General features: G+C 74.5%; 102 protein-coding genes (1 of these 102 running past the window's edge). 47 read left to right on the top strand and 55 right to left on the bottom strand.

All coding sequences use genetic code 11. From position 1 onward, the window contains the following. A protein-coding gene (locus ACIGHB_RS11625) for an FAD-dependent oxidoreductase (protein ID WP_399911838.1) crosses the window boundary here: on the bottom strand, window positions 1–1,200 show its 5' portion. Its footprint begins 174 nt before the window's first position; only the first 1,200 of its 1,374 coding nucleotides appear in the window; the start codon lies at window positions 1,198–1,200; its stop codon lies off the left edge, out of view. A 9-nt stretch (window positions 1,201–1,209) separates the two neighbouring features. Then, window positions 1,210–2,286 carry a DUF4349 domain-containing protein gene (locus tag ACIGHB_RS11620; protein ID WP_399911834.1) on the bottom strand — a complete coding sequence of 359 codons (1,077 nt, stop codon included), beginning with the start codon at window positions 2,284–2,286 and terminating at the stop codon, window positions 1,210–1,212. Between the two features lie 141 nt (window positions 2,287–2,427). Here ACIGHB_RS11620 and hemG point away from each other — a divergent pair, with 141 nt between their 5' ends. Together hemG and hemQ are read left to right on the top strand one after the other, a co-directional pair. Further along, a complete protein-coding gene (hemG, locus tag ACIGHB_RS11615) occupies window positions 2,428–3,900 on the top strand; it encodes a protoporphyrinogen oxidase (RefSeq protein ID WP_399911831.1) in 1,473 nt (490 codons plus the stop codon). Window positions 3,901–3,917: 17 nt separating this feature from the next. Next, a complete protein-coding gene (gene hemQ / locus ACIGHB_RS11610; RefSeq protein WP_399911828.1) occupies window positions 3,918–4,631 on the top strand; it encodes a hydrogen peroxide-dependent heme synthase in 714 nt (237 codons plus the stop codon). 192 nt (window positions 4,632–4,823) lie between these two features. Here hemQ and ACIGHB_RS11605 read toward each other — a convergent pair whose 3' ends face one another. The 4 genes from ACIGHB_RS11605 to ACIGHB_RS11590 form a co-directional block, all read right to left on the bottom strand. Beyond that, on the bottom strand, window positions 4,824–5,543 hold the full coding sequence (locus tag ACIGHB_RS11605; RefSeq protein WP_360309324.1) for a TIGR04222 domain-containing membrane protein: 720 nt from the start codon (window positions 5,541–5,543) through the stop codon (window positions 4,824–4,826). A 45-nt stretch (window positions 5,544–5,588) separates the two neighbouring features. Continuing rightward, on the bottom strand, window positions 5,589–6,596 hold the full coding sequence (locus tag ACIGHB_RS11600; protein WP_399911825.1) for a TIGR04222 domain-containing membrane protein: 1,008 nt from the start codon (window positions 6,594–6,596) through the stop codon (window positions 5,589–5,591). A 5-nt stretch (window positions 6,597–6,601) separates the two neighbouring features. After that, window positions 6,602–8,215 carry a DUF692 domain-containing protein gene (locus ACIGHB_RS11595; protein WP_399911822.1) on the bottom strand — a complete coding sequence of 538 codons (1,614 nt, stop codon included), beginning with the start codon at window positions 8,213–8,215 and terminating at the stop codon, window positions 6,602–6,604. Between the two features lie 82 nt (window positions 8,216–8,297). Beyond that, entirely contained in the window at window positions 8,298–9,017 is a 720-nt protein-coding gene (locus ACIGHB_RS11590; RefSeq protein WP_360309318.1) for a peptidyl-tRNA hydrolase, read from the bottom strand. A gap of 73 nt (window positions 9,018–9,090) precedes the next feature. On the opposite strand from ACIGHB_RS11590, the gene ACIGHB_RS11585 reads away from it, so the two are divergent. The 4 genes from ACIGHB_RS11585 to ACIGHB_RS11570 all read left to right on the top strand — a co-directional run bounded on the left by ACIGHB_RS11585 (window position 9,091) and on the right by ACIGHB_RS11570 (window position 11,742). Next, window positions 9,091–10,089 (top strand): ATP-binding cassette domain-containing protein, encoded by a 999-nt coding sequence (locus tag ACIGHB_RS11585; protein ID WP_399911819.1) that lies wholly within the window; start codon window positions 9,091–9,093, stop codon window positions 10,087–10,089. Continuing rightward, complete coding sequence (locus tag ACIGHB_RS11580; RefSeq protein WP_399911817.1) at window positions 10,086–10,730, top strand: ABC transporter; 645 nt, start codon at window positions 10,086–10,088, stop codon at window positions 10,728–10,730. Before ACIGHB_RS11585 ends, ACIGHB_RS11580 begins: the two co-directional genes overlap by 4 nt. Window positions 10,731–10,769: 39 nt before the next feature. Further along, window positions 10,770–10,958 carry a hypothetical protein gene (locus tag ACIGHB_RS11575; RefSeq protein WP_360309312.1) on the top strand — a complete coding sequence of 63 codons (189 nt, stop codon included), beginning with the start codon at window positions 10,770–10,772 and terminating at the stop codon, window positions 10,956–10,958. 82 nt (window positions 10,959–11,040) lie between these two features. Beyond that, the gene (locus tag ACIGHB_RS11570; RefSeq protein WP_399911813.1) at window positions 11,041–11,742 is read left to right on the top strand and encodes a bleomycin resistance protein; all 702 of its coding nucleotides are present in this window, start codon (window positions 11,041–11,043) and stop codon (window positions 11,740–11,742) included. A 6-nt stretch (window positions 11,743–11,748) separates the two neighbouring features. Here the strand turns inward: ACIGHB_RS11570 and ACIGHB_RS11565 are convergent, their stop codons facing one another. The 5 genes from ACIGHB_RS11565 to zapE all read right to left on the bottom strand — a co-directional run bounded on the left by ACIGHB_RS11565 (window position 11,749) and on the right by zapE (window position 16,813). Further along, window positions 11,749–12,630, bottom strand: coding sequence for a polysaccharide deacetylase family protein (locus ACIGHB_RS11565; RefSeq protein WP_360309308.1), 882 nt, complete (start codon window positions 12,628–12,630; stop codon window positions 11,749–11,751). A 96-nt stretch (window positions 12,631–12,726) separates the two neighbouring features. Further along, window positions 12,727–13,641: a PPK2 family polyphosphate kinase gene (locus ACIGHB_RS11560; RefSeq protein WP_399911810.1), complete on the bottom strand. Its 915-nt coding sequence runs from the start codon at window positions 13,639–13,641 to the stop codon at window positions 12,727–12,729. A gap of 120 nt (window positions 13,642–13,761) precedes the next feature. Then, window positions 13,762–15,135 carry an alkaline phosphatase PhoX gene (locus ACIGHB_RS11555; RefSeq protein WP_399911807.1) on the bottom strand — a complete coding sequence of 458 codons (1,374 nt, stop codon included), beginning with the start codon at window positions 15,133–15,135 and terminating at the stop codon, window positions 13,762–13,764. A gap of 132 nt (window positions 15,136–15,267) precedes the next feature. Continuing rightward, window positions 15,268–15,693, bottom strand: a complete 426-nt coding sequence (locus tag ACIGHB_RS11550) for an OsmC family protein (RefSeq protein ID WP_376600629.1) — start codon at window positions 15,691–15,693, stop codon at window positions 15,268–15,270. 34 nt (window positions 15,694–15,727) lie between these two features. After that, window positions 15,728–16,813 carry a cell division protein ZapE gene (gene zapE, locus ACIGHB_RS11545; RefSeq protein ID WP_360309302.1) on the bottom strand — a complete coding sequence of 362 codons (1,086 nt, stop codon included), beginning with the start codon at window positions 16,811–16,813 and terminating at the stop codon, window positions 15,728–15,730. A 36-nt stretch (window positions 16,814–16,849) separates the two neighbouring features. Here zapE and ACIGHB_RS11540 point away from each other — a divergent pair, with 36 nt between their 5' ends. The 4 genes from ACIGHB_RS11540 to msrB all read left to right on the top strand — a co-directional run bounded on the left by ACIGHB_RS11540 (window position 16,850) and on the right by msrB (window position 20,405). After that, a complete protein-coding gene (locus tag ACIGHB_RS11540; RefSeq protein WP_360309300.1) occupies window positions 16,850–17,629 on the top strand; it encodes a pyrimidine reductase family protein in 780 nt (259 codons plus the stop codon). A 106-nt stretch (window positions 17,630–17,735) separates the two neighbouring features. After that, window positions 17,736–18,206, top strand: a complete 471-nt coding sequence (locus ACIGHB_RS11535; protein ID WP_360309298.1) for an indole-3-glycerol phosphate synthase — start codon at window positions 17,736–17,738, stop codon at window positions 18,204–18,206. Between the two features lie 378 nt (window positions 18,207–18,584). Beyond that, complete coding sequence (gene murC / locus ACIGHB_RS11530) at window positions 18,585–19,982, top strand: UDP-N-acetylmuramate--L-alanine ligase (RefSeq protein ID WP_360309296.1); 1,398 nt, start codon at window positions 18,585–18,587, stop codon at window positions 19,980–19,982. Window positions 19,983–19,997: 15 nt separating this feature from the next. After that, window positions 19,998–20,405: a peptide-methionine (R)-S-oxide reductase MsrB gene (msrB, locus tag ACIGHB_RS11525; protein WP_360309294.1), complete on the top strand. Its 408-nt coding sequence runs from the start codon at window positions 19,998–20,000 to the stop codon at window positions 20,403–20,405. A gap of 76 nt (window positions 20,406–20,481) precedes the next feature. On the opposite strand, the gene ACIGHB_RS11520 is transcribed toward msrB, so the two are convergent. Beyond that, window positions 20,482–21,609 carry a hypothetical protein gene (locus ACIGHB_RS11520; protein ID WP_399911800.1) on the bottom strand — a complete coding sequence of 376 codons (1,128 nt, stop codon included), beginning with the start codon at window positions 21,607–21,609 and terminating at the stop codon, window positions 20,482–20,484. Between the two features lie 159 nt (window positions 21,610–21,768). On the opposite strand from ACIGHB_RS11520, the gene ACIGHB_RS11515 reads away from it, so the two are divergent. Next, window positions 21,769–22,242, top strand: a complete 474-nt coding sequence (locus ACIGHB_RS11515) for a hypothetical protein (RefSeq protein ID WP_360309290.1) — start codon at window positions 21,769–21,771, stop codon at window positions 22,240–22,242. Here the strand turns inward: ACIGHB_RS11515 and ACIGHB_RS11510 are convergent. From ACIGHB_RS11510 to ACIGHB_RS11500, 3 genes are all read right to left on the bottom strand, one after another. Continuing rightward, window positions 22,239–23,024 (bottom strand): SDR family NAD(P)-dependent oxidoreductase, encoded by a 786-nt coding sequence (locus ACIGHB_RS11510; RefSeq protein ID WP_399911796.1) that lies wholly within the window; start codon window positions 23,022–23,024, stop codon window positions 22,239–22,241. The two genes, ACIGHB_RS11515 and ACIGHB_RS11510, sit on opposite strands and share 4 nt — an antisense overlap. 68 nt (window positions 23,025–23,092) lie before the next feature. Next, window positions 23,093–23,332, bottom strand: a complete 240-nt coding sequence (locus tag ACIGHB_RS11505; RefSeq protein ID WP_399911794.1) for a DUF397 domain-containing protein — start codon at window positions 23,330–23,332, stop codon at window positions 23,093–23,095. Beyond that, window positions 23,329–24,162 (bottom strand): Scr1 family TA system antitoxin-like transcriptional regulator, encoded by an 834-nt coding sequence (locus ACIGHB_RS11500; RefSeq protein WP_399911791.1) that lies wholly within the window; start codon window positions 24,160–24,162, stop codon window positions 23,329–23,331. Before ACIGHB_RS11500 ends, ACIGHB_RS11505 begins: the two co-directional genes overlap by 4 nt. Window positions 24,163–24,310: 148 nt before the next feature. Between ACIGHB_RS11500 and ACIGHB_RS11495 the strand changes: the two genes are divergently transcribed. Further along, a complete protein-coding gene (locus ACIGHB_RS11495) occupies window positions 24,311–24,748 on the top strand; it encodes an ATP-binding protein (RefSeq protein WP_399911788.1) in 438 nt (145 codons plus the stop codon). A 25-nt stretch (window positions 24,749–24,773) separates the two neighbouring features. Here ACIGHB_RS11495 and fusA read toward each other — a convergent pair whose 3' ends face one another. Together fusA and ACIGHB_RS11485 are read right to left on the bottom strand one after the other, a co-directional pair. Continuing rightward, complete coding sequence (fusA, locus tag ACIGHB_RS11490) at window positions 24,774–26,807, bottom strand: elongation factor G (protein ID WP_399911785.1); 2,034 nt, start codon at window positions 26,805–26,807, stop codon at window positions 24,774–24,776. Between the two features lie 441 nt (window positions 26,808–27,248). Beyond that, window positions 27,249–27,671, bottom strand: coding sequence for a VOC family protein (locus ACIGHB_RS11485; protein WP_360309278.1), 423 nt, complete (start codon window positions 27,669–27,671; stop codon window positions 27,249–27,251). Window positions 27,672–27,825: 154 nt separating this feature from the next. On the opposite strand from ACIGHB_RS11485, the gene ACIGHB_RS11480 reads away from it, so the two are divergent. The 5 genes from ACIGHB_RS11480 to ACIGHB_RS11460 all read left to right on the top strand — a co-directional run bounded on the left by ACIGHB_RS11480 (window position 27,826) and on the right by ACIGHB_RS11460 (window position 32,560). Further along, window positions 27,826–28,470 carry a nucleoside/nucleotide kinase family protein gene (locus ACIGHB_RS11480; protein ID WP_399911782.1) on the top strand — a complete coding sequence of 215 codons (645 nt, stop codon included), beginning with the start codon at window positions 27,826–27,828 and terminating at the stop codon, window positions 28,468–28,470. A 78-nt stretch (window positions 28,471–28,548) separates the two neighbouring features. Continuing rightward, the gene (locus ACIGHB_RS11475) at window positions 28,549–29,619 is read left to right on the top strand and encodes a hypothetical protein (RefSeq protein ID WP_399911779.1); all 1,071 of its coding nucleotides are present in this window, start codon (window positions 28,549–28,551) and stop codon (window positions 29,617–29,619) included. A 99-nt stretch (window positions 29,620–29,718) separates the two neighbouring features. Then, window positions 29,719–30,255 (top strand): tetratricopeptide repeat protein, encoded by a 537-nt coding sequence (locus ACIGHB_RS11470; RefSeq protein ID WP_360309273.1) that lies wholly within the window; start codon window positions 29,719–29,721, stop codon window positions 30,253–30,255. A gap of 91 nt (window positions 30,256–30,346) precedes the next feature. After that, the gene (locus ACIGHB_RS11465) at window positions 30,347–31,306 is read left to right on the top strand and encodes a hypothetical protein (RefSeq protein ID WP_399911776.1); all 960 of its coding nucleotides are present in this window, start codon (window positions 30,347–30,349) and stop codon (window positions 31,304–31,306) included. Between the two features lie 96 nt (window positions 31,307–31,402). Beyond that, the gene (locus ACIGHB_RS11460) at window positions 31,403–32,560 is read left to right on the top strand and encodes an aminopeptidase P family protein (RefSeq protein ID WP_360309269.1); all 1,158 of its coding nucleotides are present in this window, start codon (window positions 31,403–31,405) and stop codon (window positions 32,558–32,560) included. Window positions 32,561–32,581: 21 nt separating this feature from the next. Here ACIGHB_RS11460 and ACIGHB_RS11455 read toward each other — a convergent pair whose 3' ends face one another. From ACIGHB_RS11455 to ACIGHB_RS11445, 3 genes are all read right to left on the bottom strand, one after another. Next, window positions 32,582–33,817 carry a serine hydrolase domain-containing protein gene (locus tag ACIGHB_RS11455; protein ID WP_360309267.1) on the bottom strand — a complete coding sequence of 412 codons (1,236 nt, stop codon included), beginning with the start codon at window positions 33,815–33,817 and terminating at the stop codon, window positions 32,582–32,584. 99 nt (window positions 33,818–33,916) lie between these two features. Continuing rightward, window positions 33,917–35,668 (bottom strand): malto-oligosyltrehalose trehalohydrolase, encoded by a 1,752-nt coding sequence (gene treZ, locus ACIGHB_RS11450; RefSeq protein ID WP_399911771.1) that lies wholly within the window; start codon window positions 35,666–35,668, stop codon window positions 33,917–33,919. A gap of 69 nt (window positions 35,669–35,737) precedes the next feature. Beyond that, window positions 35,738–36,706: a GNAT family N-acetyltransferase gene (locus ACIGHB_RS11445; protein ID WP_399911767.1), complete on the bottom strand. Its 969-nt coding sequence runs from the start codon at window positions 36,704–36,706 to the stop codon at window positions 35,738–35,740. 256 nt (window positions 36,707–36,962) lie between these two features. Here ACIGHB_RS11445 and ACIGHB_RS11440 point away from each other — a divergent pair, with 256 nt between their 5' ends. From ACIGHB_RS11440 to ACIGHB_RS11430, 3 genes are all read left to right on the top strand, one after another. Next, a complete protein-coding gene (locus ACIGHB_RS11440) occupies window positions 36,963–37,511 on the top strand; it encodes a DUF1707 and FHA domain-containing protein (RefSeq protein ID WP_360309261.1) in 549 nt (182 codons plus the stop codon). Between the two features lie 240 nt (window positions 37,512–37,751). After that, window positions 37,752–38,831 carry a cytochrome P450 gene (locus ACIGHB_RS11435; RefSeq protein ID WP_399911763.1) on the top strand — a complete coding sequence of 360 codons (1,080 nt, stop codon included), beginning with the start codon at window positions 37,752–37,754 and terminating at the stop codon, window positions 38,829–38,831. A gap of 90 nt (window positions 38,832–38,921) precedes the next feature. Next, window positions 38,922–39,422, top strand: coding sequence for a hypothetical protein (locus ACIGHB_RS11430; protein WP_399911760.1), 501 nt, complete (start codon window positions 38,922–38,924; stop codon window positions 39,420–39,422). Window positions 39,423–39,480: 58 nt separating this feature from the next. On the opposite strand, the gene ACIGHB_RS11425 is transcribed toward ACIGHB_RS11430, so the two are convergent. Both ACIGHB_RS11425 and treY read right to left on the bottom strand, forming a co-directional pair. After that, window positions 39,481–39,699, bottom strand: a complete 219-nt coding sequence (locus ACIGHB_RS11425) for a hypothetical protein (protein WP_399911757.1) — start codon at window positions 39,697–39,699, stop codon at window positions 39,481–39,483. Window positions 39,700–39,742: 43 nt separating this feature from the next. Next, a complete protein-coding gene (gene treY / locus ACIGHB_RS11420) occupies window positions 39,743–42,094 on the bottom strand; it encodes a malto-oligosyltrehalose synthase (RefSeq protein ID WP_399911754.1) in 2,352 nt (783 codons plus the stop codon). 81 nt (window positions 42,095–42,175) lie between these two features. Here treY and ACIGHB_RS11415 point away from each other — a divergent pair, with 81 nt between their 5' ends. Then, window positions 42,176–43,429: an MFS transporter gene (locus tag ACIGHB_RS11415; protein ID WP_399911752.1), complete on the top strand. Its 1,254-nt coding sequence runs from the start codon at window positions 42,176–42,178 to the stop codon at window positions 43,427–43,429. On the opposite strand, the gene glgX is transcribed toward ACIGHB_RS11415, so the two are convergent. After that, window positions 43,383–45,503, bottom strand: a complete 2,121-nt coding sequence (glgX, locus tag ACIGHB_RS11410) for a glycogen debranching protein GlgX (RefSeq protein WP_360309249.1) — start codon at window positions 45,501–45,503, stop codon at window positions 43,383–43,385. The genes ACIGHB_RS11415 and glgX overlap by 47 nt on opposite strands. Before the next feature lie 188 nt (window positions 45,504–45,691). Between glgX and ACIGHB_RS11405 the strand changes: the two genes are divergently transcribed. The 4 genes from ACIGHB_RS11405 to ACIGHB_RS11390 all read left to right on the top strand — a co-directional run bounded on the left by ACIGHB_RS11405 (window position 45,692) and on the right by ACIGHB_RS11390 (window position 50,165). Then, window positions 45,692–46,549 (top strand): Tat pathway signal sequence domain protein, encoded by an 858-nt coding sequence (locus ACIGHB_RS11405; RefSeq protein WP_399911748.1) that lies wholly within the window; start codon window positions 45,692–45,694, stop codon window positions 46,547–46,549. A 70-nt stretch (window positions 46,550–46,619) separates the two neighbouring features. Beyond that, window positions 46,620–47,957 (top strand): copper amine oxidase, encoded by a 1,338-nt coding sequence (locus ACIGHB_RS11400; protein WP_399911745.1) that lies wholly within the window; start codon window positions 46,620–46,622, stop codon window positions 47,955–47,957. A 108-nt stretch (window positions 47,958–48,065) separates the two neighbouring features. Continuing rightward, on the top strand, window positions 48,066–49,352 hold the full coding sequence (locus tag ACIGHB_RS11395; RefSeq protein ID WP_399911742.1) for an SAV2148 family HEPN domain-containing protein: 1,287 nt from the start codon (window positions 48,066–48,068) through the stop codon (window positions 49,350–49,352). Between the two features lie 87 nt (window positions 49,353–49,439). Continuing rightward, window positions 49,440–50,165: a 3'-5' exonuclease gene (locus ACIGHB_RS11390; RefSeq protein ID WP_360309241.1), complete on the top strand. Its 726-nt coding sequence runs from the start codon at window positions 49,440–49,442 to the stop codon at window positions 50,163–50,165. Between the two features lie 12 nt (window positions 50,166–50,177). On the opposite strand, the gene ACIGHB_RS11385 is transcribed toward ACIGHB_RS11390, so the two are convergent. Together ACIGHB_RS11385 and ACIGHB_RS11380 are read right to left on the bottom strand one after the other, a co-directional pair. Then, window positions 50,178–51,008, bottom strand: coding sequence for an alpha/beta fold hydrolase (locus ACIGHB_RS11385; protein WP_360309239.1), 831 nt, complete (start codon window positions 51,006–51,008; stop codon window positions 50,178–50,180). Between the two features lie 53 nt (window positions 51,009–51,061). Beyond that, the gene (locus tag ACIGHB_RS11380; RefSeq protein WP_399911737.1) at window positions 51,062–51,919 is read right to left on the bottom strand and encodes a phosphotransferase enzyme family protein; all 858 of its coding nucleotides are present in this window, start codon (window positions 51,917–51,919) and stop codon (window positions 51,062–51,064) included. A gap of 197 nt (window positions 51,920–52,116) precedes the next feature. Between ACIGHB_RS11380 and ACIGHB_RS11375 the strand changes: the two genes are divergently transcribed. Further along, window positions 52,117–52,671: a DUF1697 domain-containing protein gene (locus ACIGHB_RS11375; RefSeq protein ID WP_360309235.1), complete on the top strand. Its 555-nt coding sequence runs from the start codon at window positions 52,117–52,119 to the stop codon at window positions 52,669–52,671. Here the strand turns inward: ACIGHB_RS11375 and ACIGHB_RS11370 are convergent. From ACIGHB_RS11370 to ACIGHB_RS11305, 14 genes are all read right to left on the bottom strand, one after another. Then, window positions 52,668–53,414: a sirohydrochlorin chelatase gene (locus ACIGHB_RS11370; protein WP_399911734.1), complete on the bottom strand. Its 747-nt coding sequence runs from the start codon at window positions 53,412–53,414 to the stop codon at window positions 52,668–52,670. The two genes, ACIGHB_RS11375 and ACIGHB_RS11370, sit on opposite strands and share 4 nt — an antisense overlap. A 7-nt stretch (window positions 53,415–53,421) precedes the next feature. After that, window positions 53,422–54,309 carry an ABC transporter permease gene (locus ACIGHB_RS11365; protein ID WP_360309231.1) on the bottom strand — a complete coding sequence of 296 codons (888 nt, stop codon included), beginning with the start codon at window positions 54,307–54,309 and terminating at the stop codon, window positions 53,422–53,424. Further along, on the bottom strand, window positions 54,296–55,090 hold the full coding sequence (locus ACIGHB_RS11360) for an ABC transporter ATP-binding protein (protein ID WP_360309229.1): 795 nt from the start codon (window positions 55,088–55,090) through the stop codon (window positions 54,296–54,298). Before ACIGHB_RS11360 ends, ACIGHB_RS11365 begins: the two co-directional genes overlap by 14 nt. A gap of 34 nt (window positions 55,091–55,124) precedes the next feature. Next, complete coding sequence (locus tag ACIGHB_RS11355; protein WP_360309227.1) at window positions 55,125–56,243, bottom strand: ABC transporter substrate-binding protein; 1,119 nt, start codon at window positions 56,241–56,243, stop codon at window positions 55,125–55,127. 209 nt (window positions 56,244–56,452) lie between these two features. Beyond that, on the bottom strand, window positions 56,453–57,796 hold the full coding sequence (locus ACIGHB_RS11350) for a sulfate adenylyltransferase subunit 1 (protein WP_399911730.1): 1,344 nt from the start codon (window positions 57,794–57,796) through the stop codon (window positions 56,453–56,455). 2 nt (window positions 57,797–57,798) lie between these two features. Continuing rightward, window positions 57,799–58,734, bottom strand: a complete 936-nt coding sequence (cysD, locus tag ACIGHB_RS11345; protein WP_360309223.1) for a sulfate adenylyltransferase subunit CysD — start codon at window positions 58,732–58,734, stop codon at window positions 57,799–57,801. Next, window positions 58,731–59,297, bottom strand: coding sequence for an adenylyl-sulfate kinase (cysC, locus tag ACIGHB_RS11340; RefSeq protein WP_360309221.1), 567 nt, complete (start codon window positions 59,295–59,297; stop codon window positions 58,731–58,733). The genes cysD and cysC overlap by 4 nt, the downstream gene beginning before the upstream one ends. After that, the gene (locus ACIGHB_RS11335) at window positions 59,297–60,031 is read right to left on the bottom strand and encodes a phosphoadenylyl-sulfate reductase (protein WP_399911727.1); all 735 of its coding nucleotides are present in this window, start codon (window positions 60,029–60,031) and stop codon (window positions 59,297–59,299) included. Before ACIGHB_RS11335 ends, cysC begins: the two co-directional genes overlap by 1 nt. Next, window positions 60,028–60,207 (bottom strand): hypothetical protein, encoded by a 180-nt coding sequence (locus ACIGHB_RS11330; protein WP_362112419.1) that lies wholly within the window; start codon window positions 60,205–60,207, stop codon window positions 60,028–60,030. Before ACIGHB_RS11330 ends, ACIGHB_RS11335 begins: the two co-directional genes overlap by 4 nt. Window positions 60,208–60,235: 28 nt before the next feature. After that, on the bottom strand, window positions 60,236–61,933 hold the full coding sequence (locus tag ACIGHB_RS11325; RefSeq protein ID WP_360309215.1) for a nitrite/sulfite reductase: 1,698 nt from the start codon (window positions 61,931–61,933) through the stop codon (window positions 60,236–60,238). 126 nt (window positions 61,934–62,059) lie between these two features. Further along, window positions 62,060–62,143: a putative leader peptide gene (locus ACIGHB_RS11320; protein ID WP_311136957.1), complete on the bottom strand. Its 84-nt coding sequence runs from the start codon at window positions 62,141–62,143 to the stop codon at window positions 62,060–62,062. Between the two features lie 145 nt (window positions 62,144–62,288). Continuing rightward, entirely contained in the window at window positions 62,289–62,858 is a 570-nt protein-coding gene (locus ACIGHB_RS11315) for a GNAT family N-acetyltransferase (protein WP_360309213.1), read from the bottom strand. 420 nt (window positions 62,859–63,278) lie between these two features. Beyond that, complete coding sequence (locus ACIGHB_RS11310; protein ID WP_399911722.1) at window positions 63,279–64,571, bottom strand: GAF domain-containing protein; 1,293 nt, start codon at window positions 64,569–64,571, stop codon at window positions 63,279–63,281. 457 nt (window positions 64,572–65,028) lie between these two features. Beyond that, window positions 65,029–66,666, bottom strand: a complete 1,638-nt coding sequence (locus ACIGHB_RS11305) for an acyl-CoA dehydrogenase family protein (protein ID WP_399911720.1) — start codon at window positions 66,664–66,666, stop codon at window positions 65,029–65,031. 17 nt (window positions 66,667–66,683) lie between these two features. On the opposite strand from ACIGHB_RS11305, the gene ACIGHB_RS11300 reads away from it, so the two are divergent. Continuing rightward, entirely contained in the window at window positions 66,684–67,808 is a 1,125-nt protein-coding gene (locus tag ACIGHB_RS11300; protein WP_360309207.1) for a YihY/virulence factor BrkB family protein, read from the top strand. Window positions 67,809–67,870: 62 nt separating this feature from the next. Continuing rightward, complete coding sequence (locus ACIGHB_RS11295) at window positions 67,871–68,626, top strand: helix-turn-helix domain-containing protein (RefSeq protein ID WP_399911716.1); 756 nt, start codon at window positions 67,871–67,873, stop codon at window positions 68,624–68,626. On the opposite strand, the gene ACIGHB_RS11290 is transcribed toward ACIGHB_RS11295, so the two are convergent. Then, the gene (locus tag ACIGHB_RS11290) at window positions 68,566–68,985 is read right to left on the bottom strand and encodes a VOC family protein (protein WP_399911712.1); all 420 of its coding nucleotides are present in this window, start codon (window positions 68,983–68,985) and stop codon (window positions 68,566–68,568) included. The genes ACIGHB_RS11295 and ACIGHB_RS11290 overlap by 61 nt on opposite strands. A gap of 18 nt (window positions 68,986–69,003) precedes the next feature. Further along, a complete protein-coding gene (locus tag ACIGHB_RS11285) occupies window positions 69,004–71,070 on the bottom strand; it encodes a BTAD domain-containing putative transcriptional regulator (RefSeq protein ID WP_399911710.1) in 2,067 nt (688 codons plus the stop codon). A 359-nt stretch (window positions 71,071–71,429) separates the two neighbouring features. Between ACIGHB_RS11285 and ACIGHB_RS11280 the strand changes: the two genes are divergently transcribed. The 3 genes from ACIGHB_RS11280 to ACIGHB_RS11270 all read left to right on the top strand — a co-directional run bounded on the left by ACIGHB_RS11280 (window position 71,430) and on the right by ACIGHB_RS11270 (window position 74,679). Beyond that, window positions 71,430–71,891 carry a phospholipase gene (locus ACIGHB_RS11280; protein WP_360309199.1) on the top strand — a complete coding sequence of 154 codons (462 nt, stop codon included), beginning with the start codon at window positions 71,430–71,432 and terminating at the stop codon, window positions 71,889–71,891. A gap of 238 nt (window positions 71,892–72,129) precedes the next feature. After that, on the top strand, window positions 72,130–73,260 hold the full coding sequence (rsgA, locus tag ACIGHB_RS11275; protein ID WP_360309197.1) for a ribosome small subunit-dependent GTPase A: 1,131 nt from the start codon (window positions 72,130–72,132) through the stop codon (window positions 73,258–73,260). A gap of 66 nt (window positions 73,261–73,326) precedes the next feature. Further along, the gene (locus ACIGHB_RS11270; RefSeq protein WP_399911708.1) at window positions 73,327–74,679 is read left to right on the top strand and encodes a bifunctional transcriptional activator/DNA repair enzyme AdaA; all 1,353 of its coding nucleotides are present in this window, start codon (window positions 73,327–73,329) and stop codon (window positions 74,677–74,679) included. Here the strand turns inward: ACIGHB_RS11270 and ACIGHB_RS11265 are convergent. Both ACIGHB_RS11265 and ACIGHB_RS11260 read right to left on the bottom strand, forming a co-directional pair. After that, the gene (locus ACIGHB_RS11265; RefSeq protein ID WP_360309193.1) at window positions 74,666–75,148 is read right to left on the bottom strand and encodes a DUF456 domain-containing protein; all 483 of its coding nucleotides are present in this window, start codon (window positions 75,146–75,148) and stop codon (window positions 74,666–74,668) included. The two genes, ACIGHB_RS11270 and ACIGHB_RS11265, sit on opposite strands and share 14 nt — an antisense overlap. Before the next feature lie 126 nt (window positions 75,149–75,274). Further along, window positions 75,275–76,255 (bottom strand): helix-turn-helix domain-containing protein, encoded by a 981-nt coding sequence (locus tag ACIGHB_RS11260; RefSeq protein WP_360309191.1) that lies wholly within the window; start codon window positions 76,253–76,255, stop codon window positions 75,275–75,277. Window positions 76,256–76,487: 232 nt separating this feature from the next. Between ACIGHB_RS11260 and ACIGHB_RS11255 the strand changes: the two genes are divergently transcribed. From ACIGHB_RS11255 to ACIGHB_RS11240, 4 genes are all read left to right on the top strand, one after another. Further along, window positions 76,488–80,264, top strand: a complete 3,777-nt coding sequence (locus ACIGHB_RS11255) for a S8 family peptidase (RefSeq protein WP_399911704.1) — start codon at window positions 76,488–76,490, stop codon at window positions 80,262–80,264. Between the two features lie 123 nt (window positions 80,265–80,387). Further along, complete coding sequence (locus tag ACIGHB_RS11250; RefSeq protein WP_399911701.1) at window positions 80,388–81,851, top strand: protein phosphatase 2C domain-containing protein; 1,464 nt, start codon at window positions 80,388–80,390, stop codon at window positions 81,849–81,851. Between the two features lie 27 nt (window positions 81,852–81,878). Next, window positions 81,879–83,621, top strand: a complete 1,743-nt coding sequence (locus ACIGHB_RS11245; protein ID WP_360309185.1) for a pyruvate dehydrogenase — start codon at window positions 81,879–81,881, stop codon at window positions 83,619–83,621. Between the two features lie 85 nt (window positions 83,622–83,706). After that, the gene (locus ACIGHB_RS11240) at window positions 83,707–84,111 is read left to right on the top strand and encodes an ATP-binding protein (RefSeq protein WP_360309183.1); all 405 of its coding nucleotides are present in this window, start codon (window positions 83,707–83,709) and stop codon (window positions 84,109–84,111) included. A 34-nt stretch (window positions 84,112–84,145) separates the two neighbouring features. On the opposite strand, the gene ACIGHB_RS11235 is transcribed toward ACIGHB_RS11240, so the two are convergent. Next, complete coding sequence (locus tag ACIGHB_RS11235; protein ID WP_360309181.1) at window positions 84,146–85,258, bottom strand: DUF2637 domain-containing protein; 1,113 nt, start codon at window positions 85,256–85,258, stop codon at window positions 84,146–84,148. A 212-nt stretch (window positions 85,259–85,470) separates the two neighbouring features. Then, window positions 85,471–86,340 (bottom strand): (2Fe-2S)-binding protein, encoded by an 870-nt coding sequence (locus ACIGHB_RS11230; protein ID WP_360309179.1) that lies wholly within the window; start codon window positions 86,338–86,340, stop codon window positions 85,471–85,473. 504 nt (window positions 86,341–86,844) lie between these two features. Here ACIGHB_RS11230 and ACIGHB_RS11225 point away from each other — a divergent pair. From ACIGHB_RS11225 to ACIGHB_RS11215, 3 genes are all read left to right on the top strand, one after another. Next, the gene (locus ACIGHB_RS11225) at window positions 86,845–87,546 is read left to right on the top strand and encodes a GntR family transcriptional regulator (protein ID WP_399912728.1); all 702 of its coding nucleotides are present in this window, start codon (window positions 86,845–86,847) and stop codon (window positions 87,544–87,546) included. 56 nt (window positions 87,547–87,602) lie between these two features. Next, complete coding sequence (locus ACIGHB_RS11220) at window positions 87,603–88,235, top strand: hypothetical protein (RefSeq protein ID WP_360309175.1); 633 nt, start codon at window positions 87,603–87,605, stop codon at window positions 88,233–88,235. Window positions 88,236–88,346: 111 nt separating this feature from the next. Further along, complete coding sequence (locus ACIGHB_RS11215; RefSeq protein ID WP_360309173.1) at window positions 88,347–89,936, top strand: hypothetical protein; 1,590 nt, start codon at window positions 88,347–88,349, stop codon at window positions 89,934–89,936. 28 nt (window positions 89,937–89,964) lie between these two features. On the opposite strand, the gene ACIGHB_RS11210 is transcribed toward ACIGHB_RS11215, so the two are convergent. Together ACIGHB_RS11210 and ACIGHB_RS11205 are read right to left on the bottom strand one after the other, a co-directional pair. Continuing rightward, window positions 89,965–90,768 (bottom strand): hypothetical protein, encoded by an 804-nt coding sequence (locus ACIGHB_RS11210; RefSeq protein WP_399911694.1) that lies wholly within the window; start codon window positions 90,766–90,768, stop codon window positions 89,965–89,967. Window positions 90,769–91,064: 296 nt separating this feature from the next. Then, window positions 91,065–92,759, bottom strand: coding sequence for a PucR family transcriptional regulator (locus ACIGHB_RS11205; RefSeq protein WP_399911692.1), 1,695 nt, complete (start codon window positions 92,757–92,759; stop codon window positions 91,065–91,067). Window positions 92,760–93,075: 316 nt separating this feature from the next. Here ACIGHB_RS11205 and ACIGHB_RS11200 point away from each other — a divergent pair, with 316 nt between their 5' ends. From ACIGHB_RS11200 to ACIGHB_RS11180, 5 genes are all read left to right on the top strand, one after another. Beyond that, on the top strand, window positions 93,076–93,966 hold the full coding sequence (locus ACIGHB_RS11200; RefSeq protein ID WP_360309167.1) for a xanthine dehydrogenase family protein subunit M: 891 nt from the start codon (window positions 93,076–93,078) through the stop codon (window positions 93,964–93,966). A 2-nt stretch (window positions 93,967–93,968) separates the two neighbouring features. Further along, window positions 93,969–94,565 (top strand): (2Fe-2S)-binding protein, encoded by a 597-nt coding sequence (locus tag ACIGHB_RS11195; RefSeq protein ID WP_360309165.1) that lies wholly within the window; start codon window positions 93,969–93,971, stop codon window positions 94,563–94,565. A 2-nt stretch (window positions 94,566–94,567) separates the two neighbouring features. Next, complete coding sequence (locus ACIGHB_RS11190; protein ID WP_360309163.1) at window positions 94,568–96,967, top strand: molybdopterin cofactor-binding domain-containing protein; 2,400 nt, start codon at window positions 94,568–94,570, stop codon at window positions 96,965–96,967. 267 nt (window positions 96,968–97,234) lie between these two features. Continuing rightward, window positions 97,235–98,707, top strand: a complete 1,473-nt coding sequence (locus tag ACIGHB_RS11185) for an NCS2 family permease (RefSeq protein ID WP_360309161.1) — start codon at window positions 97,235–97,237, stop codon at window positions 98,705–98,707. A 40-nt stretch (window positions 98,708–98,747) separates the two neighbouring features. Beyond that, window positions 98,748–99,887, top strand: coding sequence for an XdhC/CoxI family protein (locus tag ACIGHB_RS11180; RefSeq protein ID WP_360309159.1), 1,140 nt, complete (start codon window positions 98,748–98,750; stop codon window positions 99,885–99,887). Window positions 99,888–99,890: 3 nt separating this feature from the next. Here the strand turns inward: ACIGHB_RS11180 and ACIGHB_RS11175 are convergent, their stop codons facing one another. The 3 genes from ACIGHB_RS11175 to ACIGHB_RS11165 form a co-directional block, all read right to left on the bottom strand. Further along, the gene (locus tag ACIGHB_RS11175; protein WP_399911688.1) at window positions 99,891–100,958 is read right to left on the bottom strand and encodes an SCO7460 family lipoprotein; all 1,068 of its coding nucleotides are present in this window, start codon (window positions 100,956–100,958) and stop codon (window positions 99,891–99,893) included. 100 nt (window positions 100,959–101,058) lie between these two features. Next, window positions 101,059–102,366 carry an ROK family transcriptional regulator gene (locus tag ACIGHB_RS11170; protein ID WP_360309155.1) on the bottom strand — a complete coding sequence of 436 codons (1,308 nt, stop codon included), beginning with the start codon at window positions 102,364–102,366 and terminating at the stop codon, window positions 101,059–101,061. A 57-nt stretch (window positions 102,367–102,423) separates the two neighbouring features. Next, window positions 102,424–103,029, bottom strand: coding sequence for a TetR/AcrR family transcriptional regulator (locus tag ACIGHB_RS11165; RefSeq protein WP_360309153.1), 606 nt, complete (start codon window positions 103,027–103,029; stop codon window positions 102,424–102,426). Between the two features lie 116 nt (window positions 103,030–103,145). Here ACIGHB_RS11165 and ACIGHB_RS11160 point away from each other — a divergent pair, with 116 nt between their 5' ends. After that, on the top strand, window positions 103,146–104,300 hold the full coding sequence (locus tag ACIGHB_RS11160) for an acyl-CoA dehydrogenase family protein (RefSeq protein WP_399911683.1): 1,155 nt from the start codon (window positions 103,146–103,148) through the stop codon (window positions 104,298–104,300). Here the strand turns inward: ACIGHB_RS11160 and ACIGHB_RS11155 are convergent. Together ACIGHB_RS11155 and ACIGHB_RS11150 are read right to left on the bottom strand one after the other, a co-directional pair. Beyond that, window positions 104,269–105,780, bottom strand: coding sequence for a serine/threonine-protein kinase (locus ACIGHB_RS11155; RefSeq protein WP_399911681.1), 1,512 nt, complete (start codon window positions 105,778–105,780; stop codon window positions 104,269–104,271). The genes ACIGHB_RS11160 and ACIGHB_RS11155 overlap by 32 nt on opposite strands. Before the next feature lie 268 nt (window positions 105,781–106,048). After that, window positions 106,049–106,606 (bottom strand): heme-binding protein, encoded by a 558-nt coding sequence (locus ACIGHB_RS11150; RefSeq protein ID WP_399911678.1) that lies wholly within the window; start codon window positions 106,604–106,606, stop codon window positions 106,049–106,051. A 283-nt stretch (window positions 106,607–106,889) separates the two neighbouring features. On the opposite strand from ACIGHB_RS11150, the gene ACIGHB_RS11145 reads away from it, so the two are divergent. From ACIGHB_RS11145 to ACIGHB_RS11135, 3 genes are all read left to right on the top strand, one after another. Continuing rightward, window positions 106,890–107,651, top strand: a complete 762-nt coding sequence (locus tag ACIGHB_RS11145) for an SDR family NAD(P)-dependent oxidoreductase (protein ID WP_399911675.1) — start codon at window positions 106,890–106,892, stop codon at window positions 107,649–107,651. Window positions 107,652–107,760: 109 nt separating this feature from the next. Further along, window positions 107,761–108,489 (top strand): TetR family transcriptional regulator, encoded by a 729-nt coding sequence (locus ACIGHB_RS11140; protein ID WP_360309143.1) that lies wholly within the window; start codon window positions 107,761–107,763, stop codon window positions 108,487–108,489. Between the two features lie 111 nt (window positions 108,490–108,600). Beyond that, entirely contained in the window at window positions 108,601–108,984 is a 384-nt protein-coding gene (locus ACIGHB_RS11135) for a hypothetical protein (protein ID WP_360309141.1), read from the top strand. Between the two features lie 73 nt (window positions 108,985–109,057). On the opposite strand, the gene ACIGHB_RS11130 is transcribed toward ACIGHB_RS11135, so the two are convergent. The 3 genes from ACIGHB_RS11130 to ACIGHB_RS11120 form a co-directional block, all read right to left on the bottom strand. Next, a complete protein-coding gene (locus ACIGHB_RS11130; protein WP_399911671.1) occupies window positions 109,058–110,014 on the bottom strand; it encodes an electron transfer flavoprotein subunit alpha/FixB family protein in 957 nt (318 codons plus the stop codon). A gap of 33 nt (window positions 110,015–110,047) precedes the next feature. Continuing rightward, window positions 110,048–110,836 carry an electron transfer flavoprotein subunit beta/FixA family protein gene (locus ACIGHB_RS11125; protein WP_399911669.1) on the bottom strand — a complete coding sequence of 263 codons (789 nt, stop codon included), beginning with the start codon at window positions 110,834–110,836 and terminating at the stop codon, window positions 110,048–110,050. 28 nt (window positions 110,837–110,864) lie between these two features. Beyond that, on the bottom strand, window positions 110,865–111,620 hold a 756-nt coding region (locus ACIGHB_RS11120), incomplete at its 5' end, for an acyl-CoA dehydrogenase family protein (RefSeq protein ID WP_399911667.1).

The raw sequence follows: 111,620 nt of genomic DNA, 5'->3' as shown, positions 1-111,620 counted from the left end.
GCCCACGATCTGCACCCCCAGCAGCCGCCCGGTCCGCTTCTCCGCGAGCATCTTCACCGTCATCGGCGCCGCCCCCGGGTAGTAGCCCGCCCGGCTCGTCGACTCCACCGTCACCGCCACGAACCGCAGCCCGACCGCCCGCGCGTCCTTCTCCCGGAGCCCGGTCCTGGCGATCTCCAGGTCGCAGACCTTCGACACCGCCGTCCCCACCACCCCGGGGAAGGTCGCGTAACCGCCGCCCACGTTCGAGCCGATCACCTGCCCCTGCTTGTTGGCGTGGGTGCCCAGCGGCACGTGCCGCTCCCGGCCCGACACCAGGTCCAGGACCTCCACGCAGTCCCCGCCCGCCCACACGTTCTCCTGCCCCCGCACCCGCATCGACAGGTCCGTGAGCAGTCCGCCGTGCGTCCCGAGCGGCAGCCCCGCCGCCTCCGCCAGCGAGGTCTCCGGCACCACACCCGTCCCGAGCACCACCACGTCCGCCGGGTACTCGCCGTCGTCCGTCGCCACCGCCCGGACCCCGCCGTCGTCGCCCGTGAGGATCTCCCGCACCTCCGCCGACCCGACGGTACGGACCCCCAGCCCGTCCATCGCCGCGTGCACCAGCCGCCCCATGTCCGGGTCGAGCGTCGACATCGGCTGCTCGCCCCGGTTGAGCACCGTCACCTCGTACCCGCGGTTCAGCAGCGCCTCGGCCATCTCCACACCGATGTACCCCGCGCCGACGACCACCGCCCGCCGCCCCGCCGTCCCGGCCAGCGAGTCGAGCAGCGCCTGCCCGTCCTCCAGGGTCTGCACCCCGTGCACGCCCGCCGCGTCGATCCCCGGCACCGGCGGCCGGGCCGGGCGCGCCCCGGTCGCGATCACCAGCTTGTCGAAGCCCGTCCACCCCTCCGTACCGGCCGCCAGGTCCCTGGCCAGAACCCTCTGCCCGGCGAGGTCGATCTCCGTCACCTCGGTCCTGGTCCGCAGCCCGATCCCGCGCGCCCGGTGCTCCTCGGGGGAGCGGGCGATCAGCTCCTCCCGCCCGCCCACGTCCCCGCCCACCCAGTACGGGATGCCGCACGCCGAGTACGAGGAGAACCGGCCCCGCTCGAAGGCCGTGATCTCCAGCTCCCCCGTCCCCTTGAGCCTGCGCGCCTGCGACGCGGCGGACATGCCCGCCGCGTCGCCGCCGATGACCACCAGTCGTTCGCTCATGCGCCCACGCTACGGCGCCGGGGCCTCCTCGTCCGGCTCCGCGTCGGGCACCGGAAGCCCCGCCGCGTTCGTCCGCCCCGGCTGCGCCGGCACCACGGCCGGTTCCGCGTCGGGCCGGGGCCCCGCGACGGCCGCGCGGGCGCGGAGCCGCGGCCGCACGACCCACCGCCACACCGCGTACGCGCCCAGGGCCACCGCCAGCCACGGGGCGAGCGCCGCGAGGACCACCAGGACCCAGGCGACCACGGCGGTCAGCGCGCCCCAGCCGCCGGACAGCGACTCCCCGAGGCCCGGGCGGCTGTCGTCCGTCCGCTCGTCCTCGACGACCGGCCGCTCCTTCTCCGTGAGGCTCAGCGTGATCGTCGCCAGCGAGGTCCGGTCCTTCAGCGACGCCTGCTGGGCGAGCAGCGCCTCCAGGTCCGCCTGCCGCCGGCTCAGCTCCCCCTCCAGGGTCACCACGTCGGCCAGCCGCTCCGCCCGGTCCATCAGCGCCCGCACCCGCGCCACACTGGCCCGCTGCGTGGCGATCCGGCTCTCCACGTCCACCACCTGGTCGGTGACGTCCTGCGCCTCCGCCTTGCGCGCCAGGAGGGTGCCGGTGCCGGCCAGCTCGGAGAGGACGTGGTCGTACCGCTCCTGCGGCACCCGCAGCACCATCGTCGAGTGGTCGTACCGGTCCTCGACGCGCTCGGTCGTCTCCGACTCGACCCGCCCGCCCGCGGACGCCGCCACCGCCCGCACCCGGTCGGCGGTCTCCGCCACCTTCTCGACCTCCACCGACAGCGAGGCCGTACGGATCACGTGCTGCGCGGCCGGCGCCTTCGCCGCCTCCCCCTTCGCGTCCCCCTTCGCACCGGCGGAGCCGCCCGATCCGCCCGAGCCCCCCGTCGTCCCGTCCTGCCGCGCCGCCCCGTCGGCGGCCTCGCCCGCCGCCGGGGCGGCGGCCTTGGCCCCCGTCGCGTCGGAGGCGCCGCCCGCGCACCCCGCCGTCAGCGCCAGCGAGGCGGCGAGCAGCAGCGCCGCCCCCGCCCTCCGCCCGCCGGCGGTCCTGCCCGCCCCAGCCGTTCCGACCGTTCCGCTCGACACACGCACCGAACCCCCCAGGTTCACCGGAAGCAATGCCTCTAGGACGTACGGGACCCGCCCCGGGTTCGCGCCCCCGGTAGCGATGCGGTCACGTTCCGGCCTCGGAACGGGAGCCCGGGGGCGATTTGAGAGAGTGGTCCCATGAACGCGGACACCACGGGACCCCACGCCGGACCTCACGCCGTCGTCGTCGGCGGCGGCATCACCGGCCTCGCCGCCGCCCACCGGCTGCTCGCCGCCGGAGCGCGCGTCACCCTCCTGGAGGCCGGCGGCCGGCTCGGCGGCAAGCTGCTCGCCGGGGAGATCGCCGGCGCCCCCGTGGACCTCGGCGCCGAGTCCCTGCTGGCCCGCCGCCCCGAGGCCGTCGCGCTCGCCGAGGCCGTCGGCCTCGGCGACCGGCTCCAGGCCCCGGGCACCACCACCGCCTCCGTCTGGTCCCGGGGCCGGCTCGTCCCGATGCCCAAGGGCCACGTCATGGGCGTCCCCGGCGACCCCGGAGCCGTCGCCGGCCTCCTCTCCGAGGAAGGACTGCGCCGGATCGGCCGCGACACCGAGCTGCCGCCCACCGAGGCCGGCGACGACACCGCCATCGGCGCGTACGTCGCCGAGCGCATGGGCCACGAGGTCGTCGACCGGCTCGTCGAACCCCTCCTCGGCGGCGTCTACGCCGGCGACGCCTACCGCATCTCGATGAAGGCCGCCGTCCCCGCCCTCTTCGAGGCCGCCCGCCGCCACCCCACCCTCACCGCGGCGGTCCGCGCCGTCCAGGCCGCCGGCGCCGCCGTCCCCGACGACGTGGCGGGCGCCGCCACCGGCCTCGGCGGAGCCGCCTTCGCCGGCCTCTCCGGCGGCATCGGCACCCTCCCCGGCGCCGTCGCCGACGCCGTCCGCGCCGCCGGCGGCACGATCCTCACCGACGCCCCCGTGACCGCGCTGCTCCGGGACGGCACCGGCTGGCGGGTCGTCACCCCGGAGCGGACCCTCGACGCGGACGCCGTCGTCCTTGCCGCCCCCGCCCCCGTCGCCGCCCGCCTCCTCGGCGGCCCCGCCCCCGAGGCCGCCGCGCTCCTCGGCGAGATCGCGTACGCCTCCATGGCCCTGGTGACGCTCGCCTTCCGCCGCGCCGACCTGCCCGCGCTTCCCGGCTCCGGCTTCCTCGTCCCGCCCGTCGACGGGCACACCATCAAGGCGTCCACCTTCTCCAGCCAGAAGTGGCGCTGGGTCGGCGAGGCGGCGCCCGAGCTCTTCGTGCTCCGCACCTCCGTCGGCCGGCACGGCGAGGACACCTGGCTCCACCGCGACGACGAGGACCTGGTCGCCGCCTCCCTCAAGGACCTCGGCGCCGCCGCCGGCCTCGCCGCCCGCCCCGTCGCCACCACCGTCACCCGCTGGACCGACGGCCTGCCCCAGTACCCCGTCGGCCACCTGGACCGCGTCGCCCGCGCCCGCGCCGCCCTCGCGGCACTGCCCGGACTGCGCCTCGCCGGGGCCGCGTACGACGGCGTCGGCATCCCCGCCTGCGTCGCCTCGGCGCACCGCGCGGCCGACGCCGTCGCGGACGAGATCATCGCCACGCCGGAAACGGGGCACCCCGGTGCGGGGCACTCCTCGTGACGGGCGAGAATAGGCGTATGAGTGCGCCCGAAAAGATCCCGAACGCCGGTAAGAAGGCGAAGGACCTCAACGAGGTCATCCGCTACACCCTGTGGTCCGTCTTCAAGCTGCGCGACGTCCTGCCCGCCGACCGGACCGGCTACGCCGACGAGGTCCAGGAGCTGTTCGACAAGCTGGCGGCCGAGGACGTCACCGTCCGCGGCACGTACGACCTGTCCGGTCTGCGCGCCGACGCCGACGTCATGATCTGGTGGCACGCCGAGACGAGCGACGAGCTCCAGACGGCGTACAACCTCTTCCGCCGTACGAAGCTGGGCCGCGCCCTGGAGCCGGTCTGGTCGAACATGGCGCTGCACCGCCCCGCCGAGTTCAACAAGTCGCACATTCCGGCCTTCCTCGCCGACGAGACCCCCCGCGACTACGTCTCGGTCTACCCCTTCGTCCGCTCGTACGACTGGTACCTGCTGCCGGACGAGGACCGCCGCCGGATGCTCGCCGACCACGGCAAGATGGCCCGCGGCTACCCGGACGTCCGCGCCAACACCGTCGCCTCCTTCTCGCTCGGCGACTACGAGTGGCTGCTCGCCTTCGAGGCCGACGAGCTGCACCGCATCGTCGACCTCATGCGCCACCTGCGCGCCTCCGAGGCGCGGATGCACGTCCGCGAGGAGGTCCCCTTCTACACCGGCCGCCGCAAGAGCGTCGCGGAGCTGGTGGCGGGCCTGGCCTGACGGCCGCCCCACGACCTGGTGGCGCCCCGGCTCCCAGCCGGGGCGTTCGCCCCTCGACCCGGAAGATCAGACGGTGGCCACGCCATGGTCCGCCGCTCCAGCGACACCGGGTCCGGCACCGGGTGCGGCGCGCGCGAGCGCGCCGCACCGGCGTCCCTTCCCTCACGCCCTCCGCACCGGGGTTCCTCCCCCTCACGCCCTTCCCAGCGCCGACCGCAGCTCCGGTTCCAGGACCGCCGGCCCACGGGTGGCGAGCGCGGTGAGCGGATCCTCCGCCGAAAGCCCCGCGAGCAGCCGCTGACCGGCGTGCGAGGCCCACCGGCCGCGCGGAGACCGGGCGATCGCCCAGCAGAGCCCCGAGGCCGTCAGCGGCAGGACGAACCCGGCGACGACCCGCGCCCGCTCCGCCGGCTCCACCAGCGCCGCCGCGACCGTCCCCAGCGCGAGCGCCAGCAGGAACGCGCCCCGCACCGCCCGCAGCCCGGCCGCGACCTCCCGCCGCCCCGCCCCCGGCACCGCGAGCCCCCGGGCCACCAGCCCCTCCTCGATCCGGCGTACGCAGGCGGCGCCGGCGACCACCGGACGCAGCCGGGGCACCGGCGCCTGACCGCCGGGACCGATCGCGCCGAGCACCGCCCGCTCCAGCTCGTCCCCGCCGCCGGAGGCGTCGAGGACCGTCGCCCAGCCGGTGCGCGCGAGCAGCAGCCGCCGCGCCCGGTGCATCGAGACCAGCGCCAGCTCGGTGACCCGCCCCGGCCCGCCGGCGAGGAACGCGGCCTCGCCCAGGGTGAGTTCCCCCTCCCCGGACGCGCCGCCGCCGGGCCCGCCGGCGGCTGTCGCGGCCCGGCAGAGCCGCGCGCACGCGACGGCGGTCACGGCGCAGGCGACGAGGAGGAGCGGGAACCAGACCATGATCGAGTTGTACGACAGGACCGGCGGCCCCGCCACCCGAACGGCTCAGCCGCTGGACCCTCCGCAGGACGAGCCGCCTCCGCCGCACGACGAGGACGAGGAGGAGCCGCACGAGGAGGACGACGAGCCGCAGGACGAGGAGCCGCAGGACGAGCCGCCCGATCCGCAGCTCGACCCCGACCCCGACCCCGAGCCGGAGTCCGAGCCCCAGCCGTCGCCGCCGCCCGTCTCCGGGCCCGCGCACCACATCACCACGGCCGCGGCGGCGGTCGTGTCGGAGCCGTACGGGGCGGAGGTACGGCTCCGGTGCCCGCGGACCGGTCCCTCGGGCCGGGCCGCGTCCCGCAGCCGCTCCCACAGGTCGCGGTCGGACAGCGCCCGGATCCCGCCGAGCGCGACCTGCTCGGCCGCTCCGCCGCCCTGTTCGCGCCGGAAGGCGGCGAGGGCCGCGAGCCCCGCCGCGCTCACCGGGCGGGTGGAGGTCGTCCCGCAGATCAGCGCGGCGAGGAAGCACACGAAGAACAGCGGCATGACCAACACGAAGAACGGCACCGAGGGCCCGTCGACCGCGAACTCGGCGACGGTGGCGACGATGGCCACCGGGAACAGCAGGAAGGCGCCCACGATGACGCCGACGCACCAGCGCCGCAGGTGGCGGCGGGGGCCCGGCAGGGTCACCAGGCCCCGTGCGGCGAGGCCGTCGCCGATCTCCTGCACGGCGGGGTGGGTCATCACGCCGAGCCGCAGCGAGCGCAGGGAGCCGCTCGGGGCGGCGGCGAGGGTGTCGAGCACCGCCCGCTCCACCGGGTCGTGGGCGATCCGGTGGACGACGGCGACGACGCCGGGGCCGCCGATGACGATCCGGCCGTCCAGGTGCATGGCGGCGAGCGCGGTGTCGGCGACCCGTGCCGGGCCGCCCCCGAGGAACGCGGCCTCGTGGACGTCCTGGAGACCGCCGCGGGGACCGCCCGCCCGCATCCGCCGGGCCAGGACGAACAGCCGGAGGAGCGCGGCGGCGCCGGCGAGGTACAGCGCGACGAGGAGCACGTCCATGACGGTCACCGCCCCCCGAACACGCGGCGCCCGGCGCGGGCCAGCCGTTCCGCGATCCCTGGCGGCCGGCTCTCGGCCCGCTCCCGCCACCAGCGGGTCAGCTCCCGGTGCTCGGGCCGCCCGTCGAGCAGCAGCCCCTCGACGAAGTCGAGCGCGTCCCGCCGGTAGCTCCCCGGCATCGGCCGCCGGCGCGCGTACGCCAGGAACGCGGGCCGGAAATCGGCCCCGAGGATCCTCGGCAGATCGGGCGCGATCCGCGCGACCACGGAGACCCGCTTGGCGGCCAGCGCCCGGCTCTGCACCCGGATCCGGCGCACGTCGAACCCCTCCGGGACGGGCGTCCCCGCCACCAGGGCGGAGAGCAGCGCCGCCTGCCCCACCCCGAGCCGCTGCCGCACGACGTCCCCGGCGTCCGGGGAAGCGGCCCGCGGCGGGGCGGCGGTGGCGGAGCCGGTCTCCGGCCGCGCCAGCACGGCCACGGGGCCGGACGGCACGGTCACCGGGCCGGACGGTACGGGTACGGGTACGGGCGTGCCGTGGGCGGCCGTCGCCGCCGGGGGCGCCGGCCGGGAGGCCGGCATCGGACCGCCCGACACGCGGGCACCGGCGCCGATGTGGAGCGGGTCGCCGCCCGCGAGGGCGCGGCCCGAGCGCAGCACGGCGGCGCCGACACCGTGACGCGCGGCGAGCCGGCCTCCGGCGCCCGTACCGCCGGCGCCCGTACCGACGACGTCCGGGCCGAACGCGACCGTACCGGCGGAGTGCGTGCCGGTGGACGGGGCTCGGGGCGCGGTGCGGCGGGCGGTCGTGACCGTCGCGCGGATCGCGGCGAGTTCGCCGGCGAGTTCCGTCGCCGCCGGGAAGTGGTCGTCGCGCTCCAGGAGGACGCCCGGAGGGGCGACCCGGCCGGCGAGGTCGGCCAGGATGTCGAGGACCGGGGCCGGCACGGGGTGGGCGTGCGTGTCGTGCCAGACGCCGTCGCGCTCGACGCCGCCCGCCACGTGGACGTACGCGATGGCCTCGACCGGCAGTTCGGCGAGGGCCCGCGCCGGGTCCTCGCCCCGGTTGCGGTGGTTGGTGTGCAGGTTGGCGACGTCGATCAGGAGCCGTACCCCCGTACGCTCCACCAGCTCCGCCAGGAACCGCCCCTCCGACAGTTCCTCGCCCGGCCACGAGAACAGCGCGGCGATGTTCTCCAGGGCCAGCGGCACCGGCAGCGCCTCCTGCGCGATGCGCACGTTCTCGCAGAGCACGTCGAGGGCGTCCCGGGTGCGCGGGACCGGCAGCAGATGGCCGGCCTCCAGGCGCGGGGTCGCCGTCAGCGGGCCGCCGGCCCGGACGAAGGCGATGTGCTCGGTGACGAGCGGCGCGCCCAGCGCCTCCGCCTTCGAGGCGAGCGCGGCCAGCCGCTCCGGGTCCGGCCGGTCCGCCCCGCCGAGCCCCAGCGACACCCCGTGCGGCACCACCGTGACGCCCCGCGCCCGCAGCCGGGTCAGCGAGTCGGGCAGATGGCCGACGCACACGTTCTCCGCGACGACCTCCACCCAGTCGACGGGCAGCTCCTCGACCGCGTCCGCGATCTCCGGACGCCAGCCGATACCGATGCCGAGTTCCGTCATGTCCCCCTCCTTCGGTCCTCAGTCACCCACGTGATGACCCCGGCGACGCCGGTCGAACCCCTGAAGGAGGAGGTTCAGAGCTTCATTTGAGGTTCCCGGCCACCGGCGCTCCCGGCACCGCCAGAACGCCGGGGAAGGAGGACACCACCGTCGCGCTGCCGGGCGCGATCTCCGTGAAGCCCGCGTCGCGGACGACCGGGAGGCCGCTCGCGGCCAGCGCGGGCCACTCGGCCTCCCCGGCCGTGCGGACCGCGAGCGGGAAACCGGCCGCGCGCCAGGCCGCGCGGGCGGCCCCGTCCAGCGCCCACCAGAGCAGCTGGGCGCCGTGCCCGGCCTGCGCCATCGCCTTCCCGGCCGACATCTCCAGGCCGGGGTTGAACCAGAGCACGGCCGCCCCGTCGGGGACCGGGCCGGGCGGCGCCGGGTCGTCGAGGTCGGTGCCCGAGACCTGGAGCTTGGCCAGCTCCTTGGGCCAGCCGTCGAGCGGGACCGGCGGGAAGACCCGTACCTCCGCCTCCGCGCCGTTGACGGTGAGGCCCGGCAGCCCCTCGGCGCGCCGCCACTCCGCGCCGCGCGCCCGCCGGACCACCTTGCGGATCCGGGCGTCCTCCCAGTCGGCGACGGCCCGCGCCCATTCCCCCTCGCCGAGCGCGCGCTCGTCGGTCAGGAGCCGGAGCACGGCCCGGGCCGCGGTCTCCAGGGCGTCGGTACGGGCCGGGGGCGCGTCCCGCTCGATGCGCACCACCAGGGGCAGGACGTACTGCGGCTTCTCGTCGCGGGGATCGGTGTCGTTGCTGCTCACCCGGCAAGTCTGCCACCGCCGCCCGGCGGCCGGATCTTGTGGGCGGGCGGGCGGCCGGGCGAGGATCGGCGCCATGACGACGACGGGGCGGGAGCGTGAGCGGGGGCCGGTGCGGCTCGCGGGCGTGGGGCGCCGGTACGGGCCGCGCGGCCCGTGGGTGCTGCGCGGTGTCGACCTGGACCTGCCGGCCGGCCGGCTCGTGCGGGCCGCCGGCGCGAACGGCACCGGCAAGTCGACGCTGCTGCGGCTGGTCGCCGGGGTCGACGCCCCCGCCGAGGGCCGGATCACCGGCCGCCCGGCCAGGACGGCGTACGTCCCCGAGCGCTTCCCGCCCGACCTGCCGTTCACGGCCCTCGGCTACCTGGTCCACCTCGGCCGCCTCCAGGGCCTCGGCGGCGGCACGGCACGGGCGCGGGCGGGGGAGTGGCTGGAGCGGCTCGGCGCGGGCCAGTACCGCGACACCGCCCTCGCCGACCTCTCCAAGGGCACCGCCCAGAAGGTGGCCGTCGCCCAGGCGCTCCTGGCCGCGCCGGACCTGCTCGTCCTCGACGAGGCGTGGACGGGCCTGGACACCGGTGCCCGCGCCGAGCTGGACCGGGCGGTGCGCGAGCGGGTCGCGGCCGGCGCCACGGTCCTCTTCGTCGACCACACCCCGGACCGCCTCGCGGCCGACACCGACACGACCCTGCACGTGACCGCCGGCCGCCTCCACCCGGACCACCACGCGCCGCCACGCCCCGCCGCCCCGGCACGGGCGCGGGCCTCCGCGACGACGGCCGCGCCGGCCCCCGGCACCGGCCCGACCGGGGAAGCCGCCCCGGCGGGGGCGGCTTCCCCGCCCGCGCCGGTGGTCCTCGCGCCGTCCGGCGGGGCCGACGTGGTGCGGATCGTCGCCTCCGGTGCGCGGCCCCTGCCCGAGGGCCTGCCCGGCGGGGCCGTCGGGGTGGCGCTCGCGGACGGCGGGGCCGAGGTGTTCCGGGTCGGCGGGGCGGACTCCGACGACCTGCTGCGGGCGCTGCTCGGTGCCGGCTGGCACGTGCGCCGGGTGGAGACCGAGGGGGAGCGGTCGTGACGGCGCTGCTGCGGTACCACTCCGCGCTCTTCCTCCGGTCCCAGCGGTGGCTCGCGCCGCTGCTCCTCTACGCGGCCGTCGTCGCCGTCGGCGTCCGGCCGGGCGATCCCGTCCTCGGCTCGCTCGGCATCGCGGCGGCCGGGCTGCTGCCCGTGTCCGCGTGGGCGGCGCGGATCTGCCTGACGCGGGAGCCGGCCGCCGCGCGGGCCGTGACCGCCGCCGCCGGCGGCCGGTCCCGCGCCCACCTGGCCGCCCTCGTCACCGGCCCCGGCTGGTCCGTGCTCGCGGGCGCCGTCGCGGTCTGCGCGGTGACGGCGACGGGCGACCTCTCCGGCACCGGCGCCCCGGCCGCCCTGCTCGCCGGGGTCCTGGCCACCACCGCCTGCGCGCTCACCGGCGGTGCGGTGGGCGCGCTCGCCTCCCGGCCGTTCGTGAAGCCGCCGGGCTGGTCGGTGGGCGCGCTGCTCCTGGGCGCGCTGCTCGCCCTGGTGACCACGGGTTCGCCCGCGAAGCACGCGGTCACGGCCCTCGTCGCCGCCGAGGGGGCGGCCCGACCGCCCTGGGCCGCCTGCGTCGCCGCCGTCGCCCTCGCCGCCGTGACGGCGGCCGCGTCCTGCCGGGCCGCCGCCCGTCTGGAATGAGGCCGGGTGCGGGCGCCGTACCGGAGTAGCCTCGGTGGCATGACCACGGAAACCGGAGCCCTCTGCACGCCCGAGCCCGCGCCCCGCCCGCCGAAGGCGGCCGAGGGCCCGTACGCGCGCTGCGTCCTGTGCCTGGAGCCGACCGAGTACGCGGAGTCGGCCAAGGGCGTCGTGCTCTGCCCGGTCTGCGAGTGGCAGGAGGCCCAGCGCAACGCCTGCTCCGGCTGAGAGCCGCGCGGGAGGGAGCCGCGCGGGAGGGAGAGCGGGGATAGCCCGACATCGGTAGTCAAGTTTGAGTAGTCTGGTGCGCATGGCCGAACGCGCGATACCGATCCTGCCCTGCCGGACCCTCCAGCCCGTCCTGGACTTCTACACCGCCCTCGGTTTCGAGGTCACCTTCGTGCAGAAGAGCCCCAACCCGTACGCCTCCGTCGGACGCGGCTCCCTGGAGCTCCAGTTCTTCGGCGTGAAGCACCACGACCCCGCCACCTCGATGAGCACCTGCTACGTCGTCACCGACGACGTCGACGGTCTGTACGCCGCCTTCCGCGCCGGCCTGAAGCAGGCGTACGGCCGGATCCCGACCCGGGGGCTTCCGCGCCTCGGGGCGCTCCGGGACACCACGTACGGGATGCGGCAGTTCCTCCTGACCGACCCCGCGGGCAACTGCGTCCGCGTCGGGCAGCGGATCCGCGAGGACCTGCGCCACGACCCCGCGCCCGCCGGCATCTTCGCCCGCGCCCTCCACCACGCCGCCCTGCTCGCCGACTCGCGGGAGGACCCGGCGGCCGCCGCGAAGGTGATCGACCGGGTCCTCCGCCTGCCGGACGAGCGGCCCACCCCGGCCGAGCGGCTGCGTCTCCTCGTCCTCCGCGCGGACGTCGCACGGCGGCTCGGCGACGAGGACACCGCCGCGACGGCCCTCGCCGAGGCCACCGCCGTCCCGCTCGCCCGCGAGGAGCGCGAGACGGTCCGGGACGACCTCGCGAGGCTGGCGGAGCTGCGCGGCTGAGCGGCCTCAGCCCGCCCGCATCAGCTCGGAGACCTTCACGAAGCGGTAGCCGCGCGCACGGAGTTCGGGGACGACGCGGCGGATCGCGCGTTCGGTGGCGGGGGCGGCGCTGCGGGTGCAGTGGAGGACGACGACGGAGCCGGGGCGGACGCCGGAGAGGACCTGCTCCGCGACCGCGTCGGGGTCCTTCGCGAAGGCGTCGCCGCCGACCACGTCCCACTGGACGGCGGTGACCCGGGCCGGGGCGAGGGCGTGCAGCGCGGCGTCGTCGTAACAGCCGCCGGGGAAGCGGAAGTAGGGCACGACGTTGACCGCGCCTGCGTCCCGGAAGGAGTCGAAGGCGCGGCGCACGTCGGCCGCCATGTCCGGGACGGCGACCTTCGGCAGGCCGTAGCAGGGCTCGGCGAAGGCGTAGTGGCTGTAGGAGTGGTTGGCGATCTCGAAGCGGGGATCGCCGCCGATGGAGCGCGCCTGGTCGGGGTACTCCTCCGCCCACCGGCCGGTCATGAAGATCGTCGCGTCCACCTTGAGCCGGCGCAGGGTCGCGATGAGCTCGGGGTTGTCGAAGCGCTCGCCGCGCGCGGCGCGCGGGCCCTGGTCCGCCGTCATGTCCGCGTCGAAGGTGAGTGCGACGACCTTCTCGGCGCTCCGGCCGCTCCGCCGCTCGTAGACCGGGGTACGGCCCTGGGGCCCCGCCGCCATCGTGGGCGGGGCGGCGGGCGCGGGCTTCGCGCCCGGGGCGGCCGTCGGCTGCGCGGCCGGTCGCGCGGTCGTGGTGGGGGACGGCCGGTTCCCGGCGGGCGGGGAGGTGTCGGCGCCCCCGCCGCAGCCGACGAGGGCGGCGCCCAGCAGACCGAGCGCCGCCACCTTACGTACAGAAATGGTCACGAACGGAAGTTATCCGATCGAATGTGAAGCATGATGGTCGCACCCCGGGGCGCGGCGGGCCGCGTCACCCGTCAGGGCTCAGGAACCCGGATGCCGTCAGGTCGCCAGCAGCCGCCGCCGGCACTCCGCCACGTCGAAATCGCCCGGCGGATAGCGCGGGTCCAGCGCCTCCAGGTGCTCCAGGAGCAGCCGGCTGACCGCCCAGTTCCGGTACCACTTGCGGTCCGCCGGGACGACGTACCAGGGCGCCTCGGGCGACGAGCAGCGCTCCAGGGCCAGTTCGTACGCCTCCTGGTAGGCGGGCCAGCGGGTCCGGTCCTCGATGTCGCCCGGGGAGAACTTCCAGTGCTTGTCGGGGTTGTCGAGGCGCTCCAGCAGCCGGGCGCGCTGCTCCTCGTACGACAGGTGCAGGAAGACCTTCACGAGCGTCACGCCGTCCTCGGCGAGCGAGCGCTCGAAGCGGGCGATCTCCTCGTACCGCCGCTCCACCTCCTCGCGCGGGACCAGCTCCCTGACCCGCGCGATCAGCACGTCCTCGTAGTGCGAGCGGTCGAAGATGCCGATCTCGCCGGGCACCGGCAGCGCCCGGGTGACCCGCCACAGGAACGGGTGGGCGCTCTCCTCGGGGGTGGGCGCCTTGAAGGCGCGGATCCGGCAGCCGGACGGGTTGAAGTGCCCGATGACGTGCTTGACCGTGCCGCCCTTGCCGCTGGTGTCCATGCCCTGGAGGACCAGGAGCAGCCGGCGCCGGTCGCCCGCCGTGCTCGCCGCGTACAGACGCTCCTGGAGCGCGGCGAGCCGTGGGGCGAGGAGTGTGGTGGCGGCGAGGCCGGCCGCCTTGCCGTCCGGGGCGCCGGGGCCGCCGTGCTTGGCCCGGGGGTCGTACGCGGAGAGGTCGACGGGCTTGCCCGGCGGCAGCCGCAGCGCCTCGCCGAGGGACGGAGCACCCCGTCCGGCGCCTGCCCCGGAGCCTTCCGCGCCGACCCGCGTCTTCCCTGCCTTCTTCGCCACCGCCCGCGTCCCTTCCGCCGTGCCGCTCGCCTCCCCCGATCCTGCGACGGATCGGGGCGGCCCGCGAGCCCACCCGGGGCGCGGTCGGCACCCCGGGCCCGGTCGGCGACCGGGCGGCGGTCAGCGCCAGGGGCCGGTGACGGCGAACGTGGTGCCGGGGGTGTAGCAGTTCACGAACATCGTGGTGCCGTCGGGGGAGAAGGTGACGCCCGCGAACTCGCCCCACTCCGGCGCGCCGGGCTTCCCGATGTCCTGCCGGCCCCGGGCGACCGCGTACACCTCGCCCGACCGGTTCACCCCGAAGACGTGCTGCGCGCCGCCGCCGTCCTCGCACACCATCAGGCCGCCGGTGGGGGCCAGGCAGATGTTGTCGGGGGACTCGCCGGGCAGCCGGACGTCGGTGTCCGGACCGAAGACGACGGCGAGGGTGAGCCGCCGGGTGAGCGGCTCGTACTTCCACACCTGGCCGAAGTGGGTGGCGCCGGAGCCGTCGGAGGTCCGGGCGTAGGAGGAGACGAAGTAGACGCAGGTGCCGCCCCAGTAGCAGCCCTCCAGCTTCTGGGCGTGGGTGATCCCGCCGGGCCCGAAGTCCTGGAAGCGGATGGGCGTGCCGGCCGCCTGCGGGTCCGGCACCGGCACCCACTCGACGCGGCGGAAGACCGTCCCGGGCTCCCGCACCACCGACAGGTCGGGGACGCCGGGCACCCGCATCGCCTGGAGGGTGCCGCCCGCGCGCAGCGAGCCGGTGCCGCCGAGCGGCATGAGGGGCAGGAAGCGGTAGAAGAGGCCGAAGGGGTACTCGAAGGCGTCCTCCGTCTCGTAGACGACCCCGGTGTACGGGTCCACGGCGACGGCCTCGTGCGCGAAGCGGCCCAGCGCGGTGAGCGGGACGGCGCCGGTGCGGTGCGGGTCGGCCGGGTCCACCTCGAAGACGAAGCCGTGGTCCTTCTCGTACCCCTTGGTCCCGGCCTTGTCCTCGGTCTCCTCGCAGGTCAGCCAGGTGCCCCAGGGGGTGGCCCCGCCCGCGCAGTTGACGGCCGTGCCCGCGATGCCGACGCGTTCCCCTGCGGCGCCCTCCAGGACCTCGCCGTCGGGGCCGAGTCCGAGGACGGTGCAGCCGCCCTTGGCGCCCGGGTCGTAGGTGAGGCCGGTGACGGCGGGGACGCCGAGGCGGGCGTCGGACCGGTTCTCGTGGTTGCGGACCAGGTGGAGGGCGCCGTTCGCGGCGGGGAAGGCGCCCATGCCGTCGAAGCGGCTCGGGACGGGGCCCTCGCCGGAGCGCAGCCGCTCGCCCTCGCGGGAGAGGACCCGGTAGGAGAAGCCGGCGGGGAGGTCGAGGAGGCCGTCCGGGTCGGGGACGAGGGGGCCGTAGCCGCCGAGCGGCTCGGCGGCGGCGGGGGAGCCGGCGAAGAGGTCGGCCAGCGCGCCGGTGAAGGCGATCCCGGCGACGGACGCGCCGGTGCGGGCCAGGATCTGACGTCGTGTCACGGACATGGGTCGGCCTTCCCGCCGGAGACAGCTGTGGACCCGCTGTGTACCACGCACCGGAGTGGGTGATGCGTGACGCGGGTCCACGGCGCCTCGGATGGCGTAATGCCGCCCCTGCGGCGTCCGCCTGAGGGAGCGTCAGGCCAGCTCGGCCGTCAGCGTGATCGTCGTGCCGGTGAGAGCCTGGCTGACCGGGCAGTTCTTCTTGGCGCCCTCGGCGGCCTCCTGGAACTGGCCGGCGTCCAGACCGGGGACCTCGCCGCGCACGGTGAGGTGGATGCCGGTGATGCCCTCGCCCGGCTGGAAGGTGACGTCCGCCTTGGTCTCCAGACGGGTGGGCGGGTTGCCCGCGCCGGCCAGGGCGTGCGAGAGGGCCATCGAGAAGCAGGAGGAGTGCGCGGCGGCGATGAGCTCCTCGGGGCTGGTCTTTCCGTTCGGCTCCTCGGAGCGGGCCGGCCAGGAGACGTCGTACGAGCCGAGGCCGGAGGAGTCGAGGCTGACGACGCCGGAGCCCTTGAGGAGGTCGCCCTGCCAGACGGTGTGGGCGTGACGGACGGTGGCCATGGTGAATCCCTTTCGATCGGGTATGGCCCCCAACCTACTGCTCCACGAGCCCCTTTGCGTCCCGCGCCAGGGCGGTGAGCCGGGAGATGGCCCGGAAGTACTTCTTCTTGTACCCGCCGTTCAGCATTTCGTCGCTGAACAGCTTGTCGAACGGCAGTCCGGAGGCGAGGACGGGTATCTCGCGGTCGTAGAGCCGGTCGGCGAGGACGACGAGCCGCAGCGCGGTCGACTGGTCGGGGACCGGGCCCACGTCGGTGAGGCAGACCGCCGACAGCTCGTCGGTGAGGGCGCCGTACCGGCTCGGGTGCACCCTGGCCAGGTGGTCGAGCAGGTGCGGGAAGTCGTCCAGGGAGGCGCCCGGGACGCGGTACGCGGTCTCCGTGACGACCTGGTCGGTGTACGGGGCGGGGGCCTCGGGCAGGCCCCGGTGGCGGTAGTCCTCGCCGTCGATCCGCAGCGGCCGGAAGTGCGCCGAGAGGCCCTGGATCTCGCGGAGGAAGTCGGCGGCGGCGAAGCGGCCCTCGCCGAGCTTGCCCGGCAGCGTGTTCGAGGTGGCGGCGAGCGCCACCCCGGCCTCGACCAGCTTGCCGAGCAGGCTGGAGACGAGGACGGTGTCGCCCGGGTCGTCCAGTTCGAACTCGTCGATGCACAGGAGCCGGTGTCCGCTGAGCGTCTTCACGGTCTGCTGGAAGCCGAGCGCGCCGACCAGGTTCGTCAGCTCCACGAAGGTGCCGAACGCCTTCAGCTCGGGCGCGGCGGGCGTGGCGTGCCAGAGGGAGGCGAGCAGGTGGGTCTTGCCGACGCCGTACCCGCCGTCGAGGTAGACCCCACGCGGGCCGGCCGGGGCGGCGGGCTTGCGGGCGAACCAGCGGCGCTTGCCGGCGCCGGTCGCGTGCGCCCCGCCGAGGCCCTCGGCGAAGCCGGAGAGGACCTTGACCGCCTCGCACTGGCTCGGCTGGTTCGGGTCGGGGAGGTACGTGTCGAAGCGCACCGAGTCGAAGCGCGGCGGCGGGACCATCTCCGCGACCAGCCGGTCGGCGGGGACGTGGGGCTCGCGCGAGCAGAGCGAGAGCGGGGCCGCCGCTGCGGAGGCGGCTTCATTCAGGGCACGGGTCGACACAGTTCCCCACTGTAAGCGCCATGTCAGACTGCGAGAATGCGACGCCTGTTTCCTGTGACGGACATGACAGCCCTGAACCCCCAGGTCAGCGATGCCGACCGGGAGTGGTCCCTGGACGAGCTGGCCGACGCCTACGCCTACCCGGAGGGCGGGGAGCGCTGGCTGCGGGCCAACATGGTCTCCTCGCTCGACGGCGCCGGGCAGCACGAGGGCCGCTCCCAGCCGCTCTCCTCCGACACCGACATGCGGATCTTCGGCACCCTCCGGGGCCTCGCCGACGTCGTCGTGGTCGGTGCGGAAACGGTCCGCCTGGAGGGGTACCGGCCCGCCCGCGCCCGCGAGGTCTTCGCCGCCCGCCGCGCCGCCGCGGGTCAGGGCCCGGCGCCCGCGATCGCGGTCGTCACCGCCTCCCTCGACCTGGACCTCGCCCTCCCGCTCTTCACCTCCCCGCTGGTCCCGACCCTGATCGTCACCGGCGCGGGCGCCCCGGCCGACCGGATCGCCGCCGCGCGGGACGCCGGCGTCGAGGTGCTGCTCGCCGGGGACGGGGCCGCCGTGGACCCGGCCCGCGCGGTCGCCCTCCTCGCCGAGCGCGGGCTGCGCCGCCAGCTCACCGAGGGCGGCCCCCGGCTCCTGGGCCAGTTCGCCGCCGCCGGGGTGCTCGACGAGCTGTGCCTGACGGTCTCCCCGACGATGACGGCCGGTGACGCCCAGCGCATCGCCCACGGCCCCTCGCTCGTTCACCCGACACGCTTTGGACTGGCATCTCTGCTGGAGCAGGACGGCTTCCTCTTCAGCCGCTACCGTCGGATCTGACAATCGGCGGAATTTGTCGTTCCGCTTAGCGTCGGCTGGGCACAATCACAGTCGCAGTCCCCGTGGGGACACGGGGAAGGATGGTTTCCGCAGAAGGGCTCCTGAGGTGTTCACAAGCGTTCTGATGATCGAGAAGCCCCTGACGTCCGTGGACGTGGAATTCGTCACCACCCTGCACGGCGACGAGGGCGTGTCCTTCATCGTGCTGATGCAGCCGCGAGGTGACCAGGCCGATCTGTTGCTGCGCGCCATCGACGACGTGGCCATGGGCGAACTCAAGGAGGCGACCCGCGAGGGCGACGAACCGGAGGGCAAGGAAGCCCGAGAACCGGCCGAGCTGGCCCTGGAGCACTCGCTCCGGGCCCTGAGAGGGGCCGGCTGCGAAGCGGTCGGACAGGTGGTCGAGGACCACCCCCTCGACAAGATGAAGGCGGTCGTCGAGGAGTCGCGGGCGGACGAGGTGATCGTCCTCACCGCCCCGCACTACGTGGAGGAGTTCTTCCACCGCGACTGGGCCTCCCGCGCCCGCCACAAGGTCGGCGTCCCCGTCCTGAAGCTCTTCGCGCACAGCGAGTAGCGGCGGGCGGCGAGCGGCCGGCGAGCGGCCGGCGAGCGGCCGGGGCACGAGCGAATCCGTGCCCCGGCCGCGCGCCCGCCGCGCCCCGGCCACGCGCCTGCCGCGCGCCCGCCGCGTCCCCGGCCACGCGCCCTCCCGTCCCCGGTCGCGTCCCCGGCCGCGTTCCCGGCGCCCGCGCTTCCGCCGCGCCCTTGGCCGCGTCCCCTTCGCGTCCCCGCCGCGCCCCCGGCCGCGTCCCCGCCGCGCCCCCGCCGTGCTCCCGGCGCCCGCGCTCCCGCCGCGTCCCCGCCGCCGCGTCCCCGCCGCCTTCCCGGGCCGCCCCGCCGCAGCCACTACGCTGGGGTGGTCACGACCACGTACACCCGGGGAGAGAACCGCATGGCACCCGCCATCCCTGCCGCCATGGAACGGCCGCACTTCATCGGCATCGGCGGTGCCGGAATGTCGGGCATCGCGAAGATCCTCGCCCAGCGCGGCGCCAAGGTCGCCGGCAGCGACGCCAAGGACTCCCCGACCGCCGAGGCGCTCCGCGCCCACGGCGTCACCGTGCACATCGGCCACGCCGCCGACCACCTCGCCGACGACGCCTCCGCCGTCGTCGTCTCCAGCGCCATCCGCGCCGACAACCCCGAGCTGGCCCGCGCCGCCGAGCTCGGCATCCCCGTCGTGCACCGCTCCGACGCGCTCGCCTCCCTCATGGACGGGCTGAACGCGATCGCCGTCGCCGGCACCCACGGCAAGACCACCACCACCTCGATGCTGGCCGTCGCCCTCACCGAGCTCGGCGCCGACCCCTCGTACGCGATCGGCGGCGACCTCTCGGGCCCCGGCACCAACGCCCGGCACGGCGCCGGTGACGTCTTCGTCGCCGAGGCCGACGAAAGCGACCGCAGCTTCCAGAAGTACGACCCCCAGGTCGCGATCGTCCTCAATGTCGAGCTCGACCACCACGCGAACTACGCCTCCATGGACGAGATCTACGAGTCCTTCGAGAAGTTCGCCGCGAAGATCCGCCCCGGCGGCACCCTCGTCGTCGGCGAGCACTCCGGCGCCCGCGAGCTGGCCCGCCGCGTCGCCGCCACCGGCCGCGACGACCTCGGCATCGTCACCGTCGGCGAGGGCGACGACTCCGACGCCCGGATCCTCAAGATCGTCCCGAACGGGATGAAGAGCGAGGTCACCGTCGCCCTCGACGGCACCGAGCACACCTTCACCGTCTCCGTCCCCGGCCGCCACTACGCCCACAACGCCGCCGCCGCCCTCGCCGCCGGCGCCCGCGCGGGCCTCGACCCGGCCGCCCTCGCCCAGGCCCTCACCGCCTACACCGGCGTCGGCCGCCGCCTCCAGCTCAAGGGCGAGGCCGCCGGCGTCCAGGTCATCGACTCGTACGCGCACCACCCCACCGAGATGACCGCCGACCTGGAGGCCATGCGCGGCGCCGCCGGAGGCTCCCGCCTGCTCGTCGTCTTCCAGCCGCACCTCTTCTCCCGCACCCAGGAGCTGGGCAAGGAGATGGGCGACGCCCTCGCCCTCGCGGACGCCTCCGTCGTCCTCGACATCTACCCGGCCCGCGAGGACCCGATCCCCGGCATCACCAGCGAGCTGATCCTCGACGCGGCCCGCGCCGCCGGCGCCGACGTGACCGCCGTCCACGACAAGACGACCGTCCCCGAGGTGATCGCGGGAATGGCCCGCCCCGGAGACTTCGTTCTGACCATGGGCGCGGGCGACGTCACGGACCTCGGTCCGGCGATCCTCGCCCGCCTGTCGAACTGAGGGAGTGGACGGACGATGGCGTACGAGGTCGAGAAGTCGGACGCGGAGTGGCAGGCGCAGCTGACCCCGTCGGAGTACCAAGTGCTCCGGCTGGCCGGCACGGAGCCCGCCTTCCGCGGTGAGTACACGGACACCAAGACGCAGGGCGTGTACTCCTGCCGCGCCTGCGGGGCCGAGCTCTTCACGTCGAACGAGAAGTTCGAGTCGCACTGCGGCTGGCCCTCCTTCTACGACCCGAAGGAGAGCGAGGCCGTCGAGCTGGTCGCGGACACCTCCCACGGCATGATCCGCACCGAGGTCCGCTGTGCCCGCTGCGGCTCGCACCTGGGCCACGTCTTCGAGGGCGAGGGCTACCCGACCCCCACGGACCAGCGCTACTGCATCAACTCGATCTCGCTCCGGCTGGAGCCGGAGGAGGGCTGACCGCGGCGGCGCGCGCCACGGAGCGACGGTGCCGGCCGGGGCCCCCGAGGGCGGCCGCGGCCGGCACCGTCGTACGTCAGCGGCGGATGCCGGTGTACGCCGACGGCGAGATGCCGTCCACCGCGCCCTCCGCGCCGCCCACGGTCCAGACCCGGCCGGCCGCGTCGGTCGCGGCGCCGTACAGGTACCCGGCGCCGGGCGGCTCCTCGGTGCGGGTGAGGATGCCCCGCGGGTCGTACGTCAGGACGTAGCTCCCGCTCGGGTTGACGGCCGGGTTCTGGGTCTCGCCCACGATCACGGGGCGCCCGGCGCCGTCGAAGGCGATGTCGAAGAGCTGGCCGGTCTCGGCCGGGGTGCGGACCGTGCGCCAGGTACGCCCGTCGTAGCGCACGATCACGGGGCGCCGCCACAGGTTCTCGTCCCGGATGTGGCCGACGGCCCAGATGTCCTTCGACGTCCTGATCTCGATGCCGTCGTACATGGCTCCGTCGAGCGCGGGCGGCAGGGTCTGCCTGGTCCACGCGGTGCCGTCGAAGCGGGAGACGCCGTCGCCGATCGCGAGGACCGTGCCGCCGGGGCCGGCCTCCAGCTGGGAGACCCAGTTCAGCCCGGTGTCCGCCGGCAGCCGGGTCCAGCCGCCGCTGCCGTCCGCCTTCCCGCGGAACAGGACCGGCTTCCACTCGCCGGCCGGGTCCTGGTAGGCGCCGTGCGCCCAGACCGAGCCGCGCGCGTCCACGTCGACGGCGGAGAGCGACGAGTGGACCGCCCCCTCCGGGAGGGGCAGGGAGACCTCGCGCCACGCCGTGCCGTTCCAGTGCTGGAGCAGCGCGCGCTGCGGCCCCCAGTCGGTGTCGCTCACGACGTCGTGGGCGGAGCCGACGGCCCACACCTGGTCGGGGGCGCCGACGGCGAGGTCGTCGAGGCGGCCGTTCTCGGCGGGCTGCGGCGGCGCCTGCCAGCCCGTGCCCGTCCAGCGCATCGCGACCCGCGCGAAGGGCTGGGTGGTCTCGTCGTTGTGCAGTCCGACGGCCCAGGTGGCGCCGCCCGCCGTCTCGACGTCGAACAGGATGCTGCCCTCGGTGCCGGACGGGCTGATGTTCCGCCAGTCGCGGCTCTCGGCGGAGGCGGGTGCGGCGGCCAGGGCGACGACCGCCGTTAAGCCCAGGGCGAGGGCCGTCGTGGCCCGGGGGAGGGTGAGAAGCATGAAGGGCGTCCTCGGATCGGAGTGGAAGAGCGGGAGAGGCGACGCGCGCGCTCTCGTACCTCCGATGCGCCGGGCCACCGGAAATGTTTCACCACCCTCGCGCCCGGCCCCCGGAAATCGGTGGGCGGCGGCCTTCGTACGGGCCTACTGTCGCCCGTGATGGAGATGACCTTCCGGAAACTGCCGGACAACCAGCACGAGATCCTGGTCCGGGCCCGCAAGGGCCCCGACATCCGACTGCCCGCCCAGCCCGTCGGCCCGACGATGCCGCACGACCTCGTCCACGCCGTCGTGGAGACCGCCCTCGGCATCGACGACGGCTTCTGGGGCGCGACCGCGCGCGGCGCCACCTTCGAGGGCTTCGACATGGTCACCCCGGGCCGCCACCGCCGCTCGGGGATGAAAGTGCTGCGCCGGGGCGGCGACGCCGTGCTCGCCGCCGAGCTCTCCGTGAACTGGGCCTACCGCGTGTGGCGCGGCCTCCCCACGGAGGGCCGGGGCGTCGGCCGGGCGCTCCTGGACGAGGCGGCTCTGGCCCGGACCGGACCGCGCCTCGACGCGGCCGCCGCCCGCTGGGCCGCCGTCCCCGAGGGCGGGGAGCTCGTCTGGCGCTGGGGCGTCGACGGCACCTAGTGGACGGAGAAGCCGCCGTCCACGAAGAGGGAGTGCCCCGTGACGTACGCGGACGCGGTGCTCGCCAGAAAGACGGCGGCACCGGCGAAGTCCTCGGCGAGCCCGTTGCGGCCGACCATCGTCCGCTCGGCGAGCGCGGCGACCTTCTCCGGGTCGGAGGAGAGCCGCTGGTTCAGCGGGGTCATCACGAAGCCCGGGACCAGGGTGTTGGCGGTGACGCCGTACGAGGACCACGCCTCGGCCTGCGACCGGGCCAGCGACTCCAGGCCGCCCTTGGACACCCCGTACGCCCCGCTCTGCACGAACGCCCGGTGCGCCTGCTGGGAGGTGACGTGGATGAACCGCCCGAAGCCACGCTCGGCCATCCCCGGCCCGAACCGCCGCCCGAGCAGGAACGGCGCCTCCAGGTTCACCGTCATCGTCGTGTCCCAGACGTCCTCGCCCAGGTCCCCGAAGGGCGGACGCAGGTTGATCCCGGCGGAGTTGACCACGATGTCCGGCTCGCCGAACACCTCCGCCGCCGCCTCCGCGCCCGCCTTGATGCCCACCCGGCTGCTCAGGTCGGCGCTCACCCAGCCCGCGCGGCAACCGTCGGCCGTCAGCTCGTCCACGGTCGCGACCAGCTCCGCCTCCTTCCGTGCCAGCACGACCACGCTCGCGCCGGCACGGGCGAGCGCGCCCGCGATCGCCTTGCCGATGCCGGAACTCCCGCCCGTGACGAGGGCGGTGCGGCCGGAGAGGGAGAAGAGACCGGAGAGGTACGCGGCGGGATCGGTGTGCATGACACGCATCCTGGCACACGCCGACGCCCGGTGCCGGGGGCTTCGGCACCGGGCGTCGCGATCGTCGTTCAGGCCAGCTGGGCGACGAACTCCGTCCAGGCGGCGGGGGCCACGGTGAAGTGCGGGCCCTCCGGGACCTTGGAGTCGCGGACGTGGACGGTGGAGGGGCAGGTGGCGACCTCGACGCAGTTGTCGCCACTGCCGCCGCTGTAGCTGGACTTGCGCCAGGAGAGGGCGACTTCCACGCAGTTGCCGCCGTCGCCGGTGCTGTAGCTGGACTTGAACCAGGCCAGTTCAGTGGTGCTCATAGTGCTCCTCGGATCTCCCGCAACAGGCCCACGGTCGCCTCTACGGACAGAGCCTGTGCTCGCATCCTGGCATACCGCTGCTGGAGGATGCTGACCACTTTGGAGTCGGAGATGAGCTGGCCAGTCTCCTGGCCCTCGCAGTACGCGTACCACGTGTTCTCCCGTGTCTCCAGGAGACACAAGGGGCCGTCGAGGCCCGAGTGATGCCCGCGCGACTGCGGCATGACCTGGATGTCGATGTTGCGGCTTTCGCAGAGTCGAAGGATGTGGTCGATCTGCTCGCGCATTACTTCTGGGCCGCCCATCTGTCGACGCAGTACGTGCTCCTCAACGATGAAGCTGAAGATCGTCTCGGGGCGCTCAGAGAGGATGCCGGCCCGTTCCATGCGGGCGACCAGATTCGACTCGATCTTGTCGTCTCCCATTGCTGGAATCTGCTTCTCGAACAGGGTCCGTGCGTACGCCGGGGTCTGGAACAACCCCGGCACCAGCCGGTTCTCGAACGTGTACAACGTCACCGCCTGCGGCTCAAGCTCCGCCCATTCCTCGAACCACTTCGCCAGCCCCGCCTTCCGCGTCAGGTGCTTCGCCGCCGCCCTGATCACCCCGAACGCGTCCAGTACCTCCTCCGCCTTCTCCACGAACCCCTTCGACGGCAGGCGTCGCCCCTGTTCGATGGAGGCGACCATCGGGAGCGAGTAGCCCACCAGCGGGGCGAACTGTTCCTGCGTCAGGCCCGCCCGTTTGCGGAAGACCTTGACCACTTCCCCGAAAGCCTTCAGGCTCTCCGACGTCTCCGGTTCGCTCCCCTTGGGAACCTCGTCCGTCACCCCGCCACCTCCGCACCCGTGTGCTCGCGCTGAACGCCTCCAGGTTCACGGATAGTCACCGGTACCGTCCAGAGCGTGAACCCGTACGCTGCGCAGCGTACGAGTTTCTGAGCTGGTAACACCCCCTGGTCGGCGCCACATTGGCCCCATGACCTCCCTGCCGACCCGTCACAGGCCCGTCACCGTACGTATGTTCGCGCAGCGTTTCAGCTCCACCCCGCGAGGCGCCCGTCTCGCGCGGCGGCTGGCGCTGCACCAGCTCCACCAGTGGGGTGTGGCGTACGACTCCGAACTGGCCGACGCCGCCGGACTGATCGTCGCCGAGCTCGCCGCGAACGCCGTGACGCACGGGCGGGTGCCCGGGCGCGACTGCGAGCTGGGGCTCCTGTACGCGCCGGGGCTGCATCTGCGGATCGACGTCTCCGACACGCGGGGCGAGAGCCGTCCCGCCCGCGCCGCGCGGGGGCCGCTGGACGAGGGCGGGCGGGGGCTGCTGCTCGTCGGGGCGCTGGCCTCGCGCTGGTCGGTGCTCGACCGCGTACCGGTGGGCAAGACGGTGCGGGCCGAGCTGGACCTCCAGGGGTGAGGTCCGGCCCGGCCCGACGCCCGGCTCAGCCGCGCGGCGGCTCGTAGCCGGCCGGGCGGGTGGTGAAGGCGCCCCGGCCCTGGGTGCGGCCGCGCAGGCGGGTCGCGTAGCCGAAGAGTCCGGCCAGCGGCACCGTCGCCGTCACCACCGACGTACCGCCCCGGACCGCCGAGTCGGTGACCCGGCCCCGGCGGGCCGCGAGGTCGCCGAGGACGGCGCCGACGGACTCGGAGGGGACGGTGACGGTCACCTCGGCGACCGGTTCGAGCAGCGTCATGACGCTCGCCCGGAGCGCTTCGCGCAGCGCGAAGCGGCCGGCCGCGCGGAACGCCATCTCCGACGAGTCCTTCGGATGGGTGGCCCCGTCCGTCAGGGTGACCTTGACGCCCGTCACCGGGTGCCCGCCGAGGGGGCCCTCGGCGAGCGCGTCCCGGCAGCCGGCCTCGACCGCGCGGACGTACTCCTGCGGCACGCGACCGCCGGTGACGACGGACGCGAACGCGAACTCGCCCTCCCCGCCGTCCCCGCCCTCTCCGCCCGCCCCGCCCTTCACGGGTTCGACGTCGAGGACGACGTGGGCGAACTGGCCCGCGCCGCCGTCCTGTTTGACGTGCCGGTACAGCAGGCCCGTCACGCCCTTCACCACCGTCTCGCGGTACGCGACCCGGGGCCGCCCGACCGTGACCTCCAGGCCCCGGTCGCGCCGCAGCCGCTCCACCGCGACCTCCAGATGCAGCTCGCCGAGGCCCGAGAGGAGGGTCTGGCCCGTCTCCGGGTCGGTCCGCACCACCAGCGACGGGTCCTCCTCGGCGAGCCGGGCGAGGGCCGTCGACAGGCGGTCCGTGTCGGTGGACCGGCGCGCCTCGACGGCGACCGAGACCACCGGGGCGGCGGGCACCGGCGGTTCGAGGACGACCGGCGTGTGCGGGGCGCACAGGGTCGCGCCGGCGCGGACGGTCTTCGGCCCGACGACGGCGACGATCTCCCCGGCGAGCGCGAGCGGCACGTCCACCGTCCGGTCCGCCTGCACCCGCAGGACGCGGGAGATCCGCTCCGTCCGCCCGGTGGCCGTGTCGAGGACGCCGGTCCCGGGCGCGAGCGTGCCCGCGTAGACGCGGACGTAGGTCAGGCGGCCGGTGGAGGCCGCGTTGACCTTGAACGCCAGCGCGACGAGCGGCGCGTACGGGTCCGCCGGGCGCTCGCCGCCGCCGACCGGGGGCCGGTCGACGGGGGCGGGCAGGTAGGCGACGATCGCGTCGAGGAGCGGTTCCACACCCCGGTCGCGGTACGCCGAACCGCACAGCACGACCACGGCGGCGCCCTCCAGGGTGAGCTCGCGCAGGGCCCGCGCGAGCGTGCCGTCGGAGAGCGCGTCCGTCGCGCAGAACTCCTCCAGGGAGCCGGGATGCAGCTCCGCCACCGCCTCCTCCAGGGCGCGCCTGCGGCGTACCGCCTCCTCGCGGAGCCGGGCCGGCACGTCGGTCTCGGTCCGGCCGTCGCCGTCCCACACGTACGCCCGCATGCGGACCAGGTCCACGACGCCCCGGAAGCCGTCCTCCCGCCCGACGGGCAGCTGGACGGGGAGCGGGACGACGCCGAGCCGCGTACGGAGGGAGGCGACGGCCGTGTCGAGGTCGGCGCCCGCCCGGTCCATCTTGTTCACGAAGGCGATCCGGGGGACGCCGTGCCGGTCGGCCTGCCGCCACACCGTCTCGCTCTGCGGCTCGACGCCCGCGACGGCGTCGAAGACGGCCACGGCGCCGTCGAGGACGCGCAGCGCGCGCTCGACCTCGTCGGAGAAGTCGACGTGGCCGGGCGTGTCGATGAGGGTGATCCGGTGGTCGGCCCAGGCGCAGGTGACGGCGGCGGAGGAGATCGTGATGCCGCGCTCCCGCTCCTGCGGGTCGAAGTCGGTGACGGTGGTGCCGTCGTGGACCTCGCCCTGCTTGTGGACGGCGCCGGTCAGGAAGAGGATCCGCTCGGTGACGGTGGTCTTGCCCGCGTCGACGTGGGCGAGGATGCCGAGGTTGCGGACGCGGGGGTTCGGGGAGACGCGCACGGTGGTGCCTTTCGCTGCTGCGTGGGAGAAGACGGGCAGCGCGATTCCCGGACGCGGGAAGGCGTCAGCGGGCCTGCGATGACGGGCGCGCAGCCGTCACCGGCAGGCGGGAGAGGCGAGGATCACGTCGAACCGGCGGATACGGGGGAAGGCGGCGACGGCGGCGTACTGGTGACGCACGGTCGGCTCCCCTCGGTTCGGTCGGACAACTCGCGGCGGCACACCGCTCGGTGCGGGCCGTGACGCGAGTGTAGGGAGGAGCGGCGGGCGGGTGACAGCGGTTTTTCCGGGGCGGAGGGTGTGGCTGTTTCTCGCCGGTGCGGGGGCGGGTGGGGCTGTTCCCCGCCCGTGCGGGGGCGGGTGGGGCGCCTCCGTGTGCTCGACGGGAGCGGAGCGGCGCCCCCGACGCCCGCACGCGGGACGCCCGGGGCGCCGACCGGGTCAGCTGCCGGCAGCCGCGTCCGCCGGCTGGAGGAGGTCCCAGCGGTTGCCGTACAGGTCCTCGAAGACGGCGACGGAGCCGTACTCCTCGTGCCGGGGCTCCTCCAGGAACTTCACCCCGGCCTCCGTCATCCGCGCGTGGTCGCGGGCGAAGTCGTCGGTGTGGAGGAAGAAGCCGACCCGGCCGCCGGTCTGGTTGCCGACGGCCGCCTGCTCCTCCTCGTTCTTGGCGCGGGCGAGCAGCAGGCCCGCGTTCCCGATCCCGCCGACGCCGCCGGCGCCGGGCGGCCGGACGACGACCCAGCGGGTGCCGTTGCCGCGGTCGGTGTCCTCGACGAGGTCGAAGCCGAGGGCGTCGGTGTAGAAGGCGAGGGCCTCGTCGTAATCACGGACGACGAGCGTGACGAGTGCGATGGACGGCATCACCCCAACGTAATGCCCGAACCGTCCCGGCCCCACCCGCGTAGACCCGCGTCGGCCCCCGCCCCGACCCTCGACCCGCCCGGCCCCGGCGAGGGTCGGTATGAGGGTCGGGGGAGGGGCGGGCCCTGAGGGGCGGGCGGCGCGCGGTGGCAGAATGCGGCGCATGGAAGCACAGGGGCTCGACGGTCTCGACGGGCTCGCCGAGCGCGCGCGGGGGCTCGCCGGGACCGGCACGCGCCGGGTGCTGGGGCTCGCCGGGCCGCCCGGGGCGGGGAAGTCGACGCTCGCGGCGCGGCTCGTGGAGCGGCTCGACGGGCTCGCCGTCCTCGTCCCGATGGACGGGTTCCACCTGGCGGGGGCCGAGCTGGAGCGGCTCGGACGGGCCGGCCGCAAGGGCGCCCCCGACACCTTCGACGCCGCCGGCTACGCCGCCCTGCTCGCCCGCCTCCGCGCCCCGGAACCCGGCACCGTCGTCTACGCGCCCGCCTTCGACCGGGCCCTGGAGGAGCCCGTCGCCGGCTCGATCCCCGTGGCGCCGGAGACCCCGCTCGTCGTCACCGAGGGCAACTACCTCCTCCACGAAGAGGGCGGCTGGGCGGCCGTCCGGCCGCTCCTCGACGAGGTCTGGTACCTCGACCTGCCCGACGCCCTCCGCGTCCCCCGGCTCGTCGCCCGGCACGTCCGCTTCGGCAGGAGCGGGCCCGAGGCCGAGGCGTGGGTGGCCCGCTCCGACGAGGCCAACGCCCGCCTGATCGCGCGGGGCCGCCGCCGGGCCGACCTCGTGGTGCCGATGGACTGACACAGGACGGTGACATGGGCCCCTGTCGTCCGGCCCCGCCCGTCCGTCACCATGGTCCTGAACACGACAGGGGGATGGATGACGGAGATCCTTTACGCCGAGAGGTCGCGGAACCCGCTGGCCAGGACGGTCGGGCTGAGCGAGGAAGGCATCCGCAGGGGCGGCCGGGTCACACCGCCGGCCGAGCTGAACCTGGCCGCGATGGCGGAGGCGTACCTGCGCGGGCAGTGGCTCGGCGGCGGCGGTTCCGAGCGCCCGGTGGCCTGGCTGGACGAGGGTCCCGGAGTGGTGCCGGTCATCCGCGCCTCCGGCACCAGCACACCGCTGAAGGTGCGCAGGTCAGCCGAGTTCGCGGACGCGCTCGGCCGGCTCGCGGTCCGGCTGAACGGCGGGCCCGAGCGGGTCGCGGAGCTGGGGCGGCTCGCCGCCGCCGAGGGCGTGCCGCTGTGGATGGCCCGGCGGGTCGCGCCGGGACCCGCCGGAGACGTCACCGTCGCCGTCGACCGGCGGCTCGTCCGGGTGGACGTCTGGGGGCCGCACGCCCCCGCCGTACGGATCCGGGCGCCGTACGGCTTCCACGCCGACGAACCCGACCCGTCCCGGGGACTCGCCCTCACCGTCGGCGACACCCCCGCCGTGCTCCGGCTCGACCACCGCAAGCTGCGCAAGTCGAAGAGCACGGTGGAGGCGCACGTCGGAGGACAGCGCTGGGTGCTGCGGCGGGAGAGCGCGACCAGCTCCCGGCTGCTCCGCGACGACCAGCGGGTCGCCCTGCTCGAACGGCCCCCGCGCCGCCGGGCCGACCCCCACCTGACGGCGCTGCTGCTGCCGCTCGGCCCGGTCGGACTGGAGACCCTCGACCCGCTGGACGCGGTCATGGCGCACGCCTTCGCCACCGCGTTCGGCCTCGGCGACACGACGGGACTCGCGCGCTTCCCGAACCAGTGGCGCCCGAGGGAGGGGTACGAGCCCGCCGCCCTGGACAGCGACTGGAACCGCCCCTGGTTCACCAACATCGGTCTGCGCGGCGACGACAACGAATCCGGCGGCGGCGACGGCTGGGGCTCCGACGGCGGCGACGCCGGCGACTCCGGCGGCGGTGGCGGGGACGGTGGCGGCGGCGGGGACGGCGGCGGAGGCGGCGACTGAGGCGGCGGCCGGGGCGGCGATCGAGGCGGCGACCGACCCGGGAGCTTCGGCCTCGCGCGCGCCCGCCGTCGCCCCCGGCCGTCTGAGTAGGGTGGCGCCATGAACGACGAGCGCGCAGGGGACGGCGGGTGGGAGGAGCGGGTCGCCGCCCTCTGGGAGACGATCGACGCGTACGGGCCCGAGGACTTCCGGGCCCGGATCGCGGAGCTCGCCGCCGAGCGGGGCGACGACGACGCGCCCGCCCTCTTCGAGCTGGGCGCCGCCCACGACTCCACCGGGCTGCCCGTCGAGGCCGTCACGTACTACCGGCGGGCGCTGGACCTCGGACTCACCGGGCTGCGCCGGCGGCGGGCCGTCATCCAGCTGGCGAGCAGCCTGCGCAACCTCGGCCGCCCCGACCGCAGCGTGGAACTCCTCACCGCCGAGCGGGACCTGCCCGACGCGCGGCTCGACGACGACGAGCGCGCCCTCGCCCCCGCCGTCGACGCCTTCCTCGCCCTCGCGCTCGCCGACACCGGCCGCGACCGGGAGGCCGCCTCGCTCGCCCTCGGCGCCCTCGCCCCGCTGCTGCCCCGCTACAACCGCTCCCTCGCCCACTACGCCCGCGCCCTGCTCACCGCCCCCGACGGCTCCTGACCGCGCCCTCGGCCCGACTTCGCCGGGCGGCCGGTGCGCGCACCACCCCACTCGCTAGGCTGAACGCAACGGCGACGGAAGGCGGGCTGGCGTGGGGTGGCTGCGCAGGGGACCCAAGCGGGACGGCGAGGACGCGCCGAGGGATCCGGAGTTCGCCTACTTCTCCGAGCGCGAGGCCGCGTTCTTCCGGGCCACCGTCCGCGAGGCGTTCGCCGAACTCGGGCTGGAGGTCACCGTCTACGCGGGCTCCGTCCAGGACGACAAGCGGCGCCGCTTCGGCCTCGGCAACCTCGCCGCCGTCTGCCACCGGGACCGGCGCGGGCCCCGCGTCTGGCCGGACCTGATCCGCCGTCACGTCACGCTCGTGGTGCGCACCCTGGACGGCCCCTCGGCCCTCGACACGCTGCCGCCCGAGCAGATCAGGGCCCAGCTCTACCCCCGGGTCGTCAACGGCGAGGGCATCGACCCCGGCGCCTTCGGCTACGCCCGGACGCTCGCCCCCGGCCTGTACGAGGTGCTGGCGCTCGACCTGCCGGAGAGCGTCATGATGCTCACCGACGACGCCCTGGACCGGCTCGGCGACCCCGCGCAGCTGCGGGACCGCGCCCTGAAGAACCTGCGCGGGCTGCCCGTCGAGGAGCACGAGACCGTCCGGGACGCCGACGGCATGACCTTCGAGGTCGTCATCGGCGACTCCTTCTACACCGCCAGCCGCGTCCTCGACCTCGACGCCCTCGCCCGGCGGGTCACCGGGCTGCCGCTCGGCGAGCACGGCGCCCTGGTCGCCGTGCCCTTCCGGCACCAGATCGCCTTCCACCCCATCCGGGACACCACGATCATCCCGGCGCTCGGCGCGATGGCCTCCTTCGCCGCCTCCGAGTACGAGGACACCCCGGGCGCCATCAGCCCGTACGTCTTCTGGTGGCGGGGCGGCACCCTCACCCAGCTCAGCGAGCACGACGAGGAGGGCGGCGAGCTGCGGATCGTCGTCGGCGACGACTTCCAGGACCTGCTCGAACGCCTGATCGCCCAGGGGCCGGGGCCGCGCTGACGGGCCCGCACGCGGCTCCCCGGCGCGGTCGCGGCGCCGCGCGTCGCCGGGCAGGATGCTGGGGGACGAACCCGGCCGCCGCGAAGGAGAGACCCCATGCCGAGCACCCCCGCCGGAGCGCCCGAGGCCGGCGACGCCCCCGCGCCCTTCACCGCCGACGACTACCGGGCCCGGATGGACCGGGCGGCGGCCTCCGCCGCCGACGCCGGGCTCGCCGGGGTGCTCGTCGCCCCCGGCCCCGACCTGGTCTACCTCACCGGCTACCAGCCGACCGCGATCACCGAGCGGCTCACCGTCCTCGTCCTCGCCCCCGGCCGGGAGCCCGTCCTCGTCGTCCCCACCCTGGAGGCGCCCGACGCGGAGAAGGCCGTCGGCGCGCCCGCGCTGACCCTCCGCGACTGGACCGACGGCAAGGACCCGTACGCCGTCACCGCGCCGCTCCTGGACGGGGGAGGCCGCTTCGGCATCAGCGACAACGCCTGGGCCATGCACCTGCTCGGACTCCAGGGGGCCGTGCCCGCCACCTCGTACGTCTCCCTCACCGAGGCGCTGCCGATGCTGCGGGCCGTGAAGGACGCGCACGAACTGGCCAGGATCGCCGCCGCCGGGGCCGCCGCCGACCGGGCGTACGAGGAGATCCTGAAGGTGCGGTTCGCGGGCCGCCGGGAGACCGAGGTCGCCGCCGACCTCGCCCGGCTGCTCATGGAGTTCGGCCACTCGCAGGTGGACTTCACCGTCGTCGGCTCGGGCCCCAACGGGGCCAACCCGCACCACGAGGCCGGCGAGCGGGTCATCGAGCGCGGTGACATGGTCGTCCTCGACTTCGGCGGGCTCAAGCACGGCTACGGCTCCGACACCACCCGGACCGTGCACGTCGGCGAGCCGACCGACGAGGAGCGCCGGGTCCACGACCTGGTCCGCGAGGCCCAGCAGGCCGGCTTCGAGGCGGTGCGGGCCGGCATCGCCTGCCAGGACGTGGACCGGGCGGCGCGGAAGGTGATCACGGACGCCGGGTACGGCGAGTACTTCATCCACCGCACCGGCCACGGCATCGGCGTCACCACCCACGAGCCGCCCTACATGATCGAGGGCGAGGAGCGCCCGGTCGTCCCGGGCATGTGCTTCTCCATCGAGCCGGGCGTCTACCTCCCGGGCCGCTTCGGCGTCCGCATCGAGGACATCGTGACCCTGACCGAGGACGGCACCGGCCACCGCTTCAACGCCACCCCGCACGCGATGGCGATCGTCGAGTAGCGGCGGCCGGCCCGGGGCGCGTCACGGGTCCAGCGGGTCCTCCGGCGCCAGCGCGGCCGCGATCCGCTCGGCGACCGACTGCGCCATGTTCCCGTCGGCGGTCGTCGCCGTCTTCGTCGCCGAGACCGCGATCGCGAGCCGCTTCTCGGGCAGGTACGCCTGGATCGCCGCGTAACCGGAGAAGGACGGGTTCTGGAGCAGCCAGCCGCCGGCGACGATCACCCCGAGCCCGAAGTGCCACTCCTCGGTCTGCTTCAGGCAGATCGTGGCCGGGCACGTCGCCGTCGGGGTGCCGAGGCCGACCGTGCCGGGGTTCAGCAGGACGCGGTACGAGCGCGGGCTGATCAGCTCGCCGCTGCCGATGCCCTGCGCGGAGCGGGCCATGTCGCAGACGGTGCTGGTGATGACGGCGCCGGGGCCGGTGGTCCAGGAGGGGTTCCAGTAGGTGGACTCCTCGTAGAGGCCCCGGTCGGAGGTGAAGGCGTGCAGCACCGGGGCCGGGATCTCGGGCGTGAAGGAGTTGCGGGTCTCCCGCAGGCCCAGCGGGCCGGTCACCAGCTCGTGGACGAGCCGGTCGATGCGGGTGCCGGTGATCCGCTCCAGGGCCCGGATCAGCAGCAGGTAGTTGGCGTGCGAGTAGCTCCAGTTGGTGCCCGGGTCGTACCAGAAGTCGTGGGAGAACGGGAAGGCCAGGAGCTCGGCGGGCGTCCAGTGCTTGAAGGGGTGCGCGGTCAGCTCGGCGCCGAACGCCGGGTCGGTGACGTAGTCGTGCAGGCCCGAGGTGTTGTTCGCCAGCATCCGCAGGGTGATCTCGCGGGCCCGGGGGACCTCCGGCAGCCAGCGCTCCACCGTGTCGTCGAGCCCCACCCGGCGCTGCTCGACCAGGCGCAGCAGGGCCGTCCCGATGTGGGCGAAGGCGACGGAACCGGCGCGGAAGTGCATGTCCGGCTCGGCCGGCACGCCCGTCATGGACTCGCCGAGCGCCCCGGTGACGAGCTCCCGCCCGTCCACGGTGACCCGCAGCAGCACGGCGTTGAGCTTGAGGTCCTTCCTGGCCTTGCGCGCGATGTCCAGGACGCGCCGGGCGTCCCCGGTGAGCGGTCCGGGGGTGCGGTCGCACGCCTCGGACCCGTGCCGGGGCGCGGCCTCCTTCGGCACGGCGACGGAGGTCGACGGGAGGGCCAGCGCCAGCAGGGCGGCGCCCAGGGCCGCCGCGCGGACGCGGACGCGGCGGCGCGGGGGAGTGGGGGGTGTCATGCGGGGCACTATGGCGCCCCGCGCGGCGCGCGGCGCCGGAACACTCCGCCACACGCCCATGTGGGTCCCCTCCGGTGGCCCGTGCGGCGCAGCCGGGGCTCAGCCGTCGGTCAGGACGACCGCCGACTCGCCGCCGAGGCGGAGCAGCCCGTCGCGGCCGGGGGGCTCGACCGGATCCCAGGCGGCGAGGACGCGGTCGCGACCGTTGGAGCCCAGCGGGATCGCGGCCGGCTCCGTGCCCAGGTTGACCGCCACCCGGACGTCCCCGCGCCGGAAGACCAGCCAGCGGGCCTCCTCGTCGAAGGCGACCTTCACCCCGCCGAGGTCCGGGTCGGTCAGGTCGGGCAGGGTGCGGCGCAGTGCGATCAGCTCGCGGTGCCAGGCGAGGATCCGGCGGTGCGGGTCGCCCTCGCGCTCCTTGCGGTCGAGGACCGAGCGGTCCCGGGTCGCCGGGTCCTGCGGGTCGGGCACGTCACTCTCCGCCCAGCCGTGCTCCGCGAACTCCCGCCTCCTGCCCCGCCGTACGGCCTCCGCGAGCTCCGGGTCGGTGTGGTCGGTGAAGTACTGCCACGGGGTGCGGGCGCCCCACTCCTCGCCCATGAACAGCATCGGCACCGACGGGCCGGTGAGCACCAGCGTCGCCGCGCAGGCCAGCAGACCGGGGGAGAGGGAGGCGGAGAGGCGGTCGCCCAGCGCCCGGTTGCCGATCTGGTCGTGGGTCTGGGCGTAGCCCAGGAAGCGGTGGGCGGGGGTGCGCTCGCGGTCCACCGGGCGGCCGTGGTGGCGGCCCCGGAAGGACGACCAGGTGCCGTCGTGGAAGAAGACCCGGGTGAGGGTCTTGGCGAGCGCGGCCATCGGGGCGCGCGCGAAGTCGGCGTAGTAGCCCTGGGACTCGCCGGTCAGCGCGGTGTGCAGGGCGTGGTGGAAGTCGTCGTTCCACTGGGCGTGCAGGCCGAGGCCGCCGAGGGAGCGGGGGGTGGTGGAGCGCGGGTCGGCGAGGTCGGACTCGGCGATCAGGAAGTGCTGGCGGCCCTGCTCCCTGGCCAGCTCGTCGACGGCGGCGGAGAGTTCTTCGAGGAAGGTGAGGGCCCGGTCGTCGGCGAGGGCGTGCACCGCGTCGAGCCGCAGTCCGTCGATCCGGTAGTCCCGCAGCCAGGCGAGCGCGCTGCCGAGGAAGTACGCCCGCACCTCGTCCGAGCCGGGCGCGTCCAGGTTCACCGCCGCGCCCCACGGGGTGTGGTGGCTGTCGGTGAAGTACGGCCCGAAGGCGGGGAGATGGTTGCCGGAGGGGCCCAGGTGGTTGTGGACCACGTCGAGGACCACGCCCATGCCCAGGCCGTGCGCGGCGTCGGTGAACCGCTTCAGCGCCTCGGGCCCGCCGTACGGCTCGTGCACCGCCCACGGCGCCACCCCGTCGTACCCCCAGCCGCGGACGCCGGGGAACGGGCAGAGCGGCATCAGCTCCACATGGGTGATGCCGAGCCCGGCGAGCTCCCCGAGCCGGGCCGTGGCGGCGTCGAGGGTGCCCTCCGGGGTGAAGGTGCCGACGTGCAGCTCGTAGAGGACCGCGCCGCGCAGCCGCAGCCGGGGCGGCTCGTGGCGCCAGGGGTGGGCGGCGTGGTCGACGACGGCGCTGAGCCCGTCCGGCCCGTCCGGCAGCCGGCGGCCGCGCGGGTCGGGGCGGACGGGGCCGTCGTCGAGGCGGAAGCCGTACCGGTCGCCGTCGGCGGCCGGTACGGTCCCGGTCCACCAGCCCTCTCGCAGCGGGTCCCGGTCGAGGGGGTGCCCGGTGCCGTTCAGCTCCAGGGTCACCCGGTCGCGGGCGTGCGGTGCCCAGACCTCGAAGAGCACGGCGGTTCTCCTCGCAGACGTCGGTGCGGTCGTCGGGGTGCGGTCGTTACGTCGCTCCCATCCTGGCAGTCAGGACCGCGACGCGCCCGGCGCGTCCCACACGTAGTCGATCTGACGCTGGAAGTTCACGTACCCGGCGCGGGCGAAGGCCGCCGCCATGGGCACGTTCCCCAGGTCGGTGGCGGCGCGCACGCGCGGCACGTCCGCCTCGGCGAGGATCCGGGTGCCGTGGGCGAGGATGTCGTCGATGTAGCCGTGGCCGCGGTGGGCGGGGAGCACCCCGATGTAGGCGATGATCGGGTTGTAGCTGTTGCGCGCGGGGATCACGAAGCCGACCGGCTCGCCGGTGCCCGGGAGTTCGGCCACCTGCCACCAGTCGCGCGGCGAGGTGTAGTGCGGGAACTCGTCGTCGTAGTGGCGCTCGGCGGCCTCCCGGGGCGACAGGCCCTCGGCCAGGTCGGCCTGCCCGTGCGCGTCGAGGGTGCCCTCCATCACCGGGGTCATCAGGGCGAGGAGGTCCTCGCGGTCCCGCACCGGGCGGAACACCAGCCGGCCGGTGGGCTCCGGGACCGGCGTCCCGGGCAGCCATTCCAGGCGCAGCCGCTCGACCAGCGGCCGGGCGCCCGTCTCCGCGAGCAGCGAGAGCAGCAGCTCCACGCGGTCGCGGGTGTCGGGGACCTCGCGCCAGTCGGCGGGCAGGTAGCGGCTGAACTCGGGCGGCACGGTGCCGGCCGGGACGACGGCGGGCAGGGCCGCGCCCAGCAACCGCCGTCCCACCTCCGCCGCCTCGTCGGCCGGAAGCTCCGGGTCGAGGTCGAAGAAGTCGAGGGCGAGCGGCTCGCCCCCGTCCTTCTTGGTCCACCAGGCGACGCGGCCGAGCAGCCGGCCGTCGCGGAGGGCCACCCACATCCACTCCGGGCGGCGGCGGCCGTCGGCCAGGTCGTCGGCGAGTTCGTGGTCGAGCGTGTAGGTGAGGCCGAGGAACAGGTCGAGTTCCCCGGGTCCCGCGAGCGGGCGGACGGTGAGGCCGTCGGTCATACGGAGGTTCCCCCAGGAGTAACGGTCGGTCGAGCTCGCAGACGGTAGCAGTGATCTTGACGGGCGGGCGCGGCAATTCGCGCAGGTCCGGGCCCGGGGCGCGGGTCTCGGGGGTGGGGTCCCGCGCGGCGGCGGGGTGTCGGGGGCGCGCACGCGGACCGGGGCGGCGGGTGTCGGGATGTCGTGCCCGAGCTGGTACGGCTCCGGGACGGGAGGCTTCTGGACAGCTCGGGGCGGGCACCCGGACAATCACGGTGTGACGACCCCTTACGAGCCCCCGGCGCACTCCCCGCGGCTGACCGACGCCGAGCGGGACCGTGCGCTGGGCCTGCTCCGGGAGGGCGCCGCCCAGGGCCGGCTCTCGCACGACACCTTCCTCTTCCGGATGGAGCGCGCGCTCCAGGCCCGCCGGCCCGACGAACTCGCCGTGCTCACCGCCGATCTGCGCGGCGAGGGCGGCTGGACCCGGCGGGTGGTCGGCGCGGTCGAGCGGATGTCGGCGTTCACCGCCCGCATCGGTCGCGCCTGGCACGCCGAGCGGCTGCCGAAGCTGCTGCTGCCGCAGCCGGGGCCGTACCCGCTGCGGATAGGCCGCGACCCGGTGAACGGGCTGCGGCTCAGCCACGAGACGGCCTCCCGGCTGCACGCCGAGCTCTCCCTCCAGGGCGGGCTCTGGGTGCTGCGCGACCTCGGCTCCACCAACGGCACGACCGTCAACGGGCGCCGGGTCGTCGGCGCGGTCGTGGTCCGGGCCGGTGACGTCGTCGGCTTCGGCGAGATGACCTTCCGGCTCTCCCGCGACTGAGCGGCCGCGAGATGACTTTCCGGCTCTCCCGCGACTGAGCGGCCGCGAGGTGACCTTCCGGGTCTCCCGCGACTGAGCGGCCCGTTCCACCGGTCCTTCGAGGTCAGCGCCGTGCGCGCTCACCCGTTCGGCGGTACGTGGCGGGCGGCGGGACCGGCCGGGTGGTGGGGTGGGGGGACGCGCGCCGCGATCCCGGGGCGCCGCCGGCACCGCCGGACGAGCCGAACGACAGGGGGCGCGATGCGCGACGAGCCGAACCGCCGGACGGGGGACCGCGAGCACGACGACCCCTGGCGGCGACTGCCCGCCATGGCGCCCGCCGCGCCCGCCGCGCCCGCCGGACGCGCCGCCGCGACCGCGCCCGGACGCGTCCGGACCGTCGCCGAGCCCTCCGTGCCGACCCTCGCGCGGACGGTCGCGCCCAGCCCGCTGGACCCCGGCGCCGCCCTCGACCCGTACCCGGTGCACCGCCGGCTGCGCGAGGAGTTCCCGCTCACCTACGACCCGCTGCTGCGCGCCTGGGTGCTGAGCCGGTACGCGGACGTGGCCACTGCCCTCACCGACCGCCGCTTCACCCACGGGCACCGGCCCGGCGACCCGGCGTGCGCCCGCGCCCACACCGACGTCGACCTCGCCGAGCTGCGGCACGTCGTGGAGCGCACCGCGCACGTGCTGGCCCGCCGGATCGCCGGCCGGGACCGGGCCGACCTGGTGGCCGACTTCTGCCACTGGCTGCCCGCCGGGACCGTCGCCGCCGCCGTCGGCGTCCCCTACCGGGACATGATGCGGCTGGTGCGGGGCCGGGCCGCGACCGCGCTCGCCGGCGAGTGCGGCGGGCAGATCGCCGTACGGGAGAAGGCGCTGGCCTCCTTCCTCGGCAACGTCCTCGCCGACCCCGACCAGGTCGCCGCCCTGCGGCACGCCCCCGCGGGCCTGGTGGCGCGGGCGTGGGCCGAGTCGCTGCGCCGCGACCCGCCGGTGCAGATCGCCGTCCGCCGCACCCGGGAGGACGTGCCGGTGAGTGGCGGGATCCTGCCGGGCGGCTCCTCGGTGGCGCTGCTCGTCGGGGCGGCCGGGCGGGACCCGGAGCGGTTCCGCGAGCCGGACCGCTTCGACCCGCTGCGCGACGACCCCGGCCAGCTCACCTACGGGCCCGGCTTCTGCCCGGCGGTGATCCTGGCGGGCCTGGAGGCGGAGTACGCGATCCGGACGCTCTTCGAGGCGATGCCCCGGCTGCGGCTGGCGGACGGATTCCGTCCGGCGCCGGCCGGGCTGATCACCCGCGCCCCCAGGACGCTGGTGGTCCTGCCGAACGGCTGACGCGTGGCGGTGCCCGCCCGCTGCTAGGGTGACGTGCGCTCGTCAAACGAGCCCTTTCTTCTCGCACGACATCCAACGGGGATTGAACAAGTGAAGCTTCGTCATGCCCGCGCGGTCGCCGTCTTCGGCATCGCCGTCCTCGCCCTCACCGGTGCCCGTGGTTCGGGTGGCGGCGGCTGCGACAACAGCAGCAGCGGCTCCTCCTCCAGCTCGTCCTCCAGCTCCGGCGGCAGCGGCCACACCGACAACGACAGTGACAGCAACAGCAGTTCCGGCGGCTCCGTCTCCGGTGGCGGCGGCAGCGCCGACCAGGCGTCCCGGGACATCACCATCGACAAGTGCGCCTACGACGCGGCGACCAAGAACCTCACCGCCCGGATCACCGTCAAGAACGACGGCGTCCTCGACTACGACTACAGCGTCACGATGAAGTTCTCCGGCTCGGGCGCGGTCCCCGCGACCGCCGTGAAGACCGGCATCGCGGTCGCGGCCGGCGCCTCCGCCACCGCCGAACTGACCACCCCGTACGTGGGCACCGGCGACGGCTCCGAGTACACCAAGTGCGAGGTCTCGCGCGCCAGCCGCCTCTGAACCGACGGCGACGGGCGGGCGGCGCGGGGCCGCACGGTCCCCGCGCCGCCCGCCTCCGTCAGCGGCGCCTCTGGTAGGCGTCGCTCTGGGTGGGCGGGGCGTTGTGCACCGCCCACGAGTTGTACGAGACCCGGTCCTGCGCCGCCTGGATGCGGGCCCGCTCCTCGATGCGCAGCCCCTCCGCGTTCTCCGTCCGGGACCCGCTCCGGCGCGTCAGCACCACCGTCAGCAGCACGATGAGGCCCGCCAGGCCCCCGAACAGCACCCCCAGCGCCATCGGCTTCCCCCTCTCGTCGAGCGTGGTCCGGCCAGTATGCGGGTCAGGGCCTGATCCGCGCGAGGAGGGCGACCGGCCGGTCGGCGAACAGCTCCGCCAGCTTCAGCTCGCTCTCCGTGCCGCCCGTGAACTCCCGTACCCCGTCGAGGACATCGGCCCAGCGGCCCTCCGGCAGCACCAGCTCCGTGTCCCGCCAGCCGCCCGCCTCCGCGAGCCGCAGCGACAGCCGCGTCACGGCCGTCACCACCTCGTCCGAGCGGACGAAGGCCAGACAGTGCGCGGCGGCCGGGCCCTCGGCGGCGAGCGGCCGGTGGCCGGCGCCCGCGCCGAAGGCCGCCGGACGCTCCCGGCGCAGCCGCAGGGCGGCCCGCACCAGAGCCGTCCGCCCGTCGTCGGGACCGGGCGCGAACGGCGCCCGGTTGTCCGGGTCGACCAGCGCCCGGTACTCCCGCTCGGTGTTCTGGTACAGCTCCGGCACGCCCGGCATCGTCAGCTGGACCAGCGCGGCGCCGTCCGCGTGCGCCCGGATGTGCGGCTCCAGGGCGAACGCGGCCTCCGACGCGGACCGCAGCGGCACGCGGCCGGGCCCGGCCGCCGTGAACTCGGCCACCGCCCGCTCGTACGCCGGATCCTGCTCGGTCCAGGACGTCCGCAGGCCCTCCTCCCGTACGGCCTTGAGCACGGCGGGACCGATCCGCTCCGCGTCCGGCGTGCCGAAGCCGAAGGCGGTCTGCCAGGCCGTCCAGGCGAGGTGCGGATCCGGCGCCGGGATCCCGGCGACCTCGGCCAGCAGCCCGGCCCACACCTCCGGGCACTGGGCGAGCACGGCGATCGCCGCCCGCACGTCGGCGCTGCGCTTGGTGTCGTGGGTGGTGAGGACCGTGCCGCCGGCCGGCCAGTCCCGGGCCAGCCGGGCGCAGGCCGCGTGGAACTCCTCGACGGTGACGGCGGGCCGGCCCGGATCGCCGCCCACCTCGTTGGCGGACAGCAGCGGCGCGTACCGGTAGAAGGCGGTGTCCTCGGTGGACTTGGCCCGCAGCGCCGAGGAGGTCTGCGCGAACCGGGCCCGGAACGCCCGGTGTCCGGGGGAGTCGCCGCGGAGGCCGAGGAGGAGCCCCCGTACGGCGTCCACGGCGGTGGCCTCCTCCGGCACCGCGAACGCGGCCCGCGCGCCCCGGGCGGCCTCGGGGGTGAGCACCCGCCCGGCGTCGGTGGGCCCGTAGGGCCGGTAGACGGGCACGCGGACGAGGAGCTCCTCGATCGCGGTCCGCAGCGCCCAGGGCGCGTGGTCCTGGAGGGCGGGATCGGCGGCGCAGAGCCGGGCCGCGGCGCGGGTCAGGACGGCCGTCTCGGCCGCCAGGTCGTGCCGCACCACCTCGTACGCGGCGCGCCGCTCCGTCGCCTCCCACTCCCCGCCCCGGTCGGCCGAGCGGCCCACGAACTCCTGGTAGTGCCGAGCCAGTTCGGCGGAGCCCTCCGGGTCGGTGAGGACGCCGTCGACCAGCCGCAGGGCGTCGTAGCCGGTGGTCCCGGAGACCGGCCAGGCGTCCGGCAGGGTCTCGGGCCCGGTGAGGATCTTCTCGACCACCGTCCAGCACCGCCCGCCGGTCGCCGCCGCGAGCCGCTCCAAGTAGCCCTGGGGGTCGGCGAGTCCGTCCGGGTGGTCGATGCGCAGCCCCTCGATCACCCCGTCGGCGACCAGCTCCAGGACCTTCGCGTGGGTCGCCGTGAAGACCTCCGGGTCCTCGACCCGCACCCCGATGAGGTCCGAGACGGTGAAGAAGCGCCGGTAGTTCAGCTCGGTGCGGGCCAGCCGCCACCAGCCGAGCCGGTACCACTGGGCGGCGAGCAGCTCGTCCAGGGGCAGGTGCGCCGTGCCGTCGCGGAGCGGGAACTCCTGCCCGTCGAGACGGAGCGCGCCGTCCTCGACCCGCAGCCGGTCCCGTACGTCCGACAGGCGCGCGGGCAGCACCGGCAGCAGCAGCCGGCCGTCCCCGGCCGACCGGTCCAGGTCGAACCAGCGGCCGTACGGCGAGTCCGGGCCGTGCCGCAGCACCTCCCGCAGCGCGTGGTTGTGGCGCGGCGAGGCCGCCATGTGGTTGGGCACCAGGTCCACCACCAGGCCGAGGCCGTGGGCGCGGGCGGTGGCGGCGAGCCGCCGCAGCCCCGGCTCGCCGCCGAGCTCCGCGCGGACCGCGCGGTGGTCGGTGACGTCGTACCCGTGGAGGGAACCGGGCACCGCCTCCAGGACGGGGGAGAGGTGCAGGTGCGAGACGCCGAGCCCGGCGAGGTGCGGCACGGCGCGCTCCGCGGCGGCGAAGGGGAACGCGGGCTGGAGCTGGAGCCGGTAGGTGGCGGTGGGTACGACGGCGGGCGCGTGGCGGTGGGACGTCATGCGAACGTACGTACCCCGTACGGAAGCTTCCGTGTCATCGCCCGATGCACCCGTTCGGGGGTATCGCGTTACTTTCGGCCGATGCTCCGGACGTACCGCGACACCTTCGCCCTGCTCGGCCCCGTCCTTCCGGTCCTCTCCTTCCTCGGTCGGCTGCCGACGGCGATGTGCCAGCTCGGCAGCGTGCTCCTGGTCGCGGAGACCAGCGGCTCCCTCGCCACCGCCGGGCTCGCCGGGGGCGCCCTGGCCGCCGGACAGACCGTCGCCGGACCGCTCCTCGGCCGGCTCGCCGACCGGCGCGGCCAGCGCGGCCCCGTGCTCGCCGCCTCCCTCGCCAACGCGCTCGCCGTCGCCGCCCTCGTCCTCGCCGCCGTCGCCGACGCCCCCACCGGCCTGCTCGTCCCGCTGGCCCTGCTCGCCGGCGCGACCGTCCCGCAGATCGGCCCGCTCGCCCGGACCCGCTCGGTGGCGCTCGCCCGCCGCGCCGGCGCCGACGACCGGACGGTCGGCGCCGTCCTCTCCTTCGAGGGCACCCTCGACGAGGTGTCCTTCGTCCTCGGCCCGGCGCTCGTCGGCCTCGCCGCGGCCCTCGCCCACCCGGCCGCCGCCCTGCTCGGCGCGGCCCTGCTGCTCGCCCTCTGCGGCACCGGCTTCGCCCTCCACCCCACCGCCCGCGCCACCGCGACCGGAGCGGACCCGGCCGCCACCCGCACGGGCGCCGCCGAACGGACGCGGCTGCCCCGCTCCGCGTACGCCCTCCGGGTGACGATGGTCCTCCAGGGCGCCATGTTCGGCGCCTCCCAGGCCGGGATCACCGCGCTCACCGACACCCTCGGCGCCCCCGCCCAGGCCGGGCTCGTCTACGCGGCGATGGGCGTGATGAGCGCCGCCGTCGGCCTCTCGCTCGCCGCCCTGCCCGCCCGGATCGGACTCACCCTCCGCTGGCGGACCGCGACCACCGCCCTCGTGCTGCTCTCCCTCCCGCTGCTCGCCGTCGACTCGCTCCTCGGCCTGTACGCGGTGGTGACCGTGCTCGGCGCCGCCTACGCCCCGCACCTCATCACGGTCTTCGCGCTGACCGAGCGGGCCGTCCCGGCCGGCCGGCTCGCCGAGTCCATGGCCTTCCTGACCAGCGGGATCGTCGGCGGCCAGGCGCTCGCCCTGGCACTGTCGGGGCGGCTCGCCGAACAGCACGGCGCCCCCGCCGCCTTCGCGGTGGCGGTGGGGGCGGCCGTGGCCTGCGCGGCGCTCTCCTGGGCCGTCCGGACCGGAGCGCCGCGCGGATCGCTCACGCCGGACGGCGCAGCACCGTCAGGCTCAGCGGCGCGAGGGTGACGCGCTCGCCCGCCACGATCTCCGGGCCCTCCCGCGGCGGCATCCCCTCCGGGTCGGAGGTGTCCACGACCGTCCGCCAGCACCGCCCGTGGCTGTCCGGCACGGCGAACTCCAGCTCCTGCGACGAGGCGTTGAACATCAGCAGGAAGGAGTCGTCGGCGATCCGCTCGCCCTGCGTCCCCGGCTCGGAGATCGCGTTGCCGTTGAGGAAGACGGTGAGCGCCCGGGCGTGCGCCGCCTGCCAGTCGCGGGCCGTCATCTCCTCGCCCTCCGGCGTGAACCAGGCGATGTCGGTGAGCTCGTCGTGGGTGCCCTCCACCGGCCGGCCGTGGAAGAACCGGCGCCGGCGGAAGACCGGGTGCTCGCGGCGGAGCCGCACCATCGCCCGGGTGAAGCGCAGCAGGGTCGCCTCGGCCTCGCTGTTCTCCTTCGGCCAGCGCACCCAGGACACCTCGCCGTCCTGGCAGTAGGCGTTGTTGTTGCCGCCCTGGGTGCGCCCGAACTCGTCGCCGTGGCTGAGCATCGGCACGCCCTGCGACAGCATCAGCGTGGCGAGGAAGTTCCGCATCTGGCGGGCCCGCAGCTCGGTGATCCCGACGTCGTCGGTCTCGCCCTCCTCCCCGCAGTTCCACGACCGGTTGTGGCTCTCGCCGTCCCGGTTGCCCTCCCCGTTGGCCTCGTTGTGCTTCTCGTTGTACGAGACGAGGTCCCGGAGGGTGAAGCCGTCGTGGCAGGTCACGAAGTTGACCGAGGCGAGCGGGCGGCGCCCGTCGTCCTGGTACAGGTCGGAGGAGCCGGTCAGCCGGGAGGCGAACTCGGCGAGCGTGCGCGGCTCGCCCCGCCACAGGTCCCGCACGCAGTCCCGGTACTTGCCGTTCCACTCGGTCCACAGCGGCGGGAAGTTGCCCACCTGGTAGCCGCCCTCGCCGACGTCCCACGGCTCCGCGATCAGCTTCACCTGGCTCACCACCGGGTCCTGCTGCACCAGGTCGAAGAAGGACGACAGCCGGTCCACCTCGTGGAACTGCCGGGCCAGGGTGGCCGCCAGGTCGAAGCGGAAGCCGTCCACGTGCATCTCGGTCACCCAGTACCGCAGACTGTCCATGATCAGCTGGAGCACGTGCGGGGACCGCATCAGGAGCGAGTTCCCGGTGCCGGTGGTGTCCATGTAGTACCGGGGGTCGTCCGCGAGCCGGTAGTACGAGGGGTTGTCCAGGCCCCGGAAGGAGAGCGTCGGGCCCAGGTGGTTGCCCTCCGCCGTGTGGTTGTAGACCACGTCGAGGATGACCTCGATGCCGGCCTGGTGCAGCGCCCGCACCGCCGACTTGAACTCCAGCACCTGCTGCCCGCGGTCGCCCCAGGAGGCGTACGCGTTGTGCGGGGCGAAGAAGCCGATGGTGTTGTAGCCCCAGTAGTTCGACAGGCCCGCGTCGACCAGCCGGTGGTCGTTCACGAACTGGTGCACCGGCATCAGTTCGAGCGCGGTGACGCCGAGTTCCTTCAGGTGGCCGATCACCGCCGGGTGCGCGAGCCCCGCGTAGGTGCCGCGCAGCTCCTCCGGAAGGTCCGGGTGGAGCATCGTCAGGCCCTTCACATGGGCCTCGTAGATCACCGTGTGGTGGTACTCGGTGCGCGGCCTGCGGTCGTCGCCCCAGTCGAAGTACGGGTTCACCACCACCGAGGTCATGGTGTGCGGCGCCGAGTCGAGGTCGTTGCGCGCGTCGGGCCGCCCGAAGGGGTACCCGTACACCGCCTCGCCCCACGCGATCGACCCCGACATCGCCCGCGCGTACGGGTCGAGGAGGAGTTTCGCCGGATTGCAGCGCAGCCCGCGCTCCGGCGCGTACGGCCCGTGCACCCGGAAGCCGTACCGCTGCCCGGGCATCACGCCCGGCAGGTACGCGTGGCGGACGAAGGCGTCCGTCTCGCGCAGTTCGACGGACGTCTCCGTGCCGTCGTCGTCGATGAGACACAGTTCCACGCGGTGCGCCGCCTCCGAGAAGACCGCGAAGTTGGTGCCCGCTCCGTCATAGGTGGCGCCCAGGGGGTACGCCTGTCCCGGCCAGACCTGCATGGATACGAATCTTCCTCTTCTGTCCGGGTTCATGCGTGCTCTTCGGCCAGATCCTGCCCGAAAGACGCGCAACCTCCCGGGAACCCGCCCCGTCCTCCAGGGTGTCCGCAGGCCAAGCGGGGGATTGAGGGGGAAACGTGTACGAAATAGTGCGCCGCCACCTGGGGAAGGTGGTAGCGGGAGCGGCCATGGCGGTGACGGGGACCGCCGCCGCGGTCGCCATCAGCCTGCCGGGCACGGCCGGAGCGGAGGACACGCCCGCCGGCCGCGCCGCCGCCTCGGGCACCACGCCCGGCGCGGTCCCCGGCACCGGCGGCACGGAGAACCGGCCCGGCACGGACGGCGCCCCGGGGACGGGAAGCGCCCCGGGCGCGGAAGCCACCGACGGCACCGAAGGCACCGGCGGCCGGGGGGCCGCCGCGCTCGCCCCCGCCACCGTCGCCCCGGCCGCCGCCGAGGGCCCCAGGGGCACCGGCACCGATCCGCTCACCGACGCCGAACTCGCCCGCGCCAGGACGCTCGCCCTCGCCCCCGCCGACACCGCCGCCCGGCAGGACGTCGACGGCGACCGGGGCCGCCCGCAGCACCTCGGCACCGAACTCGCCGACCCGGTCCCCGGACGGGAGACCACCCGCCGCGCCCAGGTCCGCTTCTACGACTACGCCCGCGACGAACTCGTCACCCGGACCGTCGACCTGACCACCGGGAAGATCGAGTCCACCGGCACCCAGCGCGGGGTCCAGCCCTCCGCCCACCCCGAGGAACTGCGCACCGCCCTCGGACTCATCCTCGCCAGCCCCCTCGGCAAGGGGGTCAAGGAGGACTACCGGGACGCCACCGGCAAGGAGCTCAAGAGCGCCGACCAGCTCTGGTTCAACGGCGACGTCTACCGCACCTACCGGGAGAGGAACGTCCCCGAGGCGCTCTCCCGCTGCGGCGAGCACCGCTGCGTCCGGCTCGTCACCAAGGTCCGCAACGGCGCCTGGATCGACACCCGGAACCTGATCGTCGACCTCTCCGCGAGGAACGTCGTCCGCGTCGGCTGACCACCGACGCCCGCCGTTCCCCTTCCCGCCCCCTCCCGCGGGGGGCCCGCGCACGAAGGAGCACGCCCGCATGACCGACCGGCACCACCGGCGCACCCGGGGGATCCTCGCCGCCTTCGCGGCCACCGCCTTCCTCGGCACCGCCACCGCCGCCGCGGCCCCCGCCTCCGGGGCGCCCGCCTACCCGAACCCGCCGGGACCCGGCACCACCGCCGCGCCCCCGCCGCCCGCCCTGCCCGCCGCGCCCCTCTGCTCGGCCGCCCACCGCATCACCACCAAGCTCGACGGCGGCGCCTCCTGGGAGATGTGCTGGCGCTACAGCACCGACGCCGGCCTGATCCTCGACGGCATCACCTACCGGCCGCCCGGCGGCGCCGCCGTCCGCGTCCTGTCCACCGCCCGGCTCGCCCAGATCCACGTGCCGTACGACGACGGCGGCGCCGAGTACGACGACCTCACCGGCGCCGGCTTCGGCTGGGGCCTCCAGGACCTCAAGCCCGCCGAATGCCCCGGCGGCACCCTCTCCACCGTGAAGGTGCCCGAGGTCGGCACCGTCAAGGGCCTGTGCACCACCACCCGGGCCCGCGGCCACGCCTACCGCATGGCCAGCGACTCCGGCGCCGGCGTCTACCAGGCCCAGGCCAAGGACCTGCTCGTCTACACCGTCAACAAGGTCGGCTGGTACGAGTACATCACCGAGTGGCGGTTCTCCTCCGACGGCACGATCGGCGCCAACGTCGGCGCCACCGGCAGCCTCTCGCCCGTCGACTACAACGCCACCGACGGACGCGGCTGGCCCATCGGCAAGGGCGCCCGCGGCTACGCCACCAGCCACGCCCACAACGTCTTCTGGAAGCTCGACTTCGGCCTCGACGGCGGCAAGGACCGCATCGAGCAGTACGACTCCACCGTCACCCCGCCCACCGGCGACGGCGGCCCCACCGTCAAGACCCGGCGGACCGCCGTCACCAAGGAACTCGCCGGCGACGCGAAGAACATGCGCTGGTGGCGGGTGGTCAGCGGCACCGGCAAGAACGCCGACGGCCACGCCCGCAGCTACGAGATCGTCCCCGGCCACACCGACACCCACGCCGGCCGCGGCTTCACCAAGCACGACGTCTACTTCACCCAGGCCCGCGCCTGCGAGCAGTACGCCAGCAACAACATCGGCGCCTGCGCGCCCAACGCCGGTGACAGCGTGGACAAATGGGTCAACGGGGAGACTCTGACCAAACCGACCGTGTGGGTCAACATCGGGTTCCACCACATCGCCCGGGACGAGGACCAGCAGCCCATGCCCGTCCACTGGCAGGGCTTCCAGCTCGCGCCCAGGGACGTAACCGCTATGAATCCCCTCACTCCGTCCGATCTCGCCTCCCAGAACGGTCAGCCGCCGACCGAGAGTTGAGCGGACAGCCGACCGATCCTGCTGCACCGCCCTCCGCTCGCGGAGTACCCTTCCTTGATCTTGTCGGAAGAATCGGGACGGGCGTCCAGAGCAGAAGGCGGTGCGCGGGTGAGCTCGGGAGGTCTTGAGCTGCCCTCCGGTGACGCGGGTCACGAGGGGGGACCGGCCGACCCCGGGGAGGCGCCGCCCACGGTGGTCCTCCCCACCGGCCCGGCAGCACCCCCCGGCGCGGTCTCGGTGGTCCGCCCGGTGGAGATCGGCGCCGAGCTCGACTGGGGCGCCGAGGCGTGGAGCGAGGTCCGCACCCGCGCCCAGCGCGCCGGCCGCGCCTACATCTGGCTCAATCTCGTCGAACAGCGGATGCGCGCCGTCGTCGCCGCCGTCCTCCGGCCCGTCTACGAGCCCGTCCACGGCGACGAGTGGGTGGTCGCCGCCGCCGGGCCGGCCGGCCAGGAATGGGTCCGCCGGGCCGTCGCCGTCCGCGAGGTCTCCCGCCGCAAGGGCTACCTCCTCGACCCCGCCGACGACAACGTCCTCTCCTTCCTCACCCTGCCGCAGCTCCGCGAGCTGATGGTCCAGCACTGGCCCTGCTTCGAGCCCTACTTCGACGACCGGCGCGAGGTCGAGCTCGCCCTCGACGAGCTGGAGGTGACCCGCAACGTCGTCTCCCGCAACAGGGCCCTCTCGCCCACCGTCCTCGCCCAGGCCGAACGGGCCTCCGCCCGCATCCTGGAGATCCTCGGCAGCGGCGCGGGCGCCCCCTCCGCCGACCGCCTCCCCGTCGACGCCGTCGAGGACCTCGTCGGCGACCGGTACGCCGACGTCGTCTCCGTCCACCCCGACCGCGTCCGGCTCCAGCGCCAGCTGCCCGCCGAGGACCTCTTCGGCGGCGCCCGCCGCCTCGACGCCACCGGCATAGGTCTCAACCTGCTCGTGCAGAACTTCTCCGGCCGCCGCATGGTCCGCCTCGCCGAGTCCGGCTGCCGGATACGGCTCCTCTTCCTCAACCCCGCCAGCAGCGCCGTCAAGCGCCGCGAGCGGGAGCTCGGCATCCGCAAGGGCGAGCTCAGCCGGTCCGTCGAGATGAACATCCTGCACATGCGCCGGGTCCGCTCCAAGCTCCGCGACCCCGACGCCTTCCAGATCCACGTCTTCGACGAGACCCCCCGCTTCACCGCCTACCTCGTCGACGGCGACGGCCCCGACGGCGTCGGCGTCGTCCAGTCCTACCTCCGCCGTGCCCGCGGCATGGAGGCGCCCGTGCTCGTCCTGCGCGGCGGCGGCCGGACCGTCGTCCGGCAGGGCGCCCCCGGACGTGACGCGGACCACGGCCTCTTCGAGACCTACCGGGAGGAGTTCGAGTCCGTCTGGCTCGACTCGCGGCCCGTTTCCTGACCCCCGCCCCCGACCCCGCGGCGGCGTTGTCAGTGCCGCGTGCGAGGGTGTCAGCACCAACGGGGGAGATCACGTAAGGAGGACCCGATGGCCTGGCATGGGGAACCACTGGTCGGCTTCGACCTGGAGACGACCGGGACCGACCCGCTCGAATCCCGCATCGTCACCGCGTCGATCGTCGGCGTCCACCGCGGAGCGGTGGTCCGGCAGCGCGACTGGCTCGCCGACCCCGGCGTCCGCATCCCCGAGCAGGCGTCGGCCATCCACGGCATCAGCAGCGAGCGCGCCGCCGCCGAGGGCCGCCCGGTCCGCGAGGTCGCCGACGAGGTCGCCGAGACCCTGACCGGCTACTGGTCCCAGGGCGTCCCCGTCGTCGCGTACAACGCCTCCTTCGACCTCACCCTGCTCTCCGCCGAGCTGCGCCGGCACGGGCTGCCCTCGCTCGCCGAGCGGATGGGCGGCACCGGCATCGGCCCCGTCCTCGACCCGTACACCATCGACCGGGCCGTCGACCGCTACCGGCGCGGCAAGCGCACCCTGGAAGCGGTCTGCGGCGAGTACGGCGTGGAGCTCACCAGCGCCCACCAGGCATCCGCCGACGCCCTCGCCGCCGTCCGGGTCGCCCTCGCGATAGCCGCCCGGCACCCGCAGGTCGCCGCCCTCGACCCGGCCGAACTGCACGAGCGGCAGATCGGCTGGTACCGCGCCTGGGCCGAGAACTTCCAGGACTTCCTGCGCCGCAAGGGCGACGAGCACGCCGTCGTCGACCCGGTGTGGCCGCTGCGCGGCGAGCCGGCGGTCGTCACCCCCTGACGCGTGCGGCGGTCAGGCGTTCTCCTTCAGGAAGGAGAGCAGCAGGTCGTTCACCGTCTCCGGCCGGTCCAGCTGGAGCCAGTGACCCGCCTCCTCCACCCGCTCGTACCGCCACGACCCGGCGACGTGCTCGCCCGTCCGCTCCATGGAGCGCTCGGTGAGGAACCGGTCCCCGGTCGACCAGACGCCCATCACCGGAACCCTCTCCGGCAGCGGCGCCACCGCCCCGTCCGGGGCGAACTGGACCTCCGCGGGCAGGCCCGCCCGGTAGATGTTCAGCGCCGCCGTCAGCGCGCCCGGCGCCCGCAGCGGCTCGATCACCGACTCCGCGTCCGGATGCTCGGCCAGCATCTCGCGCAGCTGGGCGTGGTCGTCCCGGGAGAGCCACTCCTCCGCCAGCCCCGCCAGCTGGAAGAGCAGCATGTACCACGAGCGCTGCTTCTGCTCCCAGCCCGCCGCCCGCACCGCCGCGATGTGCCCCACCGAGAGCAGGCTGAGGCTCCGCACCCGGTGCGGCACCACCGAGGCGATCCCCTGCGCGACGCCCGACCCCCAGTCGTGCCCGACCAGATGGAAACGGGTCACCTCCAGCCGGGTCAACAGCTCCATCAGGTCGCCGATGTGCCTGGCCGGGTGGTACGCCTCCGGGCCGCCCTCCGGACGACTCGACCCGCCGAAGCCGCGCAGGGTCGGCGCCACCGTCCGGAAGCCGGCCGCGTTCAGCGCCGGGACCTGGTGGCGCCACAGGGCGTGGCTGTCGGGGAAGCCGTGGAGCAGCAGCACCACCGGACCCTCACCGCTCACCTCGACGTCCAGCGTCACCTCGGACAGCTCGACCCGCATCACAACACCCCGTTCCCGTCGGCCGGTTCGACGGCATCATGATGGCAGGCCGGTCAGAACGGATACCAGCGGACCTCCGGATCGCCGTCCCGCAGCGACGCCACCCGCCGCTCGAACTCGGCCAGCGCCTTCGGGTTGTGCGGCGCGTGCTGGGCCACCCAGGCGCAGCTCGCGGTCTCCCGTGCCCCGCGCAGCACCGCGCACCCCTCCCACTCCCGCACGTCCCAGCCGTACGCCCCGGTGAAGGCGTCGTAGGCCGCCGGGTCCAGGCCGTACCGGTCCCGGGAGAGCGCGAGGACCACCAGGTCGTGCTCGCGCAGGTCGGAGGAGAAGGTCTCCAGGTCCATCAGGACCGGCCCGTCCGGGCCCACCTGCACATTGCGCGGCAGCGCGTCGCCGTGGATCGGACCGGGGGGCAGGTGCGGGACGAGCGCGGCGGCCGCCGGAGCGAAGGAGTCCCGGCGCTCCCGCAGGAAGGCCGCGTCCGCCGGGTCGATCGCGTCCCCCGCCAGCCGCAGCCAGCGCTCCACCCCGCCCAGCAGCTCCCGCCGGGGCAGCGCGAACCCGGCCGGCTCGGGCAGCGCGTGCACCGCCGCGAGCAGCGGCGCCAGATCGCGGGGCTCGGCCGGGCGGACGGCCTCCGGCAGCGGATGCCAGAAGGTGAGCGGATGCCCCTCGACCAGCCGCGGCTCCTTCTCCGCCGCCCGCACCGCCGGCACCCCGGCCCCGGCGAGCCAGCCGGCCAGCGCGACCTCCCGCTCCGCCCGCGCGAACAGCTCGGCGGACCGGCCGACCTTGACGACCAGGCCGGCCACGGCGAAGACCGCGTTCTCACCCAGCGCGAGCAGCCGCGCCCCGTCGGCCGGAAGCCCCGCCGCGGCCAGGATCTCCCGGGCCCTCGCCTCGTCCATCGCCACTCTCCTCACCCGGTGGTACGTGTGCGCGAGCAGTCTCCCATCCCTGGCAGAACCCCCCGGCATTACGAAACCTTGTTCAATAAGTCACAGATCCGTGACGGCCCTTCCCCTGCCCGCAGTCCATCGGAGAGGGTTCGGACCAGCCACCGCGCCACCCCCCACGAGGCGCGGTGGCCTTCTACCCTGTCCGCATGACGACGACGTACGCGCTCCTCCTCCGCGGCATCAACGTGAGCGGCCGGCGCAAGCTCCCCATGGCGGAGCTGCGCGCCCTCCTCGAAGGACTCGGCCACGGCGGCGTGCGGACCTACCTCCAGAGCGGCAACGCCGTCTTCAGCCCCGGCACGGACGCCCCCGAGGACGACCTCGCCGCCGCGATCGAGGACGCCGTCGAGGAGCGCTTCGGCTTCCGCGCCGACTGCCTCGTCCGCGACGGCGGCTACCTCGCGGCCGTCGCCGAGGCGTGCCCCTTCCCCGCCGACGAGCTGGAGGGCAAGCAGCTGCACGCCGTGTACTACTCCGCGCCGGTCACCCCGGACCGCTTCGCCTCGGTCGACGCCGAGGCCCTGCTGCCCGAGGCGTTCGCCCTCGGCGACCGGGTGACGTACCTCTACACGCCGGACGGCCTCGGCCGCTCCAAGCTCGCCGAGGCCGTGCTGCGCCCGTCCCTCAACAAGGGCGTGGTGGCCACCGCCCGCAACTGGAACACGGTCCGCAAGCTGGTGGAGATGACCGCGTCCGGCTAACCGGCGGCGACCGCCAGCCGCTCCGGGGCGCGGAGCGCCTCCGCGTACCGCAGCACCAGGAGGCGGGCGAGTTCGGGGGAGGGGCCGAGGACGTCGGCCAGGACGTCCGCCCCGGCGGCGCCGGCCGCGATCCGGTCCGGGAGGCGGCCCGGAGCGATCACGTACGGGGCCACCGCCACCCGGCGGACGCCGGGTTCGGCGCGCAGCGCCCGTACCGCGTCCTCGGTCCGGGGAAGAGATGCGGAGGCGAACGCGGGCCGCACGGAGCACCAACCGGTGCGCCGCAGCTCCCGCGCCGTTTCTGCGATCACCGCGATCGCCTCCGGGTCTGTGGAGCCCGCCGAGGCCAGGACGACCCCCGTGGTGCTCCGGTCGCCGGGCGTGAGCCCGGCGTCGTACAGGCGCCGTTCCACCGCCGCGAGCAGCAGCGGGGACGGGCCGAGGACCTCCGCCTGCCGGATCCGCAGCCCGGCCGGCGCCCCGCGCAGGACGGCCGGGATGTCGGCCTTGGCGTGGAAGGCCCGGGTCAGCAGCAGCGGCAGCGCCACCACGTCCCGTACCCCCTCGGCGGCGAGCCGGTCCAGGACGCCCGCCACCGACGGCAGGTTGAAGTCCAGGAACGCGGTCTCCACCCGCAGCCCCGGCCGCAGCGCGCCGGCCCGGCGCACCAGCGCCTGGACGGTCGCCGCGTGCCGCGGGTCGCGGCTGCCGTGGGCGATGACGAGGAGGACTGGATGGTTCATCGGTGGCTCACTTCACCAGCAGGCCGCGGCTGCGGAGCACCCAGCGCTCCAGCGGGCTGAAGATCAGCAGGTCGATGGCGATGCCGACGACCAGGATCAGCAGGATCGCCAGGAAGACGCCGGGCAGGTCGATGTTGTTGCGGCCGTTCTCCAGGAGCTGGCCCAGGCCGAGGCCCAGGTCGGGGGAGGAGGCGATGATCTCCGCCGCCATCAGCGAGCGCCAGGAGAACGCCCAGCCCTGCTTCAGGCCGGCCAGGTACCCGGGCAGCGCCGCCGGGAGGACCACGTGCCAGGTGCCCTTGAGGCCGGTGGCGCCCAGGGTGCGGCCGGCCCGCAGGAACAGCGGCGGCACCTGGTCCACGCCGGAGACCAGGCCGTTGGCGATGGACGGCACGGCGCCGAGCAGGATCACCGTGTACATCATGGCGTCGTTGAGGCCGAACCAGAGCACGGCCGGCGGCACCCACGCCACCGACGGCAGCGACTGGAGACCGGAGAGGATCGGGCCGATCGCGGCGCGCACGAACTTCACCCGGGCCACGAGCAGACCCAGCGGGGTGCCGATGGCGAGGGCCAGCAGGAAGCCGGAGAGGCCCCGGGAGACGCTGGTCCAGATGACCTCCAGGAGGGTGCCCTGGAGCCACATGTCGGTCAGGCCGTCCCACACCGCGCCCGGCGCGGGCAGCTTGGTCTCCTCGGTGATCTTCGCCGAGACGAGGAGCTGCCAGACGACGAGGACGAGGGCGACCGCGAGCGTGGGCGGGAGGACCTTCTTGAGGAGGACCTCGCGGACCGGGGTGCGGCGGACCTCGACCGCGTCCAGCGCGTCGAGCCCGGCCTCCAGACCGGCGAGGTCCTCGCCCTTGGCCTTCGGGGCGGTGTCAGTGCTGGCCATGGCGGCGGATCTCCCCACGCAGGTGTTCAGTGATCTCGACGGACAGCTCGGCCACGTCGGCGTCCTCGATGCGGCGCGGCTGCGGGATGTCCACGGTCCACTCCTTGGCGACCCGGCCGGGCCGGGAGGAGAGCAGGACCACCCGCTCGGCGAGGCGGACGGCCTCGCGCACGTTGTGGGTGACGAAGAGGACCGAGAGGTTCGTCTCCTCCCAGATGCGGGTGAGCTCGCCGTGCAGCACGTCCCGGGTGATGGCGTCGAGCGCCGCGAAGGGCTCGTCCATCAGCAGCAGCTGGCTGTCCTGGGCCAGTGCCCGGGCGAGCGCCACGCGCTGGCGCATGCCGCCGGACAGTTCGTGCACCCGCTTGCCGTACGCGCCGCCCAGCCGGACGAGTTCGAGCAGCCGCTCGGCCTCCGGCTTGCGCTCGGCGCGCGGCAGCCCGCGCAGCCGCAGCGCCAGTTCGATGTTCTTGCCCGCGGTCAGCCACGGGAAGAGGGCGTGCTCCTGGAACATCAGGGCCGGCCGGCCGCCCGGGGTCGCGATGGACCCCTGGGTCGGCCGGTCCAGTCCCGCGACCAGGTTGAGGAGCGTGGACTTGCCACACCCCGAGGCGCCCAGGATGGTGACGAACTCGCCGGGCGCGACGTCGAGACTGACGTCGTCCAGGACGAGCTGGGTACCGGCCGGGCCGGAGAAGGACTTCGAGACGTGCTCGATCCGGGCGGCGTGCGTCTGCTCCGCTACGGTGCCCTCGGCAGCCTTGGCGAACGTCGTGGCCATGGTCGTCACCTCCTGTGGATGGGCGTGGGTTCCGTTACTTGACGCCGAGGCCGGCGTCGGAGACCTCGGGCTTGCCCGCCGCCTTGAGGACCTTGTTGAGGAGCGTCAGGTCGTAGATGCCGGCCAGGTCGGGCTGGTCGATCAGCCCCGCCTTCACGGCCCACTCGGACTGGGTCTTCAGCGTCGCGGCCAGCGGGTCGTCGGTGACCGCGATGCTCGGCCACGCGGGGTCGATGACCTTGGCGTCCAGCGGCTTGCCGGTGAGCGACTCCAGGGCCGCGTTGGCGGCGGACTTCGCCTCGGCCGGGTTGGCGCCGATCCACGCGTTGGTCTTCACGGTGCCCCTGAGGACGGCCTCGACCACGTCCGGGTGCTCCGCGAGGAAGGTCTGCGACACGATGACGTTCGTGATCACGAACTTCTTGTCGGGCCACAGGGAGGTCTCGTCGAGGAGGACGGAGCCGCCCTGGGACACCAGCTTGGAGGCGGTCGGCTCGGGGACCCACGCGCCGTCGATGGAGCCCGACTTGAAGGCGTCCGGGGTGACCTTGTTGTCGGTGCGGACGACGGAGACGTCGCCCTTTCCGGACTCCGGGTCGACCTTCCAGCCCTGCTCGGAGATCCAGTTGAGCAGCGCGACGTCCTGCGTGTTCCCCTTCTGCGGGGTGGCGATGCGCTTGCCCTTGACGTCGTCCAGGGTCTTGATCCGGTCCGGGTTCACGACCAGCTTCACGCCGCCGGAGGCGGAGCCGGAGATGATCCGCAGGTTCTTCCCCTTGGACTTGACGTAGGCGTTGATGGACGGCGAGGGGCCGATGAAGCCGATGTCGAGCGAGCCGCCGTTGAGCGCCTCGATCTCGGACGGGCCGGCGTTGAAGGTCTGGGGCTTGAGGACCGTGCCCCCCAGCTCCTTCTGGATGTGACCGTCCTTGACGCCGATCAGCGCGGTGGCGTGCGTCAGGTTGGGGAAGTAGCCGATCCGGACCTCGGGGGCGGACAGCTTCTTCGCGTCGGCCGCGATCGGGGCCTTCTCCGCGGAAGCGTCCTTCGCCTGGGAGCCGTAGCCGCAGGAGGCGAGCGCGCCGATCAGCAGGGGCAGGGCGGCGGTGGCGGCCAGGCTGCGGCGCAGGGTGGTACGGGTGGTGGCAGGCACGGAAGGTGTTCCCCTCGGGATGTTAGGGACTTCGAAGTCTGTGTTCGTGACGTGCGGGACGGAGCGGGTGGAGCCGGGTGGCACCGCTCGCGCGGTGCGCCGAGGTCAGCACGCACATCGCGCGACACCTCCCCGGCCCGCGCCGAGGGCGCCGGAGCCGACCCGGCCGCCTTCCTTCGCGAAGGTCCCGTAGACGTCCTGAAGCAGCATCAGAAGTCCCAGCCTTCCTCGTCGTCGGTGGTCTGCGCGGCCTTGGCGGTGGCGAAGGACTCGCCCGCCATGCCCGCCGCGAGGGTGGTGCCGTCGGCCGGGTCGATCAGCAGGAACGAACCGGTGCGGCGGGAGTCCGCGTACGCGTCCAGCGCGAGCGGCTCCGCGGTGCGGACCTTCACCCGGCCGATGTCGTTGGCGACCAGCTGCCCGGGCTCCGGGTGCTGGGAGAGGTCGTCCAGGGTGAGCCGGGACGGGATCTCCTTGACGATCGCCTTGACCGTACGGGTGGTGTGCTTGAGCAGCACCCGCTGGCCGACCGTGAGCGGCTGGTCCGCCACGTGGCAGACGGTCGCCTCGACGTCCTGGCTGGTGGCCGGGGCGTCGCCGCTCGGGGCGAGCAGGTCGCCGCGCGAGATGTCGATGTCGTCGGCGAGGCGGATGGTGACGGACTGCGGGGCCCAGGCGATGTCCACCGGCTCGCCCAGCGCGTCGATCGCGGTGATCGTGGAGGTCTTCCCCGACGGCAGGACGGTGACCTGCTCGCCGACCCGGAAGGCACCGGCCGCGATCTGGCCCGCGTAGCCGCGGTAGTCGGGGTGCTCGGCGGTCTGCGGGCGGATCACGTACTGCACGGGGAAGCGGGCGTGGCAGCCCGTCAGGTCGTGGCTGACCGGCACCGTCTCCAGGTGCTCCAGGACGGTCGGGCCGCCGTACCAGTCCATGTTCGCGGACGGCTCCACGACGTTGTCGCCGGCCAGCGCCGAGATCGGGATCGCGGTGATCTCCGGGACGCCGAGCTCGGAGGCGTACGTGGTGAACTCCTCGGCGATCGCGGCGAAGACGGACTCCCGGTACTCGACCAGGTCCATCTTGTTCACGGCCAGGACCACGTGCGGCACGCGGAGCAGGGCGGCGACGGCGGCGTGCCGGCGGGTCTGCTCGACGACGCCGTTGCGGGCGTCGACCAGGACCACGGCCAGCTCGGCCGTCGAGGCGCCCGTCACCATGTTGCGGGTGTACTGCACGTGCCCCGGGGTGTCGGCGAGGATGAACCGCCGGCGGGGGGTCGCGAAGTAGCGGTACGCCACGTCGATGGTGATGCCCTGCTCCCGCTCGGCCCGCAGGCCGTCGGTGAGCAGCGCCAGGTCGGGGGCCTCCTGGCCGCGCGAGCGGGAGGCGTGCTCCACGGCCTCCAGCTGGTCGGCGAGGACCGACTTGGAGTCGTGCAGGAGCCGCCCGACGAGGGTGGACTTGCCGTCGTCGACGGAGCCGGCGGTGGCGAAGCGCAGCAGGGTGGTGGCGGCCAGCTCGGCGGCCGGCTGCTCGATGGACGTGCTCATGGTTAGAAGTACCCTTCGCGCTTGCGGTCTTCCATCGCGGCCTCGGACAGCTTGTCGTCGGCCCGGGTGGCACCGCGCTCGGTGAGCCGGGAGGCGGCGATCTCGGCGATGACGGCGTCGAGCGTGGTGGCGTCGGAGTCGACGGCGCCGGTGCAGGACATGTCGCCGACCGTGCGGTAGCGGATCAGCCGAGTCTCGACCCGCTCGGTCTCCTTGGGGCCGCCCCACTCGCCGGCGGTGAGCCACATGCCGCTGCGGGCGAACACCTCGCGCTCGTGGGCGAAGTAGATCTGCGGGAGCTCGATCTTCTCCCGCTGGATGTACTGCCAGACGTCCAGCTCGGTCCAGTTGGAGAGCGGGAAGACCCGGACGTGCTCGCCGGGGGCGTGCCGGCCGTTGTAGAGCTGCCACAGCTCGGGGCGCTGGCGGCGCGGGTCCCACTGCGAGAACTCGTCGCGCAGGGAGAACACCCGCTCCTTGGCGCGGGCCTTCTCCTCGTCGCGCCGGCCGCCGCCGAAGACCGCGTCGAAGCGGTGCTGCTGGATCGCCTCGGTCAGCGGCACCGTCTGGAGCGGGTTGCGGGTGCCGTCCGGGCGCTCCTTGAGGGCGCCGCGGTCGATGTACTCCTGCACGGAGGCGACGTGCAGCCGCAGGCCGTGCTCGGCGACCACGCGGTCGCGGTACTCGATGACCTCGGGGAAGTTGTGGCCCGTGTCGACGTGCAGCAGCGTGAAGGGGACCGGCGCCGGGGCGAACGCCTTCAGCGCCAGGTGCAGCATGACGATGGAGTCCTTGCCGCCGGAGAAGAGGATCACCGGCCGCTCGAACTCACCCGCCACCTCACGGAAGATGTGGACGGCCTCGGACTCCAGGGAGTCGAGGTGCGACAGCGCGAACGGGCTGTCGGTGGTGTCGTGGGTGTGGGCGACGGTCGTCATGCCAGGCCCCTCTCGGTGAGCAGCGCGTGGAGCTGCGCCGCGGACTCCTGCACGGTCTGGTTCTGGGACTCGATCCGGAGATCGGGCGCTTCGGGGGCCTCGTACGGGTCGTCGACGCCGGTGAGGCCGGAGAGCTCGCCCGCGGCCTGCTTGGCGTAGAGCCCCTTGACGTCGCGGACGGAGCAGACCTCGACCGGGGTGGCCACGTGGACCTCGACGAAGGCGGTGCCCTCGGCCTGGTGCCGCTTGCGGACCGCCTCGCGGCTGTCGGCGTATGGGGCGATGACCGGGACCAGCGCGGTCACGCCCTGCGAGGCGAGCAGTTCGGCGACGAAGCCGATCCGCTGCACGTTGGTGAACCGGTCCTCGCGGGAGAAGCCGAGGCCCGCGGAGAGGAACTCGCGGATCTCGTCGCCGTCGAGGATCTCGACGCGGCGGCCCTCCTCGCGCAGCCGGCCGGCCAGCTCGTAGGCGATCGTGGTCTTGCCGGCGCTCGGCAGGCCGGTGAGCCAGACGGTGGCACCGGTCACGTGGGTCTCCAGGGGGGTGTCGGGGGTGGTCATCAGCCGTGCAGTCCGCACTCGGTCTTGGCGCGGCCGGCCCAGCGGCCGGCCCGGGCGTCCTCGCCGGCCTCGACGCGGCGGGTGCAGGGGGCGCAGCCGACGGAGGCGTACCCGTCCATGAGGAGCGGATTGGTGAGGACCCCGTACTCGGTGACGTAGGCGTCCACGTCGTCCTGGGTCCAGCGGGCGATGGGGGAGACCTTCACCTTGCGCCGCTTCTCGTCCCAGCCGACGACCGGGGTGTTCGCCCGGGTCGGGGACTCGTCGCGGCGCAGTCCGGTCGCCCACGCGGTGTACGCGGTGAGCCCGTCCTGGAGCGGCTTGATCTTGCGCAGCGCGCAGCACAGGTCGGGGTCGCGGTCGTGCAGCTTCGGCCCGTACTCGGCGTCCTGCTCGGCCACGGTCTGGCGCGGGGTCAGGGTGATGACCTTGACGTCCATGACGGCCTCGACGGCGTCACGGGTGCCGATGGTCTCCTCGAAGTGGTAACCGGTGTCGAGGAAGACGACGTCCACGCCGGGCATGGCGCGGGAGGCGAGGTGGGCGACGACCGCGTCCTCCATGGAGGAGGTGACGCAGAACTTCGGGCCGAAGGTGGCGGCGGCCCACTGGAGGATCTCCAGCGCGGAGGCGTCCTCCAGGTCGCGCCCGGCCTGCTCGGCGAGCGCCTTCAGCTCGGCGTCGGTGGTCGCCTCGGTGACCCGGTTGACCTGATTGATCTGAGTGCCCGTCATATCGATTCCCCTCCAGTGGTGTTGCCGGAAGTTCCGGGGGCGAGGAGCCCCAGGAACTTCAGCTGGAAGGCTCGACTGCACGCTGCGCATTCCCAGGCGCCGTGGCCCTGCTCGTTCGGGCGCAGGTCCTCGTCGCCGCAGTAGGGGCAGAAGAACGGTGCGGCGCGCTCGCTCATGCCGTGCTCCTCGTCTCGCTCGCCGCGCTCACGACAGGGCCTCCTCGGAGGCGCGGGCCGCCCAGGTGGCGAACCGCTCGCCGTCCTCGCGCTCCGCCTGGTAGCGGGTGAGGACGCGCTCGACGTAGTCGGGCAGCTCGGCGGAGGTGACCTTGAGGCCGCGGACCTTGCGGCCGAAGCCGGCCTCCAGGCCGAGGGCGCCGCCCAGGTGGACCTGGTAGCCCTCGACGCGGTTGCCCTCGTCGTCCAGGACGAGCTGGCCCTTGAGACCGATGTCCGCGACCTGGATGCGGGCGCAGGCGTTCGGGCAGCCGTTGATGTTGATGGTCAGCGGCTCGTCGAACTCCGGCAGGCGGCGCTCCAGCTCGTCGATGAGCGAGGAGCCGCGGCCCTTCGTCTCGACGATCGCGAGCTTGCAGAACTCGATGCCGGTGCAGGCCATCGTGCCGCGCCGGAAGGGGGACGGGGTGACCCGCAGGTCCAGCGACTCCAGGGCGGCGACCAGCGACTCGACCTGCGACTCCACGACGTCGAGGACGAGCATCTTCTGCTCGGCGGTCGTGCGGACCCGGCCGGAGCCGTGTGCCTCGGCGATCTCCGCGATCTTGGTGAGGGTGGGGCCGTCCACGCGGCCGACGCGCGGGGCGAAGCCGACGTAGAAGTTGCCGTCCTTCTGCCGGTGGACGCCGACGTGGTCGCGCCAGCGGCCGGCCGGCTGCTCGGGGGCGGGACCGTCGCTGAGCTTCCGCTTCAGGTACTCGTCCTCCAGGACCTGGCGGAACTTCTCCGGGCCCCAGTCGGCGACGAGGAACTTCAGGCGGGCGCGGTTGCGCAGCCGGCGGTAGCCGTAGTCGCGGAAGATCGAGATGACGCCCTCGTAGACGTCGGGGACCTCGTCCAGGGAGACCCAGGTGCCCAGGCGGACGCCGAGCTTGGGGTTGGTGGAGAGACCGCCGCCGACCCAGACGTCGAAGCCGGGACCGTGCTCGGGGTGGACGACGCCGACGAAGGAGATGTCGTTGATCTCGTGCGCCACGTCGAGCAGCGGCGAGCCGGAGACGGCGGACTTGAACTTGCGGGGCAGGTTGGAGAAGTCCTTGTTGCCGACGATCCGGCGCTGGATCTCGTCGATGGCGGGGGTGCCGTCGATGATCTCCTCCTCGGCGATGCCGGCGACCGGCGAGCCGAGGATGACGCGCGGGGTGTCGCCGCACGCCTCGGTGGTGGAGAGGCCGACCGCCTCCAGGCGGTTCCAGATCTCGGGGACGTCCTCGATGCGGATCCAGTGGTACTGGACGTTCTGCCGGTCCGTGATGTCGGCGGTGCCGCGGGCGAACTCCTCGGAGATCTCGCCGATCACCCGGAGCTGCCGGGTGGTCAGCCGGCCGCCGTCGATGCGGACGCGGAGCATGAAGTACTCGTCGTCCAGCTCCTCCGGCTCCAGGACGCCGGTCTTGGTGCCGTCCAGGCCCTGCTTGCGCTGGGTGTACAGACCCCACCAGCGCATGCGTCCGCGAAGGTCGTTGGGGTCGATCGAGTCGAAACCGCGCTTCGAGTAGACCGTCTCAATACGTGTCCGCACATTGAGACCGTCGTCGTCCTTCTTGAACTGCTCATTGCCGTTCAGCGGGGTGAAGTGCCCCACGGCCCACTGACCCTCGCCACGGTGGCGCCCGGTCTTGCGGCGGGCGGCGGCGGGAGTGGGGTTTTCCGGGGTGGCGGCCATGGCGTCTTGTCCTTCGGGACTGCGGGAGGGCGGCTCTGACCTGCACACTCGCGCGCAGAACAGAGAGTGGCGCGGCGGTGCGCAGCAGGGTCGGGCAGAGAGGAGGGTGCGGCAGTGCTGGCTTGCTCAGCGCGCCGGACAGATGGCGCTGGACATGCGGCCGAGGTCGACGTGCCGCCGACTCACCAAGGCAGTTCCAGTTCCAGGCATGGCGGAAGCGTGTCACGGGACTTTGGACCCAGTCCAGCATCGTCCGTTATGTGGACATGAAAGTCTCACTGTGCGAGATGGTGTGGTCTGGGTCACGCAAAAGGGGCCCTGATCAGGGCCCCTCTCGCGGTGAACTGGCGCGGGGTCAGCCGTTCGCGCCGGGCCACGGGCCGGGCGTCTCGGTCTCCTCGGCCTCCTCCACCTTGGTGTCGAAGAGCCGGAAGCCGCGGCGCTCGTAGTTGGCCATGGCGTGCGGGCCGTCCAGCGAGCAGGTGTGCAGCCAGACCCGCTTGGTCGGCTCCCGGTCCGGCCAGCGCTCGGCGAGGTCCCAGGCGCGGCGGATCCCCTCGGTGAGCAGGTGGCCGCCGATGCGGCGGCCCCGGAAGGCGGGGATCAGACCGAAGTAGATGATCTCCACGACCCCGTCGTCCTGCGGGTCGAACTCCACGTACCCGGCCGGCGTCCCCCGGTCGTACGCCACCCAGACCTCCGCGCCCGGCTTCTCCGCGATCTCCTTCCACTGCGCGTACGACAGCGGGAGCCGGTCGGCCCAGTGGATGTCGCCGCCGACGGCGGTGTAGAGGTAGCGGCTGAACTCGGGGGAGGGGACCTCGGCCCGGCGGACGACGACGTCGCCGCCCTCGGGGACGCGCGCCGGACGCAGGTCGTCGGGCGAGGTCTGTTCCAGGGACCAGGTGGTGAGAGTGATGCTCATACCCTTATCGCATCATGCGGAGCCCCGGATTCCCAGGCCGGCCGGACGTGGGCCCCGTCTCCCCGGCAGGCCCCGCACCTGCGGCTCCGCCCCTCCGCCCCTCGGCCCCTCCGCCCCCGGCGCGCCCGCGTCCGCCGCGTTCCGGCTCGCGCCGACGGCTCCGCCGTCGCTCGCTGCGCCCGGTGCCCCGCTGCGCCGGACGCGGTGTCCGGCATGTGGACACCGTGGGGTAGCGGTGGCGGATTTCCGGCCAGGACGGGTGCGGGCGGCTGTGCGCGCCGGGGCGGGTGAGCGCACGCGCCCGGGTCGGTGGCCGACGGGAGGGGGGCGGTCCGGGTGCTCGGGGCCGGGCTGGGGCGGCCCGGGGTCCGGGGCCGGGTCAGGGCCGGGTCGGGGCCGCCCCCGGGGCCGGCGGCCGGGTCAGACGCGGCTCGTCGTGCGGATCGCCGGGGCCGTGGAGTGGGGCAGCAGGTCGGCCGGGTGGGCCGGGCGTCGTACCTCGACCTCGATCTCCTCGCGGAAGCGGTACGGGCGGTGCGCCAGGACCCCGGCGAGGGTCCGGCGTACCCGGGACATCTCGGCCCGTACCGTCACCGTCCTCGTCCGGTCCCCGAACACGTCCTCCGCCAGATCCGCCGCCGTCCGCCCGTCCGGATGCAGCGCCAGGAGATAGAGGAGCTCCGCGTGGCGCGGGCTCAGCTCCTGCTGCCAGCTCCCCGCCGCCCCGGAGACCGCCACCGTCCAGCGGCGCGGCCGGCTCAGGTCCAGCACCACCCGGCTCGCCGCGCCCGAGTCCGTACCCGCCGGCGCGGTGTCCTCCTCGACCCGCAGCAGCCAGCCGCCGGGCAGCGGCTCCACCGCGCACAGGCCCAACGAGGGCAGCCAGGCCCGCCCGGCGCCGAAGTTCTTCGGCAGCGTGATCCGGTCCACCGGGGCGAGCCCGGTCACCGCGGCCGTCCAGCCGTGCGGGTCGACCGCGACGGCCCGGCCGCCCACCCGGCACAGGATCGGCGCCGCCACCGCCCGCAGCCGCTCGACCGTGGACCGGTGCCGCTCGCGCATCTCGGCCTCCGCGAGCCGGGCGACCGACCCCACCAGGGCCAGCATCGACGGGTGGAAGGTGGAGGCCGGACCGCTCACGTCCAGGACGCCGAGCAGCCGCTGGTCGCGCGGGTCGTGGACGGGCGCCGCCGCGCAGGTCCAGTTGTGCAGCGACTGCACGTAGTGCTCGGCGGAGTGGACCTGCACCGCCCGGTGGGTGGCGAGCGCGGTGCCGACCGCGTTGGTCCCGGTGATGTGCTCCGTCCAGGCCGCCCCCTCCGACAGGCAGATCCGGTTCGCCTGCCGCATCACCGAGGGGTGGCCCTCCCGCCACAGCACCCGGCCGTGCTCGTCGGTGACCACCATGATCTGGAGCGAGGCGTCGGCGATCCCGGCCAGACCGGAGCTGAGGGTCTGCATCACCTCGGCGAGGAGGGTGCTCCGCCGCCGGTGCTCCAGCTCGTCGCGGCGCAGCAGCACGCTGCTGGTGCCCTGGTCGGGGTCGAGACCGAGCCGGGCCATCCGCTGCCAGGAGGCGTCGATCTCCGGCCGGGGCGCGATCGGCGGCGTCCGTCCGGCCAGGGTCTCCTCGCGGACGCGGTGGAGCAGCCGGGCCGCCTGGACGGCGTCCATGGTGGCCAGCCGTTTCATGTCGAGCCGCGTGTTGTTCATCGGTCCCTCCCCGCCACCCGGTGTGCTGTATCGGTTCTGCAGTGTCCGGGCGGATGACCGGAGTGTCGTGAGCGTCCTACGGCCCAGGCCGCGGGGTCGTCCGGGCCGGGCTCGCAGTGTCGCGGGTCCATCGTGCCGTCCGGAAGCCCTCCATGGAGCCCGGTTCGGGTAATCCTGCAACCCTTTGCAACTCTGGCCTCACTCCGCCCCCGTGCCCGAGGGTGATGACGGCGGGTGGTGGTGCCGTGTCGGCGCAGCACCACCCCCGCCTTCCGCGCGTGCCGGCCCCGCGCCCCGCCCGACGGGCCGCGCAGGGCCCACCCCTGGTACGCGCGGCAGACTTCCCGAGATCCGCGGCGGACTTCCGGACCTCTACGGACTTCCGGACCTACGGACTACCGGACCGGCGTACCCCCACATCACTCCACCGGCCTCCGCCGGCCTCACCCCACCGGCCTCACTCCGCCGGCCGCGCCCGCTCCACCACCGCGCGCAGGTCCAGGGTGTGCGGCAGCGTGCCGAAGCCCGCGCCCCCTTCGCCGCCGAGGCGGCCCGCGCAGAACGCGTCCGCCACCTCCGGCGGGGCCCAGCGGACGAGGAGCGCGCCCTGGAGGACCAGGGCCATCCGCTCGGCGAGCCGCCGGGCCCGCGCCTCGACGCCCTCCAGATCGGCCAGCTCCGTGAGCAGGCCCCGGATCGCCCGGTCGAGCCGGGGGTCCGCGCCCCGCGCCTCCCCGACCTCCCGCAGATACGCGTCCAGCGCCGCCGGTTCCGTCCGCAGCGCCCGCAGCGCGTCCAGCGCCTGGATGTTCCCGGCGCCCTCCCCGACCGAGTTCAGCGGCGCCTCGCGCAGCAGCCTCGGCAGCCCGGACTCCTCCACGTACCCGTTCCCGCCCAGGCACTCCAGCGCCTCGGCCACCACCGGCACGCACCGCTTCGTCACCCAGTACTTGGCCGCCGGCACCGCGATCCGCAGCAGCGCCGACTCCCGCTCCGTACCGGCGTCGTACGCCGCCGCCAGCCGCATCCCGAGAACGGTCGCCGCCTCCGACTCCACGGCGAGATCCGCCAGCACGTTCCGCATCAGCGGCTTGTCGGCGAGGAGGCCGCCGGAGGCCGAGCGATACGAGGCGTGGTGCACGGCCTGCGCCACCGCCTGCCGCATCAGCGCCGCCGACCCCAGCACGCGGTCCAGCCGGGTCGCCGCCACCGTCTCCCTCACGGTGGCGGCTCCGTGCCCCTCCTCTCCGACCCGGCGCGCCCACGTGGTCCCGTCGAACTCCACCTCCGCCGTGGCGTTCGACCGGTTCCCGAGCTTGTCCTTGAGCCGCTGGAGCGCGAAGGCGTTCCGCGAGCCGTCGTCGAGGACCCGGGGCACCAGGAAGCAGGTCAGCCCGCCGGGCGCCTGCGCGAGCACCAGGAACGCGTCCGACATCGGCGCCGAACAGAACCACTTGTGCCCCGTCAGGACGTACTCGCCGGGCGCCGCCAGCGGCCGCGCGGACGTCGTGATCGCCCGGAGGTCGCTGCCGCCCTGCTTCTCCGTCAGACCCATCCCCAGCAGCACCCCCGCCTTCGAGGCGGCCGGCCGCAGCTCCCGCTCGTACACCCGGGAGGCGGCCAGGGGCTCCCACACCGCCGCGAGGTCCGGCTCGGCCCGCAGCGCCGGCACCGCCGCGTGCGTCATCGACAGGGGACAGCCGTGCCCGGCCTCGGTCTGCGTCGCCACCAGGAAGGCGGCCGCCCGCCGCACGTGCCCGCCCGGCCGGCCCCACGCGTCCGTCAGGCCCGCGGCGACGCCCTTGCCGAGCACCCGGTGCCAGGCCGGATGGAACTCCACCTCGTCGATCCGGTGCCCGTACCGGTCGTGCGTCCGCAGGCGCGGCGGGAAGGCGTTCGCCAGCTCGCCCCACTCCCTGACCTGCTCCGAACCGGACGCCCGGCCCAGCCCGCTCAGCTCCTCGCGGGCCGTGTCCCGGAGCTCCGCGGGCAGGTGCCGGCCGACGGCCTCCGCCAGGGCCCGGTCGCACGCGTAGACGTCGTACCCCACCAGGGGCGGAGCCTGGTTGGTCACTGTGTGGGAGGCCGCTTCCATGCCGATACGGTAAGCAGGTGCAGGCAGCAAGCGAAACACCCGATCGGCCGGAGCGGCGCCCCTGGAGCAGGATCCACCGGGCCCGCGTCCTCTACCGCAACGTCTCGAAGCGGAAGATGGTCTGGCTGCTCCTCAAGGACACCGTGAACTCGTGCATCGAGTACCGGATCCTCGGCCTGGCCGCCGAGGCCGCCTTCTTCACCCTGCTGTCCCTGCCACCCCTGCTGCTCGGACTGATCGCCCTCCTCGGCTACGCCGACGACTGGACGAACACCGACACCGTCGCCAGCATCCAGGAGAACATCCTCCGGGCGGCCGGCACGGTCCTGTCCGACCGGGGCGTCGAGGAGATCGCGCAGCCCGTCCTCGACGACATCACCCGGGCGAAACGCCCCGAACTCATCTCCCTGGGCTTCGCCATCGCCCTCTGGTCCGGCTCCCGCGCGGTGAACGTCTTCATCGACACCATCACCGTCATGTACGGCCTCGACGGGCACCGGGGCATCGTGAAGACCCGGCTGCTCGCCTTCCTGCTCTACATCGTGGCGCTGCTCATCGGAGCGGTGGTGCTGCCGCTCGCGGTCGTCGGCCCGGACCGGGTCGTCGAACTCGTGGCCTGGGGCACCAACGTCGTCGCCGTCCTCTACTGGCCGGCCGTCATCCTGCTCTCCATCGCCTTCCTGACCACGCTCTACCACGTCTCCGTCCCCGTCCGGTCGCCGTGGATCGAGGACATCCCGGGCGCGCTCGTCGCCCTCGCGATGTGGGCGCTGGGCAGCTTCCTGCTCCGCATCTACCTGACGAGCCAGGTCGAGGGCCCCACCATCTACGGCTCGCTCGCCGCGCCCATCGCCATCCTCCTGTGGATCGGCGTCTCCGCCTTCGCGGTCCTGGTCGGCGCCGCCGTGAACGCGGCCATCGACCGCGTGTGGCCCTCCGTCGCCACCGCCGCCGCCCGCGAGGCCAACGAGCGCGCCCGCGCCGTCCAGGCCGCCGAACTCGTCGCCCGCATCCGGGCGGAGGCGGAGGAGGTCGACGAGGACGACCCCGACATGCCGTCCGAGTTCCCCGAGCGCTGGTCCAAGTTCCTCCCGCCCGACGACGTGAAGGCCCGCCTCCACACCGGCTGGGAGAAGGAATGACCCCTCCGGTCCAGCCCGAAGGGGTGTGCGAGGAGCGCCCCGCCCGGGTCTAGCCTGAAGGGGTGTACGAGGAGCGCCCCGCCCGGCTCGACGGCGCCGTCCTGTGGACCCGGACGGCACCCGCGCCCGTCGTGTCCGGCGCCCTCGTCGTCCCCGACGGGTGCATGGACCTGATCTGGGCCGACGGGCGGCTCCTCGTCGCGGGCGCCGACACGCGCGCGTACCGCTCGGGCGAGGCGGTCGCCCGGTACGCGGGGCTGCGCTTCGCCCCCGGTGACGCCCCGCGCCTCCTCGGCGTCCCGGCCCGCGAGCTGCGCGACCGCCGGGTGGACCTCGCCGACCTGTGGCCCGCGGCGGAGGCCCGCCGCCTCGCCGGCCGGATCGGCCGGGCCCCCGACCCCGCCGCCGCCCTGGAGGCGTACACGCTCCGCCGCGCGGCCGGCGCCGGGCCGCCCGACCCGCTGCTCCGGGCGATCAGCGCCCTGCTCGGCGCGGGCCGCCCGGTCGGCGAGACCGCCGACGCCCTCGGCCTCGGCGCCCGCCGGCTCCACCGCCTCTCCCTGGACGCCTTCGGCTACGGCCCCCAGACCCTGGCCCGGGTCCTCCGCCTCCAGCGCGCCCTCGCCCTCCTCCGGGCCGGCCTCCCGCCCGCCGAGGCCGCCGCGCGCGCGGGGTACACGGACCAGTCCCATCTGACCCGCGACACCCGCGCGCTGGCGGACACGACACCGGGGGCCTACGCGCGCGTGGCGGCCGGTCAGGCGTCGCCCGGGGCCCGGGAGTCGATCGAGGTGTCGGCGAACAGCGAGATCCCGTAGCCGTCCGGGTCGAGCACGACGGCGTACCGCTGCCCCCACACCGCGTCCCACGGCCTCATGTGCCCCGCGTACCCGGCCCGCGTCAGCTCCTCGTACGCCGCGTCCACCTCCCGCGCGGAGTCGCAGCGGAAGGCCAGCTCGCCCCGGCTCCCCTCGGCCCGCCGGTACGACGGGTCGAAGGAGCGGACGGACTCCTCCGTGTCCCACGCGAGCCGCAGCCCCCCGGGCAGCACCGCCTCCACGTGGGGCGCCTCCTCCGCGCCCTCCGGGAACGCGAAGCCCAGACGGCGGTAGAAGGCCAGCGAGGTGGCCATGTCGGCGACCACCAGTCCGATGAGGTCGAGTCGAGGTGTCTTCATGCCCCCGACGCTAGACACTCACGGGGACCACGTCTTGTACGCGTCGGACACCGGCGGCACCGGAGCCGGCCCGGCGAGCGGGGCGCGCGCCGGGCGCTGTATCGGCAGGGACTGGAGGTGGAGCAGGAGCAGGGGGTGGAAGCGGAACGCGGAGCCGCTCCCCGCCGGACCGCCCACGGCGGCGGGCCCGGCGGGCAGCGGCTCCAGGAGACACGCGTCGGCGAGGCGCTCGACCAGGTCCTCGGCCCGGGACGCGGTCAGTCCGAGCGCGGCGGCGGCCGAGTCCGGCGTGAAGGGGCGCGGGCCGAGCGCCGTGAGGCGGGTCAGCACCTCGCGGCTCTCGGTGTCGGCGCGCCGCAGCATCCGGGCCAGGGCACCGGCCACGTCGAGCCGTCCGAAGGAGAGTTCGCCGAGCCGGGTCGGCTCGGCGGCGAGCCGCTGCGCGAGGCGGGCCACCGACCAGTGCGGGCGGGCGACGAGACGGGTCCCGGCGATCCGCAGCGCCAGCGGCAGCCCGGCGCAGAGCTCCACGATCCGTTCCGCCGCGGCCGGCTCGGCGGTGGTGCGGGCCCGGCCGGCCGTCGCGGTGAGCAGCGCGAGCGACTCGGCGCGGTGCAGCGGGGCGAGGGGGAGGACCGTGGGGCCGGTCTCCGCGGCGAGGTGGACGTGGCCGGTGACGAGGACCGCGCAGTGCGGCCCGGCCGGCAGGAGCGGGGCGATCGCGGCGCGCTCGGAGGCGTTGTCCAGCAGGACCAGGAGCCGCCGCTCCGCCGTCCGGGTGCGGTAGATCCGTACGAGCTCGTCCAGGTCGCCGGCGACGGGCCCGGGCGGCTCGGCGCCGAGGGCGCGGAGGAACCGCGCCAGGACCTCGCGCGGATCCTCCGGGGTGCCGTGGGAACCGGTCAGGTCGGCGTACAGCTGCCCGTCGGGGAACCGCTCCCGGGCCGCGTGCAGGGCGTGCACGGCCAGGGCCGTCTTGCCGACGCCGGCCATGCCGGTGATCAGACAGCGGCGCGGCCCGGCGGCGTCGCCCGGGCGGGCGTCGAGCAGACGCGCCAGGGCGGCCCGCTCGCGGGCGCGCCCGGTGAAGCACGGAGCCTCGGTCGGCGTCATGAACGGCGTCACGGATGGAGTCATGGACGGCGTCATGGCCTGCGTACGGGCCGCCGGTCCCGGCGCGGGCGCCGTGCCGCGCGGCCGGGGCGGCCGTACCGGCGCGCCGCCCGGCACGGGGGGCGGTGACGGGCTCACCGGAGTCTGCCCGACGGACGGCGGGGACGGGCTCACGGGGGTCCGCCCGGCGGGTGGCGGGGACGGGTGCGCCGGAGGCTGCCCGGCGGGCGGCGGGGCCAGGTCGAGGGTGGCGCACAGCAGCGCCTGGTGCGCGGCCCTCAGCCCGTGGCCGGGATCGACCCCCAGCTCCTCGGCGAGCACCGCCCTGCCCTCGTCGAACACCTGGAGCGCCTCCGCCTGCCGCCCGCACCGGTACAGGGCGGTCATCAGCTGCGCCCGCATCCGCTCGCGCAGCGGGAAGTCGGCCACCAGCCGGGTCAGTTCGGCGACGACCCCCTCGTGGCGGCCCAGGGCGAGCTCGGCCTCCATCCGGTTCTCCAGGGTGGTGGCGCGCTCCTCCTCCCAGTGCGGGACCTCCTCCTCCGCGAGGAACTCGGTGACGTTCACCAGCACGGGGCCCCGCCACAACCCCAGCGCGTCACGCAGGAGGGTGGCGGCCTCCGCGTGCCGGTGCTCCTGGAGCGCCTGCCGGCCGAGCCGGTCGAGGCGCTCGTACTCCAGGACGTCGACCCGGCCGTCCCCGGTCCCGAGGGCGTACCCCGGTGCCCGGCGCTCCAGGGTGACCTCGGGGCCCAGCAGTTTGCGCAGCCGGGAGACGTACGTGTAGATCTGCCCGCTCATCGTGGCCGGCGGGTCCGCGCCCCACAGCAGGCGGCTCAGCCGGGCGTCCGGGACGACCTGCCCGCGCGCGAGCAGCAGGGCGGCGAGGAGGGTGTGCGTCTTCGTCCCCGTGAGGGCCACCCGGTGGCCGTCCCGGGTGGCCTCGACCGGGCCGAGCAGCTGGAAGTCCATGGCGGCTGGGGGGTCCTCTCGACGACCGGCGGGGGCTGACGCGGGCTGCGGAGACCACCTTGGCCGAACCCCCGCCCGTCCGGCGCCGAACCGGTCGGCATCCTCCCGGCAACCGGAACGGCTCCGGAGCGCCACCGGCACGCCGCCGGAACCCGTCGGAACCCACCGGCACGGCACCGGCACGCCACCGGCAACCGGGACCGGCACCCGGCGGCCCCGCACCGGCACCCCCGGCGGGCGGCGGTCCGCGGAATGGAGATTCCGTAGAGCCGCGTCAGGGATCCGCCATATCCCGGCCCCCCACGCTCGGGGCAACGGCGCCGGGAGAGACCCGGTCCGCTCCCCGGGGAGGACCCCTGATGCGCAGTCGACTCGCCGCAGTCACCGCCACCGCAGTAGCCGCGATCGTCGCCCTGGCCACCCCCGCCTCCGCGGCACCCGCCGACAAGCCGCAGGTGCTGAGCGGCTGGACGCAGACGAGCGCGTCGAGCTACAACTCCTGGGTCTCGGCCCGCGCCAACCAGGGCAACTGGTCCGCCTACGGGTTCGACTGGTCGACCGACTACTGCTCGTCCTCCCCGGACAACCCCTTCGGCTTCCCCTTCCAGACGTCCTGCGCCCGCCACGACTTCGGCTACCGCAACTACAAGAAGGCCGGCACCTTCACCGCGAACAAGGCCCGCCTCGACGACGCCTTCTACGCCGACCTCAAGCGCGTCTGCACCCGCTACTCCGGCGCGACCCGCACCGCGTGCGACTCCACCGCCTGGACCTACTACCAGGCCGTCAAGGCGTTCGGCGTCAGCCCGGCCCTCGGTTAATCGGTGGTGCGCTGACGGAGGGCCCGGCTACAGTGCCGTTCATCCGCTCCCGCAGGGGCGGATGAAGGCATGCCGAGAACCCGGAAACAGGAGGTGAGGACATTGATGACTGTCACGGTGACGGGCTCTGCCCGCATTCAGGAGTTCATCGTTCCCACCCCCGTGGTCTCCGGCTGACCTTCACTCGATCCGCGCGCTCGGAGCGCGCCGCCGGGGCCACCCTTCGAAGGGTTCCCCCTTGTCCGACGTTTCGCTCCACCCGTCTTCCTCCGCCGTCTCCACCCTCCGGCACCCGCTGGCCGCTCATGGCTGGGACGAGGGCTGGGAGGGGGAGTTCGCCCCGTACGCCGCCCAGGGGCTCGTCCCGGGGCGGGTCCTCCGCGTCGACCGCGGGCAGTGCGACGTGGCGACGCCGGCCGGCGTCGTCCGCGCCGACACCGCGTTCGTGACCCCGCACGACCCGCTGCGGGTCGTCTGCACCGGCGACTGGGTCGCCGTCGACCCCGAGGGCGCGAGCGACCCCCGCTACGTGCGGACGCTCCTGCCCCGCCGGACGGTCTTCGCCCGGTCCACCTCCTCCAAGCGGTCCGAGGGCCAGGTCCTGGCGGCCAACGTCGACCACGCCGTCATCACCGTCTCCCTCGCCGTCGAGCTGGACCTCGGCCGCATCGAGCGCTTCCTCGCCCTCGCGTGGGAGTCCGGCGCGCGGCCCACCGTCGTCCTGTCCAAGGCGGACCTGGTGTCCGACCCGGTCGTCCTCTCCCACCTGGTGGAGGACGTCCAGGGCGCCGCGCCCGGCGTCGAGGTGCTGCCGCTCAGCTCGGCCAGCGGCGACGGCGTCGACGTCCTGCGGGCCGTCGTCTCCGGCGGCACCACCGTCCTCCTCGGCGTCTCCGGCGCCGGGAAGTCCACCCTCGCCAACGCGCTCGTCGGCGAGGACGTCATGACCGTGCAGGCGGCCCGTGACGTGGACGGCAAGGGCCGGCACACCACCACCACCCGCAACCTCTTCGTGCTGCCCGGCGGCGGTGTCCTCATCGACACCCCCGGCCTGCGCGGCGTCGGCCTGTGGGACGCGGAGGCCGGCGTCGGCCAGACCTTCGCGGAGATCGAGGAGCTGGCCGCCGAGTGCCGCTTCCACGACTGCTCCCACGAGTCCGAGCCGGGATGCGCCGTCCTGGCCGCCCTCGACGAGGGCACCCTCCCGGTGCGCCGCCTGGAGAGCTACCGCAAGCTCGTCCGGGAGAACCAGCGCCTGGTCGCCAAGACCGACGCCCGGCTGCGCAACGAGATCCGCAAGGACTGGAAGCGCAAGGGCGCCGAGGGCCGCGCCGCCATGGCCTTCAAGCGCGAGGGCCGGCTGCGGTAGCGGCAGGGGCACCGCCCTGTCCGAATCCCGCCAGTGTGCGGCGGTCCGCCGCCGCACACTGGATCCATGACGGACGACGAGGGCGACACCCTCTACCAGGCGGTGAGCAGCAGGGACGCGCGGTTCGACGGCGCGTTCTTCTTCGCCGTGCGGACCACCGGCATCTACTGCCGGCCCAGCTGCCCGGCCGTCACCCCCAAACGGCGGAACGTCGCCTTCTACCCGACGGCCGCCGCCGCCCAGGGCCACGGCTTCCGGGCCTGCCGCCGCTGCCGGCCCGACGCGGTGCCCGGCTCCGCCGAGTGGAACGTCCGGGCCGACGTCGTCGGAAGGGCGGTGCGGATGATCGGCGACGGCGTCGTGGACCGCGAGGGCGTGCCCGGCCTCGCCGTCCGCCTCGGCTACAGCACCCGCCAGGTCCAGCGCCAGCTCACCGCCGAGCTGGGCGCCGGACCGGTGGCGCTGGCCCGCGCCCAGCGGGCGCACACCGCCCGGGTGCTCCTCCAGACCACCACGCTGCCGGTCACGGAGATCGCCTTCGCCGCCGGTTTCGCCTCGGTCCGCCAGTTCAACGACACCATCCGAACCGTCTACGCCCGCACCCCGACCGAACTGCGCGCCGAGACGGCCGGCGCCCCCGGCCCCGGGACCGCCCCGGCCACCGGCGTACCGCTGCGGCTCGCCTACCGGGGGCCGTACGCCGCCCGCGAGGTCTTCGACCTGCTCGCCGCCGAGGCCCTGCCGGGCGTCGAGGAGGTCACCGGGCCGCCCGGCGACCGCACCTACCGGCGCACCCTGCGGCTGCCGTACGGACCCGGGACCGTCGCCGTCGACGAGCGGGCGCCCGGCCGCTGGCTGGAGGCCCGGCTGTGCCTCGCCGAGCTGCGCGACCTCACCACCGCCGTGCACCGGCTGCGCCGCCTGCTCGACCTCGACGCCGACCCGTACGCGGTCGCGGAGCGGCTCGGCGCCGACCCGCGCCTCGCCGGCCCGGTCGCGGCCCGGCCGGGGGTCCGCTCGCCGGGGGCCGCCGACCCGGAGGAGTACGCCCTCCGGGCCGTGCTCGGCCCCCAGGAGTCGGCCCGCGTCCTGGCGGAGTCGGGGACCCCGCTCGACACCCCCGACGGCACGCTCCGCGCGCTCTTCCCCGCCCCGGCAGACCTCACCGGCCACCCGGTCGCCGGGGCCCTGGCCCGCGCCCTCGCCGACGGCACGCTCCGGCTCGACCCGGGCGCCGACCGCGACGAGGCCGCCCGCGTCCTCGCGGCCGTACCCGGCGTGGACCCCCGCACCGCCGCCCGGATCCGCGTCCGCTCCCTCGGGGACCCGGACGTGCCGGACCCGGACGGCCCCGACGTCCCGGAGCGGGCGCCGTGGCGCTCCTACGCCACGCGCTATCGGGAGGTCAGCCCGCGATGACCGCGCCCACCCACGCGCCCACGATCAGCAGGCAGGCGAAGAGCTCCACCAGGAGGCTGGTGCCGGCGGCGCGCATGAGGGCGCGAGTGGCGGCGCGGGCCTGGCCGTGGCCGCCGATGCGGAGCCGCTCGGAGAGGTAGACGCCGCCGACGAAACCGGGGACCGCGCCCACCACCGGGAGCAGGACGAAGCCGAGGAGGGCGCCGCCGCCCGCGTAGCCGAGGGTGCGGCGGGTCAGCCCCACGTTCCGGAAGCGGCGCGGTGGCAGCTGCCAGACCACGACCTGGGTGAGCAGCATCAGGGCGGTCGAGGAGACCAGCAGGATCCACGCGAGGCCGGTCTGCTCGTTCAGCGACCACCACAGCACGGCGGCCCACACCAGCCAACTGCCCGGCACGCCGGGGGTGAGGACCCCGAACAGGCCGAGGAGCATGACCGCCGCGACCATCAGGAGCTGCCACACACCCACGCGCCCAGCCTCCCCCAGACCGGACGTTCCCGCAGGTCGCGAGGACCGAACGGGGAGGGCGTCCCGGCGGGAGGGGAGGCCGCTCGGGCGGGGGCGGGCGTCCGGCGGGTGGTGTGGTCTGTGTCGTCAGCGGGCCACCCAGCCCTTCTCGTACGCGTGCCAGCCCAGCTGGAGGCGGGTCGTGACGGCGGCCAGTTCCATCAGGCCCTTCACCCGGCGCTGGACCGTGCGCAGGCCCAGGTCCAGCTGCTTGGCCACGCTGGCGTCGGTCATGCCGGCGAGCAGCAGGGAGAGGATCTCCAGGTCGGTGGCGTCGGGGCCGGGGGCCTGGTCCTCGGTGACCTGCGCGCCCGCGCCGAGCCGCAGCGGCAGCGCCTCCCGCCACACCGCCTCGAAGAGGCCCATCAGCGACTCCAGCAGGCCGCTCGCGTGCACCACCAGCGCGGCCGGCTCCGCCCCGCGGCCGGTCAGCGGGACCATCGCGAGGCTGCGGTCGGCCACCACCAGCTTGGTCGGCACCCGGTCCACCACCCGGATCTGCTCCTCGCGGCCGAGCGCCGCCGACAGTTCCAGGAGGCCGGTGGGCAGGCTCAGCACCTCGCGCTCGACGACCACCCGGTAGCGCACGCCCCGCCCGGCGGCCAGCTCCTCGGCGTCGTTCTCCAGGCCCGAGACGGCGATCGGCTTGCCGGTGACGAGGGCGCAGACCTCCTCCGCCGCGCCGAGCTGGAGCTGGAGGAAGCGGTGGGTGACCGCGCTCGCGCCGGTCACCACCTCGACCAGGTCGTGCACGGCCGGCTCCGTCGCCTCGGCGCGGTACTCCTCCGCGAGGAGCGCCGCCGCCAGCTCCGCCTGCTCCAGCTCGTGCCGCTGCTGGGTGAGGAGCGCGCCGAGCGCCACCCCGGGCGGCGCCGCCACCCAGCGGCCGGTGCGTGCCGAGGACTGGGCGGCGAGCCCCTGCGCCTCCAGGCGGCGCAGCGCCCGCTCGGTGTCCCGTTCGGGCAGCGAGAGCCGGTGCGCCAGGTCCGTGACCTCGGCCGCCCCGAGCGCGATCAGCGCCCGGTAGGCGGACTCCTGCCGCTCGTCCAGTCCTATCGCTCCCAGCATCGGTTCCCGCCCCTCGCCGTGCCTGCGGAGGGCGGCACGCGAAGTTCCGCGCACGTTCCCCGGAGGCATTCGTTCCGTTGGTGGCCTGGCGGGAATCGGCCACGGCGTATTCCCGCCGCGCCCATCATCCCTGTACCGCCCTCACCTCTGCCAATGTGGCGCCACCGCAGCACCAACCGCCTCCGGATACAGGTGACTTGCGCCTGTTGTCCGGAATCTGATGGGGAGAGCGATGCGCCCGATTTCGCGTACGGCCCTGGGAGCGGCGACCGCCGCCGTCCTGGCCGTCACGGCGGCCCTGCCGTCCGCCGCGGCCCAGCCGCCGGCCGGCGGCTCCGCCGAACGCCCGCCGGTCGGCAGCGAGGCCCAGGCCCGCGCCGGGGAGAGGCCCGCCACGGTGACCCTGGTCACCGGCGACCGCGTCCTGGTCAGCCGCGACGAGCGGGGCAACCCCGCCGCCACCGTCCTGCCCCGCGAGGACGGCACCGTCCCGCTGGTCCAGACCCGCCGCTCCGGCCAGGACCTCTACGTCTACCCCGAGGGCGCCACCGAGGCCCTCGCCGCCGACCGGGTCGACGAGGAGCTGTTCAACGTCACCGGCCTGGTCCGCCAGGGCTACGACGACGCCTCCACCACCACGCTGCCGCTGATCGCCGTCTACGGCTCCGACCTCGGCCGCTCCGCCTTCGCCGCCCCGCGCGGCGCCCGCCGCGGCCAGGTCCTCAAGACCATCGGCGGCGTCGCCCTGACGGCCGAGAAGAAGCAGGCCGCCACCTTCTGGGCCGAGGTCTCCGCCCCCGACGCCCCCACCGCCCGCGCCTTCACCGCCGGCCTCGACAAGCTGTGGCTGGACCGCAAGGTCGAGGCCACCCTGGAGCGTTCGACCGCGCAGGTGCACGCCCCCGAGGCGTGGGCCGCAGGCTACGACGGCACCGGCACCAAGGTCGCCGTCCTCGACACCGGCGCCGACGCCGAACACCCCGACCTCAAGGGCCGGATCGTCGCCGCGGAGAACTTCACCGACTCGGACGGCCCGGGCGACCGGCAGGGCCACGGCACCCACACCCTCTCCACCGTCGGCGGCTCCGGCGCGGCGAGCGGCGGCAAGAAGAAGGGCGTCGCCCCCGGCGCCGCGCTCCTCAACGGCAAGGTGCTCAACGACTCCGGCTCCGGCGCCACTTCGTGGATCATCGCCGGCATGGAGTGGGCCGTCGCCCAGGGCGCCGACGTCGTCTCGATGAGCCTCGGCAACCCCTCCGAGACCGACTGCGACGACCCGATGGCCGCCGCCGCCGAACAACTCGCCCAGAACAAGGGCACCTTGTTCGTCGTCGCCGCGGGCAACGCGGGCCCCTCCCTCAACTCCGTCTCCTCGCCCGGCTGCGCCCCCGGCGTCCTCACCGTCGGCGCCACCGACCGCGACGACTCCACCGCGTCCTTCTCCAGCCGCAGCCCCGTGGCCAACGAGGCGCACACCCTCAAGCCGGAGATCGCCGCCCCCGGCGTCGGCATCTCCGCCGCCGCGGCCGGCGGCCGCGGCCCCTACGCGTACCAGGCGATGTCCGGTACGTCGATGGCCACCCCGCACGTCGCGGGAGCCGCCGCGATCCTGAAGCAGCGTCACCCCGACTGGACCGCGCAGCAGGTGAAGGCGGCCCTCGTCTCCTCCGCCGAGACCGACATCCCCGGCGACGTCCGGGAGACCGGCGGCGGCCGGCTCGACGTCAAGGCCGCGATCGACCAGAAGGTCCTCTCCGCCCCGGCCGTCCAGGGCGGCACCTTCCACTGGCCGCAGGACAAGAGCGACCGCACCACCGTCACCGTCCCCTACACCAACACCTCCGCCGCCCCGGTCACCCTCGACCTGGCCGTCGAGACCGTCACCGGCAACGACGGCTCCGCCGTCCGGTCCTCCGTCGCCCGCCTCGGCACGCGCAAGGTCACGGTCCCCGCCGGCGCGACCGTCGAGGTCCCGCTCTCCCTCGACCCCACCGCCCGCCTGGAGCGCGCGCAGTACGGCGACGTCACGGGCAGGGTCGTCGCCACCGCCCGCGGCGGCGTCCACGTCTCCACCCCCTTCTCGCTGTACGTCGAGCCCGAGACGGTCACCCTCCGCGTCAAGCTGATCGACCGCCTGGGCAAGCCGGCCGGCGGCCCCTCCTCGCTCGACGTCATCGGCACCGACACCGCCACCGGCGAGCGCCGCTACAACGAGGGCGCCGCCGACCAGGTCTTCCGGGTCCGCCCCGGCAGCTACTTCCTCACCTCCTTCGTCGCCACCCCCGACGCCGGCGAGGGCGCCACGCTGACCGACTCGCTCACCCACCTGGCCCGCCCGCAGCTGGAGGTCAGGAAGGACACCACCGTCGTCCTCGACGCCCGCGAGGCCCACCGCCTCTCGGTCCGCACCGACCGCCCGTCCGAGGTCCGCGGCGCCACCCTCACCTTCGCCCGCTCCTGGGACGACACCTGGATGCACGCCGGCACCGCCGGCGGCCCGCGCACCATCCGCTCCTACTACGCCTCCGTCGAGGGCGAGGCCCGCGACGGGGAGTTCGAGTCCGGCAGCTACTGGCGCGCCGCCGCCCCGCAGCTCTCCTCGCTGCGCACCGGCGACGGCCTCGACCTGCACGCCGTGACCGCCTCCACCGGCTCCGACAACCTCGACGGCACCGGCTCCGCCCGGCTCGTCGACGCCGGCACCGGCACCCCGGACGAGCTGAGGGCCGCCGGCGTCCAGGGCCGCCTCGCCCTGGTCCGCCTCCCCGACGACGCCACCAGCGTCGTCACCCTGGCCCAGGACGCCAAGGCCGCCGGCGCGATCGGCGTCGTCGTCCACCACGCCTCGCCGCTCCGCTGGTACCCGACCGGCGGCTTCACCGGCGCCGGCCTGCCCGCCCTCGCGGTCCCGGCCGGAGAGGCGGACGCGCTCCGCGACCGGCTCGCCTCCAGCCAGGTCACCCTGCACTGGAAGGCCACGGCCAAGCCGTCGTACGTCTACAGCCTCGCCTTCCCCGAGACCGGCGAGATCGAGCACGACCGCGTCCACCGGGTCCGTGACTCCCGGCTCGGCCGCTCCGAGGTCACCTACGGTTCGGCCGGCGTCGCCGCGGACTTCATGAACTTCCCCGCCGCCCACCGCCCGAACGGCACCTCCGCCTCCTTCGCCGGCCTGGAGACCGTCGCCGCCCCGGGCAGCCGCACCGAGTACTACACGCCCGGCGACACCGTCTGGCAGCAGCTGACCGGCAGCAGCTTCCCCTTCGGCGAGCTGATGGTCGGCGACCGGCACGCGTACACCGCGGGCGAGCGCCGCACCGAACGCTGGTACGACGACGTCATCGTCCCCACCGCCCCGCGCGACGCCTCCGGCGCCCCCGTCCTCGTCTCCGAGCGGCAGGGCAACCTCATCGGCTTCGCCGCCGCGATGTGGGGCGACGGCGTCCACCACGCCGAACCCGGCTCCTTCGGCGACCTCGGCAACCTGCGGCTGCGCCGCGACGGCGAGCTGATCGGCGACAACGCCTGGCCCTTCGGCGTCTTCGAGGTGCCCGCCGAGCGGGGCACGTACGAACTCGAACAGAACACCATGAAGATCGGCAACCGGAACTGGGCCCGCTCCACGTCCGTACAGTCGATCTGGAAATTCACCTCCCAGCTCGACGAGACGGTCTATTCTCAGGGCATCCCGATACTCTTCCCCCGGTACGACCTGCCGGTGGACGGACTGAAGACCCTCGCCGCCACCGACGGCCAGCGGATCCGCCTCTCCGCGACCGGTCACGCCGGGTACAAGCCGGGCGCGCTCGCCTCGGCCTCCCTCTCGTACTCCTACGACGGGGGCACCACCTGGACCGAGGCGCCGGTCACCAGGGCGGGCGGTGAGTGGATCGCGACCGTGAACCACACGGGCGCGACGGGCAAGCCGGTCACCCTGAAGACCGAACTGACGGACGCCCACGGCAACTCCGTCACCCAGACCGTGGTCCGCGCTTACGACGTGCGCTGACCACGACGGTCCGCCGGACGTCCTTCCCGTGGGGGGTGGGGTCGTCCGGCGGACCACCCATTCGCAGCAACGGTTTTTCTCGTGTCCCGTTTTCCCGGGCCGCCCGCGGTGGACAATAGGGGCATGACTCAGCAGGGGGACAACTGGTGGGACGCGCTCTACGACGAAGCGGCGGAGGACAGCGCCCCGGCATCCCCGGCATCCCCGGGTGACACCCTCGACGCCCGCTTCGCCTCCGCCTCCCGGGCCACCGCACCCGAACCCACCGGCCCGCCGCCACCTCCCGCCGCGCCCCCGGCGCCCCCGGCGCCCACGGCCCCTCCGGCCCGCCCCGTCGCGCCGCCCGCGCCCGCGGTGTTCGGACCGGCGCCCTGGGAGGCGCCCGCCAGTGGGCCCCGCACTTTTCCGCAGCCGCAGCCGCAGCCGCAGGCGGCACCGGAACCCGAGCCCGAGCCCGAGCCCGAGGCCGAGCCGGTCGCCGCGCCGCCGGCGGAGCGGTCGACGGCCGAGGACGCCACCGTGCTGGTGCGCCTGCCCGCCGGGCACGAGCCGACGGTCCAGGTACCGGTGCCCGAACCCGTGCCGCTGCCCCGGCCCCGTACCGGCTTCGTCGGCAGCCGGCCGCCCACCTACGAGGCCGAGCCGACCGCCCTGCCCGCCGCGCGGCCCGGCGAACTCGCCGACCTGGTCGCCGACACCGTCCTCGACGGCGCCCGCTACGGCACCGCCACCCTCCGCGCCGCCTCCGTACGCGGCGACTCCGCCCGCTACCGGGGCGAACCCCGCCGGGACGCCCTGCTCACCGCCCGCTTCGGGCACGACGAGACCGCCCTGGTCCTGGTCGCCGTCGCCGCCGGCTCCCGCGCCGCCGACGAGGCCCACCTCGCCGCCGCCGACGCCTGCCGCTGGATCGGCGAGGCCGTCGGCCGCAGCCACGCCCGGCTCGCCGAGGACATCCGCTCCGGCCGCCGCGGCGACCTCAAGTCCGGCCTGCACCGGCTCACCGACCGCACCTATGGACGGCTCCGCGCCCGCGCCGCCGAGCGGGGCGTGGCCCCCGAGGCGTACACCGCGACCCTGCGCTGTCTGCTCATCCCCGCCGACCCCGACTGCCGCACCCGGGTCTTCTTCGGCATCGGCGGCGGCGGGCTCTTCCGGCTCCGCGACGGCGCCTGGCAGGACATCGAGCCCCTGCTGCCCGACCCGGCGTCGGTGACCGGCGCGCCCGTCGTGGGCTTCGGGTCCACGCCACCGCACGGGACGCCCGAGGCGACCGAGGAGGGCGACCGGCTCACCATGGACCTCGGCATCACCACCGCCCCCGGGCCGCTCGTCGAGGAGCCCGTCCCGCCGCCCGCCGAACCGTTCCGCTTCCGCGCCTCGGTGGCCCGCCCCGGCGACACCCTGCTCCTCGCCTCGCCCGGCCTCGCCGAGCCGATGCGCGGCGAGCCCGAGCTCGCCCGCGAGCTGGCCGCCCGCTGGACCGGCGCCGAACCGCCCGGCCTCGCCGCCTTCCTCGCCGACACCCAGCTCCGGGTGACGGGGTACGCCGATGACCGTACGGGGGCCGCCGTCTGGGAGGCGTGAGACGCCGGGCCGTGTGTTGATGGACCCATGGCCAAACAGAACGTAGCGGAACAATTCGTCGACATCCTCGTCCGCGCCGGCGTGCAGCGGCTCTACGGCGTGGTCGGCGACAGCCTGAACCCGGTCGTCGACGCCATCCGGCGCAACCCCGCCATCGACTGGATCCAGGTCCGCCACGAGGAGACCGCCGCGTTCGCCGCGGGCGCCGAGGCCCAGATCACCGGCCGCCTCGCCGCCTGCGCGGGCTCCTGCGGACCGGGCAACCTCCACCTCATCAACGGCCTGTACGACGCCCACCGCTCGATGGCCCCGGTGCTCGCCCTCGCCTCCCACATCCCGTCCAGCGAGATCGGGCTCGGCTTCTTCCAGGAGACCCACCCGGACCAGCTCTTCCGCGAATGCAGCCACTACAGCGAACTCATCTCCCACCCGAAGCAGATGCCCCGGCTGCTGCACACCGCCGTCCAGCACGCCGTCGGCCGCGGCGGCGTCTCCGTGGTCGCGCTCCCCGGCGACATCGCCGACCAGCCCGCCCCCGAGAAGCCCACGGGATCGGCGCTCGTCACCGCGCGCCCCACCGTCCGCCCCGGCGACTCCGAGATCGACGCCCTGGTCCGGATGATCGACGCGGCCGAACGGGTGACGCTCTTCTGCGGCAGCGGCACCGCCGGCGCCCACGCCGAGGTGATGCAGTTCGCCGAGCGGCTCAAGGCGCCCGTCGGGCACGCCCTGCGGGGCAAGGAGTGGATCCAGTACGACAACCCCTTTGACGTCGGCATGAGCGGACTCCTCGGCTACGGCGCCGCCTACGAGGCCACCCACGAGTGCGACCTGCTGATCCTGCTCGGCACCGACTTCCCGTACAACGCCTTCCTCCCCGACGACGTCCGGATCGTGCAGGTCGACGTGCGCCCCGAACACCTCGGTCGCCGTTCCCGGCTCGACCTCGCCGTCTGGGGCGACGTCCGGGAGACCCTGCGGTGCGTGACCCCCCGGATCCGGGCCCGCACCGACCGCCGCTTCCTCGACAAGATGCTGAAGAAGCACGCCGACGCCCTGGAGGGCGTGGTGAAGGCGTACACCCGCAAGGTGGAGAAGCACACGCCGATCCACCCCGAGTACGTCGCCTCCGTCCTCGACGAACTCGCCGACGACGACGCCGTGTTCACCGTCGACACCGGCATGTGCAACGTCTGGGCGGCCCGCTACCTCACCCCCAACGGCCGCCGCAGGATCATCGGTTCCTTCAGCCACGGCTCCATGGCCAACGCGCTGCCGCAGGCCATCGGCGCCCAGTTCACCGACCGGGGCCGGCAGGTCGTCACGCTCTCCGGCGACGGCGGCTTCACCATGCTCATGGGCGACTTCCTCACCCTCGTCCAGTACGAACTCCCGGTGAAGATCGTGCTGTTCAACAACTCCTCGCTCGGCATGGTCGAGCTGGAGATGCTGGTCGCCGGGCTGCCCTCGTACGGAACGGGCTACCGCAACCCGGACTTCGCCGCCCTCGCCCGCGCCGCCGGCGCCTACGGGGTGCGCGTCGAGAAGCCCAAGCACCTGGCGGGCGCCCTCAAGGACGCCTTCCAGCACAAGGGCCCCGCCCTCGTCGACGTCGTCACCGACCCCAACGCCCTCTCCATCCCCCCGAAGATCAGCGCCGACATGGTCACCGGCTTCGCCCTCTCCGCCGGCAAGATCGTCCTCGACGGGGGAGTGGGCCGGATGCTCCAGATGGCCCGCTCCAACCTGCGGAACGTGCCGCGCCCCTGAGCCGTCCGGCGCGCGGCGCATGCGGACAGGCTCGCGGGGCAGGCTTTCCCGTGAGCCTGTTCGACGCGATCGTGGGTGGGGGGCTATGGCCGGGAAGGCACGACAGCCGACTCAACTGCTCAGAAAGGTGGGAGGAGCGGACCTGACCGCGGTGCCGGAGCTCCGGCACGCGTTACGCGAACTCCTCGGCGCCTGGGGCGGACCGGGCGCAGGCGACGTCGCCGAACTGCTCACCAGCGAACTGGTCACCAACGCGCTGGTCCACACCGCGCACGGAGCGGTCGTGACCGCCACGGTCGAACCGGCGCAGCTCCGGGTCGAGGTCCGCGACTTCCAGCCCGGTCTCACCGGCCCGCTCGTACCGCCCGCCGACGACGGTACGCACGGCCGGGGTCTCTTCCTCGTCAGGGAACTCGCCGACTCCTGGGGTGTCGAGGAGCGCGGCACCGGCAAGGTCGTCTGGTTCGAACTGAACGGCGGGGCCGCCTGAGGGCGACCCCGCCGTCCGGATCCCACGGGACCCGCTAGCCGAGCTGGCGCTTCATCTCGGAGAGTTCGCGCTCCAGGTTGTCGAACTCCGCGATCCGGGGGAGCGACTGGGTGTCGTCCTCCGCGGTGAGGTCCACCCTGCGGGCGTCACCGCGCGGGTCACTTCCCCTGACGGCTTGCAGGGAGGGCCGGGGCCGTAGCGGCAGTTGTCCCGGGTCCGGTATGGCGGGTTCCGCGACGGCGGCGGAGACCGCCGGTGTCGCGGAACCCGGCCCGGACCCGGGGGCCTGACCCCCGCCGGTCCCGGTGCCGGCGCCGAGCGCCGCCACCTCCACCTGACGCCCGCCGCCGCGCCCGAAGGCCCGGTGCTGGCGGTTGAGCGCCTTGATCTGCGCCCGGTCGAGCTTGGCCTGCTCGCGCCGGCGGATCCGGTTCTGCTCCTTCTCCCGCCGGTCCTCGCGCACCTCGTCCACCGCCTCGTCCAGGGTCCGCACGCCCTCCAGGAGCATCAGCGACCATGCGGCGAAGGTCTCCCGGGGAGCCCTTATCCACCGCACGATCCGGATCTGCGGCAGCGGGCGGGGCACCAGGCCCTGCTCGCGGAGCGCCGCCCGGCGGGTCTGCTTCAGGGCCCGGTCGAAGAGGACCGCCGCCGACAGGGACATCCCCGCGAAGAACTGCGGGGCCCCGTCGTGGCCCAGGCCGCGCGGCGCGTGCACCCAGTTGAACCAGGCGGCCGCGCCGGCGAAGAGCCAGACCAGGAGACGGGAGCCGAGGGCCGCGTCGCCGTGGCTGGCCTCGCGGACGGCGAGCACCGAGCAGAACATGGCGGCGCCGTCGAGGCCGAACGGGACCAGGTACTCCCAGCCGCCGGTCAGGTTGAGGTTCTGCCGGCCGAAGCCGACGAGCCCGTGGAAGGAGAGCGCCGCGGCGACCGCGGCGCAGCAGAACAGCAGCCCGTACGAGGCGAATCCGTAGATGGCCTCCTTGCGTCTGCGGCGCTCCTCGCTGCGTTCCCAGGAGTCCTCGGCCGCGGCCTGGTCACCGGCGCGCTTCCCGCGCGCGAGCACCGCCACCGCCGTCAGGACCCCGGCCACCATCACGCCGCCCGGGAGCAGCCAGTCCAGCGATATGTCGGTCAGTCTCATGCGGTGTCCCTCGCATCGCAGTAGGGCGTTTGGCCGCCCATACTGTCCGACCGATCGACGGGCCCACGGTGTTTCGGGGCAAGAGCACGCCATCGGGGGCTCAGGACATACGAATAGGTACCTTCTGGTCGAACGGCCGCCCGTGGGACCGGAGTTGCGTTCGATTCACGTCACTCGTGAGGGTGGTGTGAGGGGGGAGGTGCCGAGGGGGTTCAGGCGGTGGCGGCGAGCCGCCGGACCCGGTCCGCGTCACAGGTGCGGGGACAGGTGATGCAGGTGTCCTCGGGGCGCAGCGTGTAGAAGAAGCAGCAGGTGGCCCGGTCCCGGGTGGCCCGGGGGGTGCCGTCCGGCGCCTCGGCCCCGGGCAGCGGACGGAACGCGGCGCCGCCCGCGTACGGCTTCTCCGGCCTGCCCGTTGTCCCCGGCAGCAGCAGCTCCAGCTCGGCCATCGCCCGCTCCTCCTCGCCGAGCAGGGCGCCGATGTACCAGAGGCTCTCCACGATCTCGTCGGTCACCATCCCCCACAGGGCGCGGCGGCCGCGCCGCATCCGGGGGCCGAAGCCGGCGAGCAGCGCCTCGAAGTGCTCGGCGAGGGAGGCGCGGACCTCCGCGCGCAGGGCGTCCTCGTCGGCGACGACCCGGGCGCCGGGGAGGGCGGCGGCGGGGTCGTCCGGCAGGCAGGCGAACTCCTCGACCCGGACCGTCATCCGGCCCAGGGCCCGCTGGAAGGAGACGGAGCCGACGGGGAGGCGGGGGACCCGGCGGTGCAGGAACCAGGGGACGGTGACCAGGAGGCACGCGGGCCAGGCGTACCGGTGGAGTCCGAAGCTGGCGACGACGTCGGGGCGGGCCTGCTGTCCGTAGTCCCGGAGCACCTGCGCGTTGTCCCAGGCGAGGAAGGCGTCGAGGACGGCACCGCCGGCCGCGAGCTCCGAGGCGCCGACCCAGCCGGCACCGCGCGGCAGCCGTTCGTCCCCGGCCGACTCCTCGATCCGCAGGCCGGAGAAGACCTCGGCGAGCCGGGCGTACGAGGCCGCGACGGGCGAGGCGAGGGGGGAGGACAACAGGGCGTGGACGGTCATGCGGACCACCGAATCGCGATCGTTAGCAGGTTAGCCTTACCTTACCCGAAACGACATCGCGTCTCACCACCGGCCGCCCGCTCCCCGTCCCGCGCCTCGTGGGCGCGATCCCACGGAACGGTCATTTCGCCTATGGTGCACAGGGGACCCCGGTATCGCGAGCCGGGCCCGGCACGAGGCCGCAGGAGGACCCGGGTGGAGCAGGGCGCAGCGCGCGAGCGGGCGACGGAGGGACCGTCCGTGCGATTCGGCGACCCCGTGAACGGCCGGCGGGACGACCCGTACGACACATACGAGTGTGAGGCGGCCCGCGACGCCCCTGGAGCCGGGCCGGGCGAAGGGCGCGGCGACGCGTACGCGGCGGACGGCGGGTACGGGGCGGACGGCGGGTACGGGGCGGACGGCGGGTACGGGGCGGGGCCGGGCGCCGGGTACGGAGCGGGGGTCGGCGGGTACGGGGCCGGGCGGGGGACCGGGTACGGAGCCGGGCCGGCGGGTGCGCGCGTGCCCGAGCAGGCCCGGGGCGAGCACACCCACGGCGAGGGGCCCCTCCCCCTCCCCGGCGACGGCCCGCGCGCCGTGCGCAGGCACTCCGTCCGCGGACAGATCCTCGACGCCCTGCGCACCGCCCTCGTCTCCGGCGAGCTGTGCCCCGGCGAGGTCTACTCCGCCCCCGCCCTCGGCGAGCGCTTCGGCGTCTCCGCCACCCCCGTCCGCGAGGCCATGCAGCGCCTCGCCGTCGAGGGCGCCGTCGAGGTCGTCCCCAACCGGGGCTTCCGCGTCGTCGTCCGCACCCCCCGCGAGCTGGCCGAGCTGGCCGAGGTGCGGGCGCTGATCGAGGTCCCCGTCATGCTCCGGCTGGCCCGCACCGTCCCGGCCGCCCGCTGGGCCGGCCTCCGCCCGCTCGCCGAGGCCACCGGCGCCGCCGCCGCCCGAGGCGACCGCGCCCACTACGCGGAGACCGACCGCGCCTTCCACCGCGCGGTCCTCGCCCTCGCGGGCAACGAACAGCTCCTGGCCATCGCCGACGACCTGCACCGCCGCTCCCAGTGGCCCCTCCTGAGCGCCCCGGTCCCGCGCCACGCCGACCTCGTCGCCGACGCCGCCGAGCACAGCGCCCTCCTCGACGCCCTCGCCGCGCAGGACCTCCCGGTCGTCGAGGCGCTGGTGCGCGAGCACTTCACGGGCGCGAACGGATGGACGTGAGCCTCCGCTAGGCTGGGTTGATCATGTCAATCCACCGAGTCACAGGGGGACTTCGGATGCGGACGGGTTTACGCGCCACTGCCGTCGCGGCGGCACTGCTGATCGGACTGACGGGCTGCGCGGGCGACGCCCTCGACGCCCTCGACGAGGCCACGGGCGAGGGCGAGAACATCTCGCTCGACGCGACCGGACTGGCCCGCGCGCTGCCGCGCGACACCGACGTCGGTGACGTGTTCACGAGCAGCGAGCCGACCACGGCCCAGGGGGCCGAGGCGGTCGAGTTCTGCACCCACCGGACGGACGCGCCCTGCACGGGCGTGACGATCACCGGACTGAAGGAGACCGTGGTCCGCGGCTCCTCGCCCGAGGAGCGGGTCGACTTCATGCTCTTCGTCTTCGGCTCGCAGGAGCAGGCCACCGCCCACGTCGAGAAGATGACGGCCGGCTGGAAGAAGGAAGACGTCAAGAAGAAGCGCTCCGTGAAGCCGGTGACCTTCGACAGCGGCGCCGACACCACCGAGGCGATCACCTACGCCGACCCCGAGGGCACCAACGTCTACATGCGCGTCGGCTCCGTGGTCTCCTACGTCGCCGGCAGCCGGGTCTCCGCCGAGAACGTGCAGCAGGCGGCGACGATGCAGGCCGACCGGATCAGGACCATCGCGGCGGGCCACGACCCGAAGAAGTGACCCCACCCCCGGGGGGACCGCTCCCGTGACGGGACCGGTCCCCCCGGGCTCCGCGCCCACTAAGGTCGTGGGCGACAGCCGCCCGTACCGCGCCGCCCGTGAGGTTGCCCCATGCCGTCCGCGACCCCGTCCCCGGCGGACGGACGCCGACCCTCCCCGACCGGTACGCACCCCGGGGCCGCCGCACTGCTCGGCTGGCTCACCGACCCCGACGCGCCCCGCCTGTGCCTGGTCACGGGCGCCCCGGGCAGCGGCAAGACCGCCCTCCTCGGCTGGCTCGCCGCCCACGAGACCCGGGCCGGACGCGGCCGGGCCCGCACCGACCGGATCCTCGTCCCGCTCGCCGGGCAGAGCGCCCTCGGCGTGGCCTGGACGCTCGCCGACCGGCTGGGCGTCGTCGCCAGGACGCCGGCCGACCTCGGTCACGCGCTCGCCACCAGCGAGGCCCGCCGCACCGGGCGGACCGTGCTGCTCCTCACCGATCTGCACGCCGCCGCCGAACCGGACGCCGTCGCCGACCTGCTCGCGGGACTCGCCGAGGTCGGACGGATCCGGCTGGTCGTGGAGGCCCGCACCGGCACCCGGCCGCCCCGGGCCGCCCGTACCACCGTCGTCGACCTCGAAGGGGACGCGGGCCCGGAGCCGGTGCCCCCGGCCCCGCCGCTCCCCGACCTCTCCGATCCCGCCGCGGTCTGCGCCGCCGATCCGCTCCTCGTCACCACCGGCTACGCCACCGCCTCCGCCGACGACCACGGCGGGCTGCGCGACGCCTGGCTGCGGGCCGGGCAGGCGCTGTGCGCGGCGGACGGCCCCGCCGACCGGGCCCTGGTCCTGCTCACCGCGCTCGGCGACGGCGCCGACCCCCGGCTGCGGCCGGCCCTCGCCGAGCGGGCGGGGCCCGCGCCGTGGCGGGTGCGGTGGGCCCGGCACCGGGGCGACGTCTCCCCGCCGTGGCCCGGCCCGGTCGCCGTGCTCGGCGCGACCGCCGGCGGTCCCTCGGCCGGGGTGGTGCTCGTCGGCGACCGTACGGGCACGGTCCGGCTCCTGCGGGAGGCGGACGCCACCGGCGAGGGCCGGCTCGCCCACCGGGCCGCCGGACGGATCACCGCCCTCGCGCCCACCGCCGACGGGACGGTGCTGCTGCTCGACGAGCGGGGCCGGCTGCACGTCGTACGGGGCACCGCGCCCCGCCCGCCCTATCTGGAGCGCCTCACCGAGGCCGTCTCCACCACCCTCTCCCGGCACCCCGGCACGGCACTCGCGGCCATCGCGGGCTCCGTGGTGGTGGGCGACCGGCTCGGCTCGGTCCACGCCTTCGGCGTCAACGGCCTCCACCAGGCCGCCGCGCACAGCGGCCGGGTCACCGCCGTGACCGCCGTCGAGTCCGAGACGCCGTTCGTCTGCTCGGGCGGCGCCGACGGCACCGTACGGCTCTGGACGCCGGGGCGCCCGCCGGTCCCCGAACCGCTCGCGGAGCGCCGGGCGCCGGTCGTCGCGCTGCACGCGGCCCCGGCCCCCGGCGGCCCGCTGGTCGCGGCGGCCTGGGCCGACGGGCGGGTCGAGCTGATCCCCGCCGAGGGCGGCGGGCGCCGCGCCTTCCGGCCGGGCCCGGCGGTCCGCGCCGTCGCGGTCACGGCCACCGGGGCGCTCCTCGTCGGAACCGACGAGAGCCTCATCTGCCTGGAGCCGCACCACATATGACGAGGCGTCACATGAGGCGCGGCCGGGGTCACATGGCCGTCCGGGGCGTCAACTGACCCGCCAGCCACGTCGGTACGCCGCCGAGGAGGCGGAAGAGGCGGCGGGCCTCGGCGCGCAGCCGGCCCGCCTCCGGCTCCGTCTCCGTGTCGGCCAGCGCGGTGAGCGCCGGAGCCGTCCCCACCAGGTAGCCCAACTCCTCCCGGATCCGCAGCGATTCGGCGAAGCCGTGCCGGGCCTCCGCCAGCTCGCCCTCGCGCAGCGCGAGCCCGGCGAGGTGGCGCCAGGTGGAGGAGAGCAGCAGCGAGTCGCCCTGCGCGGTGGCGCCGGCGTGCGCGCGGCGGTACGCGGCCCGGGCCGCCTGCGGGGAGTCGCCCAGGTTCTGGGCGATCAGGCCGCGCCGGTAGTCCAGGAGCGGCCGGCCCGCCTCGGAGGGGGCGATCAGCGCCGCCGCGCGGCCCAGCGCCATCCGGGCCTCGTCGGCGCGGTCCCTGACCCCCAACAGCGTGGAGGCGTAGGCGAGATAGCCGCGCTCGCAGGCCGCCGCCCCGCGTTCCTCGTCGCTGCTCGCGACCGCCTCGGCGGCGCGCAGCGCCTCCTCGGCCTCGGCCCAGCCCTGTTCGGTGTAGAGGCAGCGCTCGATCAGCAGCGCGGCCCGTTCGAGCGCGGCGGCCGGTTCGTGGGCCCGGGGGGCGAGCAGCGCCGCCGCGTCGGCCCAGCAGCCGCGGGAGCGGAGCCGCCATATGGCGGTCTCCACCGGAGTCTCCTTGCCGTAGGCGGGGGACGGACTTCCGCCGCCCCCTGATTCGGAACCAGACATGGCGGTGTCCGCCACATTGCCCTCCCCGAGCGCGCCGTCGAGCTGTTGAGTAGGACGGCATCTCAGCACGAACGGACGTACCCGGCCAAGGGGTCGGGTGAAAAATTTCACAAAGCCGTGGGACGCGCGTGACGCCCCGCCGGGACCGGGTCCGACGGGGCGTCAGGGGGCGCTGAGGCCCGTGATCACGGGGGTGATCAGGGAGGGCGGTGGTGGAGCGGGCCCCGCCGGAGGGGCGGGCCAGGGGGTCCGCCGTCACTCCTCCGGACTCAACCGAAGGAGTGAATTCCGCGTCCGGCGGGGGCGGTCCTTCAGCTCATCCGCAGGGCCAGGAAGAAGTCGAGCTTGTCCTCCAGGCGGGACAGGTCGCGGCCCGTCAGCTGCTCGATCCGGCCGACCCGGTAACGCAGCGTGTTCACGTGCAGGTGCAGCCGCGTCGCGCAGCGCGTCCAGGAGCCGTCGCAGTCCAGGAACGCCTCCAGGGTCGGGATCAGCTCCGCCCGGTGGCGCCGGTCGTAGTCCCGCAGCGGGTCGAGCAGCCGGGCCGTGAAGGCGCGCCGCACGTCGTCCGGGACGAAGGGCAGCAGCAGGACGTGCGAGGCCAGCTCGTGGTGGCCGGCCGCGCAGACCCGGCCCGGGCGGGCGGCGGCCACCCGGCGGGCGTGCCGGGCCTCCTCCAGGGCGCCGCGCAGGCCCTCCGCCGAGTGCACGGCGGCGCTGACGCCCAGCGTGAGCCGCCCGTCGTCGGCGAGGCCGGCCGAGAGCGGGGCGCGTACCGCCGCGAGCAGGGCGTCGGCGTGCAGGCCCAGGGCGGGCGACGGGCCGTCGTCCTCGCTCTCCGGCAGCGGGCCGGCCGCCAGCGGCACCAGGGCGATGGCCTCGTCGCCGGTGTGGGCGACGGCGATGCGGTCGGCGGACTCGGGGCCGACGGTCGCGGGGTCGACCAGGATCTCCTCCAGGAGCGCCTGGGTGACGGGACCGGCCTCCACCGGGGGCTGCCCGCCCTCCTGGTCCCACTCGACGCGGGCGACGACGACCTGCCAGTGCGGGGCGGCGCCGAGACCGGGCAGCAGCACCGGGGCGGCGACCCGCAGGCGGGCCGCGATCTCGGCGGGCGCGGCGCCCGTCTGGACCAGCTCCAGGACCTCCTGGGCGAGCCTGCGGCGGACCGTGCGGGCCGCGTCGCGCCGGTCGCGCTCGACGGAGATCAGCTGGGTGACGCCCTGGAGCAGGTCGAGCCGGGCGGCCGGCCAGTCCCCGGCGTCCGCCTCGACGGCGAGCAGCCAGTCGGACAGGACGGTCTCGCGGACGTCCCGGGACGCGGGGCCCGCGGCCCGTCCGGTGTTCCGGATCGGGAAGAGCGAGAACGAGGTGCCCTGCGCGGTCAGCCGGTGCGGGCCGCGCCGGCCGGTCCGGGTGGCCGCCAGGTGCTCGCCCGCGAGGCCGGCCGCCAGGGCCGGGTCCAGGGGCTCGCCGGCGCCCGCGATCTGCCGCCCGGTGGGGGAGAGGACCCAGGCGCGCAGGTCCAGGTCGGAGCCGAGCAGATCGAGGACGGCCTCCGGGCCGCCACCGGTGGGACCGGAGGTCATCAGACGCCTGTGGCGGTCCACGACAGCGGCCAGGTCGCCCGCCCGCTCACCCGAGACCTGTCGAACGACATGCTCGGTGATCGTCGCGAACGCAACGGATTCGTTCACCGCGAACAGCGGCAGCCGATGGCGAGAACACGCCTCTACGAGATCGTCGGGGATGTCTCCCAGCTCGGCCTCGCCGGCCGCGAGCCCGGCGACCCCGGCCTGGCTGAGGATCCGGACGAAGGGCTCGGCGTCGGCCGGGTCCCGCAGCCAGGCCAGCCCGGTGAGGACCAGCTCGCCGCCGGAGAGGTACCGGCTGGGGTCCTTGAGGTCCGTGGTCATCACGCCACGGACCGAGCGGTCCAGCTCGTCCTCGCCGCCCAGCAGGCGCAGCCCGAGCGCGTCGTTCTCCAGCAGTGCGCGCAGCCGCATCGTGTCGCCGCCGTTCCTTCGAGTGGGTGGTGGGGTTGTCGCGTATTCGTCGGGTGGGGTCGATCAGGTGGTGCCGCCGTTTCCAGGGGGAAACGGCGAGGTAACCGTTCCCCGTCTTTCGTTCGAATCTACAAGACGTGCCGGGGCACCGGCCAACTCCTTCATGTTTTCGGTTACTGCACACGGGCCCGGCTGGCTTGTGTACTAGGCCACACACCGCGTGAACAGGACATGAACACCGAAGTCGAGGGCCGAACGTCCCCCAGGGCCCAGACGTCCGACCCCCGATCACCAGAATCACTAGAAGAGAGCCACCATGGACTTCCTTCGCCCCGCCAGCTGGGAGGAGGCGCTCGCCGCCAAGGCAGAGCACCCCACGGCCGTGCCCATCGCCGGCGGTACCGACGTCATGGTCGAGATCAACTTCGACCACCGGCGCCCCGAGTACCTGCTGGACCTGAACCGCATCGAGCTGCTGCGCGAGTGGGAGGTCGGCGAGGAGAACGTCCGACTCGGCGCTTCCGTTCCGTACACGCAGATCATGGAGAACCTGCGGACCGAGCTGCCCGGCCTGGCGCTCGCGTCCCACACGGTCGCCTCCCCCCAGATCCGCAACCGGGGCGGCGTCGGCGGCAACCTCGGCACCGCCTCCCCGGCCGGTGACGCCCACCCCGCCCTCCTCGCCGCAGGCGCCGAGGTCGAGGTCGAGTCGGTACGAGGCAGCCGCCTGATCCCGATCGACGAGTTCTACACCGGCGTGAAGCGCAACGCGCTCCAGCCCGACGAGCTCATCAAGACCGTCCACATCAAGAAGGCGGACGGCCCCCAGCAGTACTCCAAGGTCGGCACCCGCAACGCGATGGTCATCGCCGTCTGCGCCTTCGGCCTGGCGCTCCACCCGGAGACCCGGACCGTGCGCACCGGCATCGGCTCGGCCGCGCCGACCCCGATCCGCGCCAAGGACGCCGAGGTGTTCCTGAACGCGGCTCTGGAGGAGGGCGGCTTCTGGGACAACGGGAAGATCATCACCCCCGCGATCGCGAAGCAGTTCGCCGACCTCTGCTCGGCCGCCGCCAACCCGATCGACGACGTCCGCGGCACCGCCAAGTACCGGCGCCACGCCGTCGGCATCATGGCTCGCCGCCAGCTCGGCTGGACGTGGGAGCAGTACCGCGGCGCCGGCCGCACGCTTGAGGGAGCTGCATAACCATGCGCGTGAATTTCACGGTCAACGGTCGTCCGCAGGAAGCCGACGACGTCTGGGAGGGCGAGTCGCTCCTCTACGTTCTGCGTGAGCGCCTGGGCCTGCCCGGCTCCAAGAACGCCTGCGAGCAGGGCGAGTGCGGCTCCTGCACGGTCCGTCTCGACGGCGTGCCGGTCTGCTCCTGTCTGGTCGCCGCCGGCCAGGTCGAGGGCCGCGACGTCGTCACGGTCGAGGGCCTCGCGGACTTCGCCAAGCAGCGCGAGGAGCACGGTGGTTGTGCCTCCGGCGCCTGCGGCACCTCGGTCGACGCGGCCAAGAAGTGGGAGGCGAAGCCCGCTCAGGACTCGCAGACCGGCGAGGGCATCGAACTCTCCCCGATCCAGCAGGCGTTCATCGACGCCGGCGCGGTCCAGTGCGGCTTCTGCACCCCCGGTCTGCTCGTCGCGGCCGACGAGATGCTGGAGCGCAACCCGTCCCCGACGGACGCGGACATCCGCGAGGCGCTCTCCGGCAACCTCTGCCGCTGCACCGGTTACGAGAAGATCCTCGACGCCGTCCGCCTCGCGGCCGCGCGCCAGGAGCGTCAGGGAGAGGCGGTCTGACGATGGCTCAGAACACCCGTACCGCACCGGTGGGCACGCCCACCGACGTCACCCAGAACCACACCCAGGGCGGCGTCGGCGCGTCCACGCTCCGCCCCGACGGCACCCTCAAGGTGACCGGCGAGTTCGCCTACTCCTCGGACATGTGGCACGAGGACATGCTGTGGGGCCAGGTCCTGCGCTCCACCGTCGCGCACGCCGAGATCGTGTCCATCGACACCTCCGAGGCCCTCACGATGGACGGCGTCTACGCCGTCCTGACCCACGAGGACCTGCCGGCCGCCAAGAACTACGGCCTGGAGTTCCGGGACACCCCGGTCCTCGCCTACGGCAAGGTCCGGCACCACGGCGAGCCGGTGGCCCTCGTGGCCGCCGACCACCCGGAGACCGCCCGCCGCGCCGCCGCCAAGATCAAGGTCGAGTACCGGGAGCTCCCGGTCATCACGGACGAGGCATCGGCCACCGCCCCCGACGCGATCCTGGTCCACGAGAACCGCGACGACCACCACGCCCACCACGTCCCGCACCCCAACATCGTGCACCGCCAGCCGATCATCCGCGGCAACGCCGCCGAGGCCGCCAAGCGCGCCGACGTGATCGTCACCGGCGAGTACACCTTCGGCATGCAGGACCAGGCGTTCCTCGGCCCGGAGTCCGGCCTCGCCGTGCCGTCCGAGGACGGCGGCGTCGACCTCTACGTCGCCACCCAGTGGCTGCACGCGGACCGCGAGCAGATCGCCCCCTGCCTCGGCCTGCCCGAGGACAAGGTCCGGATGACCATGTCCGGCATCGGCGGCGCCTTCGGCGGCCGCGAGGACATCTCGATGCAGATCCTCGCCTCGCTGCTCGCACTGCGCACCGGCAAGCCCGTCAAGATGGTCTACAACCGGTACGAGTCCTTCTTCGGGCACGTCCACCGGCACCCGGCGAAGCTCTACTACGAGCACGGCGCCACCAAGGACGGCAAGATCACGCACATGAAGTGCAAGATCGTCCTGGACGGCGGCGCGTACGCCTCCTCGACGGTCTCGGTCGTCGGCAACGCCTCCTCCCTCTCGGTCGGCCCGTACGTCATCGACGACGTGGAGATCGAGGCGATCGGCCTCTACACCAACAACCCGCCCTGCGGCGCCATGCGCGGCTTCGGCGCGGTCCAGGCGTGCTTCGCCTACGAGGCGCAGATGGACAAGCTCGCGGCGAAGCTGGGCATGGACCCGGTCGAGCTGCGCCAGCTCAACGCCATGGAGCAGGGCACGCTCATGCCGACCGGCCAGGTCGTGGACTCGCCGGCCCCGGTCGCCGAGCTGCTGCGCCGGGTCAAGGCCCGCCCGCTGCCGCCGGAGCGCCAGTGGGAGACCGCCGGCGAGGGCGCGGACGTCCGCGCGCTGCCGGGCGGCCTCTCCAACACCTCGCACGGCGAGGGCGTCGTCCGCGGCGTCGGCTACGCCGTCGGCATCAAGAACGTCGGCTTCTCCGAGGGCTTCGACGACTACTCGACCGCGAAGATCCGCATCGAGGTCATCAACGGCGAGGCCGTCGCGACGGTCCACACGGCCGCGGCCGAGGTGGGCCAGGGCGGCGTCACGATCCACGCGCAGATCGCCCGTACCGAGCTCGGTGTCCAGCAGGTCACCATCCACCCCGCGGACACGCAGGTGGGCTCGGCCGGTTCGACCTCCGCGGGCCGCCAGACGTACATGACCGGCGGCGCCATCAAGAACTCCTGCGAGCTCGTCCGCGAGAAGGTGCTGGAGATCGGCCGGCGCAAGTTCGGCTCGTACCACCCGGCGTGGGCCAACGCCGAACTCCTCCTGGAGGGCGGCAAGGTCGTCACCGACGGCGGCGAGGCCCTCGCCACGATCGCGGACGTCCTGGAGGACCAGGTCGTCGAGATCGAGGAGCAGTGGCGGCACCGTCCGACCCAGGCGTTCGACCTCGTCACCGGCCAGGGCGACGGCCACGTCCAGTACGCCTTCGCCGCGCACCGCGCGGTGGTGGAGGTGGACACCGAGCTCGGCCTCGTGAAGGTGATCGAGCTGGCCTGCGCCCAGGACGTCGGCAAGGCGGTCAACCCGCTCTCCGTGATCGGCCAGATCCAGGGTGGCACCACCCAGGGCCTGGGCGTCGCGGTGATGGAGGAGATCATCGTCGACCCGAAGACCGCGAAGGTGCGCAACCCCTCCTTCACGGACTACCTGATCCCCACCATCCTCGACACGCCGACCATCCCGGTCGACTACCTCGAACTGGCCGACCCCAACGCGCCGTACGGCGTCCGGGGCATCGGCGAGGCCCCGACCCTGTCGTCCACCCCGGCCGTCCTCGCGGCGATCCGGGCGGCGACCGGTCTGGAGCTCAACAAGACGCCGGTCCGCCCCGAGGCGCTCACCGGCACCCTGTAGAACCCTCCGGGCGGTGTGTGCCTCCCAGGAACGTCACACCTTCCCCGCCCGCACCGCCCGGAGTCGTCACCCCCGGCAGTACCCGAAGTACCAGCAGCACCCGCAGTACCAGCAGCACCCGAAGGACCCGCAGTACCGCACCACCCCGTTCGTCTCGGGCCGTCCCCCGGGTCGTGCAGCCACGCAAGATCCCAAATCCCGCAGCTTCACCGTCAGAGCTTCCGAAGTCTGATGCGGGTGCCCCTTTGAACCTTGGGAGTAGGCCCCATGACCCAGTCGTCTGTGGAGCCCAAGACCGCCGCGGAAGACGCGGGCTCCGGCTCGCGCAACCCCGCCGGACGTTCTTGGCTCGACCGGTACTTTCACATCTCGGAGAGAGGATCCTCCGTCAGCACGGAGATCCGCGGTGGCGTCACCACCTTCATGGCGATGGCGTACATCCTCCTGCTCAACCCGATCCTCCTCGGAGGCCCGGACGTCGACAAGAACGTCCTCGCCTCCTCGGCCGTCATCACCGCGACCGCCCTCGCGGCGGCGGTGACCACCCTGCTGATGGGCTTCGTCGGCAAGGTGCCGCTCGTCCTCGCGGCCGGCCTCAGCGTCTCCGGTGTGCTCGCCACCCAGGTGGTGCCGCAGATGACCTGGGCACAGGCCATGGGCATGTGCGTGGTCTACGGTCTCGTGATCTGTCTCCTGGTCGTCACCGGCCTCCGCGAGATGATCATGAACGCGATCCCGCTGCCGCTCAAGCACGGCATCACCATCGGCATCGGCCTCTTCATCGCGCTGATCGGCTTCAACAAGGCCGGCTTCGTCGGCGCCGGCCCGCAGTTCGGCCCGCCCGTCACCATGGGCTCCGGCGGTGAACTGGTCGGCTGGCCCGTCCTGATCTTCGCGGTCACCCTGCTCGCGATCTTCGCCCTCCAGGCCCGCAAGATCCCCGGCGCGATCCTCATCGGCATCGTCGGCGGCACGATCATCTCGCTGATCGTCAACGCCGTCGCCGACATCCCCGCCAAGGGGCCCGGCTCCTGGGCCAACGGCTCCCCTGAGCTCAAGGGCAGCGCGGTCTCCGCCCCGGACTTCTCGCTCTTCGGCGACGTCTCCTTCGGCGGCTGGGGCGACGTCGGCTACATCACCGTCGGCGTGATCGTCTTCACCCTGGTCCTCGCCGGCTTCTTCGACGCCATGGCCACCATCATCGGCGTCGGCACCGAGGCCAACCTGGCCGACGACAAGGGCCGCATGCCCGGCCTGTCCAAGGCCCTCTTCATCGACGGCGCGGGCGGCGCGATCGGCGGCGTCTCCGGCGCCTCCGGCCAGACGGTCTTCGTGGAGTCCGCCACCGGCGTCGGCGAGGGTGCCCGCACCGGCTTCTCCTCGGTGATCACCGGCCTCTTCTTCGCGGCCTGCCTCTTCTTCACCCCGATCACCCAGATCGTGCCCCGCGAGGTCGGCTCCGCCGCCCTGGTCGTCATCGGCGCGATGATGATGATGAACGCCAAGCACGTGAACTGGGGCGACAGCTCCGTCGCCATCCCGGTCTTCCTGACCGTCGTCCTGATGCCCTTCACCTACAGCATCACCCCGGGTGTCGCGGCCGGCGTCATCGCCTACTCCGTCATCAAGGTGGCGCAGGGCAAGGCCCGCGAGGTCGGCGCGTTCATGTGGTGCCTGACCGCGATCTTCATCGTGTTCTTCGCCCTTCACCCGATCGAGGGATGGCTGGGCGTCAGCTGACGCCCGACCGCCCTCCTCTCACACCGCCAAGGAGACCGACATGCTGGACATCGCCGAAGAGCTGCACCGGTGGGTCGAGCAGGGACGCGACTTCGCCGTGGCCACCGTGGTGGCCGTCGGCGGCAGCGCGCCCCGGCAGCCCGGCGCCGCTCTCGCCGTCGACAGCGAGGGCACGGCGATCGGCTCGGTCTCCGGCGGGTGCGTGGAGGGCGCGGTGTACGAGCTGTGCCAGACCGCGCTCGACGACGGCAGGACCGTCGTCGAACGCTTCGGGTACAGCGACGAGGACGCCTTCGCGGTCGGCCTGACCTGCGGCGGCATCATCGACATCCTCGTCACCCCGGTCCGCGGCGGGGTCTTCCCCGCCGCCCTGGCCGCCGCCGTCTCGGGGGAGGCGGCGGCCCTCGCCCGGATCGTCTCCGGCCCCGAGGAGCTGCTCGGCCAGGCGCTCCTCGTCCACCCGGACGGCTCGTACGAGGGGAAGCTCGGCGGCCACCCCGAGCTGGACCGCACCGCCGCCGCCGAGGCCCGCGCCCTGCTGGACGCCGGCCGCACCGGCACGGTGGAGATCGGTGAGGACGGCAGCCGCTGCGGACAGCCGCTGTCGCTGCTCGTGGAGTCCTCCGTCCCCGCCCCCCGCATGATCGTCTTCGGTGCCATCGACTTCGCCTCGGCCCTCGTCCGGGTCGGCAAGTTCCTCGGCTACCACGTCACCGTCTGCGACGCCCGCCCCGTCTTCGCGACGAGGCTCCGCTTCCCCGAGGCGGACGAGATCGTCGTCGAGTGGCCCCACCGCTACCTGGAGTCGACCGAGGTCGACGCCCGGACCGTGCTCTGCGTCCTCACGCACGACGCCAAGTTCGACGTCCCCCTCCTCCAGGCCGCCCTCAAGCTTCCCGTCGCCTACGTCGGCGCGATGGGCTCCCGCCGCACCCACGAGGACCGCAACGAGCGCCTCCGCGAGGTCGGCGTCACCGAGCTCGAACTCGCCCGGCTGCGCTCGCCGATCGGCCTCGACCTCGGCGCCCGCACCCCCGAGGAGACGGCCCTGTCGATCGGCGCGGAGATCGTCGCCAACCGGCGCGGCGGCAGCGGCGCCTCCCTCACCGGCGCCCACACCCCCATCCACCACGACGGCCCGGACACCCCGCTCGCGGGCCGCATAGGCTCCGTGGCCTGAGGCTCAGCCCCGCGGCCAGGCGTACGACGGCGCCCCGTCCCCCTCGTCCGGCAGGCCGAGGGGGCCGTCGCCGTCCCGGACGCCGCGGAACACCCGGGGCTCGCCGACCAGCCCGCCGTCGAGGGACGCGGTGACCGCCAGGGCGTGCCGGCCGAGGCAGACCGGGCGCTCGCCCTCGGGGCGCTCGCAGTACAGGACCCAGCCGCCGACCCGGTCGACACGGCCGGGCAGCAGCTTCCACACGCCGGTGTACTCGGAGACCGCCGCCTCCGGCAGCCGGGGCGCGGCCTCCTCGCGGAGCCACGTCCGGGCCGCGTCCCGGACCGCCGCGCCGAACCGCTCCCGCTCGTCGAAGGGCATGACGAGGTCCACCTCGCCCGAGTCGAGGGCGATCCGGCCGTCCGCCGACCGGAACCCGATCCGGTGGTACGTGCCGTCGCCCAGCGCGGCGAGCCGCCGGCCGGAGCTCAGCCGCATCAGGGTGGGGTGCCCCGCGTCCCCGGGGAGGCCGGCGACGCGCTCCGGCGGGGCCACCTTCACGGAGAGGTACGCGGGAGCCGCGCCGCCCCGGGCCCGGGGCCACCGCTCCAGACAGTCACCGACCGACGCCACCAGGGGGCGTACGGTCTCCGCCTCCACGCGTGCGGCGATCCACGGGCCGGTGCCGTCGGCGGACAGGCCGTGCACCTCGTACCCGCACGCCGCGAACTCCCGCCGCATCAGCCGGAAGTCCCCGGCGTCCCGCCGCGCCTGTGCGAGCGCGCCCTCCAGCCGGTCCTCGCACGGGCGGCCCGCGCAGTCGTCCTTCGAGGCGTCCACCCGCAGCCGTACCCAGGCGTCGGGGTCGTCCTTCATCCGGAAGCTCACCTCGGCGCCGCCGTCCTGCGGGAAGAGGTTCCGGACGTCGACCACCTCCAGCTCCCCCGGCGCGACCCGCTCCGCGATCTCCTCCGCGCGCTTCCGGTCGTCGCCGGAGGTGAGGGCCCCGCAGCCGGTGGCACCGAGCAGGGCCAGGACCAGGGCGAGCACCCCCGCCCCTCCGCGCGCCGTGCCCCGCCGTGACCGTGCCATGACGTCCACCCCCGTCGTGTCTCCTGAGGCGACGGTAGGCGGGGAGCGGGGCGGTCCGCGTGAGTAGCCGTACTCAGCCGGAGCGGGGCCGATTACGGGTTCAGTGCGCGGTGCGGTCCCGGACGGCCTCGGTCCAGGCGGGGGCCTCCTCGACGGGGCCCGGCTCCTCGCGGCGCCCGCCGCGGGCGAAGAAGTCGGCCAGGGGGAGGATCGCCGCGCCGACCGTGACCGCGTCCGGGCCCAGGGTGCCGAGGCCGATGGTGACGCGGGCGGCGGGGTACGCCAGGGCGTACGCGCGCGCGTGGGTCTCGACCTCCGCCAGGAAGCGGGTGCCGAGGAGGAGGCCGGCCCAGCCGCCGACGAGGATCCGCTCCGGCTGGAAGAGGTTGATCAGATCGGCGAAACCGGCGCCCAGGTACTCGGCGGTCTCCGCCAGGACCGCGACGGCCGCGGGGTCGGGATCGCCGCCGTCGGAGGGGTACGCGGCGGCCGCCATCGCCGCGAGCGCGGCCTCCTCGCCGGCGCCCGCCGGAGGCTCGCCTCCCGCCTCCCGCCACCGCTCCAGCAGCGCCCCGGCACCGGCGTACGCCTCCAGGCAGCCCAGGGCGCCGCAGCGGCACCGGCGTCCCCTGACCCGCACCTTCAGATGGCCCCATTCGAGCGCCCGGCCGGGCGCGGGCGGGTCGGTGGTGACGCAGGCGCCGACGCCGGAGCCGAAGAGGACCACGACCGCGCTCGTCGCGCCCCGGCCCGCGCCGAACCACATCTCGGCCTGGCCGAGCGTCTTGGCGCCGTTGTCGATCCGGTACGGGACCTCCGCCGGCAGTTCGACCGCCTCGCGGAGCAGCCGCTCCAGCGGCACCGCGTCCCAGCCGACGGTCTGCCCGTGGACCACGGCGCCGCCGCCGTTGTCGGGATGCTCGACGATGCCGGGGACGCCGACGCCCACGCCGAGCAGCGCCCCGGCGGGGACGTCCGCCGTGCGCAGCACCTCGGCGATGCCCTCGCGGATGTGGTCGACGACGACCCCGACCTCGTACCGCTCGGCGCCCTCCGCGGCGGGGGCCAGCGGGCGCTCGGTGCGGGCGAGCTCGGTGAGGGTGAGGTCGAAGAGCTCGATCCTGATCCGGGTCTCGCCCACGTCCACGCCGATCATGCGCCCGCTGGCGGGGGCGACGCGCAGCAGGATCCGGGGGCGGCCGCCGGCCGAGTCGACGCTGCCGGCCTCCTCGACCAGGCCCTCGGCGACCAGCTCCGCGACCACGTTGCTGATGGAGCCGGAGCTGAGGCCGGTGGCGGGGCCGAGCGAGAAGCGGCTCATGGGGCCGTCGAAGTAGAGCCGCCGGAGGACCGCGGTGCGGTTCTCGCGCCGCAGGTCCCGCACGGTCCGGCCGTTCGGTCTGGTCACTGGGGCCCCTCGCGGTAGTGGTCCAACGGGCGGAGGTGGGTCATGTCCGGGGCCGCCTCAGGCCCGGCGCAGCCCGCTGAGCAGCAGCTCGGCCAGCTGGTCGTACGCCTCGGCGTCGGCGAGCCCGGTGGCCGAGGCCACCTGCCGCCGCTGGATGCGGACCATCACCGAGGCGATGACGTCGGCGGCGAAGGCCACGTGGACCTCCCGGAAGACGCCCGCGCTGACGCCCTCCTCGATGATCTCCTTCACCCGTCCGGCGGCGGCCCGGGTGTTCCGCTCGTACACCTCGGCGGCCGGCTCGAAGGCGGCCACGTCGTCGAAGAACTGCGGGGAGACCGGCGCCAGCTCGGCGGAGACGGCCCGCAGATAGGCGGAGAGCCGCTCGGCGGGCCCGCTCGCGGCGGCGAGGACCGCCTCGACGCGGGTGGTGGCCCGCCGGAAGAAGTGCACGACGGCCGCCCGGACCAGCTGCTCCTTGCTGTCGGCCAGGCCGTACAGGGTGCGCTTGGAGCAGTGCAGCCGCGCGGCGAGGTCGTCCAGGGTCAGCCGGGCGAAGCCCTCGCCGACGAGCAGGGCGACCAGGTCCTCGAAGAGGGCGGAACGGCGCGCCGCTCCCCGGCCCGTGAGCTTCGGGGCGTCGGCGGAGGAGGTCTCGATCACCCGGACAGTATGCCGGGCCGCCCGCGCGGAGGGGTTACGTCCGCTCCGGAGTGCGCTATTTTTAGCGGTACTGGAGTACCTGTCCGAGTACCACTTTGCGCGCCGATGGAGTCGCCATGGATGTCGACCGCCTGCTTCCCACCCCCGAGGCGGCGGACCTCATCGCCCTCACCCGCGAGATCGCCGACAACGAGCTCTCCCCGCGGGTGGACGCACACGAGGCCGCCGAGACCTATCCCGAGGGTCTCTTCACCACGCTCGGCCGGGCCGGCCTGCTCGGCCTCGCCTACCCCGAGGAGTACGGCGGCGGCGGCCAGCCGTACGAGGTCTACCTCCAGGTCCTGGAGGAGCTCGCCGCCCGCTGGGCGGCCGTCGCGGTCGCCACCAGCGTCCACACCCTCGCCTGCCACCCGCTGTACGCCTTCGGCACCGAGGCGCAGAAGGAGCGCTGGCTCCCGTCGATGCTGGAGGGCCGGCTCGTCGGCGGCTACAGCCTCTCCGAGCCGCAGGCCGGCTCGGACGCCGCCGCCCTCGCCTGCAAGGCGGAGCGCCAGGAGGACGGAAGCGGCTACCGGATCACCGGCACCAAGGCGTGGATCACCCACGGCGGCAAGGCCGGCTTCTACGCCCTCTTCGCCCGCACCGCCCCCGGCGGCCACGGCGTCTCCTGCTTCCTCGCCCCCGGCGAGACCGACGGCCTCTCCTTCGGCGCCCCGGAGCGCAAGATGGGCCTCCAGGCGGTCCCCACCACCTCCGCCTACTGGGACGGCGCCCTCATCGAGGAGGACCGGCTCATCGGCGCGGAGGGCCAGGGCCTCCAGATCGCCTTCAGCGCGCTCGACAACGGCCGCCTCGGCATCGCCGCCTGCGCCACCGGCCTCGCCCAGGCCGCCCTGAACGCGGCGGTCGACTACGCCAACGAGCGCACCACCTTCGGCCGCCGGATCGTCGACCACCAGGGCCTCGGCTTCCTCCTCGCCGACATGGCCGCCGCCGTCGACGCGGCCCGCGCCACCTACCTGGACGCGGCCCGCCGCCGCGACCTCGGCCGCCCCTTCAGCCGCCAGGCCAGCGCGGCCAAGCTCATCGCCACGGACACGGCCATGAAGGTCACCACGGACGCCGTCCAGGTCCTCGGCGGCTACGGCTACACCCGCGACTTCCCCGTCGAGCGCTACATGCGCGAGGCGAAGATCATGCAGATCTTCGAGGGCACGAACCAGATCCAGCGGCTGGTCATCAGCCGGGGGCTGGCGCGTCCGGAGAAGTGACGGGCGGGGGACGGTCGAGGTACGCGGTGAGGCCGGGGTCCGGGGCGTAGCGGTCTCCCGCGTGCCGGCGCAGACCGGCGTCGAGGCGGCCGAGGGCCGGGCGGGGGTCCTCAGAGGCGTCGAAATGGAGCTGGAGGGCGGCCCCGCGGTCGCCCTCGCCCTTGAAGCGCTTCGGCACGGGCGCGCCCTCCCGGAGGAGGGCGTCCAGCTGCCACAGACGGCCGTGCCGGTCCGCCGGCCGGGCCTGCCGGACGGTGACGCGGGAGACGTCCGTCCACGGCGAGGACCAGTGCTTGTCACGGATCTCGCCGTGGAGGTGGTCGGCGGTCAGCAGAACGGTGCTCCGGATGGCCGGCTGGCCTCTCAGGAGCAGGACGCCGAGCACGAGGGCGAGCACGGCGACCGCCGCGATGACGCCCGTGGCCGTGACGGAGTAGACGAGGGCGAGGGCCGAGAGCGGCAGGCCGAAGATGCCGAGGAACAGGAGACAGCCCCCGCTCTCCGAACGCGCGCCCGGCTTCTCCGCCACCCCGGCGGTGACGCGCGTGACCGCCCCGGCGGGGCCGGGGGCCGGGACCGCATCGGTCCGGGCGGGCCGCGGGGGAGCCGTCGCGGGCTGCGAGAGAGCCGTAGCGGGCGGCGGGGGAGGCGTCGTGGGCCCCGCGCCGCCCGCGCGGTCGCTGTGGCCCAGCAGGTCCAGGACCAGCGAGGGGGACGGGCGACGGGCGGGCGCCTTCTCCAGGCAGGCGGCGACCAGCTCCCGGAGCGCCGGGGGCACCCCGTCGAGCTCCGGCCGGTCGTGGACGACCCGGTAGAGCAGGGCGGGCGCGGAGCCCTCGCCGAACGGCGCCCGGCCGGTGGCGGCGAAGGCCAGGACCGAGCCCAGCGCGAAGACGTCGCTCGGCGGGCCCACCGGGGCCCCCGACGCCTGCTCCGGGCTCATGAAGCCGGGGGTGCCCACGACCAGACCGGTCCCGGTGAGGGCCGTGCCGCCCTCCACCGCCTTCGAGATGCCGAAGTCGATCAGCCGCGGGCCCGTGCCGGTGACCAGGATGTTCGACGGCTTCAGGTCGCGGTGGACGAGCCCGGCCCGGTGGACCGCGTCCAGGGCCTCCGCGAGGCCGGCGGCCAGGGAGCGCAGCTCCGGCTCGGGGAGCGGCCCCCGGTCCCGTACGAGCGCCTCCAGGTCGGGCGCGTCGAGGTAGTCGCTCGCCACCCACGGCACCGGGCCCTCGGGGTCGGCGTCGACGATCGGCGCGGTCCAGAATCCGCCCACCGTCCTCGCGGCGGCGACCTCCCGGCGGAACCGCTCCCGGAAGCCGGGGTCGGCGGCTATCTCCGGCCGGATCACCTTCACCGCGAGCCGCCGGCCGCTGCGGGACGAGCCCAGGAAGACCTGCCCCATCCCGCCCTCGCCGAGCCGGGCCGACAGGCGGTACGGGCCGATCGAGACCGGGTCGTCCGGTCGTAACTCCTCCACGGGGCCCCCGAGTTCGCGTGCCTGGAGGGGTGATCCTCCCAGAGGGCGCGGGCTCGGGCCAGACCTGGACCGGTCGTCCGGGACGGGGGCGCGGAGGTATCGGGGGATCCCGTGGTGATTTCGTGTTGAACCAGTTGAGGCGTATGCTCGGGACAGCCACCCCGGTTCGCCTGTGTTCCCCCGTTTCAGGCGGACCGGGGTTCGGCGTTCTCCGGGCCGGTCCGCCCCCGCCCGGGGCCGCTTCCCCGGGGCGGCCCGCCCGCCGGGGCTACTTCTCCAGCGCCGCCACGCCCGCGCGCGCGAACTTCTCGTCGAGGTCGCCCGAGGGCGCGCCCGCCACGCCGATGCCCGCGACCGGGGCGCCCGAGGCGGTGACCGGGGCGCCGCCGCCGAGGAACAGGGTGCCGGGGATGTCCTTCAGGTGCGGGGCCTGGGCCAGGCGCCCGGCGAGGACCGAGGTCGGGGCGTTCCACGCGACGGCCGTGTACGCCTTCCGCTCCGCCGACTCGGGGGACTGCGGGCCCGCCCCGTCGCCGCGCAGGGTGACGAGCGTGTTGCCGTCGCGGTCGACGACGGCGACGGTGACGCGCTGGTTCTCCGCCTCGGCCGCGTCGAGCGCCGCCCTGGCCGCCTTCGTCGCCGCGGCGATCGTCAGACGGTCGGCGGAGGCCGTGTGCGCGGTCGCGGCCCCGGTGGCGGCCACCGGGGCGTCGGCCTGCTCGCCGCCGGCGCTCGCGGAGTAGGCCCCGGCGCCCGCCAGGCCGAGGGCGACGACCGCCCCGGCGGTCGCCAGACGGGTCCGGTGGGCCTTCTTCACGTGCTTCATAGGGCTGTCGCTCCAGGGTCGGGGGGTCGAAGATCGACTGACGCCCCATCCTCCGGCCGGTCCCGGCCCCGGGCGGTCGGCGCACCGGCTGCGGGCCGCGCGCGGATCGGTGGACCCGGGGGTCCGCCGATCGGATGACCCCCGTCCCGCCACCGGCCCGTCGCGGGTTCTATGGTGAGCGGCGCAGATCGCGCGGACCGCGCGATCCCCCGCGGGGACGCGCCCCCGGCCCGGCGGCCAACCCGCCGGCAGGGTCACCCGCACGACACGAACGAGGAGTTCCATGGACATCGCCGGCTCCGCCGCTCTCGTCACCGGTGCCGCTTCCGGGCTCGGCGCCGCCACCGCCGCCGCGCTCGCCGCCCGCGGCGCCACGGTCTACGGGCTGGACCTGGAGAAGGCCGTCGCCGCCGCCGGGCCGCTGCCCGAGGGCGTGCGGCTGATCGCCGCCGACGTGACGGACGAGGACCAGGTCCGCGCCGCGCTCGCGGAGACCGACGCCGACGGCGCCGAGCTGCGGCTCGCCGTGAACTGCGCGGGCATCGCCCCCTCGGCCCGCGTCCTGGGCCGCAAGGGCCCGCACGACCTCGATCTGTTCCGTACGGTCGTGAACGTCAATCTGATCGGTACGTTCAACGTGATGCGGCTCGCCGCCGAGGCCATCGCCCGGCACGAGCCCGACGCGCACGGCCAGCGCGGTCTCGTGGTCAACACGGCCTCGATCGCCGCCTTCGAGGGGCAGGTCGGACAGATCGCCTACGCCGCCTCCAAGGCGGGCGTGGCCGGCATGACCATCACCGCCGCCCGCGACCTCGCCCAGTTCGGCATCCGGGTCGTCACCGTCGCCCCCGGCATCGTCGACACCCCGATGATGGCGGGCTTCAGCGAGGAGATCCGGGCCGGGCTCGCCGCGAGCGTGACCTTCCCGCAGCGCCTCGCCCAGCCGGAGGAGTACGCCCGCCTGATCACGATGATCGCCGAGCACGACTACCTCAACGGCGAGACGATCCGGATGGACGGCGCGCTGCGGATGGCCGCGCGCTGACCCCGCGGACCCCCCGCTGAGCGTGCGCGCGCCCGGTGAGAGCACTCGGTGCCGGAATAATCCGGCACCGAGTGCCGCACGAAGGCGTCACCGGTGTTAGGTTCGTGCCATGGCAGCAGCGGCGACGAACCCCCGGACCACCCCGAAGCCCGCGATGCGGGACTCCCTCATCGCCGCGGCCTTCCAGCTCTTCCTGGAGCGGGGCTACGAGCAGACCACCGTCGACGACATCGTCACGCTCGCGGGCGTCGGACGGCGCTCCTTCTTCCGCTACTTCCCGTCGAAGGAGGACGTGGTCTTCCCCGACCACGACCAGTGCCTCGACGACATGACCCGCTTCCTCGCCGCCAGCGCCGACACCGACGACCCCATGGCCCGGGTCTGCGACGCGGCCCGCCTGGTCCTGCGGATGTACGCGGAGAACCCCACCTTCTCCGTCCAGCGCTACCGGCTCACGCGCGAGGTCGCCGGGCTGCGCACGTACGAGCTCTCCGTCGTCTGGCGGTACGAGAAGACGCTCGGCGACCACCTGCGGGCCCGCTGGGCCGACCGCAGGGACGGCACCCTGCGCGCCAACGTGGCCGCCGCGGCCGTCGTCGCCGCCCACAACCACGCCCTGCGGCACTGGCTGCGCTCGGGCGGCGAGGGAGACCCGCTGGAGGAGGTCGACCGCGCCCTGGAGTTCGTCCGCGCCACCTGGAGCCCGGACGCGCCCGGTGGCGCCGCCGGCGACACCGCCGCCGAGGGCGACGACGACGTGGTGGTCGTCATCACCAAGCGGTCCACCCCGATGTGGCGCGTGGTGCGCGAGGTCGAGTCGAGCCTCGGCGAGGGATGAGGGGCCGCAGTATCTCAAATTGAGGGAACTGAGGTCTTTCTTTGCTGGCACTGAGTGCCATATCTTGGGCTCCATGCACGGTCGAGCCGCCGAGTGCGAGGAGAAGGCATCGTGTTCCACACGGGACTGAGGAACCCCGGCGCCGTCCGGACCGAGGAATCGGCCGAGGGCACCGATCTCTACTTCCAGCGCTGCGCCTGGTGCCACACCACCACCTTCCAGCGCCTGCTCTGCCCGACCTGCGGGTCGACCGATCTCTCCCCCCAACTCAGCGAGGGAGAGGGCGTGATCACCGTCCGCCGGGCCCACACCGCCGCCGAAGCGGACCTCTGGCCGGTGCACATGGCCGAGGGCTTCGTCGTCCGCTGCCGGGTCGACGGGCCGCCGCACGCCGTGCGCCCGGGGGTCAGGGTCAGGCTCGCGAGCGCCGCCGAGACCGGACGCAGGCCGGTCGTCCGGCTCTGCGAGGAGGTCCCGCTGGACGGCTGGATCTGAGCCCTGGGAGGGCAGCCGAGAAGGGGGTGGCACAGAGTGCCACCCCCTAGGTCGTGTCCGGGCGTCCGCCGCGTCAGCGGGCGCCGATCTCCTCGGTGAGCTGCGGCAGCACCTCGAAGAGGTCGCCGACCACGCCGTAGTCGACCAGGTCGAAGATCGGGGCCTCGGGGTCCTTGTTGACCGCGACGATCGTCTTCGACGTCTGCATGCCGGCCCGGTGCTGGATCGCGCCGGAGATGCCCGCGGCCACGTACAGCTGCGGCGAGACCTGCTTGCCGGTCTGGCCGACCTGGTTGGCGTGCGGGTACCAGCCGGCGTCGACGGCGGCGCGGGAGGCGCCGACGGCCGCGCCGAGCGAGTCGGCGAGCTTCTCGACGACCTCGAAGCCCTCGGCGGCGCCGACGCCGCGGCCGCCGGAGACGACGATGGCGGACTCGGTCAGCTCCGGGCGGCCGGTGGAGACGCGCGCGGTGCGGGAGACGACCTTCGCCGCGTTGCCGGTGAAGGCGACCGTCACGTTCTCGACCGTGCCCGCCGCCGGCGCGGCCTCCGGGGCGGCGGAGTTCGGCTTGACGGTGATGACCGGAACGCCGTGCGAGACGCGGGACTTCACCTGGTACGAGGCGGCGAAGACCGACTGCGTGGCGACCGGGCCCTCGGCGCCCGCCTCCAGCTCGACGGCGTCGGTGATGAGACCGGAGCCGAGGCGGAGCGCGACCCGGGCCGCGATCTCCTTGCCTTCGCCGGAGGAGGTCACCAGGACGGCGGCCACCTCCTTCTCCTTGGCGATCTGGGTGAGCGCGTCGACCTTGGGGACGACGAGCTGCTCGGCGAACTCGGCGCCGTCCGCCACGCAGACGGTGGCCGCGCCGTACTCGGCGGCGGTGGCGGCGACGGAGGCGGCGGCCTCGCCGGCGCCGAGGACGACCGCGGTCGGCTCGCCGAGCCGGCGGGCCAGGGTGAGCAGTTCGAGGGCCGGCTTGCGGACCGCACCGTCGGCGTGGTCCACGAGAACCAGGATCTCAGCCATGATTCCTTGCTCCTGAGGTGGGGTGACGGACGGTCAGATGAACTTCTGGGAGGCGAGGTAGGCGGCCAGCTGCTTACCGCCGTCACCGCCCTCGTTCGTGACGATCGTGCCCTGGGTGCGCGCCGGGCGGGCGTCCGCCGACTCGACCAGGGTCCAGGAGCCGGCCAGGCCGACCTCGTCCTCGTCGATCTCCAGGTCGTCGAGCTCCAGCTCCTCGACCGGCTTCTTCTTGGCGGCCATGATCCCCTTGAAGGAGGGGTAACGGGCCTCGCCGGACTGGTCGGTGACCGAGACGACGGCCGGCAGCGGGGCCTCCACGAGCTCGGTGGCGGCGTCGCCGTCCCGGCGGCCCTTCACGAGCCCGCCGTCCACCGAGACCTCGGACAGCAGCGTCGCCTGGGGCAGGTTCAGCCGCTCGGCGAGGAGCGCGGGCAGCACGCCCATGGTGCCGTCGGTGGAGGCCATGCCGCAGACGACCAGGTCGAAGCCGGTCTTCTCCAGAGCCTTGGCGAGGATCGCGGAGGTGGCGATGACGTCGGAGCCGTGGATGGACTCGTCGTTGACGTGGACGGCCTTGTCGGCGCCCATCGACAGCGCCTTGCGCAGGGCGTCCCTGGCGTCGTCCGGACCGACGGTGACGACGGTGACCTCGGCGTCGTCGGCCTGCTCGGAGATCCGCAGGGCCTGCTCGACCGCGTACTCGTCGAGCTCCGACAGCAGGCCGTCGACCTCGTCGCGATCGACGGTCAGGTCGTCCGCGAAACCGCGGTCACCGGTGGCGTCGGGAACGTACTTCACACAGACAGCGATCCTCAGGGTCACGGCCTGGCTCCTTTCAACGAGCGGACGGTTACGGGAGGTTGCGGGCCATGACGATGCGCTGGACCTGGTTGGTGCCCTCGTAGATCTGGGTGATCTTGGCGTCGCGCATCATGCGCTCGACGGGGTAGTCGCGGGTGTAGCCGTAGCCGCCGAGGAGCTGGACGGCGTCGGTGGTGACCTCCATGGCGACGTCGGAGGCGAAGCACTTGGCGGCGGCGCCGAAGAAGGTCAGGTCGCCGTCGACGCGCTCGGACTTGGCGGCGGCGGCGTAGGTGAGCTGGCGGGCGGCCTCCAGCTTCATGGCCATGTCGGCGAGCATGAACTGCACGCCCTGGAAGTCGGCGATCGGCTTGCCGAACTGCTTGCGCTCCTTGACGTAGCCCTTGGCGTAGTCGAGGGCGCCCTGGGCGATGCCGAGGGCCTGGGCGGCGATGGTGATGCGGGTGTGGTCGAGGGTCTTCATCGCGGTGGCGAAGCCGGTGCCCTCGTCGCCGATCATGCGGTCCGCGGGGATGCGGACGTTGTCGAGGTAGACCTCGCGGGTCGGGGAGCCCTTGATGCCGAGCTTCTTCTCCGGCGCGCCGAAGGACACGCCCTCGTCGCCCTTCTCCACGACGAAGGCGCTGATGCCCTTGGACCGCTTCTCGGGGTCGGTGACGGCCATGACCGTGTAGTACTCGGAGACGCCGGCGTTGGTGATCCACCGCTTCACGCCGTTGAGGACCCAGAAGTCGCCGTCGCGGACCGCGCGGGTCTTCATGCCCGCCGCGTCGGAGCCGGCGTC

Source organism: Streptomyces sp. NPDC085460, assembly GCF_044541975.1.
Taxonomy (GTDB): domain Bacteria; phylum Actinomycetota; class Actinomycetes; order Streptomycetales; family Streptomycetaceae; genus Streptomyces.
The sequence above is the reverse complement of the archived record's forward strand: the minus strand, read 5'-3'. Positions and strand labels throughout refer to the sequence as shown.

Excerpts from the sequence above, each read along its gene's own strand:
- ACIGHB_RS11260 (WP_360309191.1), bottom strand. The coding sequence starts at position 76,255 with ATGCTGGGAGCGATAGGACTGGACGAGCGGCAGGAGTCCGCCTACCGG.
- ACIGHB_RS11505 (WP_399911794.1), bottom strand. The coding sequence starts at position 23,332 with ATGAGCACCACTGAACTGGCCTGGTTCAAGTCCAGCTACAGCACCGGC.
- ACIGHB_RS11570 (WP_399911813.1), top strand. The coding sequence starts at position 11,041 with ATGGCCGAACGCGCGATACCGATCCTGCCCTGCCGGACCCTCCAGCCC.
- ACIGHB_RS11325 (WP_360309215.1), bottom strand. The coding sequence starts at position 61,933 with ATGGCCGCCACCCCGGAAAACCCCACTCCCGCCGCCGCCCGCCGCAAG.
- hemQ (WP_399911828.1), top strand. The coding sequence starts at position 3,918 with ATGAGTGCGCCCGAAAAGATCCCGAACGCCGGTAAGAAGGCGAAGGAC.
- ACIGHB_RS11220 (WP_360309175.1), top strand. The coding sequence starts at position 87,603 with ATGCGGACGGGTTTACGCGCCACTGCCGTCGCGGCGGCACTGCTGATC.
- ACIGHB_RS11205 (WP_399911692.1), bottom strand. The coding sequence starts at position 92,759 with ATGCGGCTGCGCGCACTGCTGGAGAACGACGCGCTCGGGCTGCGCCTG.
- ACIGHB_RS11290 (WP_399911712.1), bottom strand. The coding sequence starts at position 68,985 with ATGAAGACACCTCGACTCGACCTCATCGGACTGGTGGTCGCCGACATG.
- ACIGHB_RS11555 (WP_399911807.1), bottom strand. The coding sequence starts at position 15,135 with ATGTCCGTGACACGACGTCAGATCCTGGCCCGCACCGGCGCGTCCGTC.
- ACIGHB_RS11190 (WP_360309163.1), top strand. The coding sequence starts at position 94,568 with ATGGCTCAGAACACCCGTACCGCACCGGTGGGCACGCCCACCGACGTC.
- ACIGHB_RS11235 (WP_360309181.1), bottom strand. The coding sequence starts at position 85,258 with ATGAGACTGACCGACATATCGCTGGACTGGCTGCTCCCGGGCGGCGTG.
- ACIGHB_RS11255 (WP_399911704.1), top strand. The coding sequence starts at position 76,488 with ATGCGCCCGATTTCGCGTACGGCCCTGGGAGCGGCGACCGCCGCCGTC.
- hemG (WP_399911831.1), top strand. The coding sequence starts at position 2,428 with ATGAACGCGGACACCACGGGACCCCACGCCGGACCTCACGCCGTCGTC.
- ACIGHB_RS11460 (WP_360309269.1), top strand. The coding sequence starts at position 31,403 with ATGCCGAGCACCCCCGCCGGAGCGCCCGAGGCCGGCGACGCCCCCGCG.
- ACIGHB_RS11150 (WP_399911678.1), bottom strand. The coding sequence starts at position 106,606 with ATGAAGCACGTGAAGAAGGCCCACCGGACCCGTCTGGCGACCGCCGGG.
- ACIGHB_RS11175 (WP_399911688.1), bottom strand. The coding sequence starts at position 100,958 with ATGGCACGGTCACGGCGGGGCACGGCGCGCGGAGGGGCGGGGGTGCTC.
- ACIGHB_RS11470 (WP_360309273.1), top strand. The coding sequence starts at position 29,719 with ATGAACGACGAGCGCGCAGGGGACGGCGGGTGGGAGGAGCGGGTCGCC.
- ACIGHB_RS11380 (WP_399911737.1), bottom strand. The coding sequence starts at position 51,919 with ATGGACGAGGCGAGGGCCCGGGAGATCCTGGCCGCGGCGGGGCTTCCG.
- ACIGHB_RS11305 (WP_399911720.1), bottom strand. The coding sequence starts at position 66,666 with ATGGAAGCGGCCTCCCACACAGTGACCAACCAGGCTCCGCCCCTGGTG.
- ACIGHB_RS11370 (WP_399911734.1), bottom strand. The coding sequence starts at position 53,414 with ATGAACCATCCAGTCCTCCTCGTCATCGCCCACGGCAGCCGCGACCCG.
- ACIGHB_RS11215 (WP_360309173.1), top strand. The coding sequence starts at position 88,347 with ATGCCGTCCGCGACCCCGTCCCCGGCGGACGGACGCCGACCCTCCCCG.
- ACIGHB_RS11405 (WP_399911748.1), top strand. The coding sequence starts at position 45,692 with ATGGCGGTGACGGGGACCGCCGCCGCGGTCGCCATCAGCCTGCCGGGC.
- ACIGHB_RS11485 (WP_360309278.1), bottom strand. The coding sequence starts at position 27,671 with ATGCCGTCCATCGCACTCGTCACGCTCGTCGTCCGTGATTACGACGAG.
- cysC (WP_360309221.1), bottom strand. The coding sequence starts at position 59,297 with ATGACCACCCCCGACACCCCCCTGGAGACCCACGTGACCGGTGCCACC.
- ACIGHB_RS11130 (WP_399911671.1), bottom strand. The coding sequence starts at position 110,014 with ATGGCTGAGATCCTGGTTCTCGTGGACCACGCCGACGGTGCGGTCCGC.
- ACIGHB_RS11455 (WP_360309267.1), bottom strand. The coding sequence starts at position 33,817 with ATGACACCCCCCACTCCCCCGCGCCGCCGCGTCCGCGTCCGCGCGGCG.
- ACIGHB_RS11540 (WP_360309300.1), top strand. The coding sequence starts at position 16,850 with ATGCGACGCCTGTTTCCTGTGACGGACATGACAGCCCTGAACCCCCAG.
- ACIGHB_RS11365 (WP_360309231.1), bottom strand. The coding sequence starts at position 54,309 with ATGGCCAGCACTGACACCGCCCCGAAGGCCAAGGGCGAGGACCTCGCC.
- glgX (WP_360309249.1), bottom strand. The coding sequence starts at position 45,503 with ATGCAGGTCTGGCCGGGACAGGCGTACCCCCTGGGCGCCACCTATGAC.
- ACIGHB_RS11250 (WP_399911701.1), top strand. The coding sequence starts at position 80,388 with ATGACTCAGCAGGGGGACAACTGGTGGGACGCGCTCTACGACGAAGCG.
- ACIGHB_RS11245 (WP_360309185.1), top strand. The coding sequence starts at position 81,879 with ATGGCCAAACAGAACGTAGCGGAACAATTCGTCGACATCCTCGTCCGC.
- cysD (WP_360309223.1), bottom strand. The coding sequence starts at position 58,734 with ATGACGACCGTCGCCCACACCCACGACACCACCGACAGCCCGTTCGCG.
- ACIGHB_RS11375 (WP_360309235.1), top strand. The coding sequence starts at position 52,117 with ATGACGACGACGTACGCGCTCCTCCTCCGCGGCATCAACGTGAGCGGC.
- ACIGHB_RS11605 (WP_360309324.1), bottom strand. The coding sequence starts at position 5,543 with ATGGTCTGGTTCCCGCTCCTCCTCGTCGCCTGCGCCGTGACCGCCGTC.
- ACIGHB_RS11595 (WP_399911822.1), bottom strand. The coding sequence starts at position 8,215 with ATGACGGAACTCGGCATCGGTATCGGCTGGCGTCCGGAGATCGCGGAC.
- ACIGHB_RS11390 (WP_360309241.1), top strand. The coding sequence starts at position 49,440 with ATGGCCTGGCATGGGGAACCACTGGTCGGCTTCGACCTGGAGACGACC.
- ACIGHB_RS11195 (WP_360309165.1), top strand. The coding sequence starts at position 93,969 with ATGCGCGTGAATTTCACGGTCAACGGTCGTCCGCAGGAAGCCGACGAC.
- ACIGHB_RS11575 (WP_360309312.1), top strand. The coding sequence starts at position 10,770 with ATGACCACGGAAACCGGAGCCCTCTGCACGCCCGAGCCCGCGCCCCGC.
- ACIGHB_RS11330 (WP_362112419.1), bottom strand. The coding sequence starts at position 60,207 with ATGAGCGAGCGCGCCGCACCGTTCTTCTGCCCCTACTGCGGCGACGAG.
- ACIGHB_RS11550 (WP_376600629.1), bottom strand. The coding sequence starts at position 15,693 with ATGGCCACCGTCCGTCACGCCCACACCGTCTGGCAGGGCGACCTCCTC.
- ACIGHB_RS11445 (WP_399911767.1), bottom strand. The coding sequence starts at position 36,706 with ATGACCGACGGCCTCACCGTCCGCCCGCTCGCGGGACCCGGGGAACTC.
- ACIGHB_RS11400 (WP_399911745.1), top strand. The coding sequence starts at position 46,620 with ATGACCGACCGGCACCACCGGCGCACCCGGGGGATCCTCGCCGCCTTC.
- ACIGHB_RS11140 (WP_360309143.1), top strand. The coding sequence starts at position 107,761 with ATGGCAGCAGCGGCGACGAACCCCCGGACCACCCCGAAGCCCGCGATG.
- ACIGHB_RS11230 (WP_360309179.1), bottom strand. The coding sequence starts at position 86,340 with ATGACCGTCCACGCCCTGTTGTCCTCCCCCCTCGCCTCGCCCGTCGCG.
- ACIGHB_RS11415 (WP_399911752.1), top strand. The coding sequence starts at position 42,176 with ATGCTCCGGACGTACCGCGACACCTTCGCCCTGCTCGGCCCCGTCCTT.
- ACIGHB_RS11435 (WP_399911763.1), top strand. The coding sequence starts at position 37,752 with ATGCGCGACGAGCCGAACCGCCGGACGGGGGACCGCGAGCACGACGAC.
- ACIGHB_RS11520 (WP_399911800.1), bottom strand. The coding sequence starts at position 21,609 with ATGCTTCTCACCCTCCCCCGGGCCACGACGGCCCTCGCCCTGGGCTTA.
- ACIGHB_RS11270 (WP_399911708.1), top strand. The coding sequence starts at position 73,327 with ATGACGGACGACGAGGGCGACACCCTCTACCAGGCGGTGAGCAGCAGG.
- ACIGHB_RS11515 (WP_360309290.1), top strand. The coding sequence starts at position 21,769 with ATGGAGATGACCTTCCGGAAACTGCCGGACAACCAGCACGAGATCCTG.
- ACIGHB_RS11600 (WP_399911825.1), bottom strand. The coding sequence starts at position 6,596 with ATGGACGTGCTCCTCGTCGCGCTGTACCTCGCCGGCGCCGCCGCGCTC.
- ACIGHB_RS11320 (WP_311136957.1), bottom strand. The coding sequence starts at position 62,143 with ATGCCTGGAACTGGAACTGCCTTGGTGAGTCGGCGGCACGTCGACCTC.
- murC (WP_360309296.1), top strand. The coding sequence starts at position 18,585 with ATGGCACCCGCCATCCCTGCCGCCATGGAACGGCCGCACTTCATCGGC.
- ACIGHB_RS11335 (WP_399911727.1), bottom strand. The coding sequence starts at position 60,031 with ATGACGGGCACTCAGATCAATCAGGTCAACCGGGTCACCGAGGCGACC.
- ACIGHB_RS11200 (WP_360309167.1), top strand. The coding sequence starts at position 93,076 with ATGGACTTCCTTCGCCCCGCCAGCTGGGAGGAGGCGCTCGCCGCCAAG.
- ACIGHB_RS11180 (WP_360309159.1), top strand. The coding sequence starts at position 98,748 with ATGCTGGACATCGCCGAAGAGCTGCACCGGTGGGTCGAGCAGGGACGC.
- ACIGHB_RS11310 (WP_399911722.1), bottom strand. The coding sequence starts at position 64,571 with ATGAACAACACGCGGCTCGACATGAAACGGCTGGCCACCATGGACGCC.
- ACIGHB_RS11585 (WP_399911819.1), top strand. The coding sequence starts at position 9,091 with ATGACGACGACGGGGCGGGAGCGTGAGCGGGGGCCGGTGCGGCTCGCG.
- ACIGHB_RS11350 (WP_399911730.1), bottom strand. The coding sequence starts at position 57,796 with ATGAGCACGTCCATCGAGCAGCCGGCCGCCGAGCTGGCCGCCACCACC.
- ACIGHB_RS11145 (WP_399911675.1), top strand. The coding sequence starts at position 106,890 with ATGGACATCGCCGGCTCCGCCGCTCTCGTCACCGGTGCCGCTTCCGGG.
- ACIGHB_RS11160 (WP_399911683.1), top strand. The coding sequence starts at position 103,146 with ATGGATGTCGACCGCCTGCTTCCCACCCCCGAGGCGGCGGACCTCATC.
- ACIGHB_RS11480 (WP_399911782.1), top strand. The coding sequence starts at position 27,826 with ATGCGGCGCATGGAAGCACAGGGGCTCGACGGTCTCGACGGGCTCGCC.
- ACIGHB_RS11385 (WP_360309239.1), bottom strand. The coding sequence starts at position 51,008 with ATGCGGGTCGAGCTGTCCGAGGTGACGCTGGACGTCGAGGTGAGCGGT.
- ACIGHB_RS11240 (WP_360309183.1), top strand. The coding sequence starts at position 83,707 with ATGGCCGGGAAGGCACGACAGCCGACTCAACTGCTCAGAAAGGTGGGA.
- ACIGHB_RS11285 (WP_399911710.1), bottom strand. The coding sequence starts at position 71,070 with ATGGACTTCCAGCTGCTCGGCCCGGTCGAGGCCACCCGGGACGGCCAC.
- ACIGHB_RS11185 (WP_360309161.1), top strand. The coding sequence starts at position 97,235 with ATGACCCAGTCGTCTGTGGAGCCCAAGACCGCCGCGGAAGACGCGGGC.
- ACIGHB_RS11425 (WP_399911757.1), bottom strand. The coding sequence starts at position 39,699 with ATGGCGCTGGGGGTGCTGTTCGGGGGCCTGGCGGGCCTCATCGTGCTG.
- ACIGHB_RS11280 (WP_360309199.1), top strand. The coding sequence starts at position 71,430 with ATGCGCAGTCGACTCGCCGCAGTCACCGCCACCGCAGTAGCCGCGATC.
- ACIGHB_RS11495 (WP_399911788.1), top strand. The coding sequence starts at position 24,311 with ATGACCTCCCTGCCGACCCGTCACAGGCCCGTCACCGTACGTATGTTC.
- ACIGHB_RS11360 (WP_360309229.1), bottom strand. The coding sequence starts at position 55,090 with ATGGCCACGACGTTCGCCAAGGCTGCCGAGGGCACCGTAGCGGAGCAG.
- ACIGHB_RS11315 (WP_360309213.1), bottom strand. The coding sequence starts at position 62,858 with ATGAGCATCACTCTCACCACCTGGTCCCTGGAACAGACCTCGCCCGAC.
- treY (WP_399911754.1), bottom strand. The coding sequence starts at position 42,094 with ATGACGTCCCACCGCCACGCGCCCGCCGTCGTACCCACCGCCACCTAC.
- ACIGHB_RS11510 (WP_399911796.1), bottom strand. The coding sequence starts at position 23,024 with ATGCACACCGATCCCGCCGCGTACCTCTCCGGTCTCTTCTCCCTCTCC.
- msrB (WP_360309294.1), top strand. The coding sequence starts at position 19,998 with ATGGCGTACGAGGTCGAGAAGTCGGACGCGGAGTGGCAGGCGCAGCTG.
- ACIGHB_RS11475 (WP_399911779.1), top strand. The coding sequence starts at position 28,549 with ATGACGGAGATCCTTTACGCCGAGAGGTCGCGGAACCCGCTGGCCAGG.